106 protein-coding genes, 1 tRNA gene, 7 pseudogenes and 1 riboswitch (1 of these 115 only partly in view) are annotated in these 111,633 nt (G+C 58.9%); of the genes and pseudogenes, 58 read left to right on the top strand and 56 right to left on the bottom strand.

What is annotated here, in order from left to right:
• Positions 1–56: 56 nt before the first annotated feature.
• Genes ACR3E2_RS12260 through ACR3E2_RS12245 form a run of 4 tightly spaced genes read left to right on the top strand, consistent with a single transcriptional unit; the run spans position 57 to position 4,895 of the window.
• On the top strand, positions 57–1,004 hold the full coding sequence (locus ACR3E2_RS12260) for an ABC transporter permease (RefSeq protein WP_480482739.1): 948 nt from the start codon (positions 57–59) through the stop codon (positions 1,002–1,004).
• On the top strand, positions 1,001–1,816 hold the full coding sequence (locus tag ACR3E2_RS12255) for an ABC transporter permease (RefSeq protein WP_480482741.1): 816 nt from the start codon (positions 1,001–1,003) through the stop codon (positions 1,814–1,816). Before ACR3E2_RS12260 ends, ACR3E2_RS12255 begins: the two co-directional genes overlap by 4 nt.
• A complete protein-coding gene (locus ACR3E2_RS12250; protein WP_480482743.1) occupies positions 1,813–3,411 on the top strand; it encodes an ABC transporter ATP-binding protein in 1,599 nt (532 codons plus the stop codon). Before ACR3E2_RS12255 ends, ACR3E2_RS12250 begins: the two co-directional genes overlap by 4 nt.
• A gap of 32 nt (positions 3,412–3,443) precedes the next feature.
• Complete coding sequence (locus ACR3E2_RS12245) at positions 3,444–4,895, top strand: aldehyde dehydrogenase family protein (RefSeq protein ID WP_480482745.1); 1,452 nt, start codon at positions 3,444–3,446, stop codon at positions 4,893–4,895.
• A 281-nt stretch (positions 4,896–5,176) separates the two neighbouring features.
• Here the strand turns inward: ACR3E2_RS12245 and dxs are convergent, their stop codons facing one another.
• The 6 genes from dxs to ACR3E2_RS12215 form a co-directional block, all read right to left on the bottom strand.
• The gene (gene dxs / locus ACR3E2_RS12240; RefSeq protein ID WP_480482747.1) at positions 5,177–7,105 is read right to left on the bottom strand and encodes a 1-deoxy-D-xylulose-5-phosphate synthase; all 1,929 of its coding nucleotides are present in this window, start codon (positions 7,103–7,105) and stop codon (positions 5,177–5,179) included.
• Positions 7,106–7,121: 16 nt separating this feature from the next.
• Positions 7,122–7,988, bottom strand: coding sequence for a polyprenyl synthetase family protein (locus ACR3E2_RS12235; RefSeq protein WP_480482749.1), 867 nt, complete (start codon positions 7,986–7,988; stop codon positions 7,122–7,124).
• Positions 7,989–8,231, bottom strand: a complete 243-nt coding sequence (locus ACR3E2_RS12230) for an exodeoxyribonuclease VII small subunit (protein ID WP_267363166.1) — start codon at positions 8,229–8,231, stop codon at positions 7,989–7,991. It lies immediately after the preceding gene.
• Positions 8,228–9,154 (bottom strand): histone deacetylase family protein, encoded by a 927-nt coding sequence (locus ACR3E2_RS12225; protein ID WP_480482751.1) that lies wholly within the window; start codon positions 9,152–9,154, stop codon positions 8,228–8,230. Before ACR3E2_RS12225 ends, ACR3E2_RS12230 begins: the two co-directional genes overlap by 4 nt.
• A gap of 68 nt (positions 9,155–9,222) precedes the next feature.
• Complete coding sequence (locus ACR3E2_RS12220) at positions 9,223–9,924, bottom strand: response regulator (protein WP_209506983.1); 702 nt, start codon at positions 9,922–9,924, stop codon at positions 9,223–9,225.
• Positions 9,921–10,433, bottom strand: a complete 513-nt coding sequence (locus tag ACR3E2_RS12215) for a MarR family winged helix-turn-helix transcriptional regulator (protein ID WP_209598920.1) — start codon at positions 10,431–10,433, stop codon at positions 9,921–9,923. The genes ACR3E2_RS12220 and ACR3E2_RS12215 overlap by 4 nt, the downstream gene beginning before the upstream one ends.
• 159 nt (positions 10,434–10,592) lie before the next feature.
• Between ACR3E2_RS12215 and ACR3E2_RS12210 the strand changes: the two genes are divergently transcribed.
• The 3 genes from ACR3E2_RS12210 (at position 10,593) to ACR3E2_RS12200 (ending at position 12,996) form a co-directional block, all read left to right on the top strand.
• Positions 10,593–11,459, top strand: coding sequence for a branched-chain amino acid aminotransferase (locus ACR3E2_RS12210; RefSeq protein ID WP_480482753.1), 867 nt, complete (start codon positions 10,593–10,595; stop codon positions 11,457–11,459).
• 109 nt (positions 11,460–11,568) lie between these two features.
• On the top strand, positions 11,569–12,519 hold the full coding sequence (locus ACR3E2_RS12205; RefSeq protein ID WP_480482755.1) for an AraC family transcriptional regulator: 951 nt from the start codon (positions 11,569–11,571) through the stop codon (positions 12,517–12,519).
• Positions 12,520–12,630: 111 nt separating this feature from the next.
• Entirely contained in the window at positions 12,631–12,996 is a 366-nt protein-coding gene (locus tag ACR3E2_RS12200) for an SPW repeat domain-containing protein (RefSeq protein WP_050604526.1), read from the top strand.
• Positions 12,997–13,162: 166 nt separating this feature from the next.
• Here ACR3E2_RS12200 and ACR3E2_RS12195 read toward each other — a convergent pair whose 3' ends face one another.
• The 6 genes from ACR3E2_RS12195 to ACR3E2_RS12170 form a co-directional block, all read right to left on the bottom strand.
• Positions 13,163–13,321, bottom strand: a complete 159-nt coding sequence (locus ACR3E2_RS12195; protein ID WP_480492759.1) for a hypothetical protein — start codon at positions 13,319–13,321, stop codon at positions 13,163–13,165.
• 88 nt (positions 13,322–13,409) lie between these two features.
• Positions 13,410–14,009 carry a cob(I)yrinic acid a,c-diamide adenosyltransferase gene (cobO, locus tag ACR3E2_RS12190; protein WP_480474573.1) on the bottom strand — a complete coding sequence of 200 codons (600 nt, stop codon included), beginning with the start codon at positions 14,007–14,009 and terminating at the stop codon, positions 13,410–13,412.
• Between the two features lie 56 nt (positions 14,010–14,065).
• The gene (locus tag ACR3E2_RS12185) at positions 14,066–15,001 is read right to left on the bottom strand and encodes a DMT family transporter (RefSeq protein ID WP_480482758.1); all 936 of its coding nucleotides are present in this window, start codon (positions 14,999–15,001) and stop codon (positions 14,066–14,068) included.
• A 45-nt stretch (positions 15,002–15,046) separates the two neighbouring features.
• A complete protein-coding gene (locus ACR3E2_RS12180; RefSeq protein WP_480482760.1) occupies positions 15,047–15,709 on the bottom strand; it encodes an HD domain-containing protein in 663 nt (220 codons plus the stop codon).
• Positions 15,693–16,793 carry a chorismate synthase gene (gene aroC / locus ACR3E2_RS12175; protein ID WP_480482762.1) on the bottom strand — a complete coding sequence of 367 codons (1,101 nt, stop codon included), beginning with the start codon at positions 16,791–16,793 and terminating at the stop codon, positions 15,693–15,695. The genes ACR3E2_RS12180 and aroC overlap by 17 nt, the downstream gene beginning before the upstream one ends.
• A 127-nt stretch (positions 16,794–16,920) precedes the next feature.
• Positions 16,921–17,361, bottom strand: a complete 441-nt coding sequence (locus tag ACR3E2_RS12170; RefSeq protein ID WP_480482764.1) for a 6,7-dimethyl-8-ribityllumazine synthase — start codon at positions 17,359–17,361, stop codon at positions 16,921–16,923.
• A gap of 130 nt (positions 17,362–17,491) precedes the next feature.
• Positions 17,492–17,639: riboswitch (FMN riboswitch) on the bottom strand.
• Between the two features lie 54 nt (positions 17,640–17,693).
• On the opposite strand from ACR3E2_RS12170, the gene ACR3E2_RS12165 reads away from it, so the two are divergent.
• Positions 17,694–18,305 carry an FMN-binding negative transcriptional regulator gene (locus tag ACR3E2_RS12165; RefSeq protein WP_480482766.1) on the top strand — a complete coding sequence of 204 codons (612 nt, stop codon included), beginning with the start codon at positions 17,694–17,696 and terminating at the stop codon, positions 18,303–18,305.
• Between the two features lie 19 nt (positions 18,306–18,324).
• Here the strand turns inward: ACR3E2_RS12165 and ACR3E2_RS12160 are convergent, their stop codons facing one another.
• Positions 18,325–18,771, bottom strand: coding sequence for a c-type cytochrome (locus tag ACR3E2_RS12160; protein ID WP_480482769.1), 447 nt, complete (start codon positions 18,769–18,771; stop codon positions 18,325–18,327).
• Between the two features lie 461 nt (positions 18,772–19,232).
• Between ACR3E2_RS12160 and petA the strand changes: the two genes are divergently transcribed.
• The 6 genes from petA to ACR3E2_RS12130 all read left to right on the top strand — a co-directional run bounded on the left by petA (position 19,233) and on the right by ACR3E2_RS12130 (position 23,547).
• Positions 19,233–19,817: a ubiquinol-cytochrome c reductase iron-sulfur subunit gene (gene petA / locus ACR3E2_RS12155; RefSeq protein WP_267363183.1), complete on the top strand. Its 585-nt coding sequence runs from the start codon at positions 19,233–19,235 to the stop codon at positions 19,815–19,817.
• Between the two features lie 15 nt (positions 19,818–19,832).
• Positions 19,833–21,164 carry a cytochrome b gene (gene petB / locus ACR3E2_RS12150; RefSeq protein ID WP_267363184.1) on the top strand — a complete coding sequence of 444 codons (1,332 nt, stop codon included), beginning with the start codon at positions 19,833–19,835 and terminating at the stop codon, positions 21,162–21,164.
• Between the two features lie 17 nt (positions 21,165–21,181).
• A complete protein-coding gene (locus ACR3E2_RS12145; RefSeq protein WP_480482771.1) occupies positions 21,182–21,973 on the top strand; it encodes a cytochrome c1 in 792 nt (263 codons plus the stop codon).
• A gap of 199 nt (positions 21,974–22,172) precedes the next feature.
• A complete protein-coding gene (locus ACR3E2_RS12140; RefSeq protein WP_480482773.1) occupies positions 22,173–22,424 on the top strand; it encodes a PepSY domain-containing protein in 252 nt (83 codons plus the stop codon).
• A 5-nt stretch (positions 22,425–22,429) separates the two neighbouring features.
• Entirely contained in the window at positions 22,430–23,005 is a 576-nt protein-coding gene (locus tag ACR3E2_RS12135) for a cytochrome b/b6 domain-containing protein (protein WP_480482775.1), read from the top strand.
• Positions 23,002–23,547 (top strand): helix-turn-helix transcriptional regulator, encoded by a 546-nt coding sequence (locus tag ACR3E2_RS12130; protein ID WP_480482777.1) that lies wholly within the window; start codon positions 23,002–23,004, stop codon positions 23,545–23,547. The genes ACR3E2_RS12135 and ACR3E2_RS12130 overlap by 4 nt, the downstream gene beginning before the upstream one ends.
• On the opposite strand, the gene mtaB is transcribed toward ACR3E2_RS12130, so the two are convergent.
• A complete protein-coding gene (mtaB, locus tag ACR3E2_RS12125; protein WP_480482779.1) occupies positions 23,529–24,785 on the bottom strand; it encodes a tRNA (N(6)-L-threonylcarbamoyladenosine(37)-C(2))-methylthiotransferase MtaB in 1,257 nt (418 codons plus the stop codon). The two genes, ACR3E2_RS12130 and mtaB, sit on opposite strands and share 19 nt — an antisense overlap.
• Positions 24,782–25,615, bottom strand: a complete 834-nt coding sequence (dapF, locus tag ACR3E2_RS12120) for a diaminopimelate epimerase (protein ID WP_480482781.1) — start codon at positions 25,613–25,615, stop codon at positions 24,782–24,784. Before dapF ends, mtaB begins: the two co-directional genes overlap by 4 nt.
• A 220-nt stretch (positions 25,616–25,835) precedes the next feature.
• Here dapF and ACR3E2_RS12115 point away from each other — a divergent pair.
• Positions 25,836–25,911: transfer RNA gene (locus tag ACR3E2_RS12115), tRNA-Lys, on the top strand.
• 96 nt (positions 25,912–26,007) lie between these two features.
• Here ACR3E2_RS12115 and ACR3E2_RS12110 read toward each other — a convergent pair.
• From ACR3E2_RS12110 to ACR3E2_RS12095, 4 genes and pseudogenes are all read right to left on the bottom strand, one after another.
• Positions 26,008–26,154 (bottom strand): annotated as a pseudogene (locus ACR3E2_RS12110) (hypothetical protein); the annotation flags it as partial.
• 284 nt (positions 26,155–26,438) lie between these two features.
• Positions 26,439–27,014 (bottom strand): TetR/AcrR family transcriptional regulator, encoded by a 576-nt coding sequence (locus ACR3E2_RS12105; RefSeq protein ID WP_480482783.1) that lies wholly within the window; start codon positions 27,012–27,014, stop codon positions 26,439–26,441.
• Positions 27,011–27,532, bottom strand: coding sequence for a dihydrofolate reductase family protein (locus ACR3E2_RS12100; protein ID WP_480482785.1), 522 nt, complete (start codon positions 27,530–27,532; stop codon positions 27,011–27,013). Before ACR3E2_RS12100 ends, ACR3E2_RS12105 begins: the two co-directional genes overlap by 4 nt.
• A gap of 90 nt (positions 27,533–27,622) precedes the next feature.
• Entirely contained in the window at positions 27,623–28,495 is an 873-nt protein-coding gene (locus ACR3E2_RS12095; RefSeq protein ID WP_480482787.1) for a LysR substrate-binding domain-containing protein, read from the bottom strand.
• Between the two features lie 134 nt (positions 28,496–28,629).
• Here ACR3E2_RS12095 and ACR3E2_RS12090 point away from each other — a divergent pair, with 134 nt between their 5' ends.
• From ACR3E2_RS12090 to ACR3E2_RS12075, 4 genes are all read left to right on the top strand, one after another.
• The gene (locus ACR3E2_RS12090; RefSeq protein WP_480482789.1) at positions 28,630–30,165 is read left to right on the top strand and encodes a trimethylamine methyltransferase family protein; all 1,536 of its coding nucleotides are present in this window, start codon (positions 28,630–28,632) and stop codon (positions 30,163–30,165) included.
• Between the two features lie 12 nt (positions 30,166–30,177).
• Positions 30,178–31,269 (top strand): aminomethyl transferase family protein, encoded by a 1,092-nt coding sequence (locus tag ACR3E2_RS12085; RefSeq protein ID WP_480482791.1) that lies wholly within the window; start codon positions 30,178–30,180, stop codon positions 31,267–31,269.
• 1 nt (position 31,270) lies between these two features.
• Positions 31,271–31,489, top strand: a complete 219-nt coding sequence (locus tag ACR3E2_RS12080) for a hypothetical protein (RefSeq protein ID WP_480492752.1) — start codon at positions 31,271–31,273, stop codon at positions 31,487–31,489.
• Positions 31,490–31,742: 253 nt separating this feature from the next.
• Positions 31,743–32,270 (top strand): GTP-binding protein, encoded by a 528-nt coding sequence (locus ACR3E2_RS12075; RefSeq protein ID WP_480492751.1) that lies wholly within the window; start codon positions 31,743–31,745, stop codon positions 32,268–32,270.
• A gap of 1,043 nt (positions 32,271–33,313) precedes the next feature.
• Here the strand turns inward: ACR3E2_RS12075 and ACR3E2_RS12070 are convergent.
• Positions 33,314–34,900 (bottom strand): ABC transporter substrate-binding protein, encoded by a 1,587-nt coding sequence (locus ACR3E2_RS12070; protein ID WP_480482795.1) that lies wholly within the window; start codon positions 34,898–34,900, stop codon positions 33,314–33,316.
• A 38-nt stretch (positions 34,901–34,938) separates the two neighbouring features.
• Complete coding sequence (locus ACR3E2_RS12065; RefSeq protein WP_480482797.1) at positions 34,939–36,465, bottom strand: sulfatase family protein; 1,527 nt, start codon at positions 36,463–36,465, stop codon at positions 34,939–34,941.
• Between the two features lie 97 nt (positions 36,466–36,562).
• Here ACR3E2_RS12065 and ACR3E2_RS12060 point away from each other — a divergent pair, with 97 nt between their 5' ends.
• Positions 36,563–37,468 (top strand): LysR family transcriptional regulator, encoded by a 906-nt coding sequence (locus ACR3E2_RS12060; RefSeq protein WP_480482799.1) that lies wholly within the window; start codon positions 36,563–36,565, stop codon positions 37,466–37,468.
• Positions 37,469–37,550: 82 nt separating this feature from the next.
• On the opposite strand, the pseudogene ACR3E2_RS12055 reads toward ACR3E2_RS12060, so the two are convergent.
• The 3 genes and pseudogenes from ACR3E2_RS12055 to nth form a co-directional block, all read right to left on the bottom strand.
• Positions 37,551–37,649 (bottom strand): annotated as a pseudogene (locus tag ACR3E2_RS12055) (IS6 family transposase); the annotation flags it as partial.
• A gap of 264 nt (positions 37,650–37,913) precedes the next feature.
• On the bottom strand, positions 37,914–38,903 hold the full coding sequence (locus ACR3E2_RS12050) for an adenosine kinase (RefSeq protein ID WP_480482801.1): 990 nt from the start codon (positions 38,901–38,903) through the stop codon (positions 37,914–37,916).
• Positions 38,900–39,544 (bottom strand): endonuclease III, encoded by a 645-nt coding sequence (gene nth / locus ACR3E2_RS12045; protein WP_209505105.1) that lies wholly within the window; start codon positions 39,542–39,544, stop codon positions 38,900–38,902. Before nth ends, ACR3E2_RS12050 begins: the two co-directional genes overlap by 4 nt.
• A gap of 117 nt (positions 39,545–39,661) precedes the next feature.
• Here nth and ACR3E2_RS12040 point away from each other — a divergent pair, with 117 nt between their 5' ends.
• Both ACR3E2_RS12040 and ACR3E2_RS12035 read left to right on the top strand, forming a co-directional pair.
• Positions 39,662–40,513 carry a bifunctional helix-turn-helix domain-containing protein/methylated-DNA--[protein]-cysteine S-methyltransferase gene (locus tag ACR3E2_RS12040; RefSeq protein ID WP_480482803.1) on the top strand — a complete coding sequence of 284 codons (852 nt, stop codon included), beginning with the start codon at positions 39,662–39,664 and terminating at the stop codon, positions 40,511–40,513.
• A 177-nt stretch (positions 40,514–40,690) separates the two neighbouring features.
• On the top strand, positions 40,691–41,125 hold the full coding sequence (locus tag ACR3E2_RS12035) for a glyoxalase superfamily protein (RefSeq protein ID WP_480482805.1): 435 nt from the start codon (positions 40,691–40,693) through the stop codon (positions 41,123–41,125).
• Positions 41,126–41,186: 61 nt separating this feature from the next.
• Here the strand turns inward: ACR3E2_RS12035 and ACR3E2_RS12030 are convergent, their stop codons facing one another.
• A complete protein-coding gene (locus tag ACR3E2_RS12030) occupies positions 41,187–42,626 on the bottom strand; it encodes an aldehyde dehydrogenase family protein (RefSeq protein WP_480482807.1) in 1,440 nt (479 codons plus the stop codon).
• A gap of 213 nt (positions 42,627–42,839) precedes the next feature.
• Here ACR3E2_RS12030 and ACR3E2_RS12025 point away from each other — a divergent pair, with 213 nt between their 5' ends.
• On the top strand, positions 42,840–43,490 hold the full coding sequence (locus ACR3E2_RS12025; RefSeq protein ID WP_480482809.1) for a peroxiredoxin: 651 nt from the start codon (positions 42,840–42,842) through the stop codon (positions 43,488–43,490).
• A 130-nt stretch (positions 43,491–43,620) separates the two neighbouring features.
• Here the strand turns inward: ACR3E2_RS12025 and ACR3E2_RS12020 are convergent, their stop codons facing one another.
• Entirely contained in the window at positions 43,621–44,310 is a 690-nt protein-coding gene (locus ACR3E2_RS12020; RefSeq protein ID WP_480482811.1) for an outer membrane protein, read from the bottom strand.
• A 267-nt stretch (positions 44,311–44,577) separates the two neighbouring features.
• Between ACR3E2_RS12020 and ACR3E2_RS12015 the strand changes: the two genes are divergently transcribed.
• A complete protein-coding gene (locus ACR3E2_RS12015; RefSeq protein ID WP_480482813.1) occupies positions 44,578–45,213 on the top strand; it encodes a DUF1326 domain-containing protein in 636 nt (211 codons plus the stop codon).
• A 12-nt stretch (positions 45,214–45,225) separates the two neighbouring features.
• Here ACR3E2_RS12015 and ACR3E2_RS12010 read toward each other — a convergent pair whose 3' ends face one another.
• The 3 genes from ACR3E2_RS12010 to pnp form a co-directional block, all read right to left on the bottom strand.
• A complete protein-coding gene (locus ACR3E2_RS12010; protein WP_480482815.1) occupies positions 45,226–46,230 on the bottom strand; it encodes a Hint domain-containing protein in 1,005 nt (334 codons plus the stop codon).
• A 421-nt stretch (positions 46,231–46,651) separates the two neighbouring features.
• Complete coding sequence (locus tag ACR3E2_RS12005; protein WP_480482818.1) at positions 46,652–47,710, bottom strand: hypothetical protein; 1,059 nt, start codon at positions 47,708–47,710, stop codon at positions 46,652–46,654.
• A 250-nt stretch (positions 47,711–47,960) separates the two neighbouring features.
• Positions 47,961–50,111, bottom strand: a complete 2,151-nt coding sequence (gene pnp / locus ACR3E2_RS12000) for a polyribonucleotide nucleotidyltransferase (protein ID WP_480482820.1) — start codon at positions 50,109–50,111, stop codon at positions 47,961–47,963.
• 330 nt (positions 50,112–50,441) lie between these two features.
• Here pnp and ACR3E2_RS11995 point away from each other — a divergent pair, with 330 nt between their 5' ends.
• Both ACR3E2_RS11995 and ACR3E2_RS11990 read left to right on the top strand, forming a co-directional pair.
• Entirely contained in the window at positions 50,442–52,154 is a 1,713-nt protein-coding gene (locus ACR3E2_RS11995; RefSeq protein WP_480482822.1) for an adenylate/guanylate cyclase domain-containing protein, read from the top strand.
• Between the two features lie 161 nt (positions 52,155–52,315).
• Complete coding sequence (locus tag ACR3E2_RS11990) at positions 52,316–53,215, top strand: hypothetical protein (protein WP_480474257.1); 900 nt, start codon at positions 52,316–52,318, stop codon at positions 53,213–53,215.
• 88 nt (positions 53,216–53,303) lie between these two features.
• Here ACR3E2_RS11990 and rpsO read toward each other — a convergent pair whose 3' ends face one another.
• From rpsO to ACR3E2_RS11975, 3 genes are all read right to left on the bottom strand, one after another.
• A complete protein-coding gene (rpsO, locus tag ACR3E2_RS11985; RefSeq protein WP_170329634.1) occupies positions 53,304–53,573 on the bottom strand; it encodes a 30S ribosomal protein S15 in 270 nt (89 codons plus the stop codon).
• 144 nt (positions 53,574–53,717) lie between these two features.
• A complete protein-coding gene (locus ACR3E2_RS11980) occupies positions 53,718–54,752 on the bottom strand; it encodes a calcium-binding protein (protein WP_480482824.1) in 1,035 nt (344 codons plus the stop codon).
• A 95-nt stretch (positions 54,753–54,847) separates the two neighbouring features.
• Complete coding sequence (locus ACR3E2_RS11975) at positions 54,848–55,351, bottom strand: DUF1643 domain-containing protein (RefSeq protein ID WP_480482826.1); 504 nt, start codon at positions 55,349–55,351, stop codon at positions 54,848–54,850.
• Between the two features lie 96 nt (positions 55,352–55,447).
• Between ACR3E2_RS11975 and ACR3E2_RS11970 the strand changes: the two genes are divergently transcribed.
• Entirely contained in the window at positions 55,448–55,594 is a 147-nt protein-coding gene (locus tag ACR3E2_RS11970; RefSeq protein ID WP_480482829.1) for a hypothetical protein, read from the top strand.
• 1 nt (position 55,595) lies between these two features.
• Here ACR3E2_RS11970 and truB read toward each other — a convergent pair whose 3' ends face one another.
• From truB to rbfA, 3 genes are read right to left on the bottom strand one after another with little or no spacing between them, the layout of a single operon-like run.
• Positions 55,596–56,501, bottom strand: coding sequence for a tRNA pseudouridine(55) synthase TruB (gene truB / locus ACR3E2_RS11965; RefSeq protein WP_480482903.1), 906 nt, complete (start codon positions 56,499–56,501; stop codon positions 55,596–55,598).
• A 54-nt stretch (positions 56,502–56,555) separates the two neighbouring features.
• Entirely contained in the window at positions 56,556–57,299 is a 744-nt protein-coding gene (locus tag ACR3E2_RS11960; RefSeq protein WP_480482831.1) for a phosphodiester glycosidase family protein, read from the bottom strand.
• Positions 57,296–57,691, bottom strand: a complete 396-nt coding sequence (gene rbfA, locus ACR3E2_RS11955; RefSeq protein ID WP_209505090.1) for a 30S ribosome-binding factor RbfA — start codon at positions 57,689–57,691, stop codon at positions 57,296–57,298. Before rbfA ends, ACR3E2_RS11960 begins: the two co-directional genes overlap by 4 nt.
• A 92-nt stretch (positions 57,692–57,783) precedes the next feature.
• Between rbfA and dapB the strand changes: the two genes are divergently transcribed.
• Together dapB and ACR3E2_RS11945 are read left to right on the top strand one after the other, a co-directional pair.
• Positions 57,784–58,593, top strand: coding sequence for a 4-hydroxy-tetrahydrodipicolinate reductase (dapB, locus tag ACR3E2_RS11950; RefSeq protein ID WP_480482833.1), 810 nt, complete (start codon positions 57,784–57,786; stop codon positions 58,591–58,593).
• A gap of 39 nt (positions 58,594–58,632) precedes the next feature.
• Positions 58,633–59,316 carry a DUF2306 domain-containing protein gene (locus ACR3E2_RS11945; RefSeq protein ID WP_480482835.1) on the top strand — a complete coding sequence of 228 codons (684 nt, stop codon included), beginning with the start codon at positions 58,633–58,635 and terminating at the stop codon, positions 59,314–59,316.
• Here the strand turns inward: ACR3E2_RS11945 and ACR3E2_RS11940 are convergent.
• From ACR3E2_RS11940 to tmpA, 3 genes are read right to left on the bottom strand one after another with little or no spacing between them, the layout of a single operon-like run.
• Positions 59,303–59,971: an ureidoglycolate lyase gene (locus ACR3E2_RS11940; RefSeq protein WP_480482837.1), complete on the bottom strand. Its 669-nt coding sequence runs from the start codon at positions 59,969–59,971 to the stop codon at positions 59,303–59,305. The two genes, ACR3E2_RS11945 and ACR3E2_RS11940, sit on opposite strands and share 14 nt — an antisense overlap.
• Positions 59,968–60,558, bottom strand: coding sequence for a (R)-1-hydroxy-2-trimethylaminoethylphosphonate oxygenase (tmpB, locus tag ACR3E2_RS11935; RefSeq protein WP_480482839.1), 591 nt, complete (start codon positions 60,556–60,558; stop codon positions 59,968–59,970). Before tmpB ends, ACR3E2_RS11940 begins: the two co-directional genes overlap by 4 nt.
• Complete coding sequence (tmpA, locus tag ACR3E2_RS11930; protein ID WP_480482841.1) at positions 60,555–61,691, bottom strand: 2-trimethylaminoethylphosphonate dioxygenase; 1,137 nt, start codon at positions 61,689–61,691, stop codon at positions 60,555–60,557. Before tmpA ends, tmpB begins: the two co-directional genes overlap by 4 nt.
• Positions 61,692–61,790: 99 nt before the next feature.
• Here tmpA and ACR3E2_RS11925 point away from each other — a divergent pair, with 99 nt between their 5' ends.
• Positions 61,791–62,645 (top strand): LysR family transcriptional regulator, encoded by an 855-nt coding sequence (locus tag ACR3E2_RS11925; RefSeq protein ID WP_480482843.1) that lies wholly within the window; start codon positions 61,791–61,793, stop codon positions 62,643–62,645.
• Between the two features lie 4 nt (positions 62,646–62,649).
• Here the strand turns inward: ACR3E2_RS11925 and ACR3E2_RS11920 are convergent, their stop codons facing one another.
• Positions 62,650–62,832 (bottom strand): DUF1674 domain-containing protein, encoded by a 183-nt coding sequence (locus ACR3E2_RS11920; protein WP_480474237.1) that lies wholly within the window; start codon positions 62,830–62,832, stop codon positions 62,650–62,652.
• Positions 62,833–62,920: 88 nt separating this feature from the next.
• Between ACR3E2_RS11920 and ACR3E2_RS11915 the strand changes: the two genes are divergently transcribed.
• The 7 genes from ACR3E2_RS11915 to ACR3E2_RS11885 all read left to right on the top strand — a co-directional run bounded on the left by ACR3E2_RS11915 (position 62,921) and on the right by ACR3E2_RS11885 (position 71,393).
• Complete coding sequence (locus tag ACR3E2_RS11915; protein WP_480482845.1) at positions 62,921–64,180, top strand: RsmB/NOP family class I SAM-dependent RNA methyltransferase; 1,260 nt, start codon at positions 62,921–62,923, stop codon at positions 64,178–64,180.
• An 89-nt stretch (positions 64,181–64,269) separates the two neighbouring features.
• Positions 64,270–66,009 (top strand): heparinase II/III family protein, encoded by a 1,740-nt coding sequence (locus ACR3E2_RS11910; RefSeq protein WP_480482847.1) that lies wholly within the window; start codon positions 64,270–64,272, stop codon positions 66,007–66,009.
• Between the two features lie 22 nt (positions 66,010–66,031).
• Positions 66,032–67,621, top strand: a complete 1,590-nt coding sequence (purH, locus tag ACR3E2_RS11905) for a bifunctional phosphoribosylaminoimidazolecarboxamide formyltransferase/IMP cyclohydrolase (RefSeq protein WP_480482849.1) — start codon at positions 66,032–66,034, stop codon at positions 67,619–67,621.
• Complete coding sequence (gene lspA, locus ACR3E2_RS11900; RefSeq protein WP_480482851.1) at positions 67,621–68,097, top strand: signal peptidase II; 477 nt, start codon at positions 67,621–67,623, stop codon at positions 68,095–68,097. The genes purH and lspA overlap by 1 nt, the downstream gene beginning before the upstream one ends.
• A 50-nt stretch (positions 68,098–68,147) precedes the next feature.
• Positions 68,148–68,663: a DUF3035 domain-containing protein gene (locus ACR3E2_RS11895; RefSeq protein WP_480482853.1), complete on the top strand. Its 516-nt coding sequence runs from the start codon at positions 68,148–68,150 to the stop codon at positions 68,661–68,663.
• A gap of 82 nt (positions 68,664–68,745) precedes the next feature.
• Positions 68,746–70,086: a M16 family metallopeptidase gene (locus ACR3E2_RS11890; protein ID WP_480482855.1), complete on the top strand. Its 1,341-nt coding sequence runs from the start codon at positions 68,746–68,748 to the stop codon at positions 70,084–70,086.
• Positions 70,083–71,393 carry a M16 family metallopeptidase gene (locus tag ACR3E2_RS11885; protein WP_480482857.1) on the top strand — a complete coding sequence of 437 codons (1,311 nt, stop codon included), beginning with the start codon at positions 70,083–70,085 and terminating at the stop codon, positions 71,391–71,393. Before ACR3E2_RS11890 ends, ACR3E2_RS11885 begins: the two co-directional genes overlap by 4 nt.
• 22 nt (positions 71,394–71,415) lie before the next feature.
• Here ACR3E2_RS11885 and ACR3E2_RS11880 read toward each other — a convergent pair whose 3' ends face one another.
• The 4 genes from ACR3E2_RS11880 to deoC are packed head-to-tail and all read right to left on the bottom strand — an operon-like array spanning position 71,416 to position 75,929.
• Positions 71,416–72,225 carry an SDR family oxidoreductase gene (locus ACR3E2_RS11880; protein WP_480482859.1) on the bottom strand — a complete coding sequence of 270 codons (810 nt, stop codon included), beginning with the start codon at positions 72,223–72,225 and terminating at the stop codon, positions 71,416–71,418.
• A 50-nt stretch (positions 72,226–72,275) separates the two neighbouring features.
• On the bottom strand, positions 72,276–72,491 hold the full coding sequence (locus ACR3E2_RS11875; protein ID WP_480482861.1) for a hypothetical protein: 216 nt from the start codon (positions 72,489–72,491) through the stop codon (positions 72,276–72,278).
• A 58-nt stretch (positions 72,492–72,549) separates the two neighbouring features.
• The gene (locus ACR3E2_RS11870; protein ID WP_480482863.1) at positions 72,550–74,883 is read right to left on the bottom strand and encodes an aldehyde dehydrogenase family protein; all 2,334 of its coding nucleotides are present in this window, start codon (positions 74,881–74,883) and stop codon (positions 72,550–72,552) included.
• 47 nt (positions 74,884–74,930) lie between these two features.
• The gene (gene deoC / locus ACR3E2_RS11865; protein WP_480474226.1) at positions 74,931–75,929 is read right to left on the bottom strand and encodes a deoxyribose-phosphate aldolase; all 999 of its coding nucleotides are present in this window, start codon (positions 75,927–75,929) and stop codon (positions 74,931–74,933) included.
• Positions 75,930–76,127: 198 nt separating this feature from the next.
• On the opposite strand from deoC, the gene ACR3E2_RS11860 reads away from it, so the two are divergent.
• The 6 genes from ACR3E2_RS11860 to ACR3E2_RS11835 all read left to right on the top strand — a co-directional run bounded on the left by ACR3E2_RS11860 (position 76,128) and on the right by ACR3E2_RS11835 (position 83,430).
• The gene (locus ACR3E2_RS11860) at positions 76,128–77,081 is read left to right on the top strand and encodes a metal ABC transporter solute-binding protein, Zn/Mn family (RefSeq protein ID WP_480482865.1); all 954 of its coding nucleotides are present in this window, start codon (positions 76,128–76,130) and stop codon (positions 77,079–77,081) included.
• Positions 77,082–77,084: 3 nt separating this feature from the next.
• Entirely contained in the window at positions 77,085–77,888 is an 804-nt protein-coding gene (locus ACR3E2_RS11855; RefSeq protein ID WP_480482867.1) for a metal ABC transporter ATP-binding protein, read from the top strand.
• Between the two features lie 3 nt (positions 77,889–77,891).
• Entirely contained in the window at positions 77,892–79,097 is a 1,206-nt protein-coding gene (locus ACR3E2_RS11850) for a metal ABC transporter permease (RefSeq protein WP_480482869.1), read from the top strand.
• On the top strand, positions 79,094–80,023 hold the full coding sequence (locus ACR3E2_RS11845) for a metal ABC transporter permease (RefSeq protein WP_480482871.1): 930 nt from the start codon (positions 79,094–79,096) through the stop codon (positions 80,021–80,023). The genes ACR3E2_RS11850 and ACR3E2_RS11845 overlap by 4 nt, the downstream gene beginning before the upstream one ends.
• Positions 80,024–80,285: 262 nt before the next feature.
• Positions 80,286–82,148, top strand: a complete 1,863-nt coding sequence (gene mutL / locus ACR3E2_RS11840) for a DNA mismatch repair endonuclease MutL (protein ID WP_480482872.1) — start codon at positions 80,286–80,288, stop codon at positions 82,146–82,148.
• A gap of 52 nt (positions 82,149–82,200) precedes the next feature.
• Entirely contained in the window at positions 82,201–83,430 is a 1,230-nt protein-coding gene (locus ACR3E2_RS11835) for a DNA recombination protein RmuC (protein ID WP_480482873.1), read from the top strand.
• A 63-nt stretch (positions 83,431–83,493) separates the two neighbouring features.
• On the opposite strand, the gene ACR3E2_RS11830 is transcribed toward ACR3E2_RS11835, so the two are convergent.
• Both ACR3E2_RS11830 and ACR3E2_RS11825 read right to left on the bottom strand, forming a co-directional pair.
• Positions 83,494–84,144 (bottom strand): ChrR family anti-sigma-E factor, encoded by a 651-nt coding sequence (locus ACR3E2_RS11830; protein WP_480482874.1) that lies wholly within the window; start codon positions 84,142–84,144, stop codon positions 83,494–83,496.
• 10 nt (positions 84,145–84,154) lie between these two features.
• A complete protein-coding gene (locus tag ACR3E2_RS11825) occupies positions 84,155–84,811 on the bottom strand; it encodes a sigma-70 family RNA polymerase sigma factor (RefSeq protein WP_480482905.1) in 657 nt (218 codons plus the stop codon).
• A 146-nt stretch (positions 84,812–84,957) separates the two neighbouring features.
• On the opposite strand from ACR3E2_RS11825, the gene ACR3E2_RS11820 reads away from it, so the two are divergent.
• Together ACR3E2_RS11820 and ACR3E2_RS11815 are read left to right on the top strand one after the other, a co-directional pair.
• Positions 84,958–85,731: a DUF1365 domain-containing protein gene (locus ACR3E2_RS11820; RefSeq protein WP_480482875.1), complete on the top strand. Its 774-nt coding sequence runs from the start codon at positions 84,958–84,960 to the stop codon at positions 85,729–85,731.
• Between the two features lie 86 nt (positions 85,732–85,817).
• Entirely contained in the window at positions 85,818–86,135 is a 318-nt protein-coding gene (locus ACR3E2_RS11815; RefSeq protein WP_267363482.1) for a DUF3775 domain-containing protein, read from the top strand.
• 570 nt (positions 86,136–86,705) lie between these two features.
• Here ACR3E2_RS11815 and ACR3E2_RS11810 read toward each other — a convergent pair.
• Positions 86,706–87,593 carry a LysR family transcriptional regulator gene (locus tag ACR3E2_RS11810; protein ID WP_480482877.1) on the bottom strand — a complete coding sequence of 296 codons (888 nt, stop codon included), beginning with the start codon at positions 87,591–87,593 and terminating at the stop codon, positions 86,706–86,708.
• Between the two features lie 171 nt (positions 87,594–87,764).
• Here ACR3E2_RS11810 and ACR3E2_RS11805 point away from each other — a divergent pair, with 171 nt between their 5' ends.
• Together ACR3E2_RS11805 and ACR3E2_RS11800 are read left to right on the top strand one after the other, a co-directional pair.
• Positions 87,765–88,385 (top strand): glutathione S-transferase family protein, encoded by a 621-nt coding sequence (locus tag ACR3E2_RS11805; RefSeq protein ID WP_480482879.1) that lies wholly within the window; start codon positions 87,765–87,767, stop codon positions 88,383–88,385.
• A gap of 69 nt (positions 88,386–88,454) precedes the next feature.
• Positions 88,455–90,110, top strand: a complete 1,656-nt coding sequence (locus ACR3E2_RS11800) for an FAD-binding oxidoreductase (RefSeq protein ID WP_480482881.1) — start codon at positions 88,455–88,457, stop codon at positions 90,108–90,110.
• 338 nt (positions 90,111–90,448) lie between these two features.
• On the opposite strand, the gene ACR3E2_RS11795 is transcribed toward ACR3E2_RS11800, so the two are convergent.
• A complete protein-coding gene (locus ACR3E2_RS11795) occupies positions 90,449–91,351 on the bottom strand; it encodes a LysR family transcriptional regulator (protein WP_480482883.1) in 903 nt (300 codons plus the stop codon).
• A gap of 136 nt (positions 91,352–91,487) precedes the next feature.
• Here ACR3E2_RS11795 and ACR3E2_RS11790 point away from each other — a divergent pair, with 136 nt between their 5' ends.
• Positions 91,488–92,399, top strand: coding sequence for a PhzF family phenazine biosynthesis protein (locus tag ACR3E2_RS11790; RefSeq protein WP_480482885.1), 912 nt, complete (start codon positions 91,488–91,490; stop codon positions 92,397–92,399).
• A 188-nt stretch (positions 92,400–92,587) separates the two neighbouring features.
• Here the strand turns inward: ACR3E2_RS11790 and ACR3E2_RS11785 are convergent, their stop codons facing one another.
• From ACR3E2_RS11785 to ACR3E2_RS11765, 5 genes and pseudogenes are all read right to left on the bottom strand, one after another.
• A complete protein-coding gene (locus ACR3E2_RS11785; protein ID WP_480482887.1) occupies positions 92,588–93,814 on the bottom strand; it encodes a Tm-1-like ATP-binding domain-containing protein in 1,227 nt (408 codons plus the stop codon).
• Positions 93,815–93,830: 16 nt separating this feature from the next.
• Positions 93,831–95,318, bottom strand: a complete 1,488-nt coding sequence (locus tag ACR3E2_RS11780; RefSeq protein ID WP_480482889.1) for an aldehyde dehydrogenase — start codon at positions 95,316–95,318, stop codon at positions 93,831–93,833.
• A 23-nt stretch (positions 95,319–95,341) separates the two neighbouring features.
• Complete coding sequence (locus tag ACR3E2_RS11775; RefSeq protein ID WP_480492730.1) at positions 95,342–96,196, bottom strand: SDR family NAD(P)-dependent oxidoreductase; 855 nt, start codon at positions 96,194–96,196, stop codon at positions 95,342–95,344.
• Positions 96,162–96,545 (bottom strand): annotated as a pseudogene (locus tag ACR3E2_RS11770) (tripartite tricarboxylate transporter permease); the annotation flags it as partial. The gene ACR3E2_RS11775 and the pseudogene ACR3E2_RS11770, both read right to left, overlap by 35 nt.
• A 45-nt stretch (positions 96,546–96,590) precedes the next feature.
• Positions 96,591–97,941 (bottom strand): annotated as a pseudogene (locus tag ACR3E2_RS11765) (IS3 family transposase).
• Between the two features lie 80 nt (positions 97,942–98,021).
• On the opposite strand from ACR3E2_RS11765, the pseudogene ACR3E2_RS11760 reads away from it, so the two are divergent.
• The 4 genes and pseudogenes from ACR3E2_RS11760 to fahA all read left to right on the top strand — a co-directional run.
• Positions 98,022–98,360, top strand: a pseudogene (locus ACR3E2_RS11760) (homogentisate 1,2-dioxygenase domain-containing protein); the annotation flags it as partial.
• Positions 98,360–98,596 (top strand): glutathione S-transferase N-terminal domain-containing protein, encoded by a 237-nt coding sequence (locus tag ACR3E2_RS11755; RefSeq protein ID WP_480484931.1) that lies wholly within the window; start codon positions 98,360–98,362, stop codon positions 98,594–98,596. The pseudogene ACR3E2_RS11760 and the gene ACR3E2_RS11755, both read left to right, overlap by 1 nt.
• Before the next feature lie 48 nt (positions 98,597–98,644).
• Positions 98,645–98,995, top strand: coding sequence for a hypothetical protein (locus ACR3E2_RS11750; protein WP_480484932.1), 351 nt, complete (start codon positions 98,645–98,647; stop codon positions 98,993–98,995).
• Positions 98,996–99,002: 7 nt separating this feature from the next.
• Positions 99,003–100,262: a fumarylacetoacetase gene (fahA, locus tag ACR3E2_RS11745; protein ID WP_480484933.1), complete on the top strand. Its 1,260-nt coding sequence runs from the start codon at positions 99,003–99,005 to the stop codon at positions 100,260–100,262.
• Positions 100,263–100,381: 119 nt separating this feature from the next.
• On the opposite strand, the gene ACR3E2_RS11740 is transcribed toward fahA, so the two are convergent.
• From ACR3E2_RS11740 to ACR3E2_RS11725, 4 genes are read right to left on the bottom strand one after another with little or no spacing between them, the layout of a single operon-like run.
• A complete protein-coding gene (locus ACR3E2_RS11740) occupies positions 100,382–101,524 on the bottom strand; it encodes a saccharopine dehydrogenase family protein (protein ID WP_480484934.1) in 1,143 nt (380 codons plus the stop codon).
• Between the two features lie 3 nt (positions 101,525–101,527).
• Positions 101,528–102,583: a saccharopine dehydrogenase gene (locus tag ACR3E2_RS11735; RefSeq protein ID WP_480484935.1), complete on the bottom strand. Its 1,056-nt coding sequence runs from the start codon at positions 102,581–102,583 to the stop codon at positions 101,528–101,530.
• A 14-nt stretch (positions 102,584–102,597) separates the two neighbouring features.
• Positions 102,598–103,212 carry a glutathione S-transferase family protein gene (locus ACR3E2_RS11730; protein WP_480484936.1) on the bottom strand — a complete coding sequence of 205 codons (615 nt, stop codon included), beginning with the start codon at positions 103,210–103,212 and terminating at the stop codon, positions 102,598–102,600.
• An 18-nt stretch (positions 103,213–103,230) separates the two neighbouring features.
• Positions 103,231–103,881, bottom strand: a complete 651-nt coding sequence (locus tag ACR3E2_RS11725; RefSeq protein WP_209505059.1) for a histidine phosphatase family protein — start codon at positions 103,879–103,881, stop codon at positions 103,231–103,233.
• 139 nt (positions 103,882–104,020) lie between these two features.
• Here ACR3E2_RS11725 and ACR3E2_RS11720 point away from each other — a divergent pair, with 139 nt between their 5' ends.
• From ACR3E2_RS11720 to serA, 6 genes and pseudogenes are all read left to right on the top strand, one after another.
• Positions 104,021–105,217 carry a Zn-dependent hydrolase gene (locus ACR3E2_RS11720; protein WP_480484937.1) on the top strand — a complete coding sequence of 399 codons (1,197 nt, stop codon included), beginning with the start codon at positions 104,021–104,023 and terminating at the stop codon, positions 105,215–105,217.
• A 288-nt stretch (positions 105,218–105,505) separates the two neighbouring features.
• Positions 105,506–106,599: pseudogene (gcvT, locus tag ACR3E2_RS11715) on the top strand (glycine cleavage system aminomethyltransferase GcvT).
• A gap of 15 nt (positions 106,600–106,614) precedes the next feature.
• Positions 106,615–106,980: a glycine cleavage system protein GcvH gene (gene gcvH / locus ACR3E2_RS11710; RefSeq protein ID WP_209505056.1), complete on the top strand. Its 366-nt coding sequence runs from the start codon at positions 106,615–106,617 to the stop codon at positions 106,978–106,980.
• A gap of 114 nt (positions 106,981–107,094) precedes the next feature.
• Positions 107,095–109,949 (top strand): annotated as a pseudogene (gcvP, locus tag ACR3E2_RS11705) (aminomethyl-transferring glycine dehydrogenase).
• Between the two features lie 196 nt (positions 109,950–110,145).
• The gene (locus ACR3E2_RS11700; protein ID WP_480484181.1) at positions 110,146–111,300 is read left to right on the top strand and encodes a phosphoserine transaminase; all 1,155 of its coding nucleotides are present in this window, start codon (positions 110,146–110,148) and stop codon (positions 111,298–111,300) included.
• A gap of 96 nt (positions 111,301–111,396) precedes the next feature.
• Positions 111,397–111,633, top strand: partial view of a phosphoglycerate dehydrogenase gene (gene serA / locus ACR3E2_RS11695; RefSeq protein WP_480484180.1) — the 5' end (the start) only. Its footprint extends 1,359 nt past the window's final position; only the first 237 of its 1,596 coding nucleotides appear in the window; it begins with the start codon at positions 111,397–111,399; the stop codon falls past the right edge of the window.

The raw sequence follows: 111,633 nt of genomic DNA, 5'->3' as shown, positions 1-111,633 counted from the left end.
TCTGCCGGTGCCGTAGATGCTGGACCCGTGACGGCTGAGACCCTAACGTAGCCTCAATGCTTCGCTATACCCTTAGACGACTGATCTCATTGCTTGCCAGCCTTGCCGTCGCCTCGGTGGTCATCTTCGCCGTGATCGAGGTCGCGCCGGGGGACCCGGCATCGTTCATGCTGGGTGTCAACGCACAAGAGGATACGTTGGCCGCGCTGCGGGCTGAACTGGGTCTGGATGGATCCAGGGTACAGCGGTATTTCAACTGGGTCGGGGGGATGGTGGCCGGAGATTTCGGCACCTCGTACACCTATCGCACACCGGTGTCGCAGATGATTGCGGACCGGTTGTGGGTATCGTTGCCCTTGGCTTTGTATGCGCTCACGCTGTCCACGCTGATCGCCTTTCCCGCCGGAATCTATGCCGCCGCGCGCCGGGGCAAGCCCGGGGATCTGGCGGTGATGGGGGCGACACAGCTTGGTATCGCTGTGCCCAATTTCTGGTTCGCGATGATGCTGGTGCTGATCTTCGCCATAAACCTGCGCTGGTTCAATGCCGGTGGGTTTGTTGGCTGGGGCGAGGGCCTTTGGGCGGGGCTGCGTTCGCTGACTTTGCCCGCCATTGCGTTGGCCCTTCCTCAGGCCGCGATCCTGGCCCGCGTCATGCGGTCCGCGCTGCTGGATATTCTGGGCGAGGATTTCATGCGCACCGCGCGGGCTAAGGGATTGTCGCGTCGTCAGGCTCTGTGGCGGCACGGGGTGCGGAACGCGCTGATCCCCGTGCTGACGATCATCGGCTTGCAGTTTTCCTTCCTGCTGGCCGGGTCGATCATCATCGAACAGGTGTTCTACCTGCCCGGCCTCGGGCGGTTGGTGTTTCAGGCCATTTCGGCCCGCGATCTGATCGTGGTTGAATCGGTGGTGATGCTGCTGGTCTTTGCGGTGATCACCGTGAATTTTCTGGTGGACCTGGCCTACGCAGCCGTTGACCCACGGTTGAGGAGCCGGTCATGAGCCGCAACCTGATCCTTGGCGCAGCGCTGTCGTCGCTGGTGGTGCTGGCGGCGCTGATCTCGTTTGTCTGGACACCCTACGACTATGCCGCGCTGGATATCCCCAACAAACTTCAGACGCCCGATGCACAACACTGGTTTGGAACAGATCACTTCGGCCGCGACATGTTCTCGATGATCATGGTCGGTGCACGCACTTCGATTGCGGTGGCTCTGGTGGCCGTGGGGATTGGCATGGCGCTGGGCGTACCCCTTGGCCTGACAGCCGCCGCACGCAAAGGGTCGTGGTTGGATGAGGTGATCATGCGTGGCAACGATCTGGTCTTTGCCTTTCCCTCGCTGGTCATCGCCATCCTGATCACGGCTGTGTTCGGTGCCGGTGCCATCAACGCGATCATTGCGATCGGTATTTTCAACATCCCCGTCTTTGCCCGCATCACCCGAGGGGCCGCATTGTCGCTGTGGGAGCGCGAGTTCATCCTTGCCGCCCGTGTGTCGGGCAAAGGTGCCGCACGGATATCAGCCGAACACATCCTGCCCAATGTCGCCAACTTGCTGATCGTTCAGGGCACCATCCAATTTTCGCTGGGCATACTGGCCGAGGCGGGCCTGTCCTATGTCGGTCTGGGCGCGCAACCTCCGACGCCCAGTTGGGGCCGGATGCTGGCGGACGCCCAGACTATGGTCAGTTTTGCCCCGCATTTGGCTCTGATTCCGGGCTTGGCGATTATTGTCACGGTATTGGGTTTGAACCTGCTGGGTGATGGTCTGCGCGACTGGCTGGACCCAAGGATCAGGGTGGAGCGGGCATGACGTTGCTGCAAGTCGAAAACCTGTCCCTGTCGATCCACGGGGTGCCGATCCTGAAACAGGTCAACTTGTCCATCGACCCGGGCCAGATCGTGGCGGTGACAGGTGAAAGCGGCTCGGGCAAATCCATGACAGCACTGGCTGTGATGCAGCTTCTGCCAAACGGGGCAACGGCAGACGGCGTAATCCGACTGGATGGCACTGACCTGCTTTCCGAATCCGAGGCCGAGATGTGCGCCTTGCGTGGCGCGTCCATCGGGATGGTATTTCAGGAACCGATGACGGCGCTCAACCCGGTGAAAACAATCGGCGATCAGGTGATGGAGACCATCCTGATCCACAAGGCGATGCCTCCTGCTCAGGCCCGGACCCGCGCCGCAGAGGTTTTGACCCGGGTTGGCCTGCCACCCGACAGGTTTCCTCTGTCGCGCTATCCGCATGAGCTGTCGGGCGGGCAGCGTCAGCGTGTGGTCATCGCAATGGCCATCGCATTGCGCCCAAGGCTATTGATCGCGGATGAGCCGACTACGGCGCTGGATGTCACCACGCAGGCGCAGATCCTTGATTTGCTGAAAGGGCTGGTTCGCGAATATGATATGGGCCTGCTGATGATCACCCATGATCTGGCTGTGGTCTCGGACATGGCCGATCAGATTGTCGTCATGCGTCACGGCGAGGTCGTCGAAAGTGGCGCGACGCGAAACCTGTTTCGAGATATGCAGCACCCCTATACCCGTATGTTGTTCGAAGCTTCGGGTCATCAGGTCACCCTGCCTGAACCTACACAGCAACGCCCGCTTCTGGAGGTTTCGCAGGTCGTCCGGGATTACCGCCTTCCCCGCAAAGGTCTGCTGGATGCGCCGCGCCACCACCGCGCGGTGGATGGTGTCAGCTTTACCCTCAACCGAGGGGAGCGTTTGGGGCTGGTGGGCGAGTCCGGTTGCGGAAAATCGACCCTAACACGGGCTATTTTAGGGTTGGAAGAGATCCAATCCGGTCAGATTATGCTGGATGGTCAGCCGGTTTTCACCGGCCACAGGCCCAACCTTGCGGTACGTCGCAAGATGCAGGTCGTGTTTCAGGACCCCTATGGCAGCTTCAATCCCCGCCACCGTGTCGCGCGCCTGATTACAGAACCTTTTCACCTGTTGGAAACGCCACCAAAGGGGTCCGAACGCCAGGACCGGATTGCAGAGATGCTGACGGCAGTGGGCCTCGGCCCTGATGATGCGGGCAAATACATTCACGAGTTTTCGGGCGGGCAACGCCAGCGGATCGCTATTGCCCGCGCTCTGATCATTCGGCCGGAACTGATCCTGTTCGATGAGGCGGTCTCAGCCCTCGACGTATCGGTGCGCGCCCAAATCCTCGATCTGCTTGCCGAACTCTGCGAGGCTTATGATCTGACTTACCTGTTCATCAGCCACGACCTGAGTGTGGTTCGCACCATCACCGATCATGTTCTGGTGATGCAGTCTGGGCGAATTGTCGAACAAGGCAGGACTGAACAGGTATTCTCGGACCCGCAGCATTCCTACACGCAAACCCTGATCGCCGCCGCGCCCCAACTGCCTGAAATCGGGAAGCTATCGGCGTAAAACTACTTATTAGAGCCTGAACGGAGGCCAAAATGACCCAACCACTCTGGTTTGATCCCACCCTGTGCCTGATCGGTGGAAACTGGACGCCTGCGGCATCGGGCGACTCATTGCCTTTGACCAACCCGTCAGACGGAACCGAGATTTGCCGGATCCCGCGCGGCTCGGGTGTGGATATTGACGCGGCGGTCGCCGCCGCCAGAACTGCGTTAAAGGGCGACTGGGGGCGCAAGACGGCCTTGGAGCGTGGGCGCATCCTGACCCGGCTGGGCCAGCTGGTGTTGGAACGGGTGGACGATCTGGCGCGGCTTGAGGCGATGGATGTGGGCAAGCCCCTGACGCAGGCCCGCGCCGATGCCATCGCGCTAGCGCGCTATTGTGAGTTCTACGGGGGTGCAGCGGATAAGGTGATGGGTGAGACCATTCCCTATCTCGATGGCTACACCGTCTATACACTGCGCGAACCCCATGGGGTGACAGGCCACATCGTGCCCTGGAACTATCCGATGCAGATTATCGGGCGCTCGGTCGGGGCCGCGGTGGCCATGGGCAACGCCTGCGTTCTGAAACCGGCAGAGGAGGCCTGCCTGACCGCGCTGGCCTTTGCCCATCTCGCGCAGCAAGCGGGTCTGCCAGCAGGTGCGCTGAATGTTGTGCCCGGCCTGGGGGCCGAGGCCGGTGCCGCATTATCCGGGCATCCGGGGGTCAACCATATCTCGTTTACTGGTTCGGTGGCCACGGGTGCATTGGTGCAGCAGGCCGCAGGGCGAAACGTTGTGCCTGTGACACTGGAACTGGGCGGAAAATCCCCGCAGCTGGTTTTTGACGATGCCGATTTGGATGCCGCCCTGCCGTTTCTGGTGAATGCGGGCATTCAGAACGCAGGACAGACCTGTTCGGCCTCGTCCCGCATTCTGGTACAGCGCGGCGTCTATGATCAGGTCAAATCCCGCATGGCCGAGGCCTATGAACAGCTCAGCGTTGGACCCGCGATGCAGGATCTTCGCGTTGGACCGCTGATTTCCGAGCGGCAAAAGCAGATCGTAAACAGTTTTCTGGACAAAAGCGCCGATCTGACCATTGCGGCAGAAGGGACGATCATAGTGGAGGCGCCGGAAACCGGGGCTTATGTCCGGCCCACCTTGTTTGCGGACGTGCCACCGGATCACCCGCTCGCCCGTGATGAAATCTTCGGCCCGGTCCAGGTTCTGATCCCGTTCGACACCGAAGAACAGGCTCTAATGATAGCCAATAGCACTGACTACGGTCTTGTCGCCAGCGTCTGGACACGTGACGGTGCGCGGCAGATGCGGTTGGCAAAAGGGCTGCACGCGGGTCAGGTGTTCCTCAACAACTATGGGGCAGGTGGCGGCGTTGAACTACCTTTTGGCGGCGTGGGCAAATCCGGCCATGGCCGCGAGAAAGGCTTTGAGGCGCTTTATGGCTTTTCGCAACTCAAGACAGTGGCTGCCCATCACGGGTAACAGCGCCCCGGTCTGTCAGATCAACGTTTCTTTCGCGCATATGCGCGAAAGAACAATCTCCTTGATCTCTTTAAGGGAATGGGCAACGGACAATCCAAAGGGCGGTTGGTATCAGTGATTTGTCGTCTCAAGTCACTTTTGAAGCAAAGACCGTTCGGGTCAGGACCAGAAAATCGCAATGAAGGACCCGGGTGGCGCTTGGCATTCCCGCTCTGTTCTGGATTGTCGGCCTCCTGCTTGTAAAAGCGTCGAAACCAAAAGCGGGCGTCTCAACGCCGCTATTACGCGCGCTTTTCACCGATCGAGGTTACGCCCAGAACATCCAGCACCCTGGCTTCGATCTGCTCGGCATTCATACCCGCAACGGCATACATGTCCGCGGGGCTGGCCTGATCGATGAAGATGTCAGGCAAGACCATCGAGCGGTATTTCAAGCCCCGATCAAAAACACCCTCATCCGCCAGAAGCTGTGCCACATGGCTGCCAAACCCGCCAACAGCGCCTTCTTCGATGGTGATCAACGCCTCATGATCCGCAGCCAGATTCAGGATCAGATCGCGATCCAGCGGCTTGGCAAAGCGGGCGTCTGCGATTGTTGGGCTAATGCCTTTGGCGGTCAGAGACTCGGCTGCTTTCTGAACTTCAGCCAGCCGCGTGCCAAAAGACAAAAGTGCGACGCGCGCGCCTTTCCGGATCATGCGGCCTTTGCCGATCTCCAGTACCTCACCGCGTTCGGGCAAGTCCACTCCGACACCTTCGCCGCGCGGATAGCGGAAGGCAATCGGCCCTTCATCATGCGCGACAGCGGTTGCCACCATGTGCATTAATTCCGCCTCATCCGCGGCGGCCATGACGACCATGCCCGGCAGATTGGCCAAATAGGCAATATCGAACGACCCGGCATGGGTGGCACCGTCAGCCCCCACCAAACCCGCGCGGTCAATGGCAAACCGAACGGGCAAGCGCTGGATTGCGACGTCATGCACAACCTGGTCGTACCCCCGCTGCAGAAAGGTCGAATACATGGCGCAGAATGGCTTCATCCCCCCTGCCGCCAGCGCAGCCGAGAAGGTCACGCCGTGCTGCTCGGCAATCGCCACATCGAAACAGCGCGACGGGTACCGTTCGGCAAACAGGCCCAACCCGGTGCCATCTGGCATCGCGGCAGTCACCGCAACGATCTTGTCATCGCGCGCGGCGGCATCCACCAGAGCCCTGCCAAAGACAGACGTGTAAGAAGGCGCGTTTGAAGGGGCCTTTTTCTGCTCGCCCGTAACCACATCGAATTTGGCTGTCGCGTGGCCTTTGTCGCGGGCCTGTTCGGCTGGTGCGTACCCTTTGCCCTTCTTGGTCAAGACGTGGATCAGGATCGGCCCGGTTGCCCGCGCCTTGACGGTGCGCAGAACCGGCAACAGCTGATCCAGGTCATGCCCATCAATAGGCCCGAGATAGGAAAACCCGAGCTCTTCGAACAGGGTTCCGCCCACGGCCATGCCTTTCAGCATTTCCTTGGCGCGTTTGGCCCCTTCGCGGAACGGTTCTGGCAAAAGTGAAACAGCGCCCTTTGCGGCGGCTTTCAGATCGTGGAATGGCGCCTCGGCGTAGATTCGGGACAGATAGCTGGACAGGGCACCAACAGGGGGGGCGATGCTCATCTCATTGTCATTCAGAATGACGATCAGGCGTTTCTTCAGGTGACCTGCGTTATTCATCGCCTCAAAGGCCATGCCTGCGGACATCGATCCATCACCGATCACGGCAATGGCGTCGCCCAACCCTTCAGGGGTTACACCGCCCAGATCACGCGCCACGGCAAAACCCAGTGCAGCACTGATCGAGGTGCTGGAATGCGCGGCGCCAAACGGGTCATAGGGGCTTTCACTTCGTTTGGTGAAACCGCTCAGGCCATCTTTCATGCGCAGCGTGCGAATGCGGTCGCGCCGTTCGGTCAGGATTTTGTGCGGATAGCACTGATGGCCCACATCCCAGATGATCTTGTCGCGCGGCGTGTCGAAAACAGCGTGCAGCGCGGTTGTCAGTTCCACAACACCCAGACCCGCGCCCAGATGCCCACCGGTGACAGAAACCGCCGAAATCGTCTCGGCCCGCAATTCCTGCGCAACCTGATGCAGCTGCGCGTCCGAGAACCGCTTGAGATCAGCGGGGCGGTTCACAAGGTCCAGCAGGGGCGTTTTGGGGCGGTCAGACATTTGGCGCGTTCCTGGCTTAGCTGTCCCGGGCAATAACGAAGCGAGCGGCTTCCTTCAAGGTTTCTGCCGTTGGGCCATACCCGTCCAGTGCGGCGCAGGCCTGATCAACAAGTTCACTGGCGCGGGTTCTGGCAGCATCCAAACCCAGAAGCGATACGAAAGTGGCCTTTCCCGCATCCGCATCTTTCTGAAGACGTTTGCCTGCCTTTGCAGCATCACCTTCAACATCAAGGATGTCGTCTGCAATCTGAAAAGCAAGACCAAGGGCTCGGGCATATTGGCGCAAGGGCTCTGGATCCGCTTTCGCCAGACGCGCACCCGCACAGGAGGACCATTCGATCAAAGCGCCCGTTTTGCCGCCCTGAAGCTGTGTTATCGCATTCAGCGTCAGAGGCTCAGAAGCGGTTTCCGCCGCGATATCAAGCGCCTGCCCCAAAACCATACCTTGCGCACCGCTTGCCCTGGCCAGTGTCAGTGCCAGATCAACGCGAACGTCTGCGTCTCCAACCTCGGGCCGGGTACACAGCTCAAAGGCCAGTGTTTGCAGCGCGTCCCCGGCAAGTACAGCCGTGCCTTCATCCCATTTCACATGCACTGTGGGGCGTCCGCGCCGCAGATCGTCGTCATCCATGCAGGGCAGATCGTCGTGAACCAGCGAATAGGCGTGCAGGGCCTCGATCGCGGTCGCGGGCCAGATCGCGCGGGACTCGTCGATTTGGTGCAGGCGCGCACTTTCCAGAACCAGAAACCCGCGCAGCCGTTTACCGCCCCGGGTGGCGTAGGCCATTGCCCGTGTCACATCCAGATCGTCCAGCGCGCCCATTATCAGGTCAAAATGATCCTGAAGGCGCGCCGCGTCCTGCGCCAGTCTTTCCTGAAACATTTACTGACCTTCGACAGGTGTGGTCCCGGTCGGTTGGCCATTCGCGTCCAGAGTGATCGCGGCCACTTTTTCCTCGGCCCGCTTCAACTCGTCCTCGCAACGCTTTTTCAAAGCGGCCCCGCGTTCATAAAGCGCAATCGACTGATCCAGCGCCACGTCGCCGCGCTCAAGCTGACCAACCACGGTCTCAAGCTCTTTCATGGCCTGCTCGAATGTCATCTGCTCAACTGGGGTATCGGTCATCGTGCTGCCTTCATCAGTTCTTCCACATGGGCGCGTGTCGCCTCGGCCAGTGCGTTCAGATCATACCCGCCCTCCAGAGTCGAGACGATACGGCCCTGACACACCTCATCGGCTATCCCGCACAGCTCTGCCGTGATCCAGGCGAAATCGCCAGTCGACCAGTTCAGATTGGCCAGAGGGTCGTCCTGATGCGCATCGAACCCGGCCGAGATGATGATCAACTCCGGCCGGAATGCCCGCAGGCGCGGAAAGGCCTGCGTTTCATAGGCGGAACGCATCTCAGCCCCGCCGGTGCCCGGGGCCAGCGGGATGTTCAGAACGTTATCGTAAGCGCCTGTCTCGTCCGGGCGGCCGGATCCGGGCCATAAAGGCATCTGCTGGCTTGTGATCACAAGGGCCCGATCTTCATCCCACAGCAGGTCCTGCGTACCGTTGCCATGATGAACGTCGAAATCGACCACTGCGACCCGCTTTAGCCCGTGGTAATCCAGTGCGTGTTTCGCAGCAAGCGCCGCGTTGCCAAACAGGCAGAACCCCATGGCTTTCTCGGCTTCGGCATGGTGCCCCGGTGGGCGAATGGCACAAAAGGCGTTCGACGCTTCACCGCCCAAAACCAGATCAACAGCCCGCACCGCCGCACCCGCCGCGCGATAGGCCGCATCAAGTGAACCCGGTGACATGAAGGTGTCCCCGTCAATTTGCGCAAACCCGTCAGAAGGGCGCGACGATCTGATGTCGCGGATATGGTTTTCGGGATGAACACGCAGCAAATCATCGTCTGCCGCCAGCGGAGCGGTCACGCGCTTAAGATCCAGCCCTTCCAGCGCGTGCAGGATATGCTCCAGCCGCGCCACCTGTTCCGGATGACCCTGGGGTGTGACATGTCCAAGGCAATCGGCATGTGTCAAAAGGGCGGTTTTCATCGGGATCCCATCTTCATCTGGCTAAAAATATCCTCGCCGAAGGCATTAATCGCCGCGCAGCGGCCCATTCAATCGGGCGCCAGCATATAGCCCGCGCCCCGGACTGTCTGCAGATACCGGGGCTGTTTCGGGTCCTGTTCGATCTTCCGGCGCAGGCGGGTGATCTGCACGTCCACGGCACGTTCTTGCGCCTGTCCTTTATCCCGGCCCAGATCTTCCACCAGTTTTGCACGGCTGATCGGCTCGCCAGGTTGGGCCGAGAAAATTTTCATCAGCTGGCTTTCGGTTGCCGTCAGGCGGACCGGCATTTCGCCCTGCCACATTTCACCACGTTCAATGTCATACCGGATGGGACCAAGATGCAGGATCTTCGCCGCTGTTTCCTCGGCCGGGGTTTCCGGCATTCGGCGCAGGATCGCATTGATCCGCAGCAACAACTCTTTCGGCTCGAAAGGTTTGGCGAGATAATCATCCGCCCCGGCTTCAAGCCCTGCAATCCGATGCTCGGTCTCGCCCTTGGCGGTCAACAACAGGATCGGTGTCGTATGGGTGTCACGCAGTGATCTGGTCAGACTGACGCCATCTTCGCCCGGCATCATCACATCCATGACGATCATGTCGAAATCCAATCCCGACAGAACCCGCCGCGCATGGGCCGCATCCCGTGCCGCTGTCACCAGAAACCCGTTTCGCATCAGGAATTTCTTGAGCAGATCGCGAATGCGTTCGTCATCATCAACAATCAGCAGATGGGCATCCATTTCGCTCATGAACTCGTATCCCGCAATTTCGTATAGGCATGACGCATATCAGCATCCATCATTGCTTCAAGTACTTTGCGAAACCCGGCCACGGCCTCGGGACCGGCATCCTTGAAGGCTGCGCGCATTCTTGTTCGTTGCGCATCGGACAACGTGGCCTCCAACGTTTCGCCCTTCTCCGTCAGAAATAGGTGCCGTTCGCGTTTGTCCACGGTTCCGACCCGGCTTTCCACCAGACCATCCTCGATCAATGTCCGAAGAACCCTGTTCAGAGACTGTTTTGTAACCCCGAGGATCGCCAGCAAATTGTTCACCGTGGTGCCCGGCGCACGGTTGATAAAATGGATCGCGCGGTGATGGGCGCGGCCATAGGCCATCTCGGACAGGATACGATCAGGATCCGCGGTAAAGCCACGATAGGCAAAGAACATGGCCTCGATCCCCTGCCGCAACTGTTCATCCGTCAAAAACAACAGGCTCTCGCCCCCATATCGCGGGGCTGGGCGGATTTCGGACATATCATGCCTCATTCGTTACTCGGGTTTGACTTTATGTCAGCGTTATTGACATTCCAAGGGCGGAGCGGTATCGAATCGCAGTTTTTGCGCAACATTGTGTCCGCATCGGACCTAAGTGGCGCAACAATCGGAAATTTAACCCGGTTCAGGAGGTTTCGCATGGCGGGGTATGATGATCGTGACGGTGTCATCTGGTTGGATGGTAAGCTGGTGCCCTGGCGCGATGCCAATGTGCATATTCTGACCCACGCGATGCACTATGCCTCATCCGTGTTCGAGGGTGAACGGGCTTATAACGGCAAGATTTTCAAAAGCCGCGAACATTCCGAACGTCTTATCGCCAGCGCCGAGGCACTGGACATGCCGATGCCTTACACTGTCGATCAGATTGAAGCGGCCAAGGAAGAGACCCTGAAAGCCAGTGGCCTTCAGGATGCCTATGTCCGCGCATTGGTGTGGCGCGGGTCTGGCGAAGACATGGGCGTGGCGTCGGCCCGCAACCCGGTACGGATGGCCATCGCGGTCTGGCCCTGGGGCGCCTATTACGGCGACGCCAAGATGCAGGGCGCAAAACTGGACATCGCCGAATGGAAACGCCCCAGCCCGGAAACCATCCCGGTTCATGCCAAGGCGGCGGGCCTCTACATGATCTGCACCATTTCCAAACACAAGGCCGAAGCCAAGGGATGCTCGGACGCGCTGTTCATGGACTGGCGTGGTTACGTGGCCGAAGCAACAGGTGCCAACGTGTTCTTCGTCAAGGATGGAGAGGTTCACACCCCGCTGGCGGATTGCTTCCTGAACGGCATCACCCGTCAGACCGTCATTCAGATGCTGAAGGATAAAGGCATCACTGTGCATGAGCGGCGCATCAAGCCCGAAGAAATGGCTGATTTCGAACAGTGCTGGCTGACCGGAACCGCGGCCGAGGTCACTCCGGTCGGGCAAATCGGAGATTACACTTTCGAAGTCGGCGACCTGACCCGCGAAATCGCAGAAGATTACGAAAAACTGGTCCGCTCGTAATAACTTGCAAAACCCCGCTTCGGCGGGGTTTTTGTTGCAGATCGTGCAAATTGTCGTGCAAAGCGTTCCGTGATCTGGACGATCGGATCAGTTCCCGTATCTTCACCCCATGTTGGACCTTCTCAGCGATATTCTCACCCGTCTGTCCCTGCGTGGCACGTTCTACTTCCGCACCTCGTTCACACCACCTTTTGGTATTCAGGTGCCGGAATTCGAAAACGTCGCGCGGTTTCATTTTGTTCAACGGGGTGAGCTCAAGGTCCATGTCTCATCCACCGGGGAAACGTTGCGGCTGCGGCAGGGGGATCTGATCCTGATCCCTCATGGGGCGCCACATGCGTTGTTGTGTGCCGAGGTCAGGCCACCGGATGCGCTCCCTCTGGAGCAGGTTCTTGAGATTGCCGGCTACAAGGGCGATGGCGTCCTTGTCTATGGCGGTGCAGACGAGGACCGGGACACGCAACTGATCTGCGGTCATTTTTCTTTCACCGGCCCGGCAGGGCGAAAAGGCACCGGGCATATGCTGATCGACCGCCTGCCACCCTACATCCTGATCGAGAATTATGGCGAAGAGGCCGGATCGTGGATGGAATCGACCCTGCGCATGATCGGATCCGAAGTGTCCGGGGCCCGTATTGGCGGTGATCTGATTGCGCTTAAGCTGTCCGAAGTTCTGTTTGCGCAGGCGATCCGAACCTATCTGGAACGGCAAAGCCCCCAGGACACCGCCCTTGCGGGCTTTGCGGATACGCGCATCTCACGCGCTTTGGCGGCGTTCCACCAAGCGCCAGCGCAAGACTGGAGCGTTGCAACACTGGCACGCGAATCCGGCATGTCGCGCACAGCCTTTTCTCAGTTATTTGCCCAGAAGATGGGCACGACGCCGATGCAATACCTTACCGACTGGCGCATGCAGATTGCGTGCCATGGCCTAACAGAGGCACGATGGAACGTCGCAGATGCAGCAGCCGAAGTTGGATATGCCTCTGAAGCCGCGTTCTCCCGTGTTTTCAAGAAGCAGGTCGGCTTGTCACCAGCCGCATACAGGTCCATGCACTAATACGCCAAGAATTCCGTACGATCTGCAAGATTTTTGAAACGATCGAGAATTCAGCGTTCGGGTCAGGCTTTCTATCTTTCTTTCATCACTGATTGAAAAGAGGAAAATCCTATGTCCCTGCGTTTCGTTACCCGCTCTGTCCACGCGTATCTGGATTATCCGGTTGCCATTGCCCTGATGACACTGCCATTCCTGCTGGGATTGGGTCAGTCCAACCCGCTGGCGCTGTGGCTTTCGGTTGTCACCGGCGTCGCCGCCTTTGTCCTGACAGTTCTGACCGACCATCATCTGGGAATTTGGCGCGTTCTACCTTACAAGTTTCACCTGGCCGTGGACCTGATTGTCGGCATCACCTTTCTGTTTGCACCCAGTGTACTGGGGTTTTCAGGATTGGATGCGGCGTTCTACTGGCTGAACGGTGCGGCTGTGGTTCTCGTCATCTCGCTCAGCGCGCCCGAGCAGGAAGTCGCTGCCTGAGCGCTGTTCCTCAGCACTGGCAAATTTGTCCAAATACTACCGAAATAGCTGAGCCGCCCGTTTTGCAAATCGGCGGCTCAGAGCAGAGAAGCGTGTTGACCGGTCGGGCGAATTTACTTGAAAAAGCCGACTGAATTCATCAGATTTATCCCTGCGCGGGGTGAGGTCACAGATGACAGACACGCTTGACGAAATCATGGCCCGACATGATGCGCTGGTTGCGTGCGGGTGCAATTGTTGCGAAGGCGACTATTGCGCCTATGCCGACCGCCAGAACCGGGACACAGCAACCGCTGAAGAAGCCCGCACACAAGGCACCGCCCATCAACGCAAGTCGTTGCGATATATTTTTGAAACTGTGCGAAGCGGCAGAGGATAGCAGCGCAGCAGTTTAGGCTGCGCTGTTGCAAGGTTCAGAAATCCACCCCGCGCTGGGCTTTGATTCCCGCCTGGAACGGGTGTTTTTCTTCGGTCATCTCGGTGACCAGATCTGCATAATCACGCAGCGCCTGCGGTGCGTCACGGCCTGTCAGGAACACACTCGTCTTGTCCGAACGCGCGTTCAGCCCGTCTATCACCTGCTCGACCGAGAGATATTCATAGCGAAGCGCGATGTTGATCTCGTCCAGAACCACCAGATCGTATTCGCCACTTGCCATAAGGGCGCAAGCCTTGTCGAAGGCGGCGTTGGCGGCTGCAATGTCGCGCTCGCGGTCTTGTGTGTCCCAGGTAAACCCCTCACCCATCGTGTGCCAGGTGACCAGATCACGTTCTTCGAAGAAACGGCGCTCGCCGGTTTTCCACTTGCCCTTGATGAACTGCACCACGGCGACCTTCTGACCCCAACCAAGCGCGCGGATGACCACGCCAAAGGCCGCAGATGACTTGCCTTTGCCCTTGCCGGTATTGATCAGAACAAGGCCGCGTTCGGGGTCGACGGCCTCGGACACTTTCTTGCGGTGCTGGGCCTGCACCTTTTGCATCTTTTCCTTGTGATCCTGCGCGTCGCTCATTGGGGAACCTCTTTGATTGTCCGGCCCAACCTAGGGAAAGAATGCAAAAGGTAAAGTCACGCTTTGGGGTCCGTGACAGAACGCGCCTTGCCACGCTCAAGCCCCAGCTGGTGTTCGCGCCAGATCACAACAACATTGCCTGCGATCACCAATGCGGCCCCGATCAGGATCGCAACGGTGGGCAATTCATCAAACGCGAAATAACCGATCACAATCGCAAAAAGCATTGTTGCATAGTCATAAGGTGCCAGCATCGATGCCTGTCCAAACCGATACGAGGACGTGACCAAGATCTGTGCAACTCCGCCAATCAGCCCCATGGTGATCAGTATTAGAGCCTGATTCAGTGTAGGCATTGTCCATCCCCAGATCGCCGTCAGCGCCGAAAGCAGCGTCGCTGTCAGCGAGAAATAGAACACGATTGCGGCAGGGTGATCGACCTTGACCAGTTGGCGGATGTGGATCTGCACAAAGGCCCGGGCAAAGGTCGCGCCCAGTACGCATAGCGCTCCGATGGTTGCAGCCGTTTCCATCTGAGTGCTGCCAAGCCGGGGCCAGATCATGATCATCACGCCAAGCAACCCAAGTGCCACGGCACCGATGCGAATCATGCGGATGCGCTCACCCAGCATCACGGCGGCCAAAATCAGGGTGAAGATCGGCGTGGCGTAACCGATTGCGGTGACTTCGGGCAGCGGCAGCAGGCTAAGGCCGGTGAATGTCAGCCCCATGGCGCTGGTCCCCAGAACCCCGCGCCAGAAATGCCCCATGGGTTTCTTGACGACAAAGCCTTGCGCCAGCTCTCGGCGCGCGGTCAGCCACAGAATGATGACCGGAATAGCAAACAGGGACCGGAAGAACACCAATTGGCCCGGCGGGAATTCGTCAGATAAGGCTTTGACCAGGGCCGACATCGACGTGAAAAGGAACAGCGCGCCAAGCTTCAGCGCCACAGCCAGCAAAGGTCGATGCGATGTTAAGGGTTTTGTCATCGGCGCGACCCTGCGCCTTTGCAGAAAAAAGATCAACGGGGTGGATCAGGTGATGGTCCACGACTTCGGTATCGATGCGCCAATTTCCGCTGCAAAATCCTCAAGGAACTGAAACATTCGGCCCGCCCTTGCCTGCGCAATCTGCTTGCCTGCATCCGTCAGCATGTCGTCCGGCAGGGTCAGCAGCTTAACCTTCCAGTGATCAATCGAATACCGCAGATCGTCCAGCGGGCGCGCTTCTGCGAATGGATCGGCCGGATCATAGAGAACACGCCCCAAAGCACCTGATACAGAAAATGTGCGCGCAATCCCGATGGCCCCCAAGGCGTCAAGGCGATCCGCATCCCTCAGAATCCGCGCCTCGAGCGTTTCGGGTGGGATGTTGGCCGAGAAGCTATGGGCCTCTATCGCATGTTGCGCGGCCTGAACCTGATCGTCGGAAAAGCCCAGTTTTGCCAGAATAGGCCCTGATTCAGCAGCAGACTGGCGTGAGGCAAACAGTCGGTTCGGGTCATTCTTGGGTAGGTTGACCAGATCATGAAGATAACAGGCTGCCAACAGGACGGGGATGTCCACCTGAGCGTCTGCAATGGCCTGAGCATTGGTCCAAACACGATCCAGATGGGCCAGGTCATGGGCCGGATCAGTTTCCATGCGTTGCGCGACAATGGCACGCAAACGCGCGCGCAGATCAGCCGATCCGTCCACGGTTTTCTCCGATCTGACCACGGTGCAGCAGTAGGTGGTCCAGGATGACACAAGCCATCATCGCCTCACCGACAGGGACAGCGCGGATGCCAACACAGGGGTCATGACGGCCCTTGGTGATGATCTCGGTCTCTTCACCGGATTTTGTAATGGTTTTGCGGGTGGTCAGGATCGAAGAGGTCGGTTTTACCGCAAAGCGCACGACAATGTCCTGCCCGGTCGAGATGCCGCCCAGAATCCCACCTGCGTGGTTTGAGCTGTATTGCGGACCATTCTGACCCATGAAGATTTCGTCGGCGTTGGCTTCGCCAGTCAGTTCGGCGGCAGCCATGCCTTCGCCGATCTCGACACCTTTGACAGCGTTGATCGACATCATCGCAGCCGCAAGATCAGTGTCTAACTTGGCGTATATCGGCGCCCCAAGCCCTGCGGGGACACCGCGTGCCACAACCTCGACCACGGCCCCGACCGAGTTGCCGGATTTGCGCAGGTCATCCAGATAGGTCGCCCAATCCCCGGCCGCCTGTTCATCAGGCGCCCAGAACGGGTTCTGTTCAATCTGCGCCCAGTCGAATTTGGCGCGGTCGATCTTGTGCGGACCGATCTGGGTCATGTAGCCGGTGATCTGCACATTCGGCGCAATCTGCCGGATGGCCTCGCGCGCCAGTCCACCCGCGGCCACGCGCGACGCGGTTTCCCGGGCTGAACTGCGCCCACCCCCGCGATAATCGCGGATGCCGTATTTCTGCCAGTAGGTGATATCGGCATGGCCCGGACGGAACTTGTCCATGATGTCGCCGTAGTCTTTCGAGCGCTGATCGGTGTTTTCGATCATCAGTTGCACGGGCGTGCCTGTAGTTTGGCCTTCGAACACGCCAGAAAGGATCTTGACCTGATCCGGTTCGCGCCGCTGCGTTGTGAACTTGTTTTGCCCCGGTTTGCGCTTGTCCAGCCAGTGCTGGATCATCGCCTCGTCAATCGCAACGCCCGGCGGGCAACCGTCGACAGTGGCGCCCAAGGCGGGCCCATGGCTTTCACCCCAGGTGGTGACGCGGAAAAGATGGCCAAAGCTGTTCATCGACATGGGGCGTGCTCCTTTGCGGATCGTGATTAGCGGGCAAGGCCCCCGGCCTCAAGCGGATTTGGCCGTTGACGGTTTGAACGCCGCCCGTCGGGCGGCGCATTTTTGAGTATTTTCGAAAAGATGAAGATCAGACGGCCTGCGCGACTTTCGCACGGGTTTCCGAGATCATCAGCGCGGCCTGAGCCGCTTCGCGCCCTTTTTGTACGAAATGGTCGCGGTAGATCGCATTGTGATGATCAGTTTCCTGATATTGGTGCGGGGTCAGTGAGACCGAAAGGACAGGAACCCCTGTATCAAGCCCGGCGCGCAACAGACCATCGACCACGGCCTGCGCAACGAAATCGTGCCTGTAGATGCCGCCATCAACGACAAAGGCTGCGCAGGCGACGGCGGCATAGCGCCCGGTCCGGGCCAGATCACGGGCCAGCAGGGGCATCTCGAACGCGCCGGGAACGTCGTAGACATCGACTTGTTCCGAGGGGACGAGTTCGAGGAAGCCGTCGAGCGCGCGGTCAACAATATCGGAATGCCAGTTGGCTTTTACAAAAGCATAGCGGGTGTGTGTCATCATGATCTCCTTTCAGTTTGGTGGCCTGCTGGCAGTCGCGAGAACCGGTTCCTACTTTTCTCTGCCAGCCCGGCATGACACGTCACCCAAGGCGATCACGAGCAGGCGCGCCGTATTACCGGCGCGGCTTGCACGTTCTCTTTCATCCGGACTTTGACCGTCGGCTCTGGTATCTCACCAGATCTGCTGACACCCCGAAAGCCGGGGCCGCTCGCGGGCTTACGGGTCGTGGCCCGCATACCGCCGGTGGGGAATTCCACCCCGCCCTGAGAACGAGGCGGACCTTGCCAAGAACTGTCCGACGCTGCAAGAGATTTGACAGGAGGACACTCATGCACCCTAACCCCGTTTTTCGCGCCGAGGATCGTGCGCGTCATGTTGAATTCGCCCGCGACCGGGCGTTTGGCGTTCTGGCACTCTCTGCGGAAGAGGGCCCGTTATTAAGTCATGTCCCGTTTTTGTTGTCCGAAGACGGATCAATGGCTGACCTGCATCTTGTGCGCTCGAACCCTATCGTGCGTGCGCTGCACGAACCGCAGCGCGCAAAGATCGCGGTGCAGGGGCCGGATGCATATATTTCGCCCGATTGGTACGGTGTCGAAGATCAGGTTCCGACATGGAATTATGTCGCCGTACACCTGATCGGAAAGCTTGAGCTACGCCCGCAGGACGAGTTGCGTGACGTACTTGACCGCCAATCTGCATTCTACGAAAAGCGGCTGCTGCCCAAGGCCCCATGGGTCACGGCAAAAATGTCCTCGGACGCGCTGAACAAGATGATGCGCATGATCGTTCCGTGCCGCATGCAGGTTGAAGATATTCAGGGCACGTGGAAGCTTGGTCAAAACAAACCCGAAGGTGCGCGAAATGCTGCCGCTGATCAGGTGTCCTCTGGCTTTGGCAGTGAAATCGCCCAGCTGGCCGCCTTGATGCACAAGGCTTAACCAGCATCAGGCGCCGGGTTTACTGGGGGCTGAAGGTAGCCAGATAAGCGGCAATATCGTCTGCACCGGTCTTGAGTTTGACGCTCATGTTCGGACGGGCAGTTTCGTCATCCAGAAATTCCTTGATGAAGCCGATCGGATCCTGCGCATAAGCAACGATGTTTTCCTCGGTCCAGACCAGACCCGCTTCGCCGGCACGGATCATGTCATCCGTGAACATGCCGATCGGCAGGCGCTCGCTGCCATAGCGATAATCGTTTTCGGACCCGGCCACGCGACCGACGACGCCATACAGATTCGGGCCGGTGATTCCACCTTTGACCAGAACTTCACCATCCTTGATGATCGCATGACACGAAGAACAACGGTTATATATCGCCTCACCTTTCGCGGGGTCGCCCGCGGCAAGGGTCTGAGAGGGCAGGGCCATTGTGCACAAGGCAGCGGCCAGAATGATCTTTGACATTGGGGTCTCCTTGCAGGAGTTCGCACGCCTTTTGCGCTGTCCTTTATTCGCGCGGAAAGTGCAACAGGTGAGGCGCGTGCAATTTGTAATTTAAATCATCTATTTAGCGAGTATGTTTTTGCTGAAAACAATCTCCGTTTCGAAGTCTTGATTATGTACCTTTTGGGCGCAAATCAGCGGCACCCAGGACAGGCTTCAAATACCCAACCCGGGTGGCGGAAGGCGGGGTGCGAAAGCGAATCAATGACGCATGAATCGAAGTTGCCGACAAAGTCGCACGCGAGATTCACCAAAAAACACTCTCCGCAGCTGCTGGAAACGACACATGCGGCGTATTGCGCGTTTATGAACGCTGGACGAACACTATTCTCCCCGATAGTAAGCGCGGTTAAGACACCGCATTCGTGCGGTGCGCGAGCTATTTGCCCGTCCGCGGGCGCCAGACAATCGGAGATAACCTCGTGTCCCACGCAGAAGACCACGAAGGCACCCGCAGAGATTTCCTGTACTACGTCGCTGGCGGCGCAGGTGTCGTTGCAACGGGTGCAGCCGTATGGCCCCTGATCAACCAAATGAACCCATCGGCAGACGTTCAGGCGCTGTCCTCGATCCGTGTGGATGTGAGCGGTGTTGAGCCGGGTACGCAGCTGACCGTCAAATGGTTGGGAAAACCCGTCTTTGTCCGTCACCGCACCGGTGCCGAGATTCAGGAAGCTCAGAAACAGGACGCCGAAGGTGTTGATGCGCTGCCGGATCCGCTGGCCCGCAACTTTAACCTGAGCGCCGATGCCCCTGCGACCGACGCAAACCGTGTGATGCCGTCGCCGGAAGGCGAAGCGCCGGGTGCATGGGTCGTCCAGATGGGTGTTTGTACCCACCTCGGCTGTGTGCCTCTGGGTGATGCAGGCGACTTTGGTGGCTGGTTCTGCCCCTGCCACGGTTCACACTACGACCTTGCTGGTCGTATCCGCAAAGGCCCCGCGCCTGAGAACCTGCCCATTCCGCCCGCAGAGTGGGTGGACAACGGCACAATCAAACTCGGCTAAGGGAGACCCAAACTTATGTCCGGAATTCCCCACGATCATTACGAGCCGAAGACAAACGGCGAGAAATGGCTGAACAGCCGCCTGCCGATTGTTGGCCTGCTGTATGACACCCTCATGATCCCGACCCCCAAGAACCTGAACTGGTGGTGGATCTGGGGCATCGTTCTGGCGTTCTGCCTGGCGCTGCAAATTGTCACCGGTATCATTCTGGTGATGCACTATACGCCGCATGTCGACATGGCATTTGCCAGCATCGAACACATCATGCGCAACGTAAATGGCGGTTACTTCATCCGCTACCTGCACATGAATGGCGCATCGCTGTTCTTTGTTGCGGTCTACATCCACATCTTCCGCGGCTTGTTCTATGGCTCATACAAAGCCCCGCGCGAGATCACGTGGATCGTCGGCATGCTGATCTACCTGATGATGATGGGCACAGCCTTCATGGGCTATGTTCTGCCATGGGGTCAGATGTCCTTCTGGGGTGCGACTGTGATCACCGGTCTGTTTGGTGCCATTCCGTTTGTGGGTGACGCGATCCAGACCTGGCTGCTGGGCGGACCCGCGGTGGATAACGCCACGCTGAACCGCTTCTTCTCGCTGCATTACCTGCTGCCGTTCATCATCGCGGCTTTGGTCGTGGTACACATCTGGGCCTTCCACACCACGGGCAACAACAACCCCACAGGTGTTGAAGTGCGTCGCGGCTCGAAGGACGAGGCGAAGAAAGACACGCTGCCGTTCTGGCCGTATTTCGTGATCAAGGACCTGTTCGCGCTGGCCGTGATCCTGGTCGTGTTCTGGGCCGTTGTCGGTTTCATGCCGAACTATCTGGGCCACCCGGACAACTATATCGAAGCCAACCCGCTGGCGACACCCGCACATATCGTGCCTGAATGGTACTTCCTGCCGTTCTACGCGATCCTGCGTGCCTTTACCGGTGAAGTCTGGGTTGTTCAGTTCGCCAGCTTCATCACCGGTGGTATCGTTGACGCCAAGTTCTTCGGTGTTCTGGCGATGTTTGGTGCGATCCTGGCCATGGCGCTGGCGCCCTGGCTGGACACGTCGAGCGTGCGTTCGGGCAAGTACCGTCCGATGTTGAAATGGTGGTTCTACCTGCTGATCATCGACTTCTTCGCCCTGATGTGGCTGGGTGCGATGCCTGCGGAAGAACCCTATGCGACCTTCTCGCTGATCGCATCGGCCTACTGGTTCGCCTATTTCTTCGTGATCCTGCCGATCCTTGGTGTGATCGAGAAACCTCTGGCCCAGCCCGAGACCATCGAAGAAGACTTCAACGCGCATTATGGCAAGGCTGACGCCGACGCCACGCCGGCCGAGTAAGAAGAGGGACCGGAAACATGTTCAAGAAACTTGCAATCGGCGCCGCGTTTGCTCTGGCCCTGACCCCTGCTGCTTCCATTGCAGCAGGTGGTGGTGAGCAGCATATCGAAGATTTCGCCTTCTCGTTCGAAGGCCCGTTCGGCACCTGGGATCAGCATCAGCTGCAACGCGGCCTGCAGATCTATACCGAGGTCTGCGCGGCTTGCCACGGTCTGCAATACGTGCCGCTGCGCGATCTGGAAGCGCTGGGTTACTCGGAAGAAGAAGTCATCGCATACGCTGCTGGCAACTTCGAAGTCTTCGACCCCGAGCTGGACGATTTCCGCCCGGCGATCCCCACCGATCACTTCCCGGCCAATACCGGCGTCGGCGCTCCGGACCTGAGCTTGATGGCAAAGGCGCGGGCTGGCTTCCACGGGCCTTATGGCCTGGGCATCAACCAGCTGGTCAAAGGCATGGGTGGCCCGGAATACATCGCCTCGCTGCTACACGGCTACACTGGCCACGAAAAAGAAGAAGCGGGTGCAGTGCTCTACGAAAACACCGCCTTCCCCGGCGGCTGGATTTCGATGGCGCCTCCGCTGGCTGACGAGCAGGTCGAATTCGCGGACGGGCACTCGAACACGGTTGAGCATATGGCCGAGGACGTTGCCGCATTCCTGATGTGGGCGGCCGAGCCAAAGCTGACAGACCGCAAGAACGCAGGCTTTGTCGGTGTCATCTTCCTGACCGTTCTGTCGGTGCTGCTGTACCTGGTCAACAAGCGCCTCTGGGCACCGCACAAGGGCAAACTCCGCAAGGAAGATTGATCCGATCCGTCCTGCCGGATTTTACTAAATCAGCCCCCGCGCCGTCAGGTTGCGGGGGTTTTCTTTTTCCAAGCCTCCATCAGCGCGCGCTTATTTGACCGAAATAAGCGCCGGGTCAATGGATTGGACAGCTTCACAGGCGCACATCAGCCACAACGGCTGATCAACTGCCGTTTGTCTGAAACACGGAGTCACGACAATGAAACTTCCTATTCTTTTTGCCTCAATTCTATTTGCAACGCCGGTATTGGCACTGGATCTCGCACCCGATGCCGAGCTTGGAAAATCCGAAGCCGAAATTCGGCAAACTCTGACAGGCATGGGATTCGATGTCCGCAAAATCGAGACGGAAGACGGCAAGATCGAAGCCTATGTCGTCAAGGATGGTAAACTGGCCGAGGTTTACGTTGATCTTGCAAGCGGTAAAGTCGTCAAGATTGAGGATCAGTAACCAGAATGTCTGAAACAGAATTGATGCATCGTGGGCGCACAGGCGCCCACGACGTTCAGGTCTGGGATCCTTTGGTCCGGCTGGTTCACTGGGTCGTAGTCTTGTGCGTTCTGATCAATGCGGGGATATCAAATCCCGAGGGCGCGTTCCACGAATATGTGGGCTATGTCGTGCTGGCTTTGGTCTTGTTGCGGTTGCTTTGGGGGTTAACGGGTCCGGCTTTTGCCAGGTTTGCAGCCTTCCCTTTCAGCCCCCGTTCGGCACTCAACCACCTGCGCGACATGGGGCGTGGTGACCAAAGCGTGCACCTTTCACACAACCCTCTGGGGGCCTTAATGGTCTATAACCTCTGGGCGACACTGCTGGCTTTGTGTGTGACAGGGTTCATGATGGGGACGGTTCGGTTCTTTGGCATCGAATGGGTCGAAGATCTGCACGAACTGGCCTTCAACTGGCTGATGCTGTCTGTTCTGCTGCATGTTGCCGGGGTTGTCATTGATCAGAGGCGAACAGGTGTCGCTTTGGCAAAAGCTATGATAACAGGGCGGAAGAATATACCTGAGGATTGGTCAACCAAATGATCAAATGGATCAGCAGCCATTGGCGGCCCGGCGATGCAGACGCTCACCGGGCTGTACTTATGTCGATAATGATCGTTGTTCAGGTACTTTGCGTGGTGTTTTACCTTGGCGACGTTGCTCTGGATTTGAAGGAAGGCGAGGGGCCTTCTCATGTAAGTCTTGAGGCTTTTGTCGCATTTGTTTTGCTTGCCGGAGTTGTTTTTTTCATGATTGAACTTCGACGCCTGCTGGCAAGGGTGGAACAGACCAAGCTTGGCCTACAGGCCGCGCAGGGTGAAATGAGCGTCGTCATCAACACGTTCTTCGACCGTTGGGGACTTACCACCGCCGAGCGTGATGTGGGTCTATTGGTTCTGAAAGGGCTGGATAACGAAAACATCGCGCGCATCCGGGGGCGGGCCGTAGGAACCGTGCGCGCGCAGACCGCCTCGATCTATGCCAAAGCCGGGGTTGACGGGCGAGCGCAGCTGATAAGCGTATTCATGGAAGAATTGCTTATCGCAGATGGCGAGGCTGCGGACCTTCAGACAACCAAACTGTGATCAATCGCCCCAATGGCTCGGGCGGTTACGATCTGGCCTTCGGGCTGAGGTGCATTGAACGTAACTTCGGTGAATTGTTCCGTCCGCCCCATATGCGGGTTCTCCATCAGGATCCGGTGGGTTTTGCCGACCTGATCTGACAGGTGTTTCCTGACCTGAACGTCCCCAGCCGCACGCAGACGGGCGGCGCGATCCTTGATTACATTTCCGTTCACCTGTTGCGGGATGCGAGCCGCTGGAGTGCCTTCGCGTTTCGAATATGGGAAAACATGCAGCCAGGTCAGATCGCAATCGGTAACCAGTTTCAGCGAGTTCTCGAAATGCGCTTCGGTCTCGGTTGGGAAACCTGCGATGATGTCGGCACCAAAGGTCATGTCGGGGCGCAGTTTCCGGGCCTCTTCGGTAAACCGAATGGCATCGTCGCGCAGGTGGCGACGTTTCATGCGCTTGAGGATCAGATCGTCGCCATGCTGAAGCGACAGGTGCAGATGCGGCATCAGGCGTGGTTCGGTTGCGATGGCCTGCATCAGATTCTCGTCCACTTCGATCGAGTCGATCGAACTGATCCTCAGGCGAGCCAAATCCGGCACCAGCTTCAGGATGCGCATCACCAGATCGCCCAGTTTGGGCTGTGCAGGCAGATCGGCCCCCCATGAGGTCAGGTCGACGCCAGTCAGCACCACCTCATGATAGCCCCGGTCCACCAGCCGCTTGATCTGATCCACCACAACACCGGCAGGCACGCTGCGGGAATTGCCCCGGCCATAGGGAATGATGCAAAAGGTACAGCGGTGATCGCAGCCGTTCTGAACCTGCACATAAGCGCGTGAGCGTGTGCCAAACCCGTCGATCAGGTGCCCGGCCGTTTCGGTGACAGACATAATGTCATCGACCTGAACGGCCTCGGTCTCGCCGATAAAGTCGGCGGCCATGCCTTTCCAGGTTTCTGGCCGCATCTTTTCCGTGTTGCCGATCACCGCATCGACCTCGGCCATCTGCGCGAAGGTGTCGGGTTCTGTCTGGGCGGCGCACCCGGTAACAATCAGCCGGGCGTTCGGATTTTCGCGACGCAGTTTCCGGATCTCCTGTCGCGCTTTGCGCACAGCCTCAGCTGTGACGGCACAGGTGTTAATCACCACGGCATCCGTCAGTCCGGCTTGTTGCGACAGCTCTTTCATCGCCTCGGTTTCATAGGCGTTCAGGCGGCAACCCAATGTGGTGAATTTAGGCGGGTTCATCCAAGCGTCCCTAAGAACTCGGGCGACAACGTGCCCGAGAAGACGTGACAGGTTGACCCGGTCATCCAGACACCATCCTCGCGCCAGTCAACCCAAAGGGTTCCCCCATCAAGATCAATCTGCACCTTTCGCCCCGTCAGCCCACGCCGCGCCGCAGCCACCGCAGTTGCACAGGATGACGACCCTGATGCCAGGGTGATGCCCACGCCCCGTTCCCACACCCGCATGCGGATGTGATCCGGACCCACAACCTGAGCCACCTGCACATTGGTGCGCTCGGGATACAAAGGATGGTGTTCATAGCGCGCGCCGAACTCGGCCAACGGTATCGCCTCGGCGTTTTCAACAAAGAACGTGCAGTGCGGATTGCCCATACCCGTCGCTGTCGGTGCTCCCTCGATGGGCAGTTCCAGCGTGTCCATCTCTTCAGCCAGCGGAATTTCGTGCCATTCCGACTGAGGAAGACCCATATTGACCGAGGTCAGCCCATCACCTGCGTCCTGCGCAAAAAGTGTTCCACGTTCGGTTGTCAACGTCAGCTGGGTTTTGCCCGTCTCATCCATCAACATTCGTGCGATGCATCTTGTGGCGTTGCCACACGCCGCCGAAGTTGATCCATCCGAATTATAAAACACCAGATGCGCGTCCGCCGCACCGTTTTCGATTACGGCCAGCTGATCGAATCCCACACCAAAATGCCGATGCCCGATTCCTCGGGCCAGAGCCGGGGTAATCGAAACATCCTGCATGCGCGCGTCAACGACGACGAAGTCATTTCCCAGCCCATGCATCTTAACAAAGGGCAATCCGGTATCGAGTTTCTGTTGCATGGCGGCGATATAGCGTCGGTCGGAACATGAATCCACCCTGTCGCGTCGAATCGTGAAAAAAGGGGTTGACCCCCCTGCGCCACCTGCCTAAGTAGGCCGCCTATCGGGTCGCCGGAAACACAGGTTGTTTCAGCGAAACGAGGCGCAAATTAAGGGCTTGAACCCGGTTGGGAAATTGCCGTAAAGAGCGCCACGGATCGAGAAGATCCAATAAAAGAGTGGGCCGTTAGCTCAGTTGGTAGAGCAACTGACTTTTAATCAGTGGGTCGCAGGTTCGAATCCTGCACGGCTCACCACTTTTGTCAATAAAAACAACATCCTGTAAGGCATCTGGCCTCCACTTAAAGTATAGTAACTCCATATGGAGGCCAAATCCGGGGCCAGCGATATTTTCAGGCCGTGTTTTGATTAAGCATCGCCCTAGCCTCATCGGCAGCGGGGCGCCTGGCATACTTCGCATATTTCTGGGTCTGCTGCAGGGTGGCATGACCTAGCAGGAACGAAACTTTATCCAAGGGCATCCCGTTATTCAGGAGGCGCGTGGCATAAGAAAACTAACATCGTGGAACCATGCATGGTTTATCGAAGGGCGGCTGAACACCCAACCCTGAAACTCGCACCATTTTTGCCTGGGGAAGGCTCCGAGCCTTAGGTTTGCTATCAATTGTGGGCGCAAATTATGAGGTTGCTCCGAGGTCAACGTCTGCTGGGTTAGATCAGCCCCCTAAGCCGACAATCCCACCTACAGACACGAAGACAAAGCCCAATATGGTGTTCACGTCGACATAATATCCGTGGATCGCACCTCTGAGGCGCGTGCTTTTCATTTAATGGTCTCACGGCCTCCAGCCGCTCGACTAAGAATCCAGTCGATACCGCGGAGATAGTCTTCAATTGTTAGGGGATTGTTTGCTCCGCTGGATGCGGAGAGCACAAACCCGTGCGCATAGTCGATCAGCAAGTGAACAAGAACATCGCCGCCATCGCTGTATTCAAGCTGGTCCGTGCTGGCCTTCAGGTCCGCCGCCACGTCTGTCAAATCCGCGCTCATCAGCTTAACATCCTCAAGGATCGCGCGCAAAAGGTTGGCGTTCTTCAAGGCATACCCATAGTAGGTCGCCATGATGCTTCGGGCCCGCTCGACCGGCGTGCCCCCCTTCACGCCATCCAGGACGCCGGCGAATGCGTATTCCACCAGATCGGACAGAAGCTGTTTCTTGCTGCCGGCGTGATAGGCCACCGCCATCGGGGTGACCCCAAGGCGATCCGCAAGCATGCGAAACGACAGCGCGTCAACGCCCTTGTCCTGGACGATCGGCAAGGCAGTCTTCACGATCAGTTGTTTCGAAAGACGCTGAGCGGCCTTCGGCGGCCGCCCGGGTAAAGACGCCTTTGTCACGCGGCTTTCAGCCTGTAATCGAGGTCCACCAGACCCGAGGGAAAGCTGTTGACCGACACCAGTTCCAGATCGACGTCGCCCTTGGTCTCGCCAAATATCCGGATGCCCTCACCGATCAGGATGGGAACAAGGGTGATCCGCATGTCTTCCACCAGCCCGGCCTTCAGGAACGAGCGAATGATCGCGCCGCCATCCACATAGACGCGGTTGAAACCTCTTGCCTCAAAGCTTGCCATCAAGTCTTCGGGTGCCATGTCTGACACCTCCACTTTGTCGCGCAGATCGTCTGGGATGTCGTCGGCGTTCATCGTCCGACTGAGAACCACAACCGGTTTGGCATAGGGCCAGGCTCCGAAACCGCGCACCGTCCGATAAGAGCCCGAGCCCATTACGATCACATCGACACTGTCCTGAAAGGCAACAAAGCCGTGATCTTCATCCTCGGTCGGTTGCTTTTCTAACCAATCCAACCGGTGATCGGGCCGCGCGACAAAGCCGTCCAGGCTCATCGCCATCATGATATGTCCTGTGGGCAAATTCGGAGTCTCCTGCAGTGTATTTATACATCGTATAATAATTTCTGGTAGAATACTCAAGAGAGGGTCTTTTCAGGCTTCGCCGAGAAGCCAGTTCGAGAAAGCCTTCACTGCTTCACTCGAAGCGGCGCTGTGGGGTTGAACCAGAAAATATCCGTAATCGGACAAATCGATCTCGGACAATCGAAAAAGCCGTTCCGCCTTAAGGTCATCCCGAACCAGATCATCCATCAAAGCGATCCCTTGCCCGTCGATGACGGCCTGAATTCGGACATTCGGGTCCGGCACGATCAACACATCCCGCCGTGATTGCGTGGGCAGATCTGCGGCGTTCAGCCAATCGGACCAGGCGGTGCTGTCATCGCGATCTCTAAGCAGGGTCAGATGCGGTATCGCGGCTTGCATGCCCAGCCTGTTGACCAGGTCTGCGACGGCCCGATTGCCCACTGGAAAGGGCGGCATGGACATGAACGGTGTCACGATGCCGTCTTTCCAGTTCCCGTTGCCCCATCGGATTGTCAGACCCACTCCCTGCAATTCATGTGCCGAGAATTCGATCATCGGCTGAATGCGAAGCTGCACATCAGGGTGGCTTTGCATGAAGGTCATCAGACGTGGCGACAGCCAGCGCGCCGCGAAATAGGTCGAAACACCAACTGTCAGAGAGAGGGTCGAGACCCCCTTCAAGACCTGAATTTCGGTTTCGATCTCTTCGTATCGGCTCTGGCAGATCGCCAATAGCTTCAACCCTTCTCCGGTCAGAGTGACGCCGCGCGGAGTGCGCTGGAACAGGCTCATCCCCAGATCGGCCTCAAGCGTTTTGATCTGATAGCTGATCGCGCCTTTCGTCATATTAAGTGCCACAGCCGCCATCGAAAAGCTGGAATGACGTGCGATCTCGGCAAAAAGCCTCAGCAGATCATGGTGATGAAAGCGGGCAGTCATAAAGATGAGTATAAATTATTTGTACGTAGCGGACAGAAAATTTCGATTTTCAAACATATTTTTAAACCCAAAAACTTCAATCAGTCTTACAAAGCGAAGAGATCGCGTTGGAACCTTTAAACGCAACATCAGGCATGTCAGCACCTCAGGGTCGCCGCAGCAGCGCGCGCAGGGGTCGTCTGTCCCGTCACAACGCGCCATGCGAGAGCCCGCCGTTCACTGGCCGCAAGATACCTGCATACGAATTGCTAGATGAAACGGCATTGGCCCGCATCGAAGATCAGGCCGACTGGATATTGGACAAGATCGGTGTCGAGTTCCGTGGGGACCAAACGGCGCTGGATCTCTTCGCAAAAGCGGGCGCGCGGGTCGAATTTGAACGTGTAAGGTTTGAGCCGGGCCATGTTCGCGCGCTGTGTGCCACGGCTCCGGCTGAGTTTCAGCTACATGCCCGCGATCCGGCCAAGACCGTGACACTTGGCGGCGACAAAGTTGTGCTGATGCCCGGATATGGCTCGCCGTTTGTCAGCGACCTGGCAAAGGGTCGGCGCTATGCGACGCTGGAGGATTTCCGCAATTTCGTGAAACTGGCCTATCTTGCGCCCACCATGCACCATTCGGGGGGCACGGTTGTCGAGCCGACAGATGTTCCGGTGAACAAGCGGCATCTGGACATGATGCTGGCGCATCTGACGCTGTCGACCAAGCCCTTCATGGGCTCTGTCACTGCACCTGAGCGCGCGCGCGACAGTATCGAAATGGCCCGCCTCGTCTTCGGCCGCGACGCCATGGAACACCACGCAGTGATGCAGGCCAATATCAACGCCAACTCGCCGCTGATCTATGATGACACCATGTCTTCGGCCCTGCGCATCTATGCAGAAGCCGGCCAATGCGTTTGTGTGTCGCCCGCGATTTTTGCCGGTGCCATGGGGCCACTTTCCCCGGCTGCGGTGGCGGCACAGACGCTGGCCGAAGCCATGGTTGGCATCGCTCTTGCGCAACTTGTGCGCCCCGGTTGTCCTGTGGTCTTCGGTTCGTTCCACTCGACAATGAATCTGCGCACCGGCGCGCTGACATTTGGCTCGCCCGAGGCGAACATGACCACCATGGCGCTTTCGCAACTGGGTCGAAGGCTGGGCGTGCCGGTGCGCTCTGGCGGGGGGCAGATCACCGCGTCCAACGCACCCGACGGGCAGGCGATGCAGGACAGCACCGGCGCGATGTGGTCCACGCTGCTCTCTGGTGCGCATCAGGTCTGGCATGCAGCGGGCTGGCTCGAGGGCGGGCTTGTGATGTCTTATGAGAAATTCATCATGGACCTCGATCATTGCGGTGCGATGCTGAAGCTCTTGCAAGGTTTCGATACCGATAACGAGGCCTTTGGCCGGGATGCCTACTATGAGACGGATCTGGGCGAGAACTTTCTGTCGACCAGTCACACCCTGCGCCACTACACGACGGCGAATTTTGAGCCACAGATATCTGACGCCGGCCCATTCGAGACCTGGTCTGAAAATGGCGCGCTGACCGCTGATCAACGCGCCACCTCGCGATGGCAAAAGATGTTGGACGACTATCAACAACCCGAAATGAAACCCGACATCCGAGTCGCGCTTGAGGACTTCGTATCCGAGCGCAAGGCACAGATGCCGGACGAATGGTACTAGAAAGGAACACCCATGACCGAAGAACTCAGCCGCACATCCGCCCTTGCTTCCCGCCACACGGCACTCGGCTCGGGGCTGGAGGATTGGAATGGGATGGGCACCGCCTGGACCTACAACACCGATCCGGGCGACGAACACGATGCGGTCCGCGAGCGCGCGGGCATGTTTGATATGTCACCCTTGAAAAAGGTCTTCGTGCGTGGTCCTCACGCTCAGGCGGTACTCGATCACCTGACTTCACGCGATCTGTCAAAGGTCAAACCGGGAAAGGCGGCCTATCTATGCGTTCTGACTGATCAGAGCGGGATCGCCGACGACGCGATCGTGTCAAACAACGGCGGCGACGAATGGATGATCGTGCATGGTTCGGGCGACACGATGGCGCTCTTGCAGGCTTCGGCGGAAGGGCGCGATGTTGAGGTGCAGTTCACCGATGATCTGCATGATCTGTCGGTTCAGGGACCTGCGTCGCTGGATATTCTAAACGCGCATACGGATATCGACCTGAGCACTCTGTCCTATTTCGAGCACGCGCCAGCAACGCTCTTCGGCCATTCTTGCCGCATCTCACGCACCGGATACTCTGGTGAACGCGGTTACGAGATTTTCGCGGGTGGCTCGGTGATCACCGACATCTGGGACAAACTGGTCGAGGCAGGTGTAATGCCCTGTTCCTTCACTGCGCTCGACAAGGTGCGCATCGAAGCGGGCCTGCTGTTCTACGGCTACGACATGACCGAGGACAACACCCCGTGGGAGGTTGGTCTGGGCTTCACGGTGAGCAGCACCAAGGGTGATTTCCGCGGCAAATCGGCGGTCATGGCGGCGAAAGGCGCTGAGAAGGTCAACAACGTTTGCCTCGACATCGACCACCCGGACATGGTCGAAGGCGGTGAAGCCCTGATGCTAGACGGTCGACGCGTCGGCACCATCAACAGCCCCTGCTATTCGCACCGGATGGGCAAATCTCTTGCCGTCGCCCATGTTCAGCCCGGACTTTCAATCGGGACCACGCTGAGCGTCTCGGCAAATGGTCTCAACACTAGCGCCGCAATTGTGTCCAAACCTATTTATGACCCCAACAAAACGCACACTCACGAATAGAATGGCATCGGCACCGGCCCAATCCTGCCGTTCGACCTTAGTTCTGAATTCTGCGGTTGCAGCCCGCTTTCCGGACATTCGCCGCAAGCGCGAACTCCGGGCCTCGTCGAACTCACAGATTGCGGACTTTGCTGCCATTGGCCGTTTTCAGTTGAAAGGCTGGTTTCGGATGTTCCGCTGGTCTTCTGTCGAAACTAAGAAGTCCGCCAGCGATCAGTAGCTTTGGGTTTGGCAGACCACAATGCGTGTGTGTGCAGTGAAAAAATCTTGTTCGAACGGGATTTCAACACCAAGCGTTTCCAGTGAGTTTTCTTGGCACACACGCAACATGTCCCGATCCATGTCTATTGTTCCATTGAAGATGGGATCACCTCGTGTCTCTGGTCTTGCAATTTCCCAGACGACGATTCCGTTCACAGCAATTCGGAATCCGGTTTGTTCACAAAGACCGCATGCTCCTCGCATTCTCGGACATGGTGATCCTGAACAAGGTTGACCTTGTGGAGCGCGAGACGGTCCAGAAAGTCCATGACTGGCTGGGATCGCGCTTCCGTCGCTACAGGCTGGTGGAAGCAGTCAACGCGGAGGTGCCACTCGATATCCTGCTCTCGGTCGGACGCTTTGCCGCCGAACAACTGGATGCGGAACCGTCAGAACACGCCCATGGCCCAGGCTGCGGTTGCCCCGAACATGAGCATCACCATAACCACGCGTCGAAGTTCTCGACCACGATGCTACGCTCGGATCTTCCCGTTAATCTCTCCGGCCTGCGAGACGCAATCAAGGGACTGCCCGGTGAGGTCTACCGGGTGAAAGGGTTTGTCTATAGCGAGGAAGACCCGGAGCACCGTATTGTCGTGCAAGTCGTCGGCAAGCGTATCGACATTGCCCGGGACGAGAAGTGGGGAACGCGCAAGCCGGAAACTCGTCTGGTCGCGATCGGTGCGCCCGGAGCCGTTTCGGAAGACACCTTGGGAAGAGTGTTCCTCGAAGTGGCATAAAGGAGACTACTCTTTCCGCGTTTACCTTGCCAAATACCGTCGAAAAGAGCGAACCGGACCTTCGTTGAGATCGCAGCGAATTCACACTTCCCGCCCCTTTAACTGTAAACTCAAAGCAAAGCTTTTTAGTGAAGCGCAAAACATAGGGCCACCACCGAGATGGACCTGTTACGTTTTCGTGCCGCTCCAAGTGTTCGTTTAAGCCACTTTCCGTTCGAAGGCGACCGGGCTTTTCCAGCTCAGTGCTGAGTGCTTTCGACGCGGATTGTAGAACACATTGTTCAGCGTTTGTACCGGGAACTACGCCCCAACGCGACGAGTTCATCAGCGTCCACCATCAAATACGCGGGGCCGAATGATGCGCGATGAAATGCATATCGAACACGACTGTCTAACGTCAGCGCCAATGGGACAATTTAGGTCGATTTGATAAGAGAGGGTTTCTGGCACATCGTAGCCACCAAGGCGTGGAGATGAGACAGAAACCCGGAGCCAAGCGGAGCCACGGCGAGAAAGATGCCAAAGACAACCGTTGGCAGTGGAGAAATATGAGCGGCGCAGCAGTGCCAAACCAACCGAGCAGGAGTTGGCCTGACTTCGTGATAAACAGTTGTCGCGGTGAGTATCTTCTCGCGCTTTTCGCGTATCGTTTTATTGACGCAACGTCGATTCAGTTGTTGTGGCCATTAAGAAGTTTACGCAAACGTAAGCAGCGATTTGATTTTTCGACTAATCGCTCAAAAAGTGACGTCAGACGGCGTTTTCTTCCCCCTTACGTGTCAGTTTGCAACTCTTACATGCGCTCAGTCGCTGCGGGTTGACACTCACAGTAAGTGATCCTTGAGCCCTCCTTACCAGCACGGATCGGATCAGACCCGCAGCGGCTCTATTCAAGTCGTAGTTCCTCTCGCCAGGGCATGGGATGCCAATCAATGCCCGACACGTGCCATTTCTTTTGAAACGCTGGTTCGAGTCGCAATTGAACAGGCGCAGTTCGGGATAAGAACTGCGCCTGTTCATGGTCAAACCCGAAAACCGCGCGTTTAAGCGGCGACCCACATCTTCAACGGTGCGCGGAAATCCATCAGGTCAAAGCCCTTGTGATCGTCAACCCAACCGCTGATCCGATCTGAAGTCGCACCGACAAAGTCGTTGAACATCGGACAGATCAGACCACCATCATCACGGATCAACGCTGAGGCTTCTGCGTACATTTCCTTGCGCTTCGCATCATCGAGTTCGGCGCGCGCTGCGATGACGATTTGATCGAAACGCTCGTTGAAGAACCGGGTGTCGTTCCAATCCGCTGTGGACAAATATGCTGTGGACAGCATTTGGTCCTGAACCGGACGGCCACCCCAGTAACTGGTGCAGAAAGGTTGCTTGTTCCAAACTTCAGACCAGTAGCCGTCATTGGGCTCGCGCTTCACATCCAGCGTTATGCCCGCGGCAGCTGCGGACTGCTGGAACAACGCAGCCGCATCCAATGCGCCGGGGAACGAGTTCTCGGACGACCGAAGCGTGACCGGCCCGCTATGACCCGATTTCTTGAAGTGGAACGCCGCCTTGTCCGCGTCGTATTCGCGCTGTTCGAACTCAGTTGCGAGGGGATAAGAGCTGTTGATGGGTGTGTCATTGCCCACAGAGCCGTAGCCGAAGAGGATCTTGTCCACCATTTCCTGACGATTAATGGCGTATTTCAAGGCCATACGCAGATCATGGTTGTCGAACGGCGCGGTATTGACGTGCATGATAAACACGTAATGACCTGCGCCAGACGTAGAGCGCACCGTGATACCGGGCGCGCGGTCAACAAGACGTGCAGTACGGGGCGGCACTCGGTCAATCATGTCGACCTGACCAGATTGCAGCGCCGCGACTCGTGCGGTGTTGTCGTTGATGACAATCACTTCGATCGTGCCGGCATGACCAATCGTGTCATCCCAATGGTTGGGGTTGTGTTCAGCCACGAAACGCACACCCATATCGGCGGCTTTCAAAACATAAGGACCGGTGCCAATTGCAGCAGCTGGGTCCTCTTTACCGCCACCAGGCTGAATGACGAGGTGATAATCCGAAAGCAGATATGGAAGGTCCGCATTGGGCGCTTCCAGCTCGACGATGAACAGGTCGCCATCCGTTCGCATATTTGCGATACCACGCAACAAGCCCAACGCCCCGGATTTGGTCTCTTCGTTCGAGTGTCGGTCAATGGTCTGTAGAACATCCTCGGCAGTGACGGGCTGACCGTTTGAGAAGGTGATGCCGTCTCGTATCTTGAACGTCCACGTTTTTGCGTCGGCAGAAGCCTCAAAGCTTTCTGCGACCTTTGGCTCAAGGCCGCCATCAGGTGCAAGCGTCAAGAGCGTCTCACCCCAAAGGCGGGCGACCATATTAGCGGTTGAGTTTGCGGCGGTCGCAGGATCAAGGCTGTCAGTTGTGCCGCCGCCCTGGATGCCAACGCGAATGGTGCCACCTTTTTGTGGACCAGCGGCTTTGACCGCTGACGACATCGCCAGATTGGCTGTTGCAGCAGCCAGCCCCAAGGCGGACGCCTTCCCAAGAAATTCACGGCGGGGCATTTTGCCAAGCGCTGCCTGTTTTGCCAGATATTTGATATGTTCGTTCATGGTGACTTCCCCGTTGTCGTTTGAGAGCTCAGATTTGATTAGTAGGTTGCAAGTGACACTCCGCCTGCATCCGCAGCTGGCGGAAAGTGTCGTGACAATTTTTCAATGATCTCGTCACGCGTGCTGCGGTATTCTTCTTTGAAGAAGAGATTGACGTGTTCACCCGGATCGTTGCGAAGATCGAACATCTCTCCCCAGTCTGCGTTTTGAGGATAGATTGTGACACGCCATTCGTCTGTCATTACCGTCTGGTTGTAAGTGTCCATGCGCGTGCGTGGGTGATATTCGGCAAAAAGCTCGCGACGCCCCGGGCCATCTGCCTGCGTCATCAGGTGAGCGAAAGAGACCCCTTCGGTCGGCTGATGCTCCAGCTCCAAAAAATCCTGCAGGGTCGCGCGCAGATCCAGATGACTTGTTGTCCCGTGACGTTCGCCAGGCTCGATCCCCGGACCTGCAGCGATCAGCGGTACGTGCAAAAGCGATCTGTAGGGGCTGGGGCCTTTTCGGATAAGCCCGTGATCACCCAACAACTCGCCATGATCCGAGGTGAAAATGACAACGGTGTCTTCAAGGAGACCCTGATGCTCCGCCTGTGCCATGATCCGCCCGACGCAAGCGTCAATCATCGAAATCATTCCATTGGTATATGCGATCGCACGGCGAATTGAATCGTCCGAGAAGTTCGATGTTGTCTGTAAAAAACCCTGTTCTCGCGGTGGCCCCGGATCGCGCAGGAAGTCCACATAGCTTTTACCTTTTTCCTCTTCATCGCCTTCGCGCAGGAAAGACGGCATCGCTGACAGCTCATCAGGCACATATGAGGGCATTGGCATGTCCGCCGGATCGTACATGTCGCACCATGGCGCAGGGGGGGAAAAAGGATGGTGCGGATCGGGAAAGGAAACAAACAGAAAGAACGGGTCTGACCCGTCATTTTCAGTCAGGAACTCGCAGGCCCGATCTGTGATCCAAGAGTTGTAATGCAAGTCGAAAGGGATGGCCGATTTCCAAACTTCGTCAATATCCCCACATTGCGGTTCAAGCGCGTTTTCCGGGAGATAGAGCTCGGCCGCTCCCGGCGCGACAGATTCCAGCCAACGGGCATAATGCCCACCCTTTGTGGCACTAACGGATTCTCCAATCAGAATGTCGACCGCGTCGAACCCGTAAAAGGGGCCGCACCATCCCTCACTTTCCGGTAAGTCCCAAAAGGCGTTTGAATCCGGCATAAGATGCTCTGGCCCGGCCAGAATAGGTTGGAAGTGGAATTTCCCAACCCCATGGGTCTTGTACCCCATGGCCTGAAAGTCATGGGTGATCAGTTTCAGATCCTCAGGCAGGGCAACCCCGTTGCGCGTCAGGCCGTGCGACCTTGCATACTGACCGCTGAACAAAGTGGACCGGCTTGGAGAGCAGATCTGGTGCGGTGTGAAATGCTTGGTAAAGACGGCGCCCCGCTGGGCCAGTGCGTCTATATTCGGTGTCCTGACATGCTTGTTTCCGGTGCAGCCCAGACTGTTCGCGCGTTGCTGGTCCGTCATAATCAAAATGACATTTTTCTTCATTCTTGGCGCTGCCCTCCGAAACAACGGGACAGTACCACAGCGCTTACATTTGAAATAATACTATCTGTTTCGACTGATATTTGTTAATCGAATACCTATGTTCACCCATAACCAACTCAACGTCTTCTCTGCGATCATGCAAACCGGGTCGGTTTCCGCTGCTGGTCGCAGGTTGAATCTGTCACAACCCAGCGTCAGCCGGCTTTTGTCGGATCTGGAGCGGGAGTTTGGCGTTCCTTTGTTTCGTCGCCGAAGTAAGGGTGTGACACCGCTCCCCGAAGCGGAAGAATTCTATCAAGAGGTTAAACGCAATTTTTCGGCCCTTGCGAACTTGAACGAGATCGCCTCTCAGATCGCTCGGAAGGATCGCGGGTCCTTGTCAATTGCCACAATAACCGCCGCCTCATTAGACCTCGTGCCTCAGGCCCTGAGACGGCTGAACATAGCGGAAAAGAACATCCGGATCGATTGGCGGGTACGATCTTCAAACTGGATACTGGACTATGCCCGTTTCGGCGCGATGAGAACAGGCTTCGCCTATGTTTCGCGCTCTCTGAAGCAAATGAACGTCCTGTTTGAGGGAAGCTTACCACATATTTGTTTTGTTCCCGAAGGTCACCCTTTAGCCGCAGGTCAGGGGGCGCTGATACTGGAACAGATGGCGCCCTGTCAGATCATCGGGCTGCGCAACGAAGTTGAGAGTGCTTTGTCGCTAAGTGACTTGCTAGAGGGTGAGCGCCCACCGGTGACTGTCGAAACATCTTTAGCGGCACTTACTCTTAGCAAATCCTGCGGTGGGTTGCCTCTCGTGGATGCTTTTACGGCTTTTCATTGGTTGCAAGGGAACAAAGGACGGCCGCGGATCGTAGAGGGCCTTCCTCTCTATCGGTTTGCGGTCGTTGAACCAATTGGCATCAACGCTTCACAGATAGACAGGGATTTTCAGGATTGCCTGATCCAAGAGATCGAACGCGTTGTTTTGTGGACCAAACAACTCGGCTAAAAAACAAAGCGTTCATTGACGTTCAGACTTCTACGGATACACCGGCATTGCGGGACTGTTGCATGCGTTGATGGGTCCCGCTTTTGCCACCGACCAGGATATGCCTCTCGTCCACGCGCCAATCGACACTGGCACGCCGCACGTGTTTCTGGGTCCGCGTTGTGTGCTCCGGCGCAAACTTGGGGCAACGAAGACCAAAATCCAAGGCACTTGCGCGCAGACAGAGGTTAAAGCAAGCAAACACCCTTAAGGGTGAGAATGATTGGACGCTCAAAAAGGCAGCACGCTTCTATGAGTGGGCAACCATAGTCCGAATGACTTCAAGCCAGTTGCACCACTTCACAGAACCACCGCGCGAACCGGCTCACAACGCAATACCCGGCCCGCAACATGCGGATTGGCCGTTCAGCCCTCGATAAAGGAGGGGTTTTTCAACAAAATGGGCTCAAAGCAGCCCTTCTTCCCGCAACAATTCCAGCATATCAGCCTCGGGTCTTGGGCCGATATGGCTGATGACCTCGCGGGCGCAGACGTTGCCGATCCTGGCGCAGGTCTCGTAATCGCGCCCTGTGGCCATTCCATACAGGAACCCCGCGGCGAACTGGTCACCGGCACCGGTTGCGTCTACCGGCACGATCCTCTTGACCGGCACGTCGATGCGCGCGCCTCCGTTCAGGACGGTCACGCCATCACCCGAGCGCGTGCAAACCACCAGCGGGCAAATCTCGGCGGTCTTGATCAGCGCCTCTTCCAGATCGTCGGTTTCAAACAGCGATTTGATTTCAGCCTCGTTGCCGATGACGAAATCCAGCTCATTCTCGATCAGCAGCAGGAAATCGACCCGGTGCCGTTCCACGCAAAACGGGTCGGAAATGGCGATCCCGGTCTTGCCGCCGCCCTTGTGGCAGGCGCGCGCGGCCTCAAGAAACGCGGCCTTTCCCTTTTCCTTGTCGAACAGATAGCCCTCAAGGAACATGATCTGGCTGCTTCCGGCGACCTCATCGGGCACGTCATGCGACGACAGTTCCGAGGAGATGCCCAGATAGGTGTTCATCGACCGCTCGCCATCGGGCGAGACAAAGATCATCGAGCGCGAGGTCGGCAATTCCCCGCCCGGAACCGGCGGGTTGACGAAATCGACGCCATCTTCGTTCATCGCATCCGCATAGAACCGGCCCAGCGCATCGTCATGCACCCGCCCGATAAAAGCAGCATCCAGCCCCAATGCACCTGCGCCCGCAATCGTGTTGGCAACAGACCCGCCCGGTGTCTGTACCCGACCCTCCATCGAGGCATACAGCAGCTCGCCGCGCTCCTGCTCGATCAGCTGCATGATGCCTTTTTCAATGCCCATCAGTTCCAGGAAACTGTCATCGGCCTGCGAGATCACGTCCACAACGGCATTTCCGATACCGGTCAGCTGGTAGGTTTTCATAATGTCTTGTCCTCGAATTGACAGAGATCACGGATGATGCAGGTCGGGCATTGCGGCTTGCGCGCCTTGCAATGGTACCGGCCATGCAGGATCAGCCAGTGATGCGCATGGAGTTGAAAATCGGCGGGGATGTTGTCTTCGATGGCGCGCTCGACCGCGTCCACGTCCTTGCCGGGGCAGATGCCGGTGCGATTGCCGACGCGAAAGATGTGCGTGTCCACAGCCTGCGCCGGCTGCCGCCACCACATGTTCAGCACAACGTTGGCGGTCTTGCGTCCGACACCCGGCAGCGATTGCAGCGCTGCGCGGGAATTTGGGACTTCACCGCCATAGTCTTCGACCAGAATACGGCTCAGCTTGATGACGTTCTTGGCCTTCTGGCGGAACAGGCCGATGGTCTTGATATGCTCGATCAGGCCCTCCTCGCCCAGATCCAGCATCTTTTGCGGCGTATCGGCGATCTTGAACAACTCGCGCGTGGCCTTGTTGACCCCCGCATCGGTTGCCTGCGCCGACAGCGCCACGGCCACGACCAGCGTGTAGACATTCACATGCTCAAGCTCACCCTTGGGTTCGGGGTCGGCTTCCTGAAAGCGCGTAAAGATCTCGCGGATCGTATGATAGTCGAGTTGCTTTGCCATCCGGGCCTTAATGCCGCCCGAGGGGCCGCGACACAAGCCCAAAGCCAATGCGCAAGTTCCGGGTCGCGGCAGCGTGTCGCGCGCGCTATGGTTTGTGCCAGACAACGAGGTGCAACCATGAACGTCCAGACCCCCGAAAGCGGATACCACTATAACGTCATGCGCCGGGCAATCGACCTGATTGATCAGGGCGGTGAAACCCTCAGCCTCGATGAGTTGGCCCGCCAGATGGATATGAGCCCGGCGCATTTCCAGCGCCTGTTCTCGCGTTGGACTGGTGTGTCGCCAAAACGGTATCAGCAATACCTGACGCTGGGCCATGCCAAGGCGCTGCTGCGCGAACGGTTCACCACGCTTGAAACCGCCCATAATGTCGGCCTGTCCGGCAGCGGCCGCCTGCATGATCTGTTCCTGAAATGGGAATCCATGAGCCCCGGCGAATATGCCCGCAGGGGCGCGGGTCTGACGATCTACTGGGGCTGGTTCGAATGCCCCTTTGGCCCCGCGCTGGTCATGGGCACCGACAAGGGCATCTGCGGCATCGCCTTCGGGGCTGAAACCGGAGAGAAGGCGGCGATGGAGGATATGATCTCGCGCTGGCCCAACGCGGATTATGTCGAAGATCCGATGCGCCTGCGCCCCTGGGTTCTCAGCGCATTCGGCACGGCCAGCGACCGGTCAGAGCCGACACCGCTCTACCTGATCGGCTCGCCCTTGCAGATCAAAGTGTGGGAGGCACTGATGCACATCCCGTCGGGGCAGGTGACGACCTATTCCGAGATCGCGCAGCGCGTGGGGTCGCCGCAGGCCGTGCGCGCGGTGGGCACGGCCGTCGGGCGCAACCCGGTCAGCTGGCTGATCCCGTGTCACCGCGCCCTGCGCAAATCCGGGGGGTTGGGCGGCTATCATTGGGGTCTGCCGGTCAAACGGGCCATGCTGGCCTATGAGGCGGCACAGGCCGACGCCTGATTGACAGAAGGCCGGACCGCTGCCAAAAAGCACCGCAGGTTCGGGTCCCCTGCCGTTCGCGGCCATTGGCTTTGGTGAAACCCGGTTGAACAAACATCTGTTGCCCTTTCCCGGCGCGCGGATGGTAATGCGAACCCCGTCCTAAACTCGCGCCCGTTCAAGGAAACGAGGCAAAACATGACACTGTCACAAGACATCGCTCCGCTGGAGGAGCTGAAAGAGCAGGCCAAACGCCTGCGACGGAAACTGCGCGACACCGGCGTTCAGCTGTCGCACGGTCAGGCCCTGGAACTGGTGGCGCATCAACATGGGGTGCGCGACTGGAACACATTGCACGCGATGGCGGGCAACCGGATGCGTTTGCGTGTGGGGGACCGGGTCGAAGGTCGCTACCTGGGCCAGCCGTTCACAGCGGAAATTCGTGGTCTGACCATATTGGGGGACGGTGCGCACCGTCGGGTGACCCTGCAGTTCGACACGCCTGTCGATGTGGTCCGGTTCGACAGTTTCTCGGCCTATCGCCAACGCGTGACCGGAGAGATTGGTTGGGACGGTCGTTCCCGTCGCCATACGTCCGACGGGGAACCCCAGCTAGTGGTGCGGCCTGTCTGACATAACATGGGCGAGGCAACCGTGTTGCCCCGCCCTCTCATCTCGCATTGCGCCGGGTGTATTATTCAGCCGCCCAGCCGCCGACGGATTTGACTTCCAGAAAGTCCTCCAGCCCCCAAACGCCACCTTCGCGCCCGTTGCCGGATTGCTTCATCCCACCAAACGGAGAGCCCGCGCTGCGCGACTGGCCGTTCATCTCGACCATGCCCGACCGCAGAACCCGCGCCATGCGGTTGGCGCGCGCCTTGTCCTGCGTCTGCACATAATTGGTCAGACCATACGGCGTATCATTGGCGATCTCGACAGCCTCTTCCTCGGTGTCGAAGGGGATCATGGTCAGGACGGGGCCAAAGATTTCCTCGCGCGCGATGGTCATCTGGTTGTTGGCATCGGCAAAGACCGTGGGGCGGACATAATAGCCCTTGTTCAGCCCCTCGGGGCGTCCTGTGCCGCCCGCGACCAGACGTGCCCCTTCGTCGATACCTTTCTGGATCAGGTCCTGAATCTTGGTCCACTGAACCTCATTCACGACGGGTCCGATATGGCGGCCCTCTTCTGCGGCGCTGCCCACTGTGACCTTGCTGGCGACCTCGGCGGCGATCTCAACGGCCTGATCATAGATCGGGCGCTGCACCAGCATCCGGCTCGGCGCGTTACAGCTCTGGCCGGTGTTGTTCATCATATGCAGCACGCCGCGTTTGACAGCCTTTTCATCGGCATCGGCAAAGACCACATTGGCGCCTTTGCCGCCCAGTTCCAGATGCACTTTCTTGAGCGTTTCCGCCGCGTTCTTCGAAATCGCCGTACCCGCACGGGTCGAGCCGGTAAAGCTGACCATATCCACGTCGGGATGACCCGACAGCTGCGAGCCAACGCCCGCGCCATCGCCGTTCACCAGATTGAAGACACCGGACGGGAACCCTGCCTCGTCCATCATCTCGGCAAAGATCACCGCGTTCAGCGGGCTTTGCTCGGAGGGTTTCAGAACCATCGTGCAGCCCGCAATCGCCGCTGCACCGACCTTGAGCGTGACCTGGTTCATCGGCCAGTTCCAGGGCGTGATCAATGCGGCCACGCCAACCGCCTCATAGATGATCCGGTCATTCGGGGCGTCATCCCCCAGAGGGCGTTCAAACTGAAACGCCTTGGCCGCGCGGATGAAGTTCTGCAAATGCCATGTGCCTGCACCAACCTGCTGGCTGCGCGACATGTCAATCGGCGCACCCATTTCCAGCGACATGGCCTGCGCCAGATCTTCCGCGCGGGTCTTGTAGATGTCGATCAGCTTCTCGACCAGTGCGATGCGGGTCTCCACCGGCGTTGCCATCCAGCCCGGCAGGGCGGCCTTGGCGGCGGCAACTGCCGCATCCGTGTCGGCCTGCCCACCCAGTGAGATCACCGCGCACGGCTCCTCGGTCGAGGGGTTGATGACCTCGAAATCATTGGGTTGCGACGGCGCGACCCATTGACCATTGATATAAAAATTCCGCTTTTCGATCATCCTGAGCCCTCCTGTCGGTCCAGCTAGAATCCGGCTGTTCGCCGACACTCTGTCACCCAAGCGAACAGGGGGCAATAGGTGATTTGATCAAATTATTTTTCCGTGAAACCGGTGAATTTCCGGGCCGCGACCACGATGCAAGTTTCAACCCGTGGGCAAAGTGATTAGGTTTCAGGCAATCGACTCAGGTTAATACTGGAAAGGAGATACCCCATGGGTTTGCGCATCAACGATACGGTCCCGAACTTTACCGCAGAAACAGATCAGGGCACCATTCAGTTTCACGACTGGATTGGCGACAGCTGGGCCATTCTGTTCTCGCACCCCAAGGATTTCACGCCTGTCTGCACCACCGAATTCTCGGCCGTGGCGCAGCTGAGTGACGAATGGGCCGCGCGCAACACCAAGGTGATCGGCGTGTCGGTTGACGGTGTCGAAGACCACAAGAAGTGGAAGAAGGATATCGAGGAATACGGCAAGGCCAATCCCGGTTTCCCGATCATCGCTGATGAGGGTCTGGCGGTGTCGAAAGCCTTCGACATGCTGCCTGCCGAAGCCTACCTGCCTGATGGTCGCACCCCGGCTGACAGCGCCACCGTGCGGTCGGTCTTTATCATCGGCCCTGACAAGCAGCTGAAACTGTCGATGACCTATCCGATGACCGTGGGCCGCAACTTTGCGGAAATCCTGCGCGCGCTGGACGGGTTGCAGATGTCGTCAAAAGGTGTCGCAACACCTGCCAACTGGGTGCCGGGTGAAGACGTGATCATCCCGCCCTCAGTGTCGAACGAAGACGCCAAGGCCAAATTCGGCGCGTTCGAGACGATCTTTCCCTATCTGCGCAAGACCAAAGCGCCGTCCTGAGGCGGTTACCGGGTCAGGGGGGCTGTCTGCCCCCCATCGTGCCTGCCGGCACGATTTCCCCCCGAGGATATTTGGGGCCAGATGAAGCAGGCGGGGGCAGGGTAACCGAAGGGAGACCTGCCCCTGGACCTCAGAACTTGTACCGAAGCCCGAAATTGACACTGAACGTATCCAGATCGTCTTCGACGGTGCCGGTCAACGCGCCGTTCGGGGCCAGTCGCCGCGACGAGACGTCAAAGGCGCGGGCATAGCGGGCGTCGACGGTAAAGGCGGTTGACGGGTTGATCTCGTAAGCCACACCGGCGATCAGCTGCGCGGCAAAGGTGGTGTCGCTGTCATCCAGCGCCACACCGGGCCCATAGGCAAAATCCAGATCCGAATAGGTGGCCCCCAGACCAAACCCGGCATAGGGCGTCAGCGCACCCGCCTGTTTGAAATCGAACAGCACATTGGCAAACAATGAGGTCTGCGTGACATCGCCCGAGATATTGCCCTCGGCCCCCGGCCCGTTGCCCGAGAAGTTCACACCATCCACGTCGCTGTCGCGGTAAGACAGCTCCAGCTCAATCCGCGTGCCGAACCTGTCATTTGACCATTGCGGGATTTCCTTGCCGATGGCCACGCCCAGGCCGAATCCCGCGTCGAACTCCGTGTCGACGGATTGGGGCGTGCCGCCGATCGTGCCTGCGAAATCGCTGTCCTGCAGCTGGCTGTACCCGACAAAACCCTGAACATAGGTGCCGTCGCCCAGGCTCTGCGCGGCAAGCGCCGTCGCGCTGGCGGCGAGGGCCGTTGAGGTAAGTAAAATGTGCTTGAACATGATTGTCTCCGTTGCTCCAAAACTCTGCTTGGCCTCGATGTGGGCGGGTTTGACGGAAAGGAAAGGCGCGGGGTTATCACTTCGTTTCACAGGTTTTTGGACGCGCGTGAGTGAATAGATCCGGGGCTGGGGCAGCGCTGTTCATCGGCTTCTTCGGGCCCCTCAGGTTCTGGTTCGCGCCGAATTGTGATAGGGTGCTTAGGGGCAAAACTCAGGCATGCGACCAATCACCTCGGGCTTTCGGACTGTTCAAAGCAGGAGAAGACCATGGCTTTTACAGATTGGTATGTTGAAGGAGAGAGTTTCGGGAACTGCAACTGCGGCTATGCCTGCCCCTGCCAGTTCGAAGAGTTGCCGACCCATGGCGATTGCCGGGGGTTCGAAGTGCTGGAGGTGACCAAAGGGCATTTCGGTGACACCGACCTCAGCGGGACCAAAGCCGCGCTGATCTATGCCTGGCCGGGGCCGATCTTTGAGGGCGGCGGCGAGATGCAGGTGATCGTTGATCCCGCAGCAACCCCGGCACAGCGCGACGCGCTGGAAAAGGTCTTTCACGGTGAAGAAACCGAAGAGATGGCGACGCATTGGTATGTGTTCAGGGCAATGTGCGAGACGGTTCATGACACGCTTTACCTGCCGATCGAATTCGAGATGGACCTCGAAGAACGCACGGCCAGCGTTACCGTTGGTGATGTTCTGAAATCCACCGGACAGCCGATTCAGGCCCCGCATGGCGGCGGCGCGCATCGGGTGCGCATCGATATCCCCGGCGGGATCGAGTTTTCCATTGCCGAGATTGGCAGCGCCTCGACCCGCTCTGATGCCGCGATAAAGCTGGACCTGAAGGACAGCTATGGCCAGTGGCATCTTCTGAAACATGGGCCCGGCGGGGTTGCTCACTGATCGGCACCCCTGTCAGGCGGCGTGCGCAGATGTGTTCGGGACCGATGACCAGCAGGGCAGCGTCAGATCCGCCTTCAGCACCCGAACCTCAAAGGGTTTCAGCACCGGCAACGCGGTTGACCCATAGCCACCGGCACCGCAGGCCAGATCCGGGAACAGGGTGAACAGCTCGCGCCTTGTGGCGGGAGCCATCGCGCCCAGTGTCGTGTCGCCGGGATAGAAGGATTCGGACCAGACCCCTTCGACATTCACCAACTCATGCCGGTCAAAAAGGATATGGACATACTCGACCCCTTGCGCGGGCAGCTCCTGAACGATTGTCCGCCCGTTGATCAGCCCCTTGGCCGGGGCCAGCATCGCGGTCTCGCAATGCATCAGCTCCATCATCGCCGAGGTGACGGCGATCCGGTGTTGTGGCGAGACGACCAGATCACGGTTGGGGCTGTTTGGCCCGAAACATCCCGCCATGATCCGAACCGGACAGAGATGAGGGTCCTGTTGCAACTCCTGCGCTGACAAGCGACGCCTGCCGACCCAGCGCACCGGGCGGATATGGCCCTTGGCAGTGACAACCGGGTCGCCGGGGTTCAGGGTTTCGACCCGGCGCAGCCCGGCGGGTGTCCGGATCAGGGACCCGGCGGTAAAGCACACGAAAGACGGCAGGGTCTGATAAGTAGTTGGCGCTGCCGTCCCGCCAAAGCTGGTCCCCGTGATCGTATCGTTCAGCTGCGCCTGACCCGAGGTGACGATGATGTAGCGCGGGTTCGAGAACTGAACCAGAATGAAGGTGACAGGCGCCCCGTTCACCGTCCCCGAATAGCTTTCGAAAGTGCTGAAATTCTGGCTTGTCCCGGAAAAACCGGGCAGGGCCGACAGATCAAGCTGCGCGCTGTCAGGGTCGGGATCCTGCAACAGGGCGTCATTGTCGGTGATATCAACGGAATAAGCGGCAGTAATATCGACGCTTTTATTGCTGTAGGGGTCTGCGCTGATTTCGAAAACGGTTATCGAGGCCACGGTCGAAAAGCATCCCTGAATGCAACATGATCATCCTTATGGTTGAGTAAATACACGCATGAAGTGTTAATAATTGATTTACCAAGCCACGGGACGCCCGACACTCCTGACCGCGCGGACAAAAATAGCCCCGGTCGAAACCGGGGCCTTTCGCATTCAATCAGAGGGTGGGCAGATTACTCTGCGCTTTCCTCTTTAAGCAAAACCAACCTAGCCCCGGCATTTCACATATGCGGATATGTGGGTGGTAGAAGCGGAGGTTAGTGGAAGGTAGCGGAGGTTAGCGGAAGGTAGCGGAGGTTAGTGGAAGGTAGCGGAGGTTAGTGGAAGGTAGCGGAGGTTAGCGGAAGGTAGCGGAGGTTAGCGGAAGGTAGCGGAGGTTAGTGGAAGGTAGCGGAGGTTAGTGGACGGTAGTGAAACATTATTGCAAAACATTTTCAGAATGAGTGCTGGAAACGACAGTTATCCAAGTTGCAAAAGACCTTGTAGGTAACCGATAAAACCCTTTGCGCGCTTCATCAGCTAAGATAATCTCGCGCTTTTTTAAAGCCGCAAGAGCATTATCCACATTAGAAGCGGATACTTCACAGCCTTCAATAATTGACTTGCGTGCAACCCAACCGTCGCCGTGTTCAGCCATAAAATCCAAAACTCGTCTATAATCGTCAGACCAAATCTTTGAATAGTACATCTCGCTGAAGTACTTCGCACCGAGTTGATCTATCGCGCCGTTCTCTGCCGAAGCACCATGAAGTACATCTTTCAAATCAATCGCGTCATCCGTGTCGGTGTCAAAAGCACAGTAACAAAACTGCTGAAGGAAGTGTGGGTATCCTTCAGAAAGATCGCTCAACAGGTCAGTTGCTTCTTCATCAATTTTTGTTTTGCGTTCGTTTTCTTCATTTGCTCTAGCGATGCCTACACGGACTACATTCTTTCTCTCTTTCGGTTCAAGTGGTTGCATGGTCAAAACCTGAAAAACTCTAAGAGATGACTCGTGAGAATCCCGAAGCTTTTGAACAAGAATCGACTGACCAGCGAGCAAGAACAATACGTCGTTGCAACCTCGCTTCGCCAAGCGTTCCGTTACAATTTTTAAAAATTCTCCCAGGCCAGCTTCCACCGGAGGTGTGTCTGCCTCGTCCAGAAGCACTGCGATTCCGTCAAAGTTGCGTGTCTCCGAGATGTCGACGAAGAGGGAAACCAGATCATCAAGTGCTTCGTCGGGGTCGATCTCTTCCTCTTTTCCTCTATAGGCGACGCCCAATATTTCCCAATTGGAAAGAAACTCCCAAACCAGCTTTGCTTTTTCTTTAAGGTTCTCGTGCGAACGGAGCTTGGATTTTAGTTCACGTCCAATTTGCTTAACGATTCCACCCTGCGTTTGAACGCCTGCTAAGTCGGTAGAAACAGTCAAGAAATTGAATTCTAAAGCTTCGACGTTGATCTCTCCGCGGGCTATTAGATCTGCATAATTCAATAATGATTATTTTCCTATGCCACGCTCGCCGGAAATGAGGAGGTGCTGAGGGTTGTTATTCTTTGTCTGAAAAAGAGCCTGTTCAATCGCCTCAATCTCATCGAACCGTCCAATGAACATTCCAGGAAAAGCGATCCCGAACGGTACAAACGGATTAAACTTCATGTTCACCTCAGAATTTGCTCTCAGAATACACAAAGGCTCCGGTAATTCCACCGGAGCCCCATAAAAATATCAAGTAAGAAGCAGATTACTCTGCGCTTTCCTCTTTCTTTTCTTTCTTCTCGGGAACGATCTCTTCCCCGGTTTCCTGATCGACCACTTTCATCGACAGGCGAACCTTGCCGCGATCGTCAAAGCCCAGCAGCTTGACCTTCACTTCCTGACCTTCCTTCAGAACATCCGACGGATGGTTCAGGCGGCGGTTTTCGATCTGGGACACGTGGACCAGACCGTCGCGCTTGCCAAAGAAGTTCACAAAGGCACCGAAATCGACGATCTTGACCACCTTGCCGGTATAGACCTGACCTTCTTCCGGCTCGGCCACGATCGACCAGATCATGTCATAGGCCTTCTTGATCGATTCCCCATCGGGCGATGCGATCTTGATGACGCCATCGTCGTTGATGTCGACCTTGGCACCCGAAACCTCGACGATCTCGCGGATGACTTTGCCGCCCGAACCGATCACTTCACGGATCTTGTCGGTCGGGATGTTCATGGTCTCGATGCGCGGCGCGTGGACCGAGAACTCGTTGGTCTCGGACAGGGCTTTGCCCATCTCGCCCAGGATGTGCATCCGGCCGTCCTTGGCCTGTGCCAGGGCGGTTTCCATGATCTGAGGCGTGATGCCCGCGACCTTGATGTCCATCTGAAGCGAGGTGATGCCGTTTGCAGTACCCGCAACCTTGAAGTCCATATCGCCCAGGTGGTCTTCGTCACCCAGAATGTCGGTCAGAACTGCGTAAGACCCGTCATCTTCCAGGATCAGACCCATGGCCACACCGGCAACCGGAGCTTTCAGCGGAACACCCGCATCCATCATCGACAGCGAACCGCCGCAGACAGACGCCATCGAGCTGGAGCCGTTGGATTCAGTGATCTCGGACACCACGCGGATGGTATAGGGGAAGTCGGTCGGCGCAGGCAGAACCGCCTGCAGCGCGCGCCATGCCAGCTTACCGTGACCGATTTCGCGACGGCCGGGCGAACCCACACGGCCCACTTCACCAACCGAATAGGGGGGGAAGTTGTAATGCAGCAGGAAGTTCGATTTGAAGTTGCCGTGCAGCGCGTCGATGAACTGCTCATCGTCGCCGGTGCCCAGCGTGGTCACGGCCAGCGCCTGAGTTTCACCGCGGGTGAACAGGGCAGAGCCGTGTGTGCGCGGCAGCAGCGAGGTTTCGGCTTCGATGGCACGCACATCGGTGGTCGAACGACCGTCGATGCGCTTGCCGCCCTTGACGACGTCACCGCGCAGAATACCGGCTTCCAGCTTTTTCATCGCCGAGCCAAGATTGGCGTCTTCCAGCTGTTCCTCGCTCAGCGCTTCCTTGATCGCTTCACGGGCAGCGGCAACAGCGGCGGTGCGCTCCTGCTTGTCGGTGATCGCGAACGCGGCGCGCATCTGCTCTTCACCGGCAGCCGAAACGGCGGCATAAAGCTCCGAGTAATCGGGTGCGACGAATTCGAACGGCTCTTTCGCGGCGTCTTCGGCCAGCGAAATGATCAGGTCGATGACCGGCTGGATCTGCTCATGCGCAAAGGTCACGGCACCCAGCATTTCGGCCTCGGACAGCTCATAGGCTTCCGATTCCACCATCATCACGGCGTCTTTGGTACCGGCAACAACCAGATCCAGACGCTGTTCAGGGTTCAGGCGCAGGTCCTGCATGTCATCCACGGTCGGGTTCAGGACGTATTCGCCATCCACGAAACCAACGCGGGCACCGGCGATCGGGCCCATGAACGGCGCGCCGGAAATGGTCAGTGCAGCCGACGCGGCGATCATCGCGACGATGTCGGGATCATTGACCAGATCGTGGCTCAGCACGGTGCACATCACCAGAACTTCGTTTTTGAAACCGTCAACGAACAGCGGGCGGATCGGACGGTCGATCAGGCGCGCGGTCAGCGTCTCTTTCTCGGTCGGGCGCGCCTCGCGCTTGAAGAAGCCACCCGGAACCTTACCGGCGGCATAGTATTTCTCTTGGTAATGTACGGTCAGCGGGAAAAAGTCCTGACCGGGTTTTTGGCTCTTGGCAAAGGTCACGTTGGCCATGACGCTGGTTTCGCCCAGCGTGGCAATCACGGTGCCGTCGGCCTGACGGGCAACCTTGCCGGTTTCCAGTGTCAGCGTCTCCTCGCCCCACTGCATCGATTTCTTCGTTACATCAAACATATGCGTATCCTAGAACGGAGCACTCCCGCCCCTGCGGGTCTCCGGTTTTGCATGGCGGCCCCATTGCCGCCGACCCCATTTATCTTCCGTTCGAGTGCCGGGGTCAGGGCACAACGTCTCAGATACCGCGCGCATACATGAGAATGCGTTGGAAGGAAAGCGAAACCGAAAAAGCTGGCCGGATCATGCTGAGGCAGGCCCTGACCCCTCGCAGCGCGACACAAGGCACAAGGGCCGCATGATGGTGTGCGGCGTGCCATTACCCCCGTCCGGGAAATGGCCTGACAGAACCGGATCACTGCGCTAACCTAACTTTCATCGGGGGTGCAAATGAAAAGACGGCTTACGACAGTGCTGGCGGCTGACGTTGTCGGGTATTCTGCGCTTATGGATCAGGACCGGCAGGGTACACTTGCAGCACTGAAATCGTTCCGTGACGACACGCTCACTGCCCTGCTGAAATCCCACAACGGCACATTGATCAAAAGCATGGGGGATGGCTGGATCGCCGAATTCCAGTCAACGTCCGACGCGTCGGATTTTGCGATTGCCCTGCAATCCTGCGACAAGCCCGAAGGGCTGCGGCTGCGCATCGGTATTCACACGGGTGAGGTCATTACAGAAGGCGAGGACATCTTCGGTGATGGCATCAATGTCGCTGCCCGGCTCGAGGCTTTGGCCAAACCCGACCAGATCCTGATCTCGGACACGGCGCATCACAGCCTTGACCGGGGTGATGCGGGCCTGTTCGGCGGCGGCGGGCAGGCCGAGCTGAAGAACATCACGCGCCGCGTTGGTGTCTGGTGCTGGCCAAAGGGTTCAACCGCCCATCTTGCTACACCCGCCGACACTCGTCCGGGGATCGCCGTTCTGCCCTTCGACAACATGTCCGGCGACCCCGAGCAAGAGTTCTTTGCCGACGGCATAACCGAAGACATCATCACGGAACTGTCGCGCTTTCGCTGGCTGATGGTCGTGGCCCGCAACTCGTCCTTCATCTTCAAGGGAAAAACGACGGATATCCGACAGGTCGGCCTGACGCTCGGGGTTCGGTATGTGCTGGAAGGGTCCGTCCGACGCGCCGGACAGCGTGTCCGGATCACCGGGCAGTTGATTGATGCGGAAAATGGCAGCCACCTGTGGGCCGATCGCTTTGACGGGGTGCTGGACGATATCTTCGACCTTCAGGACAAGGTCACGCAAGAGGTCGTCACGGCCATCGAGCCTTCGCTGCGCCGCGCCGAAACGAACCGGTCCCGCGCCAAGCCGACGGAAAACCTCGAAGCCTATGAACTCTATCTTCAGGCGCTGTCGCATTTTCATCTGCTGACAGATGACGCCAATCGCGAAGCCATCCGGCTGACGACGCTGGCGCTGGACCGCGACCCGGATTACGCCGCAGCCGCAGGGCTGCTGGCCTGGCTGCATATTCAGCGCCTTGTGCAGGGGCTCGACCCCATCGGCGAAGGGCCCAGGGCCGCCATCAGCGCGGCAGAACGCGTTCTCATGAGCGACCGCGCCGACGGCATTGCCATGGCTTATGCGGCGCATTCAATCTCGATGCTGGCCCGCGACTTGCCGCGCGCGCGGGCGGCGTTCAAACAGGCTCTGGCTGAAAACCCTAATGCTGCAAGTGTTCACATGCTCGCCTCCATCAACCTGTGCATGTTGAACTGGTCGGACGAGGCATTGGAACACGCAACACATGCCATTGAACTCAGCCCGAAAGACCCGATGCGCCATGCGGCGCATATCGCCCGGGCAAGTGCGCTTTTTCAACTGCGCCGGTATGACGAGGCCGCCGCCGCAGCGCGTGACGCTCTGGCCGTTCGGTCAGGATTTGTCATGAGCCACCTGATGCTTATTGCCGCCTTGGGCCAGATGTCGGATGCCGCAGCGGCGCAGGCGGCGATAAGCGACCTGCAAGCGTTGCGCCCCGATATCACCGCTTCCTCGGATCAGACCAGTTTGCCAATCTTTACCGTTCCGGCCTGTGCGGAAAGCTGGCGCGAAGGGTGGAAAAAGGCCGGTCTTCCCGAATAACGGCTGATCTACAGACACGCGTTCTGCTGCGGCCACGAAACGCCGCGCCCCCCGGTTGGCGGCGACCGGTTGTTCAAGTGTGATGTTCACCACAGAGAGATTTCAAAACTCGTCTATTGTGCAGGCTTATTGTGTCAAAGTTAATGAAAGTAGGTTTACCCATGAAGCTTCATTCCGCCTCTGGTATTTCATTCAACCCTGATGTGTTCGATGAGTCATTCATCGAGATGCTCGACAAGCTCCCCGAGGACGCGGTCGAGGACATCGACCTTGATGCAGGCCCGAAGATGCCGCTGATGACAGCCCCCGCCGCCGAACCAAGCGCGGCGGACGTGGCCGCGATCATGGAAAGCGCATGGGAAGAGCTTTATGCCTCAGACGAAGGGGCCGATATCCGCGCGCTTCCGGCCGACCAACAGGCGCAGATCAAGGCGCGGTTCCTGTCCCCCGACCCGATACCCGAGGCCGAAGCCGCCACGGTTCCCGTCGATGCCGCGCCGTTCTCGGTGCAGGAAACCGCGGACAGCCTGATCCTGATGCAGGGGGACACGCCGCTTTTGGGGGCACCGCTGGGCACCAGCAGGAAAAAGCGCAAGAAAGCCGCGCTGAACACCTTTATCGGGGCCGCCGCCAAGGCGTTTGCCGATATCATCACGATGGCCATGGCCGCGCTGGGGGTTTATCAGGCGCTCGGAACCAAGACGGTCACGCGGGCCGGGGCCGGGATTGCCGTCAAATGCAGCGGCCCGATCAGCCGCCATGCCGGCGCAATCGCCAAGGCCGGAACGGCGGGCAGCGATCTGGCCATGATGAAGGCAATGCTGGGCGTCGCCAAGGCTTCCGTCGGGTTCACCAAACTTGCGGGCATCGTTCTGACCGACATGAGCGGCCTGGAAAAAGCCGCCGCGATTGCCACCTGCGTCGGTGGCATGACACTGGCCGTCGCCTCGGCAAGCGGGTCGTTCTGGCTGTCGATGCTGGCGATGGTAACCGCAGTTGCGATGTTCGTGATCGACACCGCCTTGGCGGTCGATACCTACAAAAAGTGGCAGGCAATCTGACCCGAAATCAAAGACGCCCGCCAATTGGGCGGGCGTACAAATCTTACAGACCGGGGTTCAGAACCGGTACAAAACGTAACAAATACGTTTAGCGGCGGATGCCCAGCTTTTTGATCAGGTCCTGGTAACGCGCCTCTTCCTTGCCCTTCAGGTAGTCCAGCAGCTTACGGCGCTGAGCAACCATTTTCAGCAGACCACGACGACCGTGGTTGTCTTTCTTGTGGGTCTTGAAGTGCTCGGTCAGGGTGTTGATGCGCGAGGTCAGGATAGCAACCTGTACTTCAGGCGAACCGGTGTCGCCTTCTTTGGTTGCGAATTCTTGCATGACGCGTGCTTTTTCAGCGGCAGTGATCGACATCGGGGTCTCCTTTGAAAGGTTAGAGTTGATGGCGCAGGCCGGGATGTCGTCCAGCACAGGCCCATGGAGAAAACCGCACCGATTCCGATGCGGATGGGCGCGTATAAGCGCATTTGACCCAAATGGCAAAGGGTTTCTGCGGGCTCAGACCATCTGCCCGTATTGTGCCAGCTGCGCTTCGGTGATCAGCTGAATGTCAGCCGCTGTCATACCTTCGGCACCATATACCTGCGCAACTTCCTGACCATCGATGAAAACCCTTGTCAGGTTGGCGTTTTCGGCGTCGGCCTCAACCTCGATTGCCGGGTCGGTCTCATCCTCCCACGTCACCAGCAGCTTGTCTTCGCCGGGTTGAAACCCCATCACGGTCACCTGATCGTCGCCTGGGTTCAACACGATGTCATCAGCCCCGTCTCCGCCCGTTACCACGTCTTCGCCGCCTGCCAGAATGGTATCGTCACCCGCACCGCCGTTCAGGAAATCCCTTTCGGCGGCCCCCTCTTCGATCCCGAAAACAAAGTCGTCTCCATCCCCGCCAAAGACGGTATCCTCACCTTCGCCCCCGTTCAGAACATCATCCCCGAACCCGCCCTGCAACGCATCATCCCCTGCGCCGCCGTCCAGCCTGTCGTCGCCCTGACCGCCAAACAGTTCGTCCTCACCCGCACCGCCATCCAGTGTGTCGTCACCAAAGTGACCGTAAAGGGCGTCATCCCCGTCATCTCCGAACAAGAGGTCGTCATCCGCCTCACCGTGCAGGATGTCATTTCCCTGCCCGCCCGATATCTCATCCGCGCCGTCGCCCCCATGCAGAACGTCGTTGCCCTTGGCACCGTTTATCGTGTCGTCCCCGCCATAGCCGTTGATCTGATCGACACCGTCCTGCCCGGTAATCACGTCCGAACCATCGCCGCCAGCAATCACGAGATCGCCTTCAAATTCCGAGATCACAGTTCCGGTGAAGGGCGCCTCGCTACTGTCCGGCGAGGGTTCGGTGTTAGCGTTTTCCGGGTCTTCGACACCCTCGCCGATGACCAGAAATTCACCGGTACCAACCTCGGCCGAAGGTTCACCTTCCGGGTTTTCATCCGGCGTGTCGTCCTCTTCGATCAGAAAATCGCTCATCGCGTAAGCAGCGCCGCCAATGGCGGCCAGTCCAAGCAATCCGGCCAGAAACATGGAACCCCTCCGAAAGCATGATGTTCCGAGGGTGGAATATCCCATATCGCCCGTCACCGGGTCAAAGGTAAACCTTTGAAATGGTTAATCCTTTGTCACCAGAGTTCTGGCTGCTGAGTATAGGCGATATAAAGCGGATGTTTGGGGTGACCGTCCTTGGTCAGGCCCAGATGGAACAGCGATTGGCCGGTGCCGCGCAACAGGGTTTCCACCGCAGGGCCGCGCTCCAGATGCGCGCCATGCGTGCCCCAGGCCGCGATGACCTGATCGGCCCATTGCACGCCGTCCAGAATGGCCGCGTCATTCTCGGGTCCGACCGGATCGGCGGCAGCCCGCATCTTGCGCGGGTCGGTGTCGCGCCACGCAAAGATGTTCGTGACCTGAAACGCCCCGAACCCAAGCGCGCGTGCGCGCCGTTCACAGCGTTCCACTGTCGGATCGTTCTGCACCTCGGTCGCGGTTGAGGGGTTCAGCATCACAAACAGCGCCTTGCGCCCTGCCGGGTCCCAGATGCGGGTCAGGCTATAGCGGTATTTCTCGCAATCGGAATATATGGCGGTCGAGGGCGCGTCGCCCTTGGTATGGGAACGGGTGATCATGCTAGGTATATCCAAGTCTCATTGTGAGTCCGCAATATGTAGATTTTGTTCTTGTTTTGTGCCATCTTTGATTTTGTGATTCCATAGGAGATCGACATGCCAGCGAAAAAGCAATCGGGCAACAAAACTTCAACTTTGGCTTCCAAAGTGCTTTCGGGCAAAAAGAAGCCAACGCAAAAAGAGATAAAGTCTTTGGCAGCTTCTGTGCTTGCTCAAGACGAAACTAAAGGTAAGCGCAAATAGATTAGTCGACGAACACCCGGCTGGGGTGCAATTCACCGGATTTATAGATGCCCACGGCCACGGCCTTGCCGTCGAACGATGCCCAGGCCTCGTCGCCATATTCCACGTCCGAAGCCAGTACCATGCCCGGATTGCCATTGCGCAGACGGGTTGCCCCCTCGGCGGTGCATTTCAGCTCGGGCAGGTCGGACAGGCCGGTTTCCAGTGGGTGCAGATATTCGTCCAGCGCGGTTGTTTTCGCCATCTCGTCGATCTGCTCGATGCTTAACCCGTCCTCGGCCTCGAACGGGCCGGACCAGATGCGGCGCAGTTCCTTGACGTGGCCGTGGCACCCCAGCGCCTCGCCCAGATCGCGGGCGATAGACCGCACATAGCCGCCTTTGCCGCAGGTCATCTCCAGCACCACGTGATCTTCGTCGGGGCGGTCGACAAGGATCAGTTCCTCGACCCAGAGGGGGCGAGCGTTCAGCTCCACATCCTCCCCATCACGGGCCAGTTTATAGGCGCGTTGGCCGTCGATCTTCACCGCCGAGAATTTGGGCGGCACCTGCATGATATCGCCCAGAAACGGGGTCAGCGCCTGTTTGATATCGTCATCCGAGGGGCGCGCATCGCTTTGCGCGATCACTTCGCCCTCGGCATCGTCCGTGTTGGTGGCCTGCCCCAGTCGCACGGTAAAGGTATAGGCTTTTAAGGCATCGGTGATATAGGGAACGGTCTTGGTCGCCTCGCCCAAGGCAATTGCCAGAACGCCGGTCGCCTCGGGATCCAGCGTGCCCGCATGGCCCGCCTTTTTGGCATCCATCGCCCAACGCACCTTGTTGACCACGGCGGTCGAGGTCATGCCCGCAGGCTTGTCCACCACCAGCCAACCGGAAATGTCGCGGCCCTTGCGTTTGCGTCCCATCATGCACCTTGAATCTTGCTGAGGCGCGCGAGTTAGCGGATCACTCTGCCGCTGTCAATTTGCGGGCGTTTCTTCGACCACACCGACAATCGGCCCCAGCGAGAATCCCAAATCCGAGCGGTTGCTGGCACGCTCATACATCCGCGAGATATTGCCGTCGAAAAACAGCGCGTTTGGCGTGCCAAGCACATCGCGGAACAAACGTCCGAACTCGTGGAAGGTGACGTAATCTTCCGAGATCGCAAACACCGCCCGTGTACCATCGGAACTGGTGCCGACCCCATTTCGAACATAAAGCGAGGTCGAATCAGGCAGGAAGCGCGGGTGCAGTTCTCCGTCGATCACCAGCATGGGACCGGATTGGGTGGCAAAGCGGCAGGTGGGCGCCTGATCCACGTATTCAAGCGTTTCAAACACATCCGCCCGGCCTTCGCGGATGCAGAACACGCCATTGGGCAGCAAACCGAAGTTGCCGGGGCCGGGGTTGGTGATCACACGCATCTGCTCCTGGCCGTCCTCGACATAATGGCCAACGGGTGAACGGTCGTCGTGGTACATGCCCGCGTTCATCGCAAAGGTCAGCCGTTCGCCTTCCGGGGCCAGCACTTCGTTGACCGCCGAAAAATGCCCCAATACCTGACCGTCTTCACCGTTCAGAAACAGCCGCAGATCTTCATTGGCGGCATCGACGTTGCAAACCGTATAACGTTTGTCCTCATGGGTCAGCTTTTCACAAGTGACCGCTCCTGCCTGCGCGGCCCAAAGAAGCGTCGCCAATGTGACAAACGTGCGGATCACTCGTCCAGATCGCGGCGCACCGCGTCCTGTTCGAACATGCGGCGGGTGTCGTCCAGACGGTCGAACGTGTCATCCAGCCGAAAGCGCAGATCGGGCGCGAATTTCAGGCCGACTTTCTTGCCGACCATGCGCCGCAGCTCACCCTTGTTGCGGGCCAGAAGTTCGATCACGTCCTCCTGCCCTCTGCCGCCAAGGGGCAGCACATAGGCGGTGGCGATCTTCAGATCGGGCGAGGTGCGCACCTCACCCACGGTGATCGACATGCGATTCAGGTCGGGGTCGTGGACATCTCCGCGCGCCAGAACTTCGGACAGAGTGCGACGGATCAGTTCGCCGACACGCAGCTGCCGTTGGGACGGGCCGGGGCCATCATGGAATTTGTTCTTTGCCATAATCCCCGATCTAAGCGCAAAGCGGGGCTTTGCCAAGCGGGCGCGAACCGGGTAGGAGGCTTTGAGCCGACTTAACGAAAAGGACCAGCGCAATGACCCATATTCCGGGGATCGTCATCACAGGGGCTTCGGGCCGTATGGGGCAGATGCTGATCAAGACCGTGTCGGACAGCGATCAGGCGCGTCTGGTCGGCGTGGTCGAACGCAAGGGCCATGACTGGATCGGTCAGGATGTGGGCACGGTCATGGGCGGGCAGGCGCTGGGCGTTACCGTCACCGACGACCCGCTGGAGGCCTTTGCGCAGGCGCAGGCAGTGATCGACTTCACCGCGCCCGAGGCGACACTGGACTTCGCCGCGCTGGCCGCGCAGGCGCGCTGTGTGCATGTGATCGGCACCACCGGCATGTCCGACGAACAGATCGCAGCACTGGAACCCGCGTCGCGCCATGCGGTGATCGTACGAGCCGGAAACATGAGCCTTGGCGTCAACCTTCTGGTGCAATTGACCAAAAAGGTCGCAGCTGCGCTGGATGAGGATTTCGATATCGAGATCATCGAAGGTCACCACCATCACAAGGTAGATGCACCTTCGGGCACCGCCTTGATGCTGGGAGAGGCCGCAGCCGAAGGGCGTGGCGTTGAGTTGTCGGACGTGTCCGACCGGGGTCGGGACGGCATCACCGGTGCGCGCAAGCGTGGAGATATCGGTTTTCACGCTATTCGCGGCGGCGACATCGTGGGGGAACATGATGTCCTGTTCGCCGCCCCTGGAGAACGCATCGTCCTGCGCCATCTGGCCACCGACCGCGCCATCTTTGCCCGCGGCGCGTTGAAAGCGGCGCTGTGGGGGCAGGGCAAATCCCCCGGTCAATATGACATGGTGGATGTGCTTGGGCTGTAAGCCATAGACGGGCCGCTCGACGGCGTTACACTCGGGCGTATGGGGAACCTGACATCACGTGTGATGACCGGATTGGTGCTGGTCCTGTTCTATCTGACCCTGCTGCCCTTCGTCGCGCAGGGGTTTGACATGATCGGCGTCGGGCTGTCTGAGAGCGCGGCACAGAAAAGCTACTTGTTTGCCTATGACCAGAGTGTCGCTAATGCGGCGATGATGTTGCATATCCTTGCCGGAACGGTGTTGGTGGCTCTTGTGCCGCTGCAGCTGCTGAAAGGGCTTCGGCTGAAATACAATCGGTTTCACCGCGGCTTGGGTGTGGCTCTGATTGCGTCGGCTTTGATCACCGGACTGGCAGGAATGACCTATATCCCCCTGCGGGGAACGATCGGTGGACCGATGATGTCTGCAGCGTTTTTCTTGTATGGGCTCTGCCTGTTCACTGCAGCTCTGATGGTGGCGCGCATGGCTATATTCGCGGATCGTGCTGGCCATTGGGCATGGGGTCTGCGTCTGTTCTGGCTGGCGCTGGGGTCGTGGCTCTACCGTGTGCATTATACGGTTTGGTATCTGTTGACCGGCGGGTTGGGGTCAGAGCCTGATTTCTCGGGCCCTTTCGATCAGGTTCAGAACTTCGCGTTCTTCGTACCATACCTGCTGGCTACGCAGATTTGGATCGCGCGTTGCCGATCTGCTCATCGGGGGGCTCTGATCACAAATCCCTGATCTTGTCGGCGCGCAGCGGGCAGGCGAGGTAGACGCCAAATTCCTGACCGATATCAGCGCTGACGCGGGCGTGCACCGCACCCTGCCGATCGAGGAACCGCTGGTTGTCTTCAACCGGGAATATCCCCTCGTGCCAGATACCGGGATGGATATACAGCCCGCGCGAACCGTCGCACCAGAACGCCACCACCTTTTCTGGTGTCAGGTTGTCGCCGGGCAACGCGGCAGGAATGATGAAGGGCTTGTTGTCGAGCGGCCAGAACATCTGCCCGCCATCCGGGTGGTAGTTCATGTGCCACAGCAGCACCTGATCGCGAGGCGCTGTTTGGCGGCTTGTCTGTGCCTGCTGCGGATCGGTGGACCAGCCGAGGACATAGTGGCCATTGACCGCTTCGTTCTCGCCATAAAGCACGTCGCCCTTCCACTCACCGCGAAAGGTGCCTTCGACCCAGCCGCCTTCGTCGCCGGTGCCTTCATCGATCGGCCGCCACCCCTGTTGTGGCCAGCGGGTGATCTCGATCTCGAACCCTTCGGGATCATCGATCAGACACCCATAGCCTTTGACCGAGGCGTCCGTCGCGCGGATCAGGGGAACCTCGTGCCAGGGCAGCGAGGGTTTGGTGCTGGCTTCAAAGATGTATTCCGGGGCGTTCATGCGGCCTCCATGTGTTTGTCGACCATACGCTGCACCATCGGCGCAAAATGTGCAAAGTCAGGGGTTTCCATGTCGGCGCGTTTCCCGGCCTCATCCAGATAGCGGACCTGGATAATCTCTTTCAGGTTCGGGTTGGCTTCGAACACGGCAACTTCTTCGGCGCTCATCGGACCACCTTGCAGTTCCAACGTGTGAACCGATGCGGCGGACAGGCGATTGAAATACTCGGGTTTGGTGGCACAAAGATACCGCTTGGCCGCCACGTGATAGCGGCAGCAATCGGTGATGACCGAAGGGAAGAACTGCTCCAGTACCTCGGCGCCCGCGTCCTCATGATGACGGTCTTCGGTGTCATCCGGGTGGTAGGTGCCGAACTCGGATGTGAAATGGCCGATGTCGTGCAGCAAGGCGCCCACGATAATTTCCTCGGGCATCCCGTTCTGCTCGGCAATGGTGGCGCCTTGCAGCATGTGCTGGGCCATGGTGACAGGCTCGCCCAGATATTCTTCACCGCCGCGGCGCGCAAAGATGTCACCGATGAAGGCAACGATATTGTCCCGGTTCAGTGTCGAGAAATCGGGTTTCATTCCGCCGCCTCCGGATGCGCCATCTCCATCGCCGCCAGTGTGGACAGCAACCCGTCCTTGTCGGCGTAACATCCCTGCAACCAGCGCGATCCGGCCCCGGAATAGCCAAGCCGCGCGTGCAGGACGCGGGTGTTGTCGACGATAAAGCTTTCCCCCGGTTCCAGTTTGAACGACACGCCCATCGCCGGATCGTCGATGATATCTCCCAGTTGGCGATAGGCGGCGTAATAAGCCTCCATCTTGTCAAACGGCACATCCACAAAGGGGGCGGAAGAGCGGTTGTTGAAGCGGATGCCGATCAACTCACCATCCGGCGACAACTCGATCATCGGGCGGCGCGACCGCAGGCAGACCCCGTCCGAGCCCTTGTATTCGAACCGCGCCGGATATCCGGTCAGCAGGGCAAAGCCTTCGGGGTTTGCGTCACGCAGTTTTTCGATGGCGCGGAAGCCATCAACAACAATGGACTCCCCGCCTTCAGCCGAGTTTTCCAGACAATAGAGGATTTGCAAGGTCGGCACCGGGTCGCGATAGGGGTTGTCGGTATGCGCCTGAAGGCCAAGCCCGGTATAGGCAAGGTTGGTCGGGTTCACCTCGGTCCGCACCTCGAAATAGGGGCCATAATTGGTTTCGCGGACATAGCCGAACAGGTCAGCGACCTTCAGCAACGATTCAGGCTCGGTCGGGCCGCCGGTCAGCTTGGCAAAGCCGAACTCGGCCACAGCGGCCAGCCAATTGCGCTTGGCCGCCGGGCTGGCATGGACCTCGTTCCAATCGCCGCTGGGCGCGGCGATGCCACATTCCCAGGTCGTGATGCCGGGGGCGATGCGACCCAGCGCAATGTCATGATCGCGGTCGTAGCTGTTTTCGGCCAACCAGTCCGCCGGGAAGGTAACGATATTGCCCTCAGGCTGGAACGTGACTTGCAGGTCGCCCGCGACCACCTCGGCTGAACTGACCGAGATGTCGGCAGGAATATCGCCGATGGTGATCAGGCGCTGACCGTTGCCCGGCGCTCGGGTATCAGCGTCCAGCGCGTTGTCGCGCAGCCAGATGGCGTGGAAACGGGCCTTGGCCCCGGTGTCAAACGCGACTGTAACAATCGAGGTGTCGTGGGTGGCGGTGCGCAGCATTGGGGGTCTCCTGTTCGGCGCGAGCTTTGGTTGAGCAGATACGCCGTTCGTGGCATTACGACAATTAATCCTTATTTCGGCTGAGGCTTGGAAAAACTAATGGCTAAAAATAAGACTGGATTACCGCCACTGGATTGGTTGCGTGTGTTCGAAGCCGCTGGGCGTCTGGGCGGGTTCTCGGCCGCTGCGAAAGAGTTCGGGTTGACGCAGGCCGCTGTCAGCCAAAGGATCGGCAATCTTGAGGCGTGGCTGGGCCGGTCCCTGTTTGTGCGCGAGGCGCGCGGCGTGTCGCTGACGGTCGAAGGCGAAAGCTATCTGCCGCTGGTGCAGGACAGCCTGCTGGCGTTGGAACGCAACACTGAGGATCTGTTTGGAAAATCGCCACGCGAACTCAGGGTCGCCGGGTTGTCATCAAACATTCACGCCCTTGTTTTGCCGGCCCTGCCTGTGTTCCGAAATCTGCGCCCCGAGGTTCGGGTGATGACCGACTCGGTTGCGCGCCGGTCGTCGCTGGATGAGGAACGCACCTGGCTGCAAATCCGCTATGGTCGCGGCGTGTGGGCCGGGCGCGACGCGGCATTGATCGCGCATGAGGTGCTGGTGCCGATGGCCGCGCCGGGCGTTGAATGGGGTGCCCCCCTGATCGATCTGCGCGGCGAGCGTCCTGGCTGGCGCGAGTGGAACCGGAAATACGGGCACGGGGACGTCGCGCCATCACATGTCAGTTTCGATTCGATGGAACATGCTGTTTCGGCGGCAAGGCGCGGAATGGGGATTGTGCTGGGCTCGGTTCCGCTGGCGTCCGGTGATCTAAAGGATGGCCGGTTGCGCAGGTTAGAGCTGCCAGAGCTGCAGACCAAGGACGGGTATTGGCTGACATGGCCCGAAGATCGGGCGCAGTCCAGAAAACAGCGCGCCCTGATCGATGATTTTCTGAAGGCGCTGCGCGGCTGAGGGCCTAGAAATCGATGGCGATGCCTTTCTTTTCCCAATCACCGTAACGGGCGGGGTCCAGCCCATCGCGCCCGCCCAGTTCCTTGGGCATTTCCCTGGCCTCGGCCCGGGCTTTTTGGCGGCGTTCTTCCGCTTCGGCCAGTGCGCGTTGGGCGGCGGGGGGCAGGTCTTTGCGGTCGTCACTCATGACATCGGGTTCCTTTCCGTGCATAGCCTTGATATACGCCCGCGTCCGCCAATGGCAATGCGGGCACAGGTCACATGAAGGCGGTATCATGACAAACAGCGCGACAGCAGCACGGCGCAGCGCAATCTATCTGTTGGATCAGGTTCTGGGCGAAGGCCGCCTGTTGTCTGAATGCCTGGCCGCGGGCGCTTTGGATCGGTTGGGGCCAGAGGATCGCGCGCGCGCGCAGCGGTTGGCGTCGGAAACCCTGCGCGGGCTGGAGCGCGCCGACCGTCTGCTGGACAACCACCTGAACCGAACACCCGCCCTGACCGTACACAACGCGCTGCGGCTGGGCGCGGTCGAGCTGTGCAACGGGGAAGCTGCGCATGGGGTGGTGAACTCCATGGTTGAAATCATCAGCCGCTCGCGCAAGCACGGGCGTCTGAAAGGCTTGGTGAATGCCGTTTTGCGCAAGGTCGCGTCCGAGGGTCCCGAAGCATGGCCGAAAATGCGTGTCCCGCGTCTGCCGGAGTGGTTGCGAGACCCGCTGATCGCGGCGTGGGGTGCCGAAGCGGTGGCCGGAATGGAACAGGCGCATTTCGCGGGCGCACCACTGGACCTTACCCTGAAGCCGGGGGCGGAAAGCCCTTCGGGCGAAAAGCTGCCTACCGGGTCTGTGCGTATTCTGGATGCGGGTCAGGTCTCGGCCTTGCCGGGATACAAGGCTGGGGATTGGTGGGTGCAGGACGCGGCAGCCGCGCTGCCGGTACGTGTTCTGACACCGAAGGCGGGTGAAAAGGTGTTGGACCTTTGCGCGGCACCGGGCGGTAAAACCATGCAACTGGCTGCGGCGGGCTCGGATGTGACGGCGCTGGATGTATCCGCGGCGCGCACGGAACGCGTGCGCGAAAACCTAGAACGAACCGGATTGACGGCAGAAGTCATCGTGGGTGACGCGCTGGACCATCAGGGTCGGTACGACGCGATTTTGCTGGACGCGCCCTGCTCGGCCACGGGTACGATCCGCAGGCATCCTGACTTGCCCTTTGCCAAGGATGGCTCGGAATTTGGCGGATTGATCGAATTGCAGACGCAGATGCTGGCCCACGCATGGACGCTGCTGAAACCTGGCGGGCGGCTGGTCTATTGCACCTGTTCGCTTTTGCCGGATGAGGGCGAGGTTCAGATCGAAGACGCGCTGGGCATGTATCCGGACATGCGTGTTGATCGCGAGGCACTGAAGCTCTCCGGCATCGAAGACAGCTGGATCACCGAGGAAGGCGGCCTGCGTCTACGGCCCAACTACTGGCCCGATCGCGGGGGTATGGACGGGTTCTATATCGCCTGCCTGAACAAATCCGCCTGAGTGCACGCTTTTCGATGACTTGACGATCGGCGCGGTCTATCGTTGGGTCTCAAGCGCCAGCAGAGCGCAAGGGGCAGAGTAACACGCGCATGTCAAATTCGGACACCATGGCCAGTCGGTGGATGCGGTTGCAGAACCGTTTCTACGCGCGTCTCAGCCAACGGCAAAAGGCCGCCACGGGGTTTGTTGCGCAGCCTCAGCCGCGCACCGTTGGTTCGTTTGCGCGCGGGCGGCAGCTGGTTGCGGGGAATCTCTTGTTCGCCGGCTATTTGGTCGAGGCAGACGATACAGCGTTGTGGGATGTCATTGCCCCCAGCGCTGGCTTTGACGAGGAACGCCATGGTTTTGCATGGCTGGATGATCTGGCCGCTGTCGGTGATATGCGCGCACGAGAAAAAGCGCAGCGCTGGGTCTGGGGCTGGATCGAGGCGCATGGCCGCGGGCAGGGCCCCGGCTGGGTACCTGACCTGACCGGGCGGCGGGTGATGCGCTGGATCAACCATGCGCTTTTTCTGCTGCGCGGGGCAGATGAAAAGCAAAGCAAACTGTTCTTTCGATCTTTGGCGCAGCAAACATGGTTCCTGTCCAAACGCTGGCAGGCCGCGACGCCCGGGTTGCCGCGTTTCGAGGCGCTGGCCGGTCTTGTGCAAGCCGGATTGGCGCTGGAGGGGTTGGAGCAGATGGCCGATCCGGCCCTGCGGGCTTTGGCTGGCGAGTGTGACCGGCAGGTGGACGCACAGGGCGGTATTCCAACACGCAACCCGGAAGAGCTGCTTGAAGTGTTCATGCTGCTCAGCTGGACGTCGGCGGCGCTCAGCGACCTTGGACGCGGCACACCCGTTGCGCAGGCCAATGCGATCAAGCGGATCGCACCGACCTTGCGCAGTCTGCGCCATGCGGATGGCGTGCTGGCGCGGTTTCACGGTGGCGGGCGCGGGGTCGAAGGGCGGCTGGAACAGGCGCTTGCGCAAAGTGGCGTCAAGCACAAGGCGGCGACCGAATTGCCAATGGGCTATGCCTGCCTGTCCGCAGCGCGCACCACAGTGATCGTGGATGCCAGCGCGCCGCCGTCCGGAGCGGCTTCATTCAACGCGCACGCATCCACGCTGGCGTTCGAGCTGACCTCCGGGCGGCGCCCTTTGATCGTGAATTGTGGATCGGGGGCCAGTTTTGGGCTGGATTGGCGCCGTGCCGGGCGTGCGACCCCATCTCACTCAACCCTGTGTCTGGACGGGTTCTCGAGCGCGCGGTTGGCCAACCCGTTGCCGGGCCGCGAAAGTCAGGCGCTGGTCGATGCGCCGCGGGACGTTCCGGTCGATTTTGAAGATGCGTTCGAAGGCATCCGTTTCATGGCTGGGCATGACGGATATGTCAAAGTCTTCGGGCTGACCCACGCGCGCACATTCGAATTGCGCTTTGACGGGCGTGAGCTGACGGTCGAGGATATTCTGCTGACCGCAACCGACAAGGCCAAGCGTCAGTTCGACAGGGCGATGGACGCCTCGGGCCTCAGGGGCGTTGGCTATGACATCCGTTTTCATCTGCATCCTGACGTTGATGCTGCGCTGGATCTGGGCGGGGCGGCAGTGTCGATGGCGCTCAAAAGCGGCGAGATCTGGGTTTTCCGCCATGATGGTGTGGGAAAATTATCTGTCGAACCAAGTGTTTACCTTGAAAAAGGACGTTTAAAGCCACGCGCGACAAAACAGATCGTTCTATCTGGCCGCGCAATGGAGTATGCGACGCGCATCCGGTGGACGCTGAGCAAGGCGCAGGATACAGCCTATGCCGTGCGCGATACGCACCGGGACGAGCCCAAGTTTGACTGACGCCAAAAGGACCTTTGGACCCATGACCGACCTTCACCCCGTGCGCCGCGCGTTGCTTTCCGTTTCCGACAAGACCGGGCTGATCGAGCTGGGCAAGGCGCTGTCCGAGCGCGGGATCGAACTGTTGTCGACCGGCGGCACAGCCAAGGCGCTGCGCGATGCAGGGCTTGAGGTTCGCGATGTCAGCGAAATCACCGGCTTCCCCGAGATGATGGATGGCCGGGTCAAAACGCTGCACCCGATGGTGCATGGCGGGTTGCTGGCGCTGCGTGACAATGACACCCATGTTGCGGCGATGGAGGAACATGGCATCGGCGCCATCGACCTGCTGGTCGTAAACCTCTACCCCTTCGAGGCAACCGTCGCCAAGGGCGCGGGCTATGACGAATGTATCGAGAATATCGACATCGGCGGCCCGGCGATGATCCGCGCGGCCTCAAAAAACCATACCTTTGTGAACGTGGTGGTGGATGTCGAGGATTATTCCTCCTTGCTGGATCAGCTGGAAGAAAACTATGGCAAGACATCCTATGGCTTCCGCCAGTGGCTGGCGCAAAAGGCCTATGCCCGAACAGCGGCCTATGACGCCGCCGTGTCGAACTGGATGGCCGATGCGCTGCAACTGGACGCCCCAACGCGCCGCGCATTTGCTGGCGAGTTGAAGCAGACCCTGCGGTATGGTGAAAACAGCCACCAGCAGGCAGCGTTCTACACGGACGGCACCAACCGCCCCGGCGTCGCCACCGCCGTACAGCATCAGGGCAAGGAACTGAGCTATAACAACATCAACGACACGGACGCGGCCTTTGAGCTGGTGGCCGAGTTTGATCCGGCGAAAGGCGCGGCTTGCGCCATCATCAAACACGCCAACCCTTGCGGTGTAGCCACAGGTTCAACCCTTCTTGAGGCGTACAAGGCGGCATTTGACTGCGACCGCACCTCGGCTTTTGGTGGCATTGTTGCGCTGAACCAGCCGCTGGATGAAGAAACAGCGCAAGAGATTACGGGCATCTTCACCGAGGTTGTAATCGCCCCCGGTGCCTCGGACGAGGCCAAGGCGATTTTTGCCGCCAAGAAAAACCTGCGCCTGCTTACGACCGAGGCGCTGCCGGATGTAACCGAAGGTGGCAAAACCGTCCGTCAGGTGGCCGGCGGGCTGTTGGTGCAGGACAAGGATAACGGCTTTGTCGGCATGGACGACCTCAAGGTCGTGACCAAGAAAGCCCCGACCGACGCGCAGATGCGTGACCTGTTGTTCGCGTGGAAAGTGGCCAAGCACGTCAAATCCAACGCCATCGTCTACGTCAAGGATGGCGCGACCGTGGGTGTTGGCGCGGGGCAGATGAGCCGAGTGGATTCGGCCCTGATCGCGGCCAAGAAAGCCGAACGTATGGCCGAAACGCTGGGCTTGCCGCAACCGCTGACCATCGGTTCCGCCGTGGCATCGGATGCGTTTTTCCCCTTCCCCGACGGGTTGATGGAAGCCGCCGAAGCGGGCGCGACCTGCGTCATTCAGCCGGGAGGGTCCATGCGCGACGATGAAGTGATCGCCGCAGCGGATGAGGCTGGTCTGGCGATGGTCTTCACCGGTATGCGTCATTTCCGTCACTGATGCGGTCACGCCTGCTTCTCTGGGCGGCCTTGGCCGCCTTCGCGATCGACCAGATCAGCAAATATCTGGTCGTTCACGTCCTGCGCGTGGCTGAACGGCCCGACGGTATCGATGTTCTGCCACCGCTGCTGGTGTTCAAATACGGCGAGAATCGGGGCATCAATTTCGGCCTGTTTCAGGGCGACTCTGAGGCTGCGCGCTGGTTTTTGATCGGTGTGTCCGTGGTGATCTGCATCGGTGTGCTTGTCTGGCTTGGTCGTTCGACGCGTTCGAAATACATGTTGTTCTGTGGCGGCCTGCTGATCGGCGGAGCGCTTGGGAATGTGGTCGACCGGCTTCTTTATGGGTTTGTTCTGGATTTCCTGAACATGTCCTGCTGTGGCATCAACAACCCGTTTGTGTTCAACTTGGCGGATGTGTTCATATTCGCCGGAGCGCTGGGGCTGGTTTTGTTTGACGGCAAAAAGCCCTCGTGACGCGCGGAATGATATGCGATAAAAGCGCCTGAAACAGGCTGGAGACACCAATGCGGATGCCGCGCGCCATATTTGTTCTGACAGTTGCCGCTGCGGTTGCGGCATGTTCGAATCCCGGACTGCGGGATCTGGCGCCTCCGGGACAGGGTCCGGATGAGTTTTCGGTATTGCCGGTCAAGCCGCTGACCCAGCCTCAGGATTACGCGTTCCTGCCGGCACCGACGCCGGGTGGTGGAAATCTGACAGACCCGACCCCTCAGGCCGATGCGGTGATCGCGCTGGGCGGTAATGCCGCCGCCCTGAACCCCAATGCCGGTGTGCCGTCGTCGGATGCAGCGCTTGTGACGGCGTCCAGCCGTTATGGCGTGCCAGCCGATGCACGGCAAGTGGTCGAAGCCGAGGATGCCGCGTTCCGCAAACGCCGGGGCCGCTGGACCGGTCTGCGCCTGTTCCCCGTCGACCGCTATAATCAGGTCTACGAACGCCAGTCGATCGATCCGTATTCGGAAACCGATGCCGCCCGCCGGGCCGGGGTCGAAACCCCGACCTCGCCCCCGAATGAATAATTCTTAACTTTCCGTCATCGGGCTTGAACCCGGGCCGCACCACCGTAGTTTGAATACTATAAAACGAAACGGAGGATGCCCCATGGTTCGGGCCCTGGCCTTGTCGGCTGCCCTGATCGCCACCACCCCGGCTTTTGCCGGGGGCGGGAAAGAAGCGGTCACCACATTCACTTTGGACAACGGCATGAATGTCGTCGTGGTCGAAGACCATCGCGCGCCTGTCGTGCAGCACATGGTCTGGTACCGCGCCGGATCGGCGGATGAGCCGATCGGATCGTCGGGTGTCGCGCATTTTCTTGAACACCTGTTGTTCAAGGGCACAGATACTTTGGCGCCAGGTGAGTTCTCGGCTACCGTCGCGGCCAATGGCGGCAACGATAACGCGTTCACCTCGTATGATTACACTGCCTATTTCCAGCGCGTCGCCGCCGACCGGCTTGAGTTGATGATGCGCATGGAATCGGACCGTATGCGGAACATACGCCTGAGCGATGAGGATATCGTGACCGAGCGCGATGTGATCCTTGAGGAACGCAACCAGCGCACCGAAAACAACCCGCGCGCCCTGTTCGGCGAACAGATGAGCGCGGCACAATACCTCAATCACCGTTATGGCGTGCCGATCATCGGCTGGAAGCACGAGATGGAAGAACTGGAACTGGAAGACGCACTGTCTTTCTACCAGACCCACTATGCGCCCAATAACGCCATTCTGGTTGTCACCGGAGACGTTGACCCCGCCGAGGTCCGCACTCTGGCCGATCAGTATTACGGTGTGATCCCGGCCAATGCGGATTTGCCGGAACGGGTCCGGTCGCAGGAGCCCCCGCAAACCGCCGAACGCCGTCTGACTTTCAAGGACCCTCGCGTGGCGCAGCCCTATGTCCAGCGCAGTTACCTGGCGCCCGAACGCGATCCGGGCGATCAGGAAAAGGCGGCAGCCCTGTTTCTGTTGGCGGAACTGCTGGGGGGCAGCACGACCTCTTACCTGAACGAAAAGCTGCAATTCGATCAGAAAATGGCTGTTTATACTGGGGCGTTCTATCGTGACGTCTCGCTGGATGACACAACATTCGATCTGCTGGTGGTTCCCGCCGAAGGGGTTTCCCTGCAAGAGGCCGAAGATGCCATGGACCAGGCCGTGGCCGATTTCATTGCCGAAGGTGTAGACGAGGACGATCTGAACCGCATCAAGATGCAGTTGCGGGCTGCGCAGACCTATGCGCGCGACAATGTGGACGGGATCGGCAACCGCTATGGGCGCGCCCTGACCAGCGGCCTGACAATACAGGACGTGCAGGCATGGCCTGATATTCTTCAGGCTGTGACCGGCGACGAAATCATCGCCGCCGCCCGCGATGTTCTGCAACCCGAGGCGTCGGTCACCGGCTGGCTGATGCGCGATGATGAGGTGACGCAATGAAACGGTTTCTCGCAACGCTGATTGCCTGTCTGGTTGCTCTGCCTGCCTTGGCCGAGATCGAGATTGAAGAAGTGACCTCGCCCGGCGGGATCACCGCATGGCTGGTCGAGGATCACTCGATCCCTTTCACCGCGCTCGAGCTGCGCTTTCGTGGCGGTACGTCGCTGGACGACCCGGACAAGCGCGGCGCCGTCTATCTGATGAGCGGGCTGATCGAGGAAGGGTCCGGCGAAATGGACGCGCGGACCTATGCGCGCGAGCTTGAGGCGCTGGCCGCATCGTTCCGCTATAACGCCGGTGACGACACGGTTTCGATTTCCGCACGTTTTCTGACCGAAAACCGGGATGAGGTTGCCGACCTGCTGCGTGAGACGATTCACGAACCACGCTTTGATCAGGACGCGGTTGACCGTGTGCGCGCACAAATCCTGTCCGGGCTGCGATCAGATCAAACCGACCCGAACGAGATTGCAGGCCGCAACTTTGCCCAGATGGCCTATGGCGATCACCCTTATGGTTCCGAAGGCAAGGGCACGATCGAAAGCGTCTCGGCGCTGACACGGGATGATGTGGTAACGGCGTATGAAAGCGTTTTTGCCAAGGATCGTCTTTATGTGGGGGCCGTCGGCGATATCACGGCCGAAGAACTGGGCGCATTGCTTGACACATTGCTCGCCGACCTGCCGGAAACGGGCAAGCCCATCCCGGGCAAGGCCAACGTGACCATCCCCGGCGGGATCAGTGTTGTCGAGTTTGACACCCCGCAATCCGTGGCGCTGTTTGGCCATGCCGGAATAGATCGGGACGATCCTGATTTCTTTGCCGCCTATATCCTGAACCACATCCTGGGCGGTGGCGGGTTCGAAAGCCGTCTGATGCAGGAGGTGCGCGAAAAGCGTGGCCTGACCTATGGGGTTGGAACCTATCTTGTGCCCAAGGATCTGGCCTCGGTTTACCTGGGGTCGGTGTCATCGGCCAATGACCGCATTGCCGAGGCGATAGAGGTTATTCGCAACGAATGGGCGCATGCTGCCACCGAAGGGGTGACGCAGAAGGAACTGGACGATGCCAAGACCTATCTGACTGGCGCTTATCCGCTGCGCTTTGATGGCAACGGGCAGATTGCCGGGATCATGGTGGGGATGCAGATGGAAGGATTGCCCATCGATTATATCGCCACCCGCAATGACAAGGTGAACGCGGTCACACTGGAAGACGTGAACCGCGTTGCATCCGAACTGTTGGACCCGGACGGCCTGCATTTCACTGTTGTTGGAAAGCCGGTTGGGCTGGAAACTACCAACTGAACTGCAAGGGGTGAGTTGCGGCTCACCCCTTTTTCATACTCCGCAGCATATCGCCCATCATCTGGCCGAACTTGCCCGATCCGCGCTGATAAAGTGCCCCATCCACGGCCAGAACCGTGCCGCTGATATAGCTGGCCAGATCCGAGCTGAGGAACAGGCAGGCGTTGGCCACGTCCTGCGGCTGGCCCCAGCGGCCCAACGGCACGTCGCGGCGCAGTTCTTCGTGGGCGTTTTTGGTGGGCGCAAGGCGTTTCGCACCCTCGGTGCCTTCGATGAACCCCGGCACAACCGAATTCACCCTGATCCCTTCGACACCCCATTCCATCGACAGCGTGCGGGTGATCTGATCCACCCCCGCCTTGGCGGCGCAAACATGCGACTGGCCTTCGTACGGCAGGTAGGACTGCGGGGCCGAGATATTGATGATGCTGGCACCGGGGCGTTTGAGGAACGGATACGCCCCCTTCATCACGTGGATCGTGCCCATCAGGTCGATATCGATCACGGTCTTGAACGCGTTGACCGACATCTCGGACGCCAGCGCCGGGAAGTTGCCCGCCGCGCCCGAGATCAGCACATCGAATTCACCGAATGCGTCATGGAATTGTTTCAGGCCCGCCGCCACCGCCTCAGGGTCGCGCACGTCAAAGGCCGCTCCAATGGCGTCTGTCGCGCCCGCGGCCTTCAGTGCAGCGACGGTGTCATCCACTTTCTCCTGCGACCGGCTGGCGACGGCCAGTTTGGCCCCCGAGGCCGCAAAAGCCTCGGCAATGCCCCGATTGATGCCGCTGGTGCCGCCAATGACGACGACGGTTTGTCCTGAAAAATCCATGCGAGGTACCTTTGTTGCGGAATGGCGCCGTTACTTCGTTTGCGAAGTCGTCAGAGGGAAATCAGCCTTTTTGCTTCCTTCAAGGCAATGCCAAGGTCATCAAACTTACTTCTGTAGGTCGATTCGACTTTGATTTCGTATGTTACCTCTTCCTCGGCATCGTATCTTCGTGCGAACTCCTGAAGAGTGTAAAGACCATCTTCTCCGCTCACGACTTCGAGAATTCGGGAACCACATTCGGAGTAAACTCTTTGGTTGTCATTCATGACGCAACGACCTCATATGAAACAACAGCCAAACAATTTACTCCTTAGGGTGAGAGCCCTACTCGCCGTAGGGCACCCAGATGTTTTTTATTTCGGTTGCAGCCTGAAGGAAGCGGCGGGAATGGTCCATGCTCCAGTCAAATGCCGTCGCGTTATTGACCCAGGTCCGCTTCAGGTTCCCGGCTGAAACGACCTCGATCTCTTTCGACAGGTCGGTGGACGAAAACGACCAGACCGCGTCGACATTCAGATGCGAGGCCAGCGGTTTCGCCAGTTCCGCATGGCTGCCCGTCAGGATGTTGACCACACCGGCAGGGACGTCCGAAGTCTCAAGGATCTGGTAGAAATCCGTCGCCGCCAGCGGGTAGGGCTCAGAAGCCACCAGAACCGTCCGGTTGCCCATCGCAATCGCAGGCGCCATGGCCGAGACCAGACCCAGCAGCGGTGCCTCATCCGCGCAAAGCGCACCGATCACGCCAACGGGTTCCTTCATGGCGATGGCCACGCCCCGGATCGGAACACCATGGACCTGGCCGTCATACTTATCGGCCCAGGCGGCGGCAGTGAACAGGCGTTGGATCGAAGCCTCGACTTCTTTCGCGCCGTCTTTCCTGCCGGTCATGGCGTCGATCCGCGCCGCGAATTCACCGGCACGGGCCGAGAGGTTTTCGCCGATGTAATAGAGGATCTGGGCCCGCAGATGGCCGGTGGTTCTGGACCAGCTTTTGGCACCTGCCGCAGCCTCGACCGCGTTGCGCACGTCCTTGCGGTTGGCAAGACCCACATGGCCCAGCAGGCCGGACTTGCCCCAAACCGGTTTCGAATAACCACCATCGGGCCGCGCCTGCTTGCCGCCGACATACAACTTGGCAGTGCGGTCAATCGGGTCGACCGGTGCCCCTTCGCCCATGGCTGCCTCGACCTTTGCCAGCGGCTTGGCCTTACCCTTGGGTCTGGTATAGGCGGTCAGCCCTTCCCAACCACCTTCGCGGCCAAAGCCGCTTTCGCGGACCCCACCGAACCCGGCAGCGGCGTCAAACAGATTGGTGGCATTCACCCAGACGACGCCCGCAACCAGCTTGGGCGCGATATCCAGCGCAAGGTTCACATTCTCGGTCCAGACAGTCGCCGCCAGACCGTACCGGGTGTTGTTGGCCAGCTCGACGGCCTCTTCCGGTGTGCGGAAAGTCGAAGACACCAGCACCGGACCAAAGATCTCTTCCTGCATCAACGGGTCCGAGGTCTCGAGCCCCGAGATCAGTGTCGGCGGGTAGTAGCAGCCGTTTGCGGGAAGATCGCAGGCAGCTTGATGCACATGGCCCGCTGTGTTGCTTTCGACCATTCCTTTGATGGTCTGCAACTGAACCGGGTCCACAACCGCGCCCACGTCGATACATTTGTCCAGCGGATTGCCGACGCGCAGCGTGTCCATCCGGGCGCGCAGCTTGTCGTGGAAACGGTCGGCGATGCCTTCCTGCACCAGCAGGCGCGAACCTGCACAGCAGACCTGACCCTGATTGAACCAGATCGCATCCACCAGCCCTTCGATGGCCGAGTCGATATCGGCGTCATCAAAGACGATGTACGCGGATTTGCCGCCCAACTCCAACGTCAGTTCCTTACCAGATCCGGCAGTGGCCTCACGGATGCGGCGGCCCACAACAGTCGAGCCGGTAAAGGCAATCTTGTCCACGTCCGAGGCCACGATCATCTCGCCCACGGCACCGTCTCCGGTGACGATGTTGACGACACCTTTCGGCAGACCGGCCTGTGTGCAGATATCGGCAAATAACAGCGCCGTCAGCGAGGTATATTCAGCGGGTTTCATAACCACCGTATTTCCCATTGCCAGCGCAGGCGCGATCTTCCACGCCAACATCAGCAGGGGGAAGTTCCACGGAATGATCTGACCGCACACACCCAACGCTTCAGCGTCGGGCAGCTCGCTTTCCATCAGCTGCGCCATACCGGCGTGGTAATAGAAATGCCGCTGCGCCAGCGGAATATCGATGTCACGCGATTCCCGGATCGGTTTGCCGTTGTCGAGGCTTTCCAGCACCGCAAACAGACGCGAATGCTTTTGCAGCAGTCGCGCAATTGCATACAGATACCGCGCACGGCCCGCGCCGCCCAGTTTCTCCCATTTCGGCTGAGCCTTGCGCGCGGCGGCAACAGCGGCGTCCACGTCGGCCTGCTTGGCCTGCGTCAGCTTGGCCAGAACCTCCCCGGTCGCCGGGTTGCGGCTGTCAAACCCTTTGCCCGGCTTGGTGAAAGCACCATCGATATAGTGTCCGAACTTGTCGCCCTGATCGACCAGCCAGGCCAGTGCCTCGGCGGCGCTTTCGGGGGCGGGGCCGTATTCCATGGTCTCAAAAATCTCTTTGACTGTCATGACTTCATCTTTTCCCAAATACTCACTGTCCAGACATACCCACGGGCTCAGCCCATCGAGTGTCTGTAACCAGCCGAGTAAGCCCCGGTGACATAGTGTTCCAACTGCCGCTCGATATCGCCCAGCAACGATGAGGCGCCAAAGCGGAACAGATCCGGTTCCAGCCAGCGGTCACCCAGCTCGTCCTTGATCAGCGACAGATAAACCAGCGCGTCCTTGGCTTTCGAAATACCACCTGCAGGCTTGTAGCCGACCCGATATCCGGTGCGGTCATAGTAATCGCGGATCGCGCGGATCATCACCAGCGACACGGGCAGGGTGGCGTTGACGCTTTCCTTGCCGGTCGAGGTCTTGATGAAATCCGCCCCGGCCATCATGCACACCAGCGAGGCGCGCGCAACATTGCGCAGGCTACCCAATTCTCCGGTCGCAAGAATGGCTTTGACATGGGCATCGCCACAAGCCACGCGGAACGCCTTCATCTCATCATACAGGGCCTGCCAGTCCCCCGACAGCACGTGACGGCGCGAGATTACGATGTCGATTTCCTCGGCCCCGGCCTTCACGCTTTCCTCGATCTCGGCCACGCGCAGATGGAACGGGGACAGGCCGGCGGGAAAGCCGGTGGACACGGCAGCGACCGGAATGCCAGTGCCTTTCAGGGCGTCCACGGCGGTTTCGATCATGTCGTGATAGACACAAACCGCCCCGGTCGTGATCGGCGGCATGTCCAGCGCCTGAAGGACTGAAGGCGCAACCGGCTGACGGGCCTTTGCACACAGGCGGCGCACACGGCCCACCGTATCATCGCCCGACAGCGTGGTTAGGTCGATCATCGTGATGGCTTTCAGCAGCCACGCAGCCTGATATTCCTTCTTGACCGAACGGCGGCCCGGCAATGTGGCCGCACGGCGTTCAATCGCGGAAGTATTGGCCTGAACGGCGCGCACCCAGTCCAGATCCAGTTCCATTCCGGGGTTCCGGGGTTCGGTCACTTGCGGCAGATGCGCGGTGCGCACGGGGCTTTCTGAGCTCTGCGTATCCATGGTTACGTCCTTTGGGAGGTTTGCGACAAAATCGCACGGGTGGCCCGGGAATGGAAGGTGTTCCGGCGCAATGATCGAATATTTTTGACCATTTGGACAAATAACAGAGGTTTTCTTGCGAATAATTCTCATTAGCGTTGACTTAGTTGCGAATGGTTCTCATATTTGATCCAACACGTATCCAAATCGAGGTTGGAAATGATTCGTCGGCATTGCCTTGCATTTTTGGCTCTGGCCCTTTCGGTGCCAGCTATGGCGTTTGCCGGTGCACCGCTGAAAGTGGTGGCCACGACGGGCATGATTGCAGATGCAGCGCGTCAGGTCGGCGGTGATCTGGTTGAGGTCAGAGGGCTTATGGGCCCCGGCGTTGATCCCCATGCCTATCGCCAGACGCGCAGCGATATCGTGGCGATGACTCGGACAGATCTGGTTCTGTGGCACGGCCTGTATCTCGAAGCGCAAATGGAAGACTTCTTTCATGATCTCGAGCGGAAACGGACCGTCATTGCGGTTGCAGAGGGCGTAGATAAGTCCATGCTGCGTGCGCATGATGATTATGCCGACAAGTATGATCCGCATGTCTGGATGACACCCGCGCTGTGGCGCGAGGTTGTTCTGGAAGTGCAGCGTGCGCTGACGGAGGTACGCCCCGAAGCAGCAGAGGTTTTTGCCGCGAACGCACAAGCCCATCTGGCGGACATAGATCGTCTGACGGCCTATGCCGAGGAAACCCTGTCTTCGGTACCGGATCACAACAAGGTTCTGGTCACCGCCCACGACGCCTTTGGCTATTTCGGTGAAAGTTTCGGGTTCGAGGTTCTGGGCATTCAGGGCATCTCGACCCAATCCGAGGCGGGCCTGAACCGGATCGGAGAGTTGGTTGACCTGTTGGTTGATCGCCGGATCACGGCGGTCTTCGTCGAAAGCTCGGTTTCTGACCGGTCGATCCGCGCGCTGATCGAAGGGGCCGAAGCCAAAGGGCACGAGGTGAAGGTCGGGGGCGAGTTGTTCTCGGACGCTATGGGCGAGGATGGCACCTATGAAGGCACTTATATCGGGATGCTGGATCACAATATCACCGTCATCGCAGGCGCATTGGGCGGAGAAGTTCCCGATCGCGGCATGAACGGCAAACTGTCAGCAGGGTTCTGAGAGATGCTGGGGCTGATCAGCAGCGAAGGTGTGACGGTCCAGGAACAAAACCTGGATAACAGCCCTCTGGCTGTTCGGGGGTTGACGGTTTCCTACGGGCAAAAACCTGCGGTCTTTTCGGTTGATATGACGGTTACGCCTGGCGCGATGACCGCCATTATCGGGCCAAACGGCGCTGGAAAATCAACGCTGCTCAAGGCGGCGCTGGGCATCGTTACGCCATTGTCGGGGCAGGTGACCGTATTTGGTCAGCCGCTGAATTCGCAGCGCCCGCGTGTTGCCTATGTTCCCCAGCGTGCCAGTGTGGACTGGGATTTCCCGACACGGGTGATCGACGTGGTTCTGATGGGTCTGTCTCGTGAACTGGGCCTGTTGGGCCGCTTGCGCGCGCGCCACAAGGCCCGTGCGATGGATTGCCTGAACCGTGTGGGTATGCGCGATTTCGCGGATCGCCAGATTGGCCAGCTGTCCGGTGGCCAGCAACAGCGTGTGTTTCTGGCGCGTGCTCTGGCTCAGGATGCTGATCTGTACCTGCTGGACGAGCCGTTTGCCGGTGTCGACGCCGCCACCGAAAAAGCCATCATCGCGGTGCTGAAATCCCTGAAAGAGGCCGGTAAGACAGTCGTTGTCGTGCATCACGATTTGGCCACCGTGACCGACTATTTCGACCACGTTTTCCTGATCAATACCCGCAAGGTGGCCGAGGGGCCGGTGGCCGAGGCGTTCACGGCGGAATCGCTGCAATCGGCCTATGGTGGCAGGTTGGCAACGGCGCAGATCGATCAGATTTCACGCGCGCTGGGATAGTTCATGCTTTGGGATGCTCTGACCCTTCAGCTTGGCTATAACGCCACGCTGGTTGCCATCGGTGCAACATTGCTGGGCGTGTCGGCGGGCGTGACGGGGACATTCCTGTTTCTGCGCAAGCGCGCCCTTGTCAGCGACGCAATCAGCCATGCAACCCTGCCGGGCGTCTGTATCGCTTTCATGGTGCTGGTCGCGCTGGGCGGGGACGGGCGCAACCTGCCGGGCCTTTTGGTGGGGTCCGCTATTTCCGCCTGGGTTGGTCTGTTGTGCATGAATTGGCTGACACGGCGCACCCGCCTGGCCGAGGACGCCGCGATCGGTGCGGTTCTGTCCGTGTTCTTCGGCTTTGGGATCGTGCTGCTGACGGTCATCCAGACCATGGGGGTTGGCCGTCAGGCCGGGCTGGAAGGTTTCCTGTTGGGTTCAACCGCCGGAATGCTGTGGGCCGATGCGGTGATCATCGCACTTGGTGGCGCCTTGACCTTGGCTCTGGTGCTGATCATCCGCCGTCCGATGACCCTTGTCGCATTCGACCCCGAATACGCAGCGGCGCGCGGGGTGCCAGTGCATCGTATCGACCTGGCCATGATGGGGCTGGTCATGGCCGTGACCGTGGTCGGTCTGAAAATCGTCGGCCTGATCCTGATCGTGGCGTTGCTGATCATTCCGGCGGTGACCGCCCGGTTCTGGTCTGACCGCTCGGAACGCGTTGTTCTGCTGGCCGGGTTGGCAGGTGGTCTGGCCGGATATATCGGCGCTGCCATATCCGCATCTGCGCCCAATCTTCCAACCGGCCCGATCATCGTACTGGTCAGCTTTGCCTTTTTCCTTGCATCCCTCTTCTTCGCCCCGATGCGTGGTGTTCTGGCGGCGGTGCTGCGGCATCTGCGGTTTCAGCGCCGGGTGCATATTCGTCAGGGACTTCTGGCGCTGGCACAAGGGCAGAAGATCTATGAACCCCTGACTCTGCGTTTGCTGCGGCGTGCCGGGCTGGTCCGGGCGGATGGCGTGGCGACGGACACCGGCAAGGCCCGCGCGGCCAAGGCCCTGCGGGATGAAAAGCGATGGGAAATCGTGCGCGCCGATCAGGCGCACGAGGCGACAGCTGCGCTATATGACGGATTGCGCGATATCGAAACCGTTCTGACACGCGACCAGATTGATGAGATCGACCGCCAGATTGGCGGACCGCAGGGGATACCGGCATGAGTGGTGAAGAATTCGTTCCGCTGTCTCTGACGCCGCTGCTGATCGGAACATGTGCGGCCATCGCCTGTGCCTTGCCCGGCAACTTTCTTGTGTTGCGAAAACAGGCGCTGATCGGCGATGCGATCAGCCATGTGGTGCTGCCGGGTATCGTTGTTGCGTTTCTGTTGACCGGGGCCATATCCACCTGGCCGATGATGTTGGGTGCGGCAGGGGCCGCGGTTCTGGCCGTGGTCCTGATCGAGGCCATTCGCCGGCTGGGGCAGATCGAACCCGGGGCTGCCATGGGCGTGGTCTTTACCACCATGTTCGCGGCAGGCGTCCTGCTGCTTGAGCAGACGGATACGTCAACCGTGCATCTGGATGTGGAACATGCGCTTTACGGCAATCTCGAAAGCCTGATCTGGCTGGACGCGACCGGGTGGTCTTCGTTGCTGGACGCTCAGGCCCTTGCCGGATTGCCCCCGGAACTGCCCCGTATTGCGCTGACACTGGTGGGTGTGATGCTGTTTACATGGCTGTTCTGGCGGCCGCTGAAAATTTCCACCTTTGACGAAGGTTTCGCCCGCACGATTGGTATTCGCACGGGGCTTCTGGGCATGGCGCTCGTCATTACTGCGGCTATCGCGGCGGTTGCCGCTTTTGACGCTGTGGGCTCGATCATCGTGATCGCGATGTTTATCTGCCCTCCGGCAGCTGCGCGGATGCTGACCAACCGGCTTGAGGCGCAGATTGGCTGGAGTGTCGTGATCGCCGTAACCTCTGCCGTGACGGGGTATGTGCTGGCAGGCTACGGGCCCCTGTGGCTGGGCGCGGCGGATGCGGTCAGTGCGGCAGGGATGATCGCAACGATGTCCGGGCTGATCCTGGCGCTGGCGGCCATGTTTGGCCCATGCCGCACACGCATTGGTGTTCAGACGTCAGCCTGAGACGGCATTTTCCTGCCGCAGATGCCTATGCGTCATCGGCCAAACTCTGCCCAGATGCCGTTAAGGTTAATCTTAAGCAGATTTTTGGGAAGTCTCGTGCTAGAGGGCTGTCCATTGATTAGCTGAACACACCACTCACTTTGGTACGCCCGGATGGTACGGAATGGGGATTCATTCACGGCCATCCGGGCGCCCCTTTCCGATCAGAAGACATGCTCAAACCGGTGGCAGAATCGTGCGCGGTTGTGCTAGGTCTAGGGGTATGGCGCAGACAAACCCCAATATCAGCGAAAATCGCCCCGTGATCAGACAGCTTGACGATGCTGCGATCAACCGTATTGCGGCGGGTGAAGTTGTGGAACGCCCGGCCTCGGCGGTCAAGGAACTGGTCGAGAATGCACTGGATGCCGGGGCCACGCGTATATCCGTCGAAATCGCCGACGGGGGAAAGACACTGATCCGCGTGACCGACGATGGCTGCGGCATCCCGGCTCAAGATTTGCCGCTTGCCCTGTCGCGCCACGCCACGTCAAAGATTGATGGATCGGATCTGCTGAATATCCACACCTTCGGATTTCGAGGCGAAGCCCTGCCCTCGTTGGGGGCTGTCGGACGCTTGACCATAACCAGCCGAGCGCCGGGTCTGGATGCGGCGCAGATCCATGTTGCAGGTGGCAAGACGGGGTCGGTCAAGCCTGCCGCCCTGCGCGCGGGTACGGTGGTCGAGCTGCGCGATCTGTTCTTCGCCACCCCCGCCCGGCTGAAATTCATGCGCACCGACCGGGCCGAGGCACAGGCGATCACGGACATGGTGAAACGGCTGGCGATGGCCGAACCATCCGTCACATTTACCCTGCGCGATGTCTCGGGCGGTGGCGAAGGCCGTGTGATCTTCCGCGCGGATCGCGAGAATGGCGACCTGTTTGACGCCCTGCACGCCCGTCTTGCCCGTGTGATCGGGCGCGAGTTTGCCGAGAATGCGCTGCGGATCGATGCCACGCGCGACGGTCTCAGGCTTTTTGGCTATGCGGCCCTGCCGACCTATTCCCGTGGCGCTGCGGTGGCGCAGTACCTTTTTGTCAACGGGCGTCCCGTGCGGGACAAGATGCTGACCGGTGCTTTGCGGGCGGCTTATTTCGATTTCCTCAGCCGGGACCGTCACCCGGCGGCGGCATTGTTCATCGACTGCGACCCGACATTGGTTGACGTGAACGTTCATCCCGCCAAGTCCGAGGTCCGGTTCCGCGATCCCGGCGTTGCACGCGGGCTTATCGTATCCAGCCTGCGCCACGCTTTGGCCGAGGCAGGGCATCGTGCGTCATCGACCGTGGCCAATGCGACCCTGGGTGCAATGAGACCGGAGCCTGCGCAGTCTGCACCAGCGCGGGTCTATCAGATGGATCGCCCGTCGCCCGCAGCGCGCCAGGCCGCGTACCGGGCGCAGGCTCCGGGTTTTGCGGAACTGGCGCATGATTACAGCGGCAGCATTGTCGATCCGACCCCGGTTGCACCCGTATCACAGGGTCAGGAGCCCGGTGCGCAGAATCTTCCGCTGGGTGCTGCGCGCGGGCAGGTGCATGAAAACTACATCATCGCCCAGACTGCCGATGGAATGGTGATCGTTGATCAGCACGCCGCGCATGAACGGCTGGTCTATGAGAAGCTGAAAACACAAATGGCCGAGACGGGAGTCGCGGCACAGGCGCTTTTGATCCCCGAGATTGTTGAGTTGTCCGAAGGTGACTGCGCCCGCCTGATGGCTGTCTGTGATGATCTGTCCCGTTTGGGGCTGACCATCGAACCCTTTGGCGGAGGCGCCATTGCCGTGCGCGAAACCCCGGCCATTCTGGGCGAGGTCGATGCGCGCGCGATGATCCTTGATATCCTCGACGAACTGACCGATCAGGGCGAAAGCCAGATGGTGCAGGCAAGGATCGAGGCGATCCTCAGTCGGGTTGCCTGCCACGGCTCGGTCCGGTCCGGTCGTCGGATGCGGGCCGAGGAAATGAATGCCCTGCTGCGCGAGATGGAGGCCACGCCGCATTCCGGCCAGTGCAATCACGGGCGACCCACATATGTGGAACTGAAGCTAAGCGACATCGAACGCCTGTTCGGGCGCAGTTGATACATTGGCCACTGCAGGTTAGTAAGAATAAAACAAGAACATCCGAGGCGACATGATCAAGATTGCAGGAACAGAATATGCATTGGATGACCCGGTTGTTCTTATCCTGGGCGGAACAGTTGCGCTGATCCTGCTGCTGCTGTTCCTGTCGTTGCGCGCCGCCAATCGCTCGGCCCGGATGGCGGAACCGCTGGCGCGGCAGATGGCGCTTCTGGGTCAGCATGTGCAGCAGCTGGGGCAGGGGCAGGAACAGTTGCGCGGCGGCTTGCAGCATGTCTCGGACACGCAGGCCAACGCGCAGGTGCAGGTGATCCAGACGGTCGAGGCACGCTTGTCCTCGGTTCAGCAGCAGATGAATGACCGGCTGGCGGATAACGCGATGAAATCGGCCCGCGCGCTGGCCGAGATGCAGGAACGGATGAAGGAAACCCTGCACGGTTCGTCAAAACAGACGGCGACATCACTGACGCAGCTGCAGGAACGTCTGGCCGCCATCGACAAGGCGCAGGACAATATCACGAAACTGTCGGGCGATGTTCTCAGCCTTCAGGATATCCTGTCGAACAAGCAGCGGCGCGGGATGTTTGGTGAGATTCAGCTGAACGATATCGTGTCCAAGGCGCTGCCCGCGGACAGCTATTCGCTGCAAGCCACCTTGTCGAACGGCAGGCGCGCGGATTGCCTGGTGCATCTGCCGAACCCGCCCGGCCCGATCGTGATTGACGCGAAATTCCCGCTTGAGGATTTCGAGGCACTTGCCGCCGCGCAGACCAAGGCGGATGTTGAAAGATGCCTGCGGGCTTTTGGCGCTGCCGTGAAAGTGCATATCAAGGCGATTTCCGAGAAATACATCCTCGACGGGGAAACCGCTGACGGAGCCCTGATGTTCGTCCCGTCCGAAGCGATCTATGCCGAGCTACACGCCCGCCTGCCCGATGTGGTGCGCGAAGGGTTTGCCGCAAGGGTCTGGATCGTCTCGCCCACCACCTGTATGGCCACGCTGAACACGATGCGGGCGATCCTGAAAGATGCGCGCATGCGTGAACAGGCCGGTGCGATCCGCAAAGAACTGGGATTGCTGCACAAAGACGTGGACCGTCTGGGCGACCGCGTTTCAAACCTCGACCGTCACTTCGGGCAGGCGGCCAAGGATATCTCGGAAATCAAGATCAGTGCCGAAAAGGCCGGCCGCCGGGCGCAGCGGCTGGATAATTTCGACTTCGAAGAAATCGCGCCCGATACTGAAACAGAGGTTGTGCCACTGGCACGTCACGAAGGCTGAACATCCTGTTGAAGAACTGAACCGGCACCGGGCCGGTTCTGATGGACCAGTGCCTGCAAGCGTTCAGATACGCAGAAAGGGCTGGAAAAGGCGCGGCATCAGCTTGTTGAATTTCAGCGGCGCATCCGTAACCGCCAGGCATATGCAGTCTTCCGAGATATCCGCGACAGGTGTGTGTTCCAGATCCTCGTCAGCGATTTCAACATCGCCACGGGCAAAATGGTCAACCTCGTCCGAGAAAGCCCCTTGCAGAACCATTGTCAGCTCCATGCCGTTGTGGCCATGATCCGGCACGGCAGCACCGGCCGGAATGAAAAGCAAGCGGGCGGTGGCGTCTTTGGTGGTCGGCAGGATCGCCTGTTTGACGCCCATACCTATCGACCTCCAGCGGATGTCCTTGACTGTTCCGCCCACGTAATCCTGCAACGGGGCCGGCAGAACTGCACATCCCGGGCGAACGGGCTTGGGCGCCGGAGCACCTTGGGAGATCAAAGCCATCGTGGCCGCCAGTGAAGTTTCACTCATGCTGACACCCTCACTCTGCTCGTCCAGAACATGCCCGCCAACGGCGTCATAGCTTTCTGCGCGCGCGCGGCAGTGGTCGCACAGGGACAGATGCGTGGCGACCATCAGATCGAAGGCTTCGGGCAGACCGCCTGCGGCATAGGCCATCAGCAGGTCATCTGTCAGGTGATGTTTGATCAACTTGCTCATCTTACTCATCTCAGTTCATCGCGTGGCGCAGGCGGTCCAGCGCCAGCCGTATCCGTGATTTGATCGTTCCCAGCGGCAACCCGGTCTGCGATGCGATTTCCCGGTGACTCAGGTCGCCGAAATATGCCTTCTCGATCAGGTCCCGCTGTGCATCCGGCAACGCTTTCAAGGCGGTGCGCAGTTGCGCGGTTTCCTGTTGCAGCGCGATGACGTCATCCTGATCGGGCTCAGCCTCGGGCCCCCAACCCAGATCTTCGGGTTCAGGGCGGCGTTGCTTGCGCAGCACGTCAATGCGCTTGTTCCGTGCGATGGTGAACACCCATGTGGCCACGGTGGCACGCGTCGGGTCGAACAGGTGGGCCTTGTGCCACAAGGTCGCCATCACCTCTTGTGCGCATTCTTCTGCCATGGCGGCATCCGCCCCTGACTTCATCAGGAACGCCTTGATACGCGGCGCGAAGTGCTGGAACAGCTCGGCAAATGCCGCCTGATCCTGCGCATCCCGGATGCGTCTGACGTGGTCCACCCATTCGGCCCTGGTCTCGCGCTTGCCGTTGATGTCGTTCACCCGCCTACCCTTGATGCGTTTGTTGATGCGCCAAGATTGAGGGGCGGGTGTTTCAACCGCTGGTCCGTCCAAGGTCGCTGTATTGATCTGGGTAAACATAACCACAATACGGCGCATGTCCCAAGCCGGATCACTTTATCGGAACATTTTGATCCGCTCCCGGCCAAGTCTCGTAATATGAACACCAGCGGCAAAAAAGAAATCGCGACTGCTCTGGCGGGTGTGCAAGGACCAGAAGACATCGGATGGCAAAAACGATAGATCATGTTGCAGGCCACACCTATCACGGCCGCAAGGGGGCAATCGACAACGCCTTCCGGTATTCTGTCGATTACATCCTGTTTGATCCCGAAGCCCGGTTGACCACGCCTTTTCTGTTTTCAATGGACCGGACGAATGTCACCAACTGGCGAACCCGCGATCACGGAGGAGAGCCGGGTCAAGGCCATGGTGCCGCCTGGCTGCGCGCGCGATTTACCGAGATGGACATTCCGCAACCCGCGCAGGTCATGCTGCTGACCCAGCCAAGGGTGCTGGGCCACGTATTTAATCCCGTCAGTTTCTGGTTCTGCTTTGACCGCGATGATCAGCTTTACGCCGTGGTGGCCGAGGTGACGAACACCTTCGGAACGCGTCACAGTTATCTGTGCCATAAGCCGGATTTTTCGACCATCAGACCAACCGACCGATTGACGGCCGAAAAGGTGATGCATGTCTCGCCCTTCCAGAAGATTGAAGGCAGCTATACGTTCCGCTTCGACTACAGCCCGGATCGGGTCGGTGTGTGGATCGACTACACGCGCGCGGATGGCGGGTTGATCGCGACGCTGACCGGACCGCGCCAGCCATTGACCAGCCGGGTGATCCTTTGGTCTTTTCTGCGTCGCCCTTTCGGTTCGCGTCGCACTTTTGCGCTGATCCTCTGGCAGGCCTTCAGGTTGTGGCTGAAAAAAGCCGCCTTCCGCCCGTTTCGCAGGGAACCGGTGCCTGATCACCCAGTAACGCGTGTGGGGCAGTGACCAGCCTGTTTGTTCAAGATCAAAGACGCGGGCCCCTGTCGGTGGTTGTGATGGCGTAACAACCGCGAACACGAGGAGTCGAAGAGATGATGGAAATCTCGGCAAGAAAAGTCGCCCAGGTCGCCATGATGGGCCGCGAACTGAACCGGGCCGAGGGCGAATTGCGGGCGTTCATCGACCGCATGAGCGAAGACGAGCAGGCCGAACTGGTAGCCATCATGTGGATCGGGCGCGAGAGCTTTTTTGCGGAAGATCTGGCCGAGGCCATCGCCACCGCCAAGTCCGAGGCATCGACCCCTTGTGCAGATTACCTGATCGGAACACCGCATATGTCTGACCACCTTGAGAATGGTCTGGACGCATTGGGAATATCTGCAGAAGACGTGGAAAACGATCTGATGTAGGCCCCTCGTCGGCATCGCTGCCCGGTGCCTGCGTCTGGCGGCACCGGATATTGCCCGCCAAGGCAGACTAACAGCGACGGGGGTGTCAAGCTTTCGAGCGAGGTTGGTGAAAGTCTGTATTCGGTTTCTCTTTGCCTTCGAAGCCGCCGCGAATGGGTTTCTATGTGATCTTCTTGAAAAGCCGCCACTTTCCCAAAGGTGTGGCTTTGTAAGCCGTGTATTTCTACTGAGGTAGACTGTTTTCTGTCGCGGCCTTGAGGAAATCATGGCGAACGGGGATTGCGCGTGGACCATGCTACATAGAACATGTGGGTCACGCGGTTTTCGCCGATGATCGCTGCGCGCGCAATCGATGAAGCGTCCTACACTGAATTCTTGGCGCATGGACGCCACATAGGTCCGTGTGCATGTCCATGGAAAGTGGATGGATCTCTACCGCGCTTTAGACAAAGCGGGAAATACTCTTCATCTCATGCACCAAAACGAAAGCTCTGCCTAACTTTCTCAAGACTTTGCGGAACAACCACCGCGGTTGTGGCTGGACTGTGGATCCGTTTCAGTTGCTGGATGTCAGCCTGATCGAAAATGCTGCGCCAGAAAATCAATCAACGCGCGCACCCGGGCCGTCAGGTGACGATTGGGTGGATAGAGCGCATAAAGGCCGAAATTTTCCGTTTCATAGTCCTGAAACAGGCGCTCCAGGGTACCCTCTTCCAGACTGCGGGCAATCACATAGTGCGGGCAACGCGCAATACCCAGCCCGGCAATCGCCATGTTGGCAATCGCCGCCGGGGCATTGGCATGAAACATTCCCGCCACCTTGACCACAATATCCCTTGTCCCGGCTCGAAACCTCCATGCTGTTGCGTCGGCTGGATTTTCGTCAATCAGGCAGTTATGTGTGGCCAGTGCCATCGGATCACCCGGACGCCCCCTTTCCGCCAGATAATCAGGCGACGCGCAGACGATCAGCGGCATATCGGACAGCTTCCGCGCAATCAGGGTCGAATCCCGCAACACCCCGATCCGTATGGCAAGATCGAACCCCTCTTCAACAAGCGCCACGCGCGAGTCCGACAGTTTAAGGTCGATATCGACCTTCGGATGTGCCCGCAGAAACGAAGCCAAAGCCTGAGTCAGGTTGATGCTGCCGAACCCGGTTGGTGCGGTTATTCGGATTGGCCCGGCCAGTGCCGATTGCCGCTCCTGAACAAGGTCTTCCAGCTCGTCGATTTGTTCCACGATCGGGCGGCAGCGTTCAAGGTACGCGATGCCGACGTCTGTCAGCGAAACGCTTCTGGTTGTCCGGTTGAACAGTTGCGCCGATAGCTTGGCCTCCAACTGGGCAACATACTTGCTGACCAGTTTGGTAGACAGGCCCAGCCGCCGCCCCGCGGCAGTGAACGAGCCCTCATGAGCAACCGCCATAAATGCCCGCATCGTGTCAATTGTATCCAACGCAGCGCTCCTTCGTCAGGTTGGTGTTTGGTCAATTATACCTAATTTGTTCATAGTTACTGAATAAAACGCAGGATTATAACTAAAAAAGGTTTTGCCATGTTCTAGCCAGTGACCGCTGACGAGCATTGCCAGCTCGCTCCCAAGAAACTCCTCCGAAAGGAAACAGACATGCCAAACGCCATCCGTATCCACCGTCATCCCTTGTCCGGGCATTCACACCGGGTGGAACTATTCGCCAAGCTTGGCGGCATCAATCACGAGCTGATCGATGTCGACCTGCTGTCTGGCGAACACAAGAAAGAGCCGTTTCTTTCCCTGAACCCTGCCGGGCAGGTGCCGGTGATTGAGGACGGTGAAATCGCGATCGCCGACTCCAACTCTATCCTCGTGTACCTTGCGCGGAAATACGCGCCTGATTGGCTGCCGACTGATCCGGTGCGCGAGGCGGAAGTTCAGAAGTTCTTGTCGCTGGCCGCCGGCGACATCGCCCACGGCCCTGCGGCAGCACGATTGATCACCGTTTTTGGCGCTCAACTGGATGCAGAACGTGCCAAGGCCATCGCCAAATCCGCCTTTGACCGGCTTGAGGCGCATTTGAGCGGACGCGACTGGCTGGTCGGAACCAGCCCATCCATCGCTGATGTCGCGATCTACAGCTATACGGCCCATGCGCCTGAGGGAAACGTTTCACTGGATGATTATCCCAATATCCGTGCCCTGCTGGCCCGGGTTGAGGCGTTGCCCGGCTTTGTGGCCATGCAAAGCACCAAGGTCGGCCTCGCCGCCTGACACCAGAGCGCGCCCGGCCGTCAGGACCGGGCGTATGCCTCCAAACCGTGCCGCCCCAGGAGAGACCCCATGATTTCCATCGAACCCAGCGACAGCAGCACTTCCCCTTTTCATCGGGGTGAACACATGGCGCAGGCGCGGCTGGGTGTTCGCGACATTGAACACTGGGCACGGAAAGTTGTCCGCGACCACATGCCCGAACAGCATCGGGATCTTCATACCGCCCTGCCGTTTCTTGTAATGGCCGCGCGCGATGCGCAAGGTCGGCCCTGGGTTACGTTATTGGAAGGGCCAGACGGGTTCGTCTCTGCACCAGATAACAAAACGCTTTCCATTACTGCCTTGCCAACCCAAGGCGATGCGTTGCACGGTGCCCTTCACCCCAAAAGCGATGTTGGCATCCTTGGTATTGAACTGGCCACGCGTCGGCGCAACCGCATCAATGGCCGCGCCGGACGCGTCACTCCGACCGGTTTTGATTTTCACGTTGACCAGACCTTTGGCAACTGCCCGCAGTATATCCGTGAACGCGCATGGCGCCGGGTTGAAGATTCGAGGCCCGGACCAATGACACGCGGCCAGTATTTGACGTCGGATCAGACCCGGTGGATCGAAACAGCCGATACTTTCTTTATCGCCAGCGGCTATCGCGAAGAGGGCGAAAGCCCGACTTACGGGATGGATGCGTCCCATCGCGGTGGCGACCGTGGTTTCGTGCAGGTTCTGGACAACCGGCGGCTGCGGTTTCCCGACTATGCCGGCAATAACCACTTCAACACAATCGGCAACCTGTTGCTCGACCCAAGGGCGGGATTTCTGTTCGTCGATTTCGAAAGCGGCAGCTTGCTGCAACTGACCGGCGTCGCCTCGATCGACTGGGCCAGCGATGAGATCACAAATTTCCCTGGGGCGCGGCGGCTGGTGACACTGGAGATTGACGAGGTCGTGGAAATCCGCGCGGCAGTCAGCCTCAGATGGACTTCGGATGCAGATTCTGTCCGGTCGCTCCGCCTGATCGAAAAGATCCGTGAAAGCGTCGATGTCACCTCGTTTGTATTCGAAGCCCGCGACGGTGGCCACTTGGCTGGGTTCGAGCCCGGGCAATACCTGCCAATCGAGCTTGAAATTCCAGGGATCGCCGAACCGGTGCGCCGGACCTATTCGCTCAGTAACGGACCGAACAATCATCGCTATCGGATTACGGTCAAGCGTGAGCCAAAAGGGATCGCATCGCAGTTTCTGCACGATCATCTGGAACCGGGCGCAATCATCAATAGCCGTCGGCCAGCGGGTGATTTCACAATAACTTGCGACCGGTGCCCATTGGTTCTGGTCAGCGCTGGTGTTGGTATCACACCAATGTTGAGCATTCTGAATAAGGTCGCAGACGAGCGCGGCAACCGCCCTGTCTGGTTCATCCATGGCGCTCGGGACGGTCAGCACCATCCAATGGCCGGTGAAGTTCACGATCTGGCCTCCGGACGGCCTGGGATCACGACGCATGTGGCCTATAGCCAACCAACGTCAGAGGATGAGTTCGGAGTGGACTATGACTCGCATGGCCGTGTCGATGGGGCGCTTCTGGCGCAACTGATCAACGATGCCAGCGCGCATTACTTTCTGTGCGGCCCTGTCGGTTTCATGGCCGAGATCCAGGCCGATCTGGAACGCCGGGGCATCTCTCAGGAACATATTCACACCGAAAGTTTTGGCCCCACTGGGTGATTTGACGTGATCCTTCGTGGGCAAATGAAACTCAAACCACCAGAGCAAGGACATACGCGCCTTTGGTTCGTTTCGTTCGCATTGTGTTGTTGGGATAGCGTTCACCGGCCGGAATGATTTCGCCATTCCAGCTTTCAATCGAAACTCACCGGCTTGTATTTGAGTAGTTCGAGTTTTTAGGCGTCAGACACCAACTCCTCAGTTCCTCTCGCTGTTATTCCTAAGTCGTTCCTACGATTGCATATACGCCTTAAGAAAAGTGTGACGCCTTCGGCCGCCTGCCGACACAGAAACCTCCCCAAAGCTGCGGTAAAAGTGGCAGGTCGAAGTTCGACGATTCAGTATTCCAGTGCTGCCTCACGTTTCAGGCGGCTTGCGGCAAAATCGACAAACGCGCGAATCTTTGCGGACACCATCCGCCCTTCGTGGTGCACGATGTGAACCGGTGCAGGAGCCGGTTCAAAATCAGATAACACTGCCTTTAGCCGTCCGTCCGCCAGATATGGTGCGACTTGATAGGACAAAAGCCGGGCCAGACCCTGACCGCGAAGTGCCATTTCGATTACAGCATCGTTGGTATTCATGCTGATCCGTGGATGAACACGCACAAGCTTCGGGTTGCCCAGGTGGTCAAACTGCCACTGGCCTGACGGCGACAGGGCTAGGGAATTGATCAGGACATGTCTGTTCAGGTCATCCGGGCTTTCGGGTTCGCCTGCTTGTTCAAGGTATTCGGGTGCTGCAAAAACAACCTGTCTGACAGAACCGCAACGCATCGCCATAAGGCTGGAATCCGCAAGCGGACCTATCCTGACGCCAACATCCACACCTTCGTCTATTAAATTCACGATCCGGTCCACGTACAGCGTTCGCGCCTCGATTTTGGGATAGTGCCCCAGAAAATCAGCAAGAATTGGTGTGATGAACAATCTGCCAAACAACACAGACGAAGTGAGGTTGAGCAATCCTTTAGGTTTCGCATAGGTCCCGACCGCAGCGTTTTCTGCCTGTTCCAGATCAACGAGAATGCGCTTGGCATCTTCCAGAAATCTGCGCCCGCTTTCGGTCAACATGACAGATCGTGTCGTTCTTACGAATAAACGGACGCCCAACTCGCCCTCCAGTACCGAAATGGTGCGCGTCACAGCCGGTGGCGACATGTTCAGGTTGCGCGCAGCAGCAGCAAAGCCACCCAGGTCGGCCACCTTCGAAAAGACCAGAAGCGCGCGAAACTTGTCCATGTAATTATTCCAAAATAGTGAATAATAAATTCAAGCTTAATATCATTCTGCCAACAATTGAAACACACTATGTCTCAGGCGAAGACACAATCACTCCGCTAAGGCAAAAGCGCCCGCAGGAAATGGGAGAAATGCCGTGAATGTAAGCCAAGCCATCGGCCAAAACGTGACTGTTCAGATCGTGCACGGTTTTGTGGACAACGGGCTAGGGGGCAACCCTGCTGGGGTTGTTCTGGATGCCGACGGGTTAACCGAGGCGCAGATGCTGAAGGTCGCGTCACAGGTTGGCCTGTCCGAAACCGCTTTTGTCTCGCAATCCGCGACCGAAGGTTTCAAACTGGACTTCTTCACCCCGAACCGCAGGATCGCGCATTGCGGCCATGCGACCATTGCCGCTTTTTCCCATCTGGAAGCACTTGGCCGTATTCCTGATCCTGTAACCTCAAAAGAAACTGTGGACGGCCCGCGCCGGATTCTGATCAAGGATGGTGCCGCGTTTATGGAACAGTTGGCCCCTAGATATGAAACGCCAGAAGATTGGACCTCTCAGGGTGTCAGTTTGCAGGACGTTTTGGGCTCTTTGGGGTTGTCCCCGAGCAATCTGGATCACGAAATGCCGCCCGTTCTGGTCAATACCGGCAACAGTTTTGTCGTGATCGGAGTAGCTGACAGGGAAACTCTGGCTTCGATCAAACCCGATTTCGAGCAGATCAAAACGATCAGCGACCGTCTGGACCTGATAGGATATTATGTGTTCACAACGGCCCAATGCTCGGACGGGCGCGACGCTACTGCACGCATGTTCGCCCCCCGATATGCCATTGATGAAGAGGCCGCGACGGGAATGGCCGCAGGGCCGCTGGCCTGTGTCCTGCACGACCTGGGTCACCGCCGTCAGCACGGGTTTCTGATTGAACAGGGCATGTTCATGGAAACCCCTTCGCCCAGTTTGATTCAGGTTGAACTGGAAGTTCGTGACGGCGCAATCGCCAGTCTAATGGCAGGCGGGCAAGGCAAAGTCATGCGGTCCTTTCAATTGTCGGTGTGACTAAAACAGCGTTTGGGGCGGCGTGTAACATTGCGCGCAGCTTTGTCGAGCAAGTTGAAGAGCGGTTTCACGCAAATCTTGCCGCGACCCTTCAAAACAACGAACTCTCTCCGAGCGCGGATATCGCAGCTTTTGCTGGGGCGCTCGTTCAGATCGTGACGTTCACGTTGAATAGTCGGGCAACCCAATCAGATCACATGATCAGAGCGCCAGGTATCCAGAATCTCCAAGGTCTTGTCTGAAAACTCGACATCGTTGATATGGCTGTCAATTTCCACAAGTGTTACGTTTTCCGGACAGTTTTTTCTCAGCTCTTCGATGAATCCTGCAAGTCCCTCTGCATCTTCCAAAATCGCCCCGGCCCTGTCCCAATCGTTACCGCCTCTGAGCGGCACAAGCAGAACAGTCGGGCCGGTTGCTTCAGAAAGTTTTGCGCACATGGTGCGTGCCATCTCGCGCCTTTGCTCGGCGCTCATGCTGACCGCAGTAATTAGTCGGTTGTGGTCATGAAGGTCATGATCCGCCAACGCTGGAGGAACGGGATGCCAGCCTACCAAATCGACTAGATCATAACACCCAATCGAAACAATCTGCGGCACACCAGCCTTGCCCGCATTGGTCATGCGATCTTCGCCGGCGCTGATGGCTGATCCCAACATGTGGTTGCCGACTTCTTGCGGTGCAAAGTCCAAAACGGCGGCGAATTCACCTTTTGAAGCAAGGCTTTCAAATGCGCGCCCTCCCATGCCCGTAGCATGGAAAACGGCCAGTTCAAACCCGCGCGCCTCAAGGGCGGGCTTCAGGTGCACCATATAGCGCAAGACTGTTTTGCCGAAGGATGTCATCCCGATTATAGGGCGGTCTTTCTTCATCGGACGGGCAGCGCGTGCGGCCCCCAGAACCGCGCCAGCGGCTTGACGGAGAGAGGCTTCGCAGACCGAGTTAAGCCCGTAAAGACCACCAGCCCAAAGGATCATCTGAACGTCTGCCGGCAGCCGCTCGGGCGGGATCATCGGCGAGAAAGAGACAGTTGAGACGATGTATTTAGGTACACCAATGGGCAAGGCACAGCACAGATCAAGGGCCAGATCGGTCCCCATTGAACCGCCCAAAACCAAAACGCCATCGAACACGCCCTCATGGTGCAGCCGTGCAACCAGCAGGGCTGCACCTTTGGCCATGATCTGCATCGCAAGGTTTTCGTCACCGCCATCAATGGCTTCCTGTATTGTGTGGCCACCCTCCTCTGCCACCTGATGCTTGGAGTAATCAGTGGGGTGACTGGGGTCGCCAAGCACACTGATGTCCATGGTTTTCACCAATCCACCCTGTTCACGGATCACATCAGAGATGAAGTTCAGTTCATCATCTTTGGTGTCATAGGTCCCAACGACAAGAATAGTTCGATTGGTCATAGGCCGCCTTTCAGGTTCAAAGTTTGATCCAAGCTGTTTTCAGCTCGAAATACTTGTCAAAGGCGTGCAGCGATTTGTCATGACCGTTGCCAGACTGCTTGACGCCACCCAATGGAACCGTTGTGTCGGCCCCTCCATAGGTGTTTACATGGACAACCCCTGCCTGAATGGCCCGGATCATGCGATGGGCGCGCGACAAGTTCGACGTCCATACTGCGGATGCCAGACCGTAATCGGTTCCATTGGCAATTTTGATTGCCTCTTCTTCGGTGTCAAAGGGAATGACTGCAAGAACCGGGCCGAACACTTCATCCGTTGCCAGCCGGTCGGTGCGGTGAACCCCCGTTACAACCGTCGGGGCCATGAAATAGCCACCCGTTTCTTCCAGAATACGGATCCCGCCGGTGCGGATGCCCCGCCCCAGACCACGTGCTTCTTCCACAAAACCAAGGTTCTGGTTCAATTGACTTAATGAGTTTACCGCACCTGCAGTCGAAGCGATATTCAGTGGGTCACCGGGCCGGAGAGTTTCGACAAAGGTTGCCAGTTTTTCTACAAACTCGTCATGGATTGATCGTTCCACCAACAGACGGGATCCCGCGATACAGACTTGACCGGAGTTGCGGAAAATACCATTGGCCGATACCTTGACAGCTTCGTCCAGATCCGGGGCATCCGCGAAGACGATATTGGGGGATTTTCCACCAAGCTCCAGATAACAGCGCTTCAGATTAGAGCGTGCGGAGTATTCCAGCAGTTTTCGGCCAATAAATCCTGAGCCGGTGAAGACTATGACATCTACGTCCATCGACAGCCCGATGGCCTCTCCAACCACCGAACCTTTGCCGGTAACCACATTGAACACCCCCGGAGGCATGCCAGCTTCCAGCGCCAGTTCAGCCAGTCGCACCAGCGTCAATGACGCGGTTTCTGCGGGCTTCAGCACAACGGTGTTCCCGGCTGCAAGTGCCGGTGCAAACTTCCACGAGCCGATCATCAGCGGGAAGTTCCAAGGGACGATCGTGCCGACAACACCTACCGGTTCACGATGAACCAACGCCAGAACGGAAGGATCAGTCGGAGCAACCTCTCCATAGATTTTGTCAATCGCCTCGGCGTAGTAACGAATTGTGTGTGCCGCCGACATAGGCTCAGCTTTGATGGCCATACTGATTTCGGTGCCATTGTTTCGGACGCCCAGAACCGCAATTTCCAATGCGTGTTCCTCGATCAGCTCCGCCCATTTCAGCAACACTTTCTTTCGCGCCGCCGGGGCCATGTCGGACCAACGGCCATCATCGAAGGCGCGGCGTGCAGCGGCGATGGCGAGATTGGCATCTTCGACTGTTCCACGCGCCATAGTGGTCAGGACTTGACCATTCAGGGGTGAAATCACCTCCAGCATTTCTCCGTCAGAGGCGTCGCGTTTTTCGCCATCAATAATGTGTTGAAACGGAGGAACCGGTGCGTGGCGCAGTTCGTCTATGCGGGATTGATCTAGCATGGGGGAACCTCTCTAAAGGCTTGTTACTTGTCAGCAAAAGCGATTGTGGGAACATCGACAATGGTCGCCCCGCCATCAATGGTCAGCACCGCACCCGAGATAAGGGCAGCCTCGTCAGAACACAGGAACGCAGCGGCATGGGCGATATCTTCCGGCATCGCCGGTTTGCCCAGTGGTACATCACGGGTCACCAGGGCATAGGCTTCGTCAATCGATGAAAGACCCCTGCGTTCAACAAGCTCCTCCATCTCACTATCAGCCATCTCGGTGCGTACCCATCCAGGACAGATTGTGTTGCAACGCACTTCCTTTCGTCCGTAGTCGCGGGTGATGGATTTCGCCAGACCAATTAAGGCATGTTTCATGGTGACATAACCGCAAGCCTCTGGACCTGCGGCCAGACCTGCAATTGAAGCCATCATCAGGATGTTGCCATTTTGCGAGATAAGATCTGGCATCGCAGCGCGGGCAGTCACCATCGCCGTATTCAGATTGGCTTGAACAGATTTGTTCCAATCATCGTTTGTATTGTCAGTCAGCGTTCCAAAGCCGAACCCGCCTGCATTGCAGACAAGCACATCCAGTGCGCCAAAGCGGGCGTTGATCGTTTCCAACGCGGCCTTCACCTGATCGGCATTTGCTGCATCAGCCTGTACAACCAACCCGTTGATTGGTCCGGCGACCGCTTCCAACGGCTCTGCCCGTCGCCCCATAACGGCTACATTGGCTCCTTCTGCGCTAAGCCTGCGTGCAATCGCTGACCCGATACCTGTACCGGCCCCGGTAATCAGAACGGTTTTTCCGTCAAATCGTGCCATTTTGCGCTCCTTTTCCGAGTGCGGATCAGCTTTGCTGACTGTCGTGGATGTCGTGGTCATGTTCCATTTCCGGCTGGGCGACGCGACGTTCGCGAATAACACCCCAGAAATGGAAACCGATCAGCAGGACGATGGCCAAGGCCAGACCTGCCGCGATTGGCCGGTCAACAAAGTCCAGCGGATCACGAACCCGAGCCATGGCCGAGCGCAGCTTCACTTCCATAATTCCACCAAGAACCATGCCCAGAATGATCGGGACAATCGGAAGGTTCTGTCGTTTCAAGATCAGACCCATTACACCAAAAACAGCTGCAATGGCACAATCGGTGGCGGAGTTCCGCAGCGAGTAGATACCGACGAACGACAGAACCAGGATCACCATGTCCGTCATCGAATGATTTGGAACACGAGCGTTTGATTGGCTTAGGAGGATCAGGCTCGCCGCAGTTTCAATCTACGCCGCGTTCTGATGATGCAGCAAGCGGCGTTTCTGGATTGTCTGGTGTTTGATTTCCTTTCTGCGTCTGAGGATTGTTTCGGCTCGACCGAAATAGACATCGGCGGGTGTCAGATTGCTGATGCTCTCGTGGTATCGGTTGTGGTTGTAGTGATTGATGAAGTCGCCGATGGCCTGTTCGAGCGCTCCTGGCAGATAGTAGTTTTCCAGCAGGACACGGTTCTTCATCGTCTGATGCCATCGCTCAATCTTGCCCTGGGTCTGCGGATGGTTGGGCGCTCCCGAACATGATCCATACCCTGCTCATCCAGCCATTTCGCCAACTCGCCAGAGATGTAACTGCTGCCGTTGTCGCTGAGCAGCCGGGGCTTGTGGGCAACGGTGACACTGTCACAACCTGATGCAGCCAAAGCGTCTTCCAGCGTTCCTGTGACATCGTCAGCTTTCATCGTGGTGCAAAGGCGCCAAGAGACAACGTAACGGCTGTAATCATCCAGGATCGTAGACAGGTAGAACCAGCCCCAACCGATGACTTTGAGATAGGTGAAGTCGGTCTGCCAAAGCTGGTTCGGCCGCACAGTCTTCTCATGGAATTCATCCGCCGCTTTGATGGTGATGCAGGCTGGGCTAGTGATCAGATCTTGTGCCTTCAGAAGCCTGTAAACACTGGCCTCAGAAACGAAGTAGCGCCTGGTGTCGGTGAACCGCACCGCAAGCTCGCGGGGCGATAACTCGGGTTCTTCCAGAGCCAGTTCCACGATCTGCTTGCGCACCTTGTCGGGGATGCGGTTCCAAACCCTACCTGGCCGGGAATGGCGATCCTCAAGCCCGGCCTCGCCGAAAGACAGATACCTGTCGTACCAGCGGTAGAAGGTCGTTCTGGGAATGCCGAGCTTTTCCAGTGTGCGTTTGATCGGCAGGTGCGAACCGTCAACCAGCCGGATGATCTCAAGCTTTTCGGATGCGGGATATCTCATTCGTCGTCTCCCCCATCCTCGAACATGCTTTTTTTGAGCAGCCGGTTCTCAAGGGTCAGGTCGGCGACTACCTCTTTCAGCGCCGACGATTCCGCTCTCAAATCCTTCACCTCAGAGCTGGTAGCCTGGCGTGCGGTATCGCCAGCCAACCGCTTCTTACCGGCCTCAAGGAACTCTTTCGACCAGCTGTAATACAGGCTCGTAGCTATTCCTTCACGGCGACACAGCTCCGCTATGCTGTCTTCACCACGAAGCCCATCCAACACAATACGGATCTTCTCCTCTGCCGAATGCTGGCGCCGTGTCTTCCTGCGGATGTCTTTGACAACTCTCTCTGCTGACGCTTTCTGTTTCCCGGATTTCATTCTCATCTCCACTCTCTGATGGTTACGATGAGCCTGAAATCCTCCGCTACGCAATCAACCTAGTCTGTTCCATGGGTGCTGATGGCGGACAGCGTCCGCCGTGGTATCACAAGAACATCATGTCCGAACTAATGGGCAACATTTACGGCCAGTATGACGCCAAACCGCAGGGCTTTATCCCCGGCGGCGTCAGCCTGCACAATATGATGTTGCCGCACGGGCCAGACCGCGACGCGTTCGAGGGTGCCTCGAACTCGAACCTTGGGCCTGAAAAGCTGGACAACACCATGTCCTTCATGTTCGAGACCCGCTTCCCGCAGCACCTGACAGCCTTCGCCGCGAACGAAGCCCCGCTGCAGGACAATTACATCGACTGCTGGGACAGCCTTGAGAAGAAGTTCGACGGGACGCCAGGTAAGAAATGATGGGTCTTAAGTTATATACCTATTGGAGATCGACTACATCCTATCGGGTGCGTATCGCATTAAATCTGAAGGGTGTGCCGTTCGAAAGCTGCCCGGTCAATCTGGTGAAAGGCGAGCAAAGAAGCGCAGCCTATCAAGCGATGAACCCCGGCAAGGGGGTGCCTGTGTTAGAGATTGAGGATGGCACCAAGTTGACCCAATCTCTGGCTATCCTTGATTATCTTGACCGCGCCTAACCCGACCCGGCGCTTCTGCCGGACGACCCGATTGCGCGGGCCAAGGTGATGGCGGCGGCGCATGTGATTGCGCTGGACATCCATCCGGTGAACAACCTGCGCGTTGTTCAACATTTGGACGGGATGGGGCACAGCAAAGCGGAAAGTGTGGACTGGATGGTCCACTGGATGAACGAAGGTCTGACCGCGTTTCAGGCTATGCTGCCCCAAGGCACCCGCTTTTCCTTTGGCGACATGCCATCGCTTGCGGATATCTGCCTTGTATCGCAGCTTTACAACGGGCATCGCTGGGGTGTGGACATGACGCCCTTTGCGCGTCTGACCGAAATCGAAGAAACCTGTCTGGCCCTGTCCGCCTTCGCCGATGCGCGACCCGAGGTACAGCCGGATGCCGAGTGAGGATCACATGAGCCAACTGAAAAAGTCATGGGTGGACAGCGCGAACTCTGCCGAGACCCCCTTTCCCCTGAACAACCTGCCTTATGGTGTGTTTTCGACCTCAGACAGCGCACCGCGCTGTGGCGTGGCCATCGGGGATATGATCCTTGATATGCACGCAGCCGAAGAAGCTGGCCTGATCGAGATTGGTGATGAACCCGTTTTCGACGTGCCCTTCTGGAATGAATTGATGGAGCAGGGATCGGACGCATGGGCCGCCCTGCGCGCCCGTCTGGAACAGCTGCTGGGCGAGGCTTCGACCGAACGTGACACTGTTGAGCCTCTGTTGGTCGCCCAAGCCGATGCCGAGCTGCACATGCCGTTCCTTGTGTCCGAATACACCGATTTTTATGCCGGTCGTCAGCACGCCGCGAACATGGGCGCGATCCTGCGCGGCTCGCCCGAACTGCCGGCCAACTGGCTGCACATTCCGATCGGTTACAATGGTCGCGCGTCTTCGGTTGTGATCTCGGGTACGCCGATTCACCGCCCGAACGGTCAGCGCAAAGCGCCCGACGCCGAGATGCCCAGCTTTGGCCCCTCGATGCGTTTGGATATCGAGCTGGAAATGGGCGCCATTGTTGGCAAGCCGTCCGAGTTTGGCCAGCCGATCACCGTGGATGAAGCCGACGACATGATCTTCGGCTATGTGCTGCTGAACGACTGGTCCGCGCGTGACATCCAAGGCTGGGAATACCAGCCGCTTGGACCGTTTCAGGGCAAGGCGTTTGGCACCTCGATCAGCCCCTGGATCGTGACCGCCGCCGCGTTGGAAACGTTCCGTGCGCCAACGCCCGAACGCGAGAAAAAGCTTCTGCCCTACCTCGACGGCTCAAAGGACGGCCTTTACGACATTGAGCTTCAGGTGCTGATGCAGCCTGATGGAGCCGAGAAGGCGAGCGTCGTTGGCGAAACCAACTACTCCCGCATGTATTACTCGGCCGCCGAACAGCTCTGCCACCACGCCATCGGCGGCTGTGCGATGAATGTGGGCGACCTTCTGGGGTCTGGCACGATCTCAGGCCCAACCAAGACGGAATACGGTTCTCTGATGGAGATGAGCTGGGCTGGTCGCGAGCCCTTCACGCTCGATACCGGCGAAACCCGGACTTTCATCGAAGACGGAGACACCCTGACCCTGCGCGGTTCGGCCAAGGGCGAAGGCTTCCAGATCGGCTTTGGCGATTGCGTCGGGCAAATCCTGCCCGCCGTTAACTGGCCCAGGTAAGTGGCGAGCAGGGCAACATCGGTTGTTCCGCACCCGCCGTTTGAAAACCTGTGATCCTGCTCGATCATGTTGTTCAAAAAAGCCATTCCGGTGTATCTGGAATGGCTTTTTTGGTGCAATCAGGCCGTATGATCCACGATCTGCAAGTGCTGGGCCAGTCGGTCGATCTCGGCCATCCAGCCTTGTACCAGTTTTGGGTCGCTTGGGGCTGCGTGAACGCCTGCCGGGATGGCGCGGTTCATAACGGCCTCGACGGCAAGTGAAACCGGGATCGATACCAGACGCGCCATTGCTGTGCCGCGCTCATCGCCCCAGGCGTCCATGACATAGGTCTTGTGCCATACAGGAACGCCGTCTTTCTCGGCTTTCAGTCCAACACACAGCACAACGCGGTCGGGCTCACCTTCGTCATAGGCGTTTTCGCTCCAGAACTGGTCAGACATCTCTTTCAGACGCGCATCCCCTTCCGGACCCGACAGGGTTTCGATTTCACGGAACACATCCGACCACGCATCCGCCCAACCGTTCAGGCGCAGGGTGCCGCGGACGAATTCTCTGACTGGCCAGTGATCCTCGAACTGGTACTGCGCCTTGAACGGGATCGAGTCGCGGTTGGGATAGACCTCGAAACTTTCCGGCGTTGGCAGCGGCGCGATATAGCTGCTGATCGCATCCCACGGACGGGCAACGTCCAGCGGGGCATAGTCGCGGATCGACTTCGACGGCGACCGCAGCGCCTTGAGCACACCCAACGGCGACCAGCTGAACTTGTAGCGGAACGGGTTCGGGATCTTGGGAATGCCACCGCAATACGAAATAAAGCTCAGGTGGTTTTGCGGATCGAACGCATCCGAGGCGCGATAGTCATCGACCAGTGCATGGGCCATCAGGTGGTCGATGCCCGGATCCAGACCAACTTCGTTGACCAGCGCCACACCGGCCTCGCGCGCCTTGTCGTCCAGTTCGCGCATTTCGGGCGCGATATACGATGACGAAACGAAATTGGCCTGTTTCGCAATCGCCAGTTCCGCCAGTGGTACGTGCCAGTCGCCCGGCAGCATGGACACTATCACGTCGCCCTTCTCGAGCACATCACCCAGAGCGTCGATGTCGAAGGCGCGAATATCGTTGGTCAGGTCCCCAACCTCGGCCCTGGCTTTTTCGACCGTCCGGTTCCAGACAGTGACCTTGTGACGGCCCTCGATCAGGCGGCGCAGGCCGGGGATGGCCGACAGGCCGGTGCCACACCAGTGAATCGTCATCGCTCAGATCCCTTCGATATGTGTTTTGTAAGTTGCTTCTGCCCGACCCCAGACGCCGCTGTCCAGATCGGTCAGGGTCAGAAGCGACGGCAAAAGCTGTGCCGCATAATCTTCCGAACTTTCGACCGGCAGCATCGACGGCAGGTTATCGATGGCCATCACGTCCATCACCGGATCGGTTGCCACGCGCAAAGCGGGCGCGTCCCATGTGGTTGCACGGTCATAGACCGGCACCGGGTTGTAATCACTGTCCGGGTCGCAGGCGACATCGCCGATAGCAGTCAGGTTGCGCGGGGCAGTCAACGCCTCACGCGGAACAAAGACCGGGGTTCCGGGGCGCGCGAAGATGCAGTTCAGGAACAGGTCGTGGTCCAGAATTTCCGGAAACGGTCCGCCGCTGGCGGTTTCCGCCATGTCCCATTTGGTGACGTCGACGCCCATCGCGTCGCACAGGTCTGCGGCCCCCGTACCCACGCGACCCAGTGCACCGATCACGATGGCGCGGGGGCGTGGGGCTCCGGTGGCGTCCAACTCGGCCAGCAATTCAGCGTTCAGAACGTCTTTGCCTGCATATACTCCAACCGGCGGGCATGCGTCGCCCCGTTGCTGTGCCGCCCACGTCTTGAGCGTTACCGCAGCACCGGCATACCCGGCCCAGTAACCAAAGGCGGCAACGCGTCGGCCATCTTCGCTCACCAGATATTCCAGATCATAAAGCGTGCCGCCCCCGGCCTTGAACCGCTCCAGCAGCGCACGACCCGAATGCTGGCCCTTATAGGCATGGCCGAACATGATGTGGCGATGGGGCAGGGGGGTGCCATCTTCGGGCAGTTCCTTGAGGCCAAAGATGATCGCATCCAGCGGGGCTTCGGGCCACGAATTCTCAGCCGCGATTGCACAGCCAGCGTCCTTGTAGCCATCAATCGGAATGGCGCGGACATGGCTTTCTTCGACCGTCACGCGGAGACCTGCGGCGATCAGTGCTGCGGCCCCTTCGGGTGTCAGCCCCACCCGTTCCTCGTTCGGGCGCTGTTCCGCCCTGACCCAGAGATGTGTCATCTTATTTCCTTTTGTCAGAGCATCCCGGCAGCGCGCACCGCCTGAACCGAAGGCCGTACCTCCATCGCCTTGCGGAAGGCGAGAATTTTGGGGAAGGCCGAGACATCGACGCCGTCACCTTCCAGCCAGCTGCAAACCACATAAAGATAGGCATCGGCCAGAGAGAACGCGTCCCCCAGAACAAACGGCCCGCGCAACCCGTTTGACGAGATATAGTCGCAAGATGCGGTCATCGTTTGCGCCACCTTGTCCGTCATGTCTTTCCAGCTGGATTTCTTGTCGGCCCAGCGATGCCCGCGCAGCTTGTGGGCGTGGTTCACATGCATGGTCGAGGCCAGATAGAACATCACCTCGCGCATGCGGGCGGCCATGACCGGATCAGCTGGCACCAAATCGGCCTCGGGTGCCTTGGTCGCAATATATTCCAGCAACGCGCCGGTCTCGGTCAGGATGCCGCCATCGACCACCAGTGCCGGAACGCGCCCCTTGGGATTGATCTGCTTGTAGGCCGGTTTTGTCTGTTCCCCATCGGCAAAGTCCAGCTTGATTGCTTCATAGTCCAGCCCGGCCTCTTCCAGAGCAATCGCAACAGCGACCGAGATGGTTCGGGGTGCATAATAAAGCTGCATCAGGGATCTCCGATCTGGTTAGAGGTGGGTTTGCGCGAACTGCCGGTCGGGTGCTTCCAGATGCGGCACCGCATTGAACAGGACCGGGCTCAGCTGTGCGCCAATCGGGTGCAGACGATGCATCGACGTGTTCATGATGGCAAGGGCCACCCGTGCCATTGACGGGATGTCCAGCCCCATCGCCTGACGCACCACCATCGAGATCAACCCGCCCGAGGTCACGACGATGGCCGGTCCGCCCTCGGTCCCGATCTCGTGCAATGCATCGCGGACGCGGGCTTCAAACGCGTCGAAGGATTCCGGCGCGTTCTCGATCTTTCCGCTGGCCCAGGCCGCGAAGGTTTTGGGCAGGTGTTCGACAAATCCCTCGCGATCGGTCGGGATTTCGACGCCGTGCTGTTCTTCGAACAGCTGTGCAAGGGTGAAATACTCGATCTCGTTCAGCCGTGCGTCGCAGACAGGATCGGTTAATCCCATGCTGGTGACCGTCTCGGTATGGCGGGTCAGGGTGCCACAATAGACGCGTGTATAGTGGCTGCGGGTGTCACGCAGATGCGCGCCCAGCCAGCGGGCCTGTTGATGGCCCAGATCGCTCAGCTTGTCATAGCTTGCTTCGTCGCGCGCCGTCGTGTTTGCCTGCCCGTGCCGCACCAATGTGATATGTGACATGTCGCTCCCTCTTGCGCCGAAGTCTTAGGGCAGGTTCCCTGCCGGGACCAGAGGGGTTTCTTGATCTCACCGGAAAAACATTCGCAGCTGTCCGGTTTCTGGCTATGGTCGCCCTGACCAACTGCGCCCGGAGGGATACATGGCCGTCGACCACACGCGTTTTCTGGAGGATCTGCACAAGCTGCGTGAAATCGGTGCCTCGGGTGTGGGCAAAGGGGTCATCCGCCCGGCCTATTCCAAAGCGGATATCGCGGCGCGCCAATGGCTGGCGGATCGTATGGCCGACGCGGGTCTGACACCGCATTTCGACCCGGTCGGCAACCTGTTCGGGTTGGCGCCCGGCCGCTCTCTGCTCATGGGGTCGCATTCCGACAGCCAGCCCGAAGGCGGCTGGCTGGATGGCGCGCTCGGCGTGATCGCCGCGCTCGAGATCGCGCGGACCAGCGACCAGCCGATCTCGGTCGTCAGTTTTCAGGACGAAGAAGGCCGGTTCGGTGTGACCACGGGCTCGGCGGTCTGGTCCGGCGGTCTGCCTCTGGACAAGGCCGATGTGTTGACCGACGGGGCCGGCGTCAGCTTTGGCGAGGCCCGATCTTCCATGGCGGATCTGTCGCAGGGTTTTGTCGATCCCGCGCGGTTCAGCGGCTTTGTCGAGATGCATATCGAACAGGGCCCCTCTCTGGACGCAGCGAACGAGCAGATCGGCGTCGTGACCGATATCGTCGGCATCCGGGACATGTCGGTCACTTTCGAAGGGCAGCAGAATCACGCGGGCACCACACCGATGCATTTGCGCCGGGATGCGTTTCAGGCGTTGTCACTGTTCAACACGCGCCTCAACGAACGGTTTCGCAACGTGGTGACACCACAAACCGTCTGGACCATCGGGCGGGTCGATCTTCACCCCAATGCGTCGTCCATCGTGCCGGGTCGGGCGCGGTTCTCGATGCAGTGGCGCGATGGCGATCCGGATCGGCTGTCGCGGATGGAGGAGATTATCCGTACCACAGCGCAGGAAATAGCCAGCGAACAGGACTTGGTGCTGACCTACGGCCCTTTGCTCGGGTTGGAACCCGTCACGATGGATCAAACGCTGCGCGCGGCGCTGGAACATGGGGCCGAACAGGTGGCCCCCGGCAAATGGCGCAGGATGCCGTCGGGCGCGTTGCACGATGCCACAAACGTGTCGCGCCTGATGCCCGTTGCGATGCTGTTCGTGCCCTCAATCAACGGTATCAGCCACGATTTTGCCGAAGATACCGCCGAAAGCGATCTTGTCGCCGGGCTGAGGGTGCTGGATCTCGCAGTGCAGTCACTTGACGGACAGGCGCGATAAGGTGCAGGCAAAATACCGTTTTTTCAGGCCATTGCAGTCGGCTTGCCTGGTGTTATCGTCGCGTTCAAAGCTTTGACCGGCAAACCCTTGCAGAGGCCAAATGACAAATGTTGCCTAACGGAAAAAAGTTTCCTATAGGAACGCAATGGATGCATACGCCCGTATACAGACTTGCCCCACAGGCGGCGCGTCGGTTCGCAAGTTGACCGGAATCGTTGCAATATTGACTACTTGAGGCAGACTGACGGGAATGCGTTCCAAACCGAAAGATACGAAAAGGTATCCAAGATGACCGAGATTAGACGCACGCCGCTTTTTGGGCTTCACGTTGAGTTGGGCGGCAAGATGGTTGATTTTGCCGGGTGGGAGATGCCAGTTCAGTATCCGCTGGGGATCATGGGTGAACATAAGCAGTGCCGCGAGAAGGCGGCGTTGTTTGATGTGTCGCATATGGGTCAGGTGATTTTGCGGGGCGAGGATGTGGGCGAGAAGCTGGAAGCTCTGTGTCCGCAGGCTTATGCGACGCTGAAGGAAGGCAAGGCGCGGTACGGGTTCTTCACCAATGCCGAAGGCGGGATCATGGATGACCTGATCGTGTCGAACGCGGGGGATCATTACTTTGTGGTGGTGAACGCGGCGCTGCGCCATCAGGACATTCCGCATATGCGCGCCAATCTGGACGGCGTCGAAGTGACCGAGATTTTCGACCGCGCGCTGGTCGCGGTGCAAGGCCCCAAGGCCGAGGACGTGGTGGGCGCGCTCTGCCCTGCGGTGCGCGACCTCAAGTTCATGGAAACTACGATTGCCGACATCCTGGGTGTCGAATGCCGCATCTCGCGGCTGGGATACACGGGCGAGGACGGGTATGAGATCTCGATCCCCGAGGACAAGGCGATCGAGATCACCCGGGCGTTCCTTGCGCATGAGGATTGCGAACCGGCGGGTCTGGGCGCGCGTGACAGCCTGCGGCTTGAAGCCGGTCTGTGCCTTTATGGCAATGACATCGATCAGAGCACCTCGCCGGTCGAGGCCAGCCTTGGCTGGGCGATGCAGAAGCGCCGCAAGGAAGAAGGCGGCTTTCCGGGTGCGGAACGTGTGCAGCGCGAACTGGCCGAGGGCCTGCGCGCAAGCTGGTGGGCATCAAGCCCGACGGCCGCGCCCCCGCGCGTCAGGGCGTGGAAGTGCAATGCCTTGAGGGCAATACCATCGGTCAGATCACCTCGGGCAGCTTTGGCCCCACGGTCGGCGGCCCGGTTGCGATGGGCTATGTGTCCGCGGGCCATGGCGAGCCGGGCGAGAAGGTCAACCTGATCATCCGGGGCAAGGCGCAACCGGCGCAGATTGTGGCGCTGCCCTTCGTCAAACAAAATTACAAGCGTTGAAGTCAGGAGAGAGACATGGCAACCTATTATTCCGAAGAGCATGAATGGCTGGCGGTCGACGGCGACACGGCCACGCTGGGTATCACCAAACACGCGGCCGAGCAGCTGGGTGAGGTGGTCTTTGTCGAGCAGCAGGAGGTGGGCGACGAGTTCGAGAAGGATGGCGAGATCGGCGTGATCGAATCCGTCAAGGCCGCCTCCGAGCTTTACGCGCCGGTTGATGGCGAGATTACGGAAGTGAACGAGGCGCTGGCTGACAACCCCGGCGCGCTGAACGACGACCCCGAGGGCGAGGCCTGGATCTACAAGATCAAGATCGCCGATGCCGCGCAGCTGGAAGATCTGATGGACGAAGCCGGCTACAAGGCCTTCATCGGCTAAATCCGGCCCGGAGCCCCAGAGACCGGGGCTCCCCGCTTCATCTTTTTCCAAATACTCCCGCCGGAGGCTCCTGCCGTCTCCGCCGGACCTGACCTATCCTTGAGGAGCGCTGCAATGGCCTTCAAACTGACCGACTACGAAGCCTATGACTTCGCCAATCGCCGCCACATCGGGCCCAGCCCGACCGAGATGCGCGACATGCTGCAGGTGATCGGCTTCAAGACGCTGGACCAGCTGATCGACGCTACCGTCCCGCCCGCGATCCGGCAGAAGGAACCGCTGGACTGGGGCCCGGCGATGACGGAACGCGATGCGCTCTTTCACATGAAGCAGGTGGCGGGCAAGAACAAGGTTCTGACCTCGCTGATCGGTCAGGGATATTACGGCACCACCACCCCGGCGCCGATCCTGCGCAACATCCTGGAAAACCCGGCCTGGTACACGGCCTACACGCCCTATCAGCCCGAGATCAGCCAGGGCCGGCTTGAGGCGCTGCTGAACTTCCAGACCATGGTCAGCGACCTGACCGGGCTCGATGTGGCCAACGCGTCCCTGCTGGACGAAGCCACAGCCGCAGCAGAAGCCATGGCGATGGCCAAGCGCGGCGGCCGGTCCAAGGCCAATAACGCGGCCTTCTTCGTGGATCGCAACTGTCATCCGCAGACCATCGCGGTCATCAAAACCCGCGCCGAACCCTTGGGCATCGACGTGCAGGTGGGCGATCCCGATCAGCTGGATGCAGGTGCCGTCTTTGGCGCGATCTTCCAGTATCCGGGCACCCATGGCCATGTGCGCGACTTCACGAACGAGATCGCGGCGCTGCATGAACATAACGCCATCGCCGTTGTCGCCGCCGATATCCTGTCACTGGCGCTGCTGAAATCCCCCGGCGAGATGGGCGCGGATATCGCCATCGGCTCGACCCAGCGCTTTGGCGTGCCGATGGGCTATGGCGGCCCGCACGCCGCGTATATGGCGACCACCGACAAGCTGAAGCGCTCGATGCCGGGCCGGATCATCGGGGTCAGCATCGACAGCCGCGGCAACAAGGCCTACCGCCTGTCGCTGCAAACCCGCGAGCAGCACATCCGCCGCGAAAAGGCGAACTCGAACGTCTGCACCGCGCAGGCGCTGCTGGCCGTCATTGCTTCGATGTATGCGGTCTATCACGGACCCGACGGCATCAAGGCGATCGCGCAATCGGTGCACCGCAAGACCTCGCGCCTGGCCGCCGGTCTGGAAGAGGCGGGATTTGCGGTCGAACCCGAGGTGTTCTTCGACACGATCACGGTCGAGGTCGGTCATCTGCAGAATGTCGTTATGGAGGCCGCCGTGGCCCGTGGCGTCAACCTGCGCAAGGTCGGCGAGACCCGCGTGGGCATCAGCCTGGACGAACAGACCCGCCCCGAGACCATCGAGGCGGTCTGGGGTGCCTTCGGCATCGACCGCAAGGATGACAGCTCGAACAAGCAATACCGCCTGCCGGATTACGCGCTGCGCGAAAGCGCGTACCTGACCCACCCGATCTTCCACAAGAACCGGGCCGAGGCCGAGATCACCCGCTATATGCGCCGTCTGGCCGACCGCGACCTGGCGCTGGACCGGGCGATGATCCCGCTGGGGTCCTGCACCATGAAGCTGAACGCCACGGTCGAGATGATCCCGGTCACCTGGCCCGAGTTCGGCAACCTGCATCCTTTCGTGCCCGAAGATCAGGCGCAGGGCTACCATCAGATGATTGCGGATCTGAACGACAAGCTGTGCCAGATCACCGGGTATGACGCGATCTCCCAGCAGCCCAACTCGGGCGCGCAGGGCGAATATGCGGGCCTTCTGACCATCCGCAACTATCACTTCGCCCGCGGCGAAGGGCAGCGCAATGTCTGCCTGATCCCGACCTCGGCCCATGGCACCAACCCGGCCTCGGCGCAGATGGTGGGCTGGCAGGTTGTGCCGGTGAAATCGGATGACAAGGGCAATATCGATCTGAATGACTTCCGCGAGAAGGCGGAAAAGCATTCGGATCATCTGGCCGCGTGCATGATCACCTATCCCTCGACCCATGGCGTGTTCGAGACCACCGTGCAGGAGGTCTGCCAGATCACCCATGATCACGGCGGTCAGGTCTATATCGACGGCGCCAACATGAACGCCATGGTCGGGCTGGCACGTCCGGGTGACATTGGCGGCGATGTCAGCCACCTGAACCTGCACAAGACCTTCTGCATCCCGCATGGCGGTGGCGGCCCCGGCATGGGTCCGATCGGCGTCAAGGCGCATCTGGCCGAGCATCTGCCGGGCCACCCGGAATATGGCACCGCCGTGGGTCCGGTCTCGGCGGCACCCTTCGGCTCGCCCTCGATCCTTCCCGTCTCATGGGCCTATGTGCTGCTGATGGGCGGCGCGGGGCTGACGCAGGCCACCAAAGTGGCGATCCTGAACGCCAACTACATCGCGGCGCGCCTCAAGGACGCCTATCCGATCCTCTACACCTCGGAAACGGGTCGGGTGGCACATGAATGCATCCTCGACACAAGGCCGCTGGACGAGGCGGCGCATGTCACCGTCGACGATGTGGCCAAGCGTCTGGTCGATTCAGGCTTCCACGCCCCCACGATGAGCTGGCCGGTGGCCGGAACCCTGATGGTCGAGCCCACCGATCCGAACCCAAGGACGAGCTCGACCGCTTCTGCGACGCCATGCTCTCGATCCGCTCGGAAGCGCAGGACATCATCGACGGCAAGATCGACGCGGAAAACAACCCGCTGAAAAACGCCCCCCACACGGTGCGTGATCTGGTCGGCGACTGGGACCGCCCCTACACCCGCGAACAGGCCTGCTTCCCGCCGGGATCCATGGGCGTCGACAAATACTGGTCCCCCGTCAACCGCGTCGACAACGCATACGGCGACCGAAACCTCGTATGCACATGCCCACCAATGACAGAATACGAAGACGCCGCTGAGTAACACAACCAAACCCCGCCGAGACATCGGCGGGGTTTTTCGCCAATCGGAAACCCGTGTTCTGATTTGTGTCCGTTTCAGATGTCGTTTTTACCCGGTAAAGCGTCTTTTCCGCTTGCTGCAGGTGCGAAGACCCCCTAGGTCTGTCCGTGGGACACCCCTCCCCAACGAGGGGCGTGTATCTGGAAGGGTAATACACATGACGATCGAACAACCGGCGACGCGGCCGGCAAATCCGCGCTTTTCTTCGGGCCCCTGTGCCAAACCCCCCACATTTGACCTGACAAAACTGGCCGATGCCGCATTGGGCCGGTCGCACCGCGCCGCTGTCGGCAAGGACAAGCTGAAGGCGGCCATCGAAGGCACGCGCGAGATTCTGGGCATTCCGGCGGATTACCGCATTGGCATCGTTCCCGCCTCGGACACCGGCGCGGTTGAAATGGCGCTGTGGTCTTTGCTGGGTGCGCGCAAGGTCGAGATGCTGGCCTGGGAAAGCTTTGGGTCCGGCTGGGTGACCGATGTGGTCAAGCAGTTAAAAATCGACGCCGAGGTGAAAACCGCGGATTACGGGCAGATCGTTGATCTGGCCTCGGTCGATTTCGCAAATGACGTGGTCTTTACATGGAACGGAACCACCTCGGGTGTGCGGGTACCCAATGGCGACTGGATTGCCGATGACCGCCAGGGCCTGACGATCTGCGATGCAACCTCGGCGGCGTTTGCGATGGATCTGCCCTGGGACAAGCTGGATGTAACGACCTTCAGCTGGCAGAAAGTGCTGGGCGGCGAAGCGGCCCACGGGATGCTGATCCTCAGCCCGCGCGCCGTTGAACGGCTGGAAAGCTATACCCCTGCATGGCCGTTGCCCAAGATTTTCCGCCTGACCAAGGGCGGCAAACTGATCGAAGGCATCTTTACCGGGGCAACGATCAACACACCATCAATGCTGGCGGTCGAAGATTATCTCTTTGCACTGGACTGGGCCCGCTCGGTGGGCGGATTACAGGGGTTGATCGCGCGGGCGGATGCCAATGCGGGTGCGGTACACGCGTTCTGCGACCAGAACGGCTGGATCGCAAACCTGGCAGAGGATGAGGCGACACGGTCGAACACTTCGGTCTGCCTGAAGTTCACCGACGCGCGTATTCAGGACGGTGCAGCCTTTGCCAAGGCAGTCGCCAAGCGGCTTGAGACCGAGAATATCGCGCTGGATATCGGCGCTTATCGCGATGCACCAGCAGGTCTGCGCATCTGGTGCGGCGGTACGGTTGAAACCTCGGATATTCAGGCGATGCTGCCCTGGCTGGCATGGGCTTTTGCGACCGAGATCAAAGCGCAGGCGCAGGCTGCCTGAATTTCATGTGCCGGGCTGAAGCCCGGCCTACCCCATCACCGATATAGGGCGGGCGTCCGCCCGCCACCCCCTGAAGAATTCAAAGGACCAACCAAAATGGCTCCCAAAGTACTGGTATCCGACAAGCTCAGCGAAACCGCAGTGCAGATTTTCCGCGACCGTGGCATCGACGTGGATTTCATGCCCGAGCTTGGCAAAGACAAGGACAAGCTGGCCGAGGTGATCGGTCAATATGACGGTCTCGCCATCCGTTCGGCCACCAAGGTCACACCGACCCTTCTGGAAAAAGCCGACAGGCTGAAGGTCATCGGCCGCGCCGGGATCGGCACCGAC

It is taken from the genome of Ruegeria sp. AL7, assembly GCF_056536105.1.
The sequence above is the reverse complement of the archived record's forward strand: the minus strand, read 5'-3'. Positions and strand labels throughout refer to the sequence as shown.

What these genes read in the sequence shown, in the direction of transcription:
- ACR3E2_RS12260 (WP_480482739.1), top strand. Translation starts at nt 57, where the DNA reads ATGCTTCGCTATACCCTTAGACGACTGATCTCATTGCTTGCCAGCCTT.
- ACR3E2_RS12255 (WP_480482741.1), top strand. Translation starts at nt 1,001, where the DNA reads ATGAGCCGCAACCTGATCCTTGGCGCAGCGCTGTCGTCGCTGGTGGTG.
- ACR3E2_RS12250 (WP_480482743.1), top strand. Translation starts at nt 1,813, where the DNA reads ATGACGTTGCTGCAAGTCGAAAACCTGTCCCTGTCGATCCACGGGGTG.
- ACR3E2_RS12245 (WP_480482745.1), top strand. Translation starts at nt 3,444, where the DNA reads ATGACCCAACCACTCTGGTTTGATCCCACCCTGTGCCTGATCGGTGGA.
- dxs (WP_480482747.1), bottom strand. Translation starts at nt 7,105, where the DNA reads ATGTCTGACCGCCCCAAAACGCCCCTGCTGGACCTTGTGAACCGCCCC.
- ACR3E2_RS12235 (WP_480482749.1), bottom strand. Translation starts at nt 7,988, where the DNA reads ATGTTTCAGGAAAGACTGGCGCAGGACGCGGCGCGCCTTCAGGATCAT.
- ACR3E2_RS12230 (WP_267363166.1), bottom strand. Translation starts at nt 8,231, where the DNA reads ATGACCGATACCCCAGTTGAGCAGATGACATTCGAGCAGGCCATGAAA.
- ACR3E2_RS12225 (WP_480482751.1), bottom strand. Translation starts at nt 9,154, where the DNA reads ATGAAAACCGCCCTTTTGACACATGCCGATTGCCTTGGACATGTCACA.
- ACR3E2_RS12220 (WP_209506983.1), bottom strand. Translation starts at nt 9,924, where the DNA reads ATGAGCGAAATGGATGCCCATCTGCTGATTGTTGATGATGACGAACGC.
- ACR3E2_RS12215 (WP_209598920.1), bottom strand. Translation starts at nt 10,433, where the DNA reads ATGTCCGAAATCCGCCCAGCCCCGCGATATGGGGGCGAGAGCCTGTTG.
- ACR3E2_RS12210 (WP_480482753.1), top strand. Translation starts at nt 10,593, where the DNA reads ATGGCGGGGTATGATGATCGTGACGGTGTCATCTGGTTGGATGGTAAG.
- ACR3E2_RS12205 (WP_480482755.1), top strand. Translation starts at nt 11,569, where the DNA reads ATGTTGGACCTTCTCAGCGATATTCTCACCCGTCTGTCCCTGCGTGGC.
- ACR3E2_RS12200 (WP_050604526.1), top strand. Translation starts at nt 12,631, where the DNA reads ATGTCCCTGCGTTTCGTTACCCGCTCTGTCCACGCGTATCTGGATTAT.
- ACR3E2_RS12195 (WP_480492759.1), bottom strand. Translation starts at nt 13,321, where the DNA reads ATGGGCGGTGCCTTGTGTGCGGGCTTCTTCAGCGGTTGCTGTGTCCCG.
- cobO (WP_480474573.1), bottom strand. Translation starts at nt 14,009, where the DNA reads ATGAGCGACGCGCAGGATCACAAGGAAAAGATGCAAAAGGTGCAGGCC.
- ACR3E2_RS12185 (WP_480482758.1), bottom strand. Translation starts at nt 15,001, where the DNA reads ATGACAAAACCCTTAACATCGCATCGACCTTTGCTGGCTGTGGCGCTG.
- aroC (WP_480482762.1), bottom strand. Translation starts at nt 16,793, where the DNA reads ATGTCGATGAACAGCTTTGGCCATCTTTTCCGCGTCACCACCTGGGGT.
- ACR3E2_RS12170 (WP_480482764.1), bottom strand. Translation starts at nt 17,361, where the DNA reads ATGACACACACCCGCTATGCTTTTGTAAAAGCCAACTGGCATTCCGAT.
- ACR3E2_RS12165 (WP_480482766.1), top strand. Translation starts at nt 17,694, where the DNA reads ATGCACCCTAACCCCGTTTTTCGCGCCGAGGATCGTGCGCGTCATGTT.
- ACR3E2_RS12160 (WP_480482769.1), bottom strand. Translation starts at nt 18,771, where the DNA reads ATGTCAAAGATCATTCTGGCCGCTGCCTTGTGCACAATGGCCCTGCCC.
- petB (WP_267363184.1), top strand. Translation starts at nt 19,833, where the DNA reads ATGTCCGGAATTCCCCACGATCATTACGAGCCGAAGACAAACGGCGAG.
- ACR3E2_RS12145 (WP_480482771.1), top strand. Translation starts at nt 21,182, where the DNA reads ATGTTCAAGAAACTTGCAATCGGCGCCGCGTTTGCTCTGGCCCTGACC.
- ACR3E2_RS12140 (WP_480482773.1), top strand. Translation starts at nt 22,173, where the DNA reads ATGAAACTTCCTATTCTTTTTGCCTCAATTCTATTTGCAACGCCGGTA.
- ACR3E2_RS12135 (WP_480482775.1), top strand. Translation starts at nt 22,430, where the DNA reads ATGTCTGAAACAGAATTGATGCATCGTGGGCGCACAGGCGCCCACGAC.
- ACR3E2_RS12130 (WP_480482777.1), top strand. Translation starts at nt 23,002, where the DNA reads ATGATCAAATGGATCAGCAGCCATTGGCGGCCCGGCGATGCAGACGCT.
- mtaB (WP_480482779.1), bottom strand. Translation starts at nt 24,785, where the DNA reads ATGAACCCGCCTAAATTCACCACATTGGGTTGCCGCCTGAACGCCTAT.
- dapF (WP_480482781.1), bottom strand. Translation starts at nt 25,615, where the DNA reads ATGCAACAGAAACTCGATACCGGATTGCCCTTTGTTAAGATGCATGGG.
- ACR3E2_RS12100 (WP_480482785.1), bottom strand. Translation starts at nt 27,532, where the DNA reads ATGATGGCGATGAGCCTGGACGGCTTTGTCGCGCGGCCCGATCACCGG.
- ACR3E2_RS12095 (WP_480482787.1), bottom strand. Translation starts at nt 28,495, where the DNA reads ATGACTGCCCGCTTTCATCACCATGATCTGCTGAGGCTTTTTGCCGAG.
- ACR3E2_RS12090 (WP_480482789.1), top strand. Translation starts at nt 28,630, where the DNA reads ATGTCAGCACCTCAGGGTCGCCGCAGCAGCGCGCGCAGGGGTCGTCTG.
- ACR3E2_RS12085 (WP_480482791.1), top strand. Translation starts at nt 30,178, where the DNA reads ATGACCGAAGAACTCAGCCGCACATCCGCCCTTGCTTCCCGCCACACG.
- ACR3E2_RS12080 (WP_480492752.1), top strand. Translation starts at nt 31,271, where the DNA reads ATGGCATCGGCACCGGCCCAATCCTGCCGTTCGACCTTAGTTCTGAAT.
- ACR3E2_RS12075 (WP_480492751.1), top strand. Translation starts at nt 31,743, where the DNA reads ATGGTGATCCTGAACAAGGTTGACCTTGTGGAGCGCGAGACGGTCCAG.
- ACR3E2_RS12070 (WP_480482795.1), bottom strand. Translation starts at nt 34,900, where the DNA reads ATGAACGAACATATCAAATATCTGGCAAAACAGGCAGCGCTTGGCAAA.
- ACR3E2_RS12065 (WP_480482797.1), bottom strand. Translation starts at nt 36,465, where the DNA reads ATGAAGAAAAATGTCATTTTGATTATGACGGACCAGCAACGCGCGAAC.
- ACR3E2_RS12060 (WP_480482799.1), top strand. Translation starts at nt 36,563, where the DNA reads ATGTTCACCCATAACCAACTCAACGTCTTCTCTGCGATCATGCAAACC.
- ACR3E2_RS12050 (WP_480482801.1), bottom strand. Translation starts at nt 38,903, where the DNA reads ATGAAAACCTACCAGCTGACCGGTATCGGAAATGCCGTTGTGGACGTG.
- nth (WP_209505105.1), bottom strand. Translation starts at nt 39,544, where the DNA reads ATGGCAAAGCAACTCGACTATCATACGATCCGCGAGATCTTTACGCGC.
- ACR3E2_RS12040 (WP_480482803.1), top strand. Translation starts at nt 39,662, where the DNA reads ATGAACGTCCAGACCCCCGAAAGCGGATACCACTATAACGTCATGCGC.
- ACR3E2_RS12035 (WP_480482805.1), top strand. Translation starts at nt 40,691, where the DNA reads ATGACACTGTCACAAGACATCGCTCCGCTGGAGGAGCTGAAAGAGCAG.
- ACR3E2_RS12030 (WP_480482807.1), bottom strand. Translation starts at nt 42,626, where the DNA reads ATGATCGAAAAGCGGAATTTTTATATCAATGGTCAATGGGTCGCGCCG.
- ACR3E2_RS12025 (WP_480482809.1), top strand. Translation starts at nt 42,840, where the DNA reads ATGGGTTTGCGCATCAACGATACGGTCCCGAACTTTACCGCAGAAACA.
- ACR3E2_RS12020 (WP_480482811.1), bottom strand. Translation starts at nt 44,310, where the DNA reads ATGTTCAAGCACATTTTACTTACCTCAACGGCCCTCGCCGCCAGCGCG.
- ACR3E2_RS12015 (WP_480482813.1), top strand. Translation starts at nt 44,578, where the DNA reads ATGGCTTTTACAGATTGGTATGTTGAAGGAGAGAGTTTCGGGAACTGC.
- pnp (WP_480482820.1), bottom strand. Translation starts at nt 50,111, where the DNA reads ATGTTTGATGTAACGAAGAAATCGATGCAGTGGGGCGAGGAGACGCTG.
- ACR3E2_RS11995 (WP_480482822.1), top strand. Translation starts at nt 50,442, where the DNA reads ATGAAAAGACGGCTTACGACAGTGCTGGCGGCTGACGTTGTCGGGTAT.
- ACR3E2_RS11990 (WP_480474257.1), top strand. Translation starts at nt 52,316, where the DNA reads ATGAAGCTTCATTCCGCCTCTGGTATTTCATTCAACCCTGATGTGTTC.
- rpsO (WP_170329634.1), bottom strand. Translation starts at nt 53,573, where the DNA reads ATGTCGATCACTGCCGCTGAAAAAGCACGCGTCATGCAAGAATTCGCA.
- ACR3E2_RS11980 (WP_480482824.1), bottom strand. Translation starts at nt 54,752, where the DNA reads ATGTTTCTGGCCGGATTGCTTGGACTGGCCGCCATTGGCGGCGCTGCT.
- ACR3E2_RS11975 (WP_480482826.1), bottom strand. Translation starts at nt 55,351, where the DNA reads ATGATCACCCGTTCCCATACCAAGGGCGACGCGCCCTCGACCGCCATA.
- ACR3E2_RS11970 (WP_480482829.1), top strand. Translation starts at nt 55,448, where the DNA reads ATGCCAGCGAAAAAGCAATCGGGCAACAAAACTTCAACTTTGGCTTCC.
- truB (WP_480482903.1), bottom strand. Translation starts at nt 56,501, where the DNA reads ATGGGACGCAAACGCAAGGGCCGCGACATTTCCGGTTGGCTGGTGGTG.
- rbfA (WP_209505090.1), bottom strand. Translation starts at nt 57,691, where the DNA reads ATGGCAAAGAACAAATTCCATGATGGCCCCGGCCCGTCCCAACGGCAG.
- dapB (WP_480482833.1), top strand. Translation starts at nt 57,784, where the DNA reads ATGACCCATATTCCGGGGATCGTCATCACAGGGGCTTCGGGCCGTATG.
- ACR3E2_RS11945 (WP_480482835.1), top strand. Translation starts at nt 58,633, where the DNA reads ATGGGGAACCTGACATCACGTGTGATGACCGGATTGGTGCTGGTCCTG.
- ACR3E2_RS11940 (WP_480482837.1), bottom strand. Translation starts at nt 59,971, where the DNA reads ATGAACGCCCCGGAATACATCTTTGAAGCCAGCACCAAACCCTCGCTG.
- tmpB (WP_480482839.1), bottom strand. Translation starts at nt 60,558, where the DNA reads ATGAAACCCGATTTCTCGACACTGAACCGGGACAATATCGTTGCCTTC.
- tmpA (WP_480482841.1), bottom strand. Translation starts at nt 61,691, where the DNA reads ATGCTGCGCACCGCCACCCACGACACCTCGATTGTTACAGTCGCGTTT.
- ACR3E2_RS11925 (WP_480482843.1), top strand. Translation starts at nt 61,791, where the DNA reads ATGGCTAAAAATAAGACTGGATTACCGCCACTGGATTGGTTGCGTGTG.
- ACR3E2_RS11920 (WP_480474237.1), bottom strand. Translation starts at nt 62,832, where the DNA reads ATGAGTGACGACCGCAAAGACCTGCCCCCCGCCGCCCAACGCGCACTG.
- ACR3E2_RS11915 (WP_480482845.1), top strand. Translation starts at nt 62,921, where the DNA reads ATGACAAACAGCGCGACAGCAGCACGGCGCAGCGCAATCTATCTGTTG.
- ACR3E2_RS11910 (WP_480482847.1), top strand. Translation starts at nt 64,270, where the DNA reads ATGTCAAATTCGGACACCATGGCCAGTCGGTGGATGCGGTTGCAGAAC.
- purH (WP_480482849.1), top strand. Translation starts at nt 66,032, where the DNA reads ATGACCGACCTTCACCCCGTGCGCCGCGCGTTGCTTTCCGTTTCCGAC.
- lspA (WP_480482851.1), top strand. Translation starts at nt 67,621, where the DNA reads ATGCGGTCACGCCTGCTTCTCTGGGCGGCCTTGGCCGCCTTCGCGATC.
- ACR3E2_RS11895 (WP_480482853.1), top strand. Translation starts at nt 68,148, where the DNA reads ATGCGGATGCCGCGCGCCATATTTGTTCTGACAGTTGCCGCTGCGGTT.
- ACR3E2_RS11890 (WP_480482855.1), top strand. Translation starts at nt 68,746, where the DNA reads ATGGTTCGGGCCCTGGCCTTGTCGGCTGCCCTGATCGCCACCACCCCG.
- ACR3E2_RS11885 (WP_480482857.1), top strand. Translation starts at nt 70,083, where the DNA reads ATGAAACGGTTTCTCGCAACGCTGATTGCCTGTCTGGTTGCTCTGCCT.
- ACR3E2_RS11880 (WP_480482859.1), bottom strand. Translation starts at nt 72,225, where the DNA reads ATGGATTTTTCAGGACAAACCGTCGTCGTCATTGGCGGCACCAGCGGC.
- ACR3E2_RS11875 (WP_480482861.1), bottom strand. Translation starts at nt 72,491, where the DNA reads ATGAATGACAACCAAAGAGTTTACTCCGAATGTGGTTCCCGAATTCTC.
- ACR3E2_RS11870 (WP_480482863.1), bottom strand. Translation starts at nt 74,883, where the DNA reads ATGACAGTCAAAGAGATTTTTGAGACCATGGAATACGGCCCCGCCCCC.
- deoC (WP_480474226.1), bottom strand. Translation starts at nt 75,929, where the DNA reads ATGGATACGCAGAGCTCAGAAAGCCCCGTGCGCACCGCGCATCTGCCG.
- ACR3E2_RS11860 (WP_480482865.1), top strand. Translation starts at nt 76,128, where the DNA reads ATGATTCGTCGGCATTGCCTTGCATTTTTGGCTCTGGCCCTTTCGGTG.
- ACR3E2_RS11855 (WP_480482867.1), top strand. Translation starts at nt 77,085, where the DNA reads ATGCTGGGGCTGATCAGCAGCGAAGGTGTGACGGTCCAGGAACAAAAC.
- ACR3E2_RS11850 (WP_480482869.1), top strand. Translation starts at nt 77,892, where the DNA reads ATGCTTTGGGATGCTCTGACCCTTCAGCTTGGCTATAACGCCACGCTG.
- ACR3E2_RS11845 (WP_480482871.1), top strand. Translation starts at nt 79,094, where the DNA reads ATGAGTGGTGAAGAATTCGTTCCGCTGTCTCTGACGCCGCTGCTGATC.
- mutL (WP_480482872.1), top strand. Translation starts at nt 80,286, where the DNA reads ATGGCGCAGACAAACCCCAATATCAGCGAAAATCGCCCCGTGATCAGA.
- ACR3E2_RS11835 (WP_480482873.1), top strand. Translation starts at nt 82,201, where the DNA reads ATGATCAAGATTGCAGGAACAGAATATGCATTGGATGACCCGGTTGTT.
- ACR3E2_RS11830 (WP_480482874.1), bottom strand. Translation starts at nt 84,144, where the DNA reads ATGAGCAAGTTGATCAAACATCACCTGACAGATGACCTGCTGATGGCC.
- ACR3E2_RS11825 (WP_480482905.1), bottom strand. Translation starts at nt 84,811, where the DNA reads ATGTTTACCCAGATCAATACAGCGACCTTGGACGGACCAGCGGTTGAA.
- ACR3E2_RS11820 (WP_480482875.1), top strand. Translation starts at nt 84,958, where the DNA reads ATGGCAAAAACGATAGATCATGTTGCAGGCCACACCTATCACGGCCGC.
- ACR3E2_RS11815 (WP_267363482.1), top strand. Translation starts at nt 85,818, where the DNA reads ATGATGGAAATCTCGGCAAGAAAAGTCGCCCAGGTCGCCATGATGGGC.
- ACR3E2_RS11805 (WP_480482879.1), top strand. Translation starts at nt 87,765, where the DNA reads ATGCCAAACGCCATCCGTATCCACCGTCATCCCTTGTCCGGGCATTCA.
- ACR3E2_RS11800 (WP_480482881.1), top strand. Translation starts at nt 88,455, where the DNA reads ATGATTTCCATCGAACCCAGCGACAGCAGCACTTCCCCTTTTCATCGG.
- ACR3E2_RS11795 (WP_480482883.1), bottom strand. Translation starts at nt 91,351, where the DNA reads ATGGACAAGTTTCGCGCGCTTCTGGTCTTTTCGAAGGTGGCCGACCTG.
- ACR3E2_RS11785 (WP_480482887.1), bottom strand. Translation starts at nt 93,814, where the DNA reads ATGACCAATCGAACTATTCTTGTCGTTGGGACCTATGACACCAAAGAT.
- ACR3E2_RS11780 (WP_480482889.1), bottom strand. Translation starts at nt 95,318, where the DNA reads ATGCTAGATCAATCCCGCATAGACGAACTGCGCCACGCACCGGTTCCT.
- ACR3E2_RS11775 (WP_480492730.1), bottom strand. Translation starts at nt 96,196, where the DNA reads ATGACCACGACATCCACGACAGTCAGCAAAGCTGATCCGCACTCGGAA.
- ACR3E2_RS11755 (WP_480484931.1), top strand. Translation starts at nt 98,360, where the DNA reads ATGGGTCTTAAGTTATATACCTATTGGAGATCGACTACATCCTATCGG.
- ACR3E2_RS11750 (WP_480484932.1), top strand. Translation starts at nt 98,645, where the DNA reads ATGGCGGCGGCGCATGTGATTGCGCTGGACATCCATCCGGTGAACAAC.
- fahA (WP_480484933.1), top strand. Translation starts at nt 99,003, where the DNA reads ATGAGCCAACTGAAAAAGTCATGGGTGGACAGCGCGAACTCTGCCGAG.
- ACR3E2_RS11740 (WP_480484934.1), bottom strand. Translation starts at nt 101,524, where the DNA reads ATGACGATTCACTGGTGTGGCACCGGCCTGTCGGCCATCCCCGGCCTG.
- ACR3E2_RS11735 (WP_480484935.1), bottom strand. Translation starts at nt 102,583, where the DNA reads ATGACACATCTCTGGGTCAGGGCGGAACAGCGCCCGAACGAGGAACGG.
- ACR3E2_RS11730 (WP_480484936.1), bottom strand. Translation starts at nt 103,212, where the DNA reads ATGCAGCTTTATTATGCACCCCGAACCATCTCGGTCGCTGTTGCGATT.
- ACR3E2_RS11725 (WP_209505059.1), bottom strand. Translation starts at nt 103,881, where the DNA reads ATGTCACATATCACATTGGTGCGGCACGGGCAGGCAAACACGACGGCG.
- ACR3E2_RS11720 (WP_480484937.1), top strand. Translation starts at nt 104,021, where the DNA reads ATGGCCGTCGACCACACGCGTTTTCTGGAGGATCTGCACAAGCTGCGT.
- gcvH (WP_209505056.1), top strand. Translation starts at nt 106,615, where the DNA reads ATGGCAACCTATTATTCCGAAGAGCATGAATGGCTGGCGGTCGACGGC.
- ACR3E2_RS11700 (WP_480484181.1), top strand. Translation starts at nt 110,146, where the DNA reads ATGACGATCGAACAACCGGCGACGCGGCCGGCAAATCCGCGCTTTTCT.